Below are 114,212 nucleotides of genomic sequence, written 5' to 3'. Positions count from 1 at the left end.
TTCTAAAATACTATACCAGAATGAGTACAAGATGTACACCATTCGGACTATTTTCAGGAGTTGGCTTGGGGAAATTTAATCAAGAAACAATAAATAACAAACTTTCAGACAACAATCAGTTGCAAGTAAGACATACGAAATTAGATATGCATCTTTTGGTTTCTCTTGCGAAGATTTTCGAGAAAAATCCTGACATCAGAAGCCAGCTACTATATTTCCCCAATAATAGCATTTATAAAATAGGCAAGAAAATCCGTTATATTGAGTATGAGTATAAAGACGGAAAAAGAGATTATATTATTTCGTCGGCTCCACTTTCTGAAGAACTTTCACAGATATTAGATTTCTCAAAACGAGGAACAACTGTCTCTCAAATTGCAGAAATTCTTACAGGAAACGAAATAAGTAATGAAGAAGCCAAAGAATTCATAGAAGAATTGATTGTCAATCAGGTTTTGGTAAGTGAATTGGAACCCAATGTTTCAGGATGCGATTATTTAGATATTTTGATTTCCGTTCTGAAAAAAATTGAGGCTAAAACAGAAGTTCAGATTCTTAAAAACATCAAAGAAAAACTCAATCAATTAGATTTGCATTTTGGAAATCCGGCTTTTTTATATTCAGAAATTGAAGATTTGATTAAATCTCTCATCACAGATTACGAACAAAAATATCTCTTCCAGACAGATCTTTATTTTAAAGATGAATTTACGATTTCAACTCATTGGAAAAAAGAAATCAAAAAAAGCTTGAGTTTTCTCAATAAAATCACTTTACAAAGCCAGGACACTCCTTTTGAACATTTTAAAAAAGCGTTTTATGAAAGATTTGAAACTCAGGAAATGCCCTTATCTTATGTTTTGGACACAGAAATAGGCATTGGCTATCTTCAAAACAAGAACGGTAAAGGGATTCACCCATATTTGGAAGATTTAAAGTTTCCTCATTCTCAAAAGAAACAAAATCTCAATATTCAGTTAACTCCATTTCAAAAAATCCTTAACGAAAAGTTACAGGAAGCTTTATTAGAAAATCAGTTTGTCATCACACTACACGATGATGACATTAAAGATTTCGAAGAGAGATGGTATGATTTGCCGGATACTTTATCTGTTATGACAGAAATAGTCTCCGAAAATAATAACGAGAAATTATGCCTTGGAAGTGTTGGAGGAAGCAGTGCCGCAAACCTTTTAGGAAGATTTTGTTCAGAGAAATCAAGTCTTCAAAAGTTAACAGAAAAAATCACAAAAAAAGAAGAGATGCTCCGGCAGATTCAGCATGTGGATAATGAAATTTTAGCAGAAATCATCCATCTGCCTGAAGCCAGAATAGGAAACATCATCAAAAGACCTACGTTGCGCAAATATGAAATCCCATATTTAGCTGCATCTGTTTTGCCGGAAGAAAACCAAATTTTTGTCGATGATCTTTATATATCATTAAAAAATGACAGAATAGTATTGCGTTCACAAAAACTGAATAAGGAGATAAAACCCTATCTGACTAATGCACATAATTATCATCACAATGCTTTGCCGGTTTACCATTTCTTATGTGACCTAAATTCGCAAAACACCCGCACCGGATTGTATTTCAATTGGGGAGGTCTTTCTCAGATATATAAATTTTTACCAAGAGTTGAATATAAAAACATCATTTTGTCAAAAGCTCAGTGGAATATTACAGAAAAAGACATAGTATCATTAGAATTAATGTTGAACAATAAAAATGAGTTTCTTTCGCAAATGGAAATATGGCGAAGCAAAAGACAAATTCCTCAGTGGATACAATGGGTGAAATCTGACAATACTTTAACCATGAGCTTAGAAAATTATGACATGGCAAAACTTTTTTTACAAACAATAAAAAGTGAAAAATCGATCATGATAGAAGAGTTTCTGTATAATGAGAATGATGATTTTAAGCGTGAATTTATTTTCCCGATGTATAGAGAGAAAAAAGAAAAATAATGATGGAAAAGAGAAAATTTAATCTAGGAACACAATGGCTCTATCTCAAAGTTTATACAGGGGTAAAAACTTCCGACCTCATTTTGGGAGAAGCCATATCTCCTTTAACGGAATATTTTCAGGAAAATAATTATATCTCAAAATGGTTTTTCATCCGTTATCATGATCCAAAACCGCATTTGAGAATTAGATTTTGTTTGAATAATTCTGAAGATTACGCTACCATTCTTAACAAAATAAACGAAGAGCTTCAAGAGTTTACTGACAGTGGAGAAATTTCAAATATTTCAATTGAAACTTATAACAGAGAAATTGAACGTTATGGACAAAATACCATACAAGAAGCCGAAACATTATTTCATAAAAACAGTGGGTTTACTTTACTGTGTTTGCCATATGATGATGAAAATAAGATAATATTTAGTGTTTTTTATATCAATGAAATCCTGAATAAGCTTAATCTTGAAGTTCAGGAAAAACTCTTCTGTATCAGAAATTTTAATGATGCTTTTAAAGAAGAATTTAATGCAGATAAAGATCTTAACAGGCAGTTAGATAAAAAATACAGAGAATTTAAACCGAAACTAATGAAATTCATGCATTCGGATGAGTTTTTGGACGAAAGAAATGCTATTGTTTTTCATATCGAAGAATGCACTTCTGTATTTCAAAATATTGTATATTATTCTGAAAATGAATCTCGCAAAATATCCTTGCAAAGCTTTTTTCAAAGTATATTTCACATGAATATCAACCGGCTTTTTATTTCAAACCAAAGATTGTTTGAAATGGTGATTTATGATTACTTAGTAAGGTATTATAAATCATTAGCATTTTATAGCCTTCATGAAAAAAATTAAATTTAAAACCAAAATATTTCAATTAAGTTATGAGATAGATAGTTGATGAAATTTTTGAGATATATATTGACATGACACATTCAACCAACTTAAAAGAAGAATTGCAAATCTTGAAAGAGAAAATTAAAGTTTTAGAACAAAAATTAGCATAAAATTATTTCAATACTATTAAAAAAGAGACTGTTTATTCAGTCTCTTTTTTGATGATTGTCAGATATTTTGACAAATAATTGTTTACTAAATCTTTCTAAACATACTGTGGACAAACAACTGCCGGACAGTAGATTTTAGGACATCTTGGTCTGCCGTCTGTAGGACAGCAAGCCGTTGAGCAACCAATAATTGGTCCTGCTCCCAGGATGTCTTTCATTTCGTTTCTTGCTAATTTTTTCAGATTTTTCATATAACTATTTTTAAGATTCTACAGGACATGGTGCAAAACAATAAATATTTGGACATCTTTTTATTCCCGGAGGAGGGCAACATGCTTGAGAACAACCTGAAGCTCCACCGTTAATGTCTTTCATCTGACTTCTTAAGATTTTTTTTAAATTTTTCATAATACTGTAATTTAGTTTGATTTGATGATTAAGTTATGGCTGATTTCCGCCACCGCATCCGTCGTAAGGCATGCATTTCCATTTTCCGTCGATCAGGCAAAGCTGTCCGCCTTTGCAGGTGAGACCACCCTGAATCGTTTTCATTTCCTGGCGGTTGATCTTTTTTAAATTTTTCATAAAAATTGAATTTGGTAATTTCCTACTCTTTTTAAGCTTTTCGGATCTCGCTTATAATCAATTTAAAATTAGTAAATTTTAATTAAATGAAAATAATTATGACGAAAAATCTTCATCTTCAATCAATTCGCTGAGAAAATAATGAATATCTTCACGGTCGTATTTATCCGGAAACTGATAACCATTGATGATAAAGATCGGTGTAAAATTAAGTCCTGCAGCACTGTTTTCTGCAGTCATCTGAATAATATTAGTGAGATTCTCGGGATTTTCTGTTCCGGATTTTCTCCTAATTTCACTTTCATCTTTATTTTTAAACCACATATCGACAGCTTTTAAAAATTCTTTTTGTGATTTGTTTTTATAAATGCTCAGAAAATCCGAAATAAGCTGAGTATACTTTTCATCAGCTCTTTCGCCCGAATAATTAAATCTCATCTGTGCAGAAATTTCATCAGGATATTGTAGCAATAAATCTTCTACAATCTTATGAGCATCTTTACAAAATCCGCAGTAAGGGTTAGAAACCACAGAAATATGAAGTTTCGCTTCTTTACTCCCTAAGAAAAATGTTTGGTTATCTGTAAATTCAATTTTCTCTTTATCTGTAAGTTCTCTTTTGAAGAGATCGTAGTTTCTTTTAAATCTGAGATTTTTTGCATTAGATTTTTTGAGTTCTTCTTTCTGGTTCATAAGATTGTTTAAAAATGCAATTGTAAAAAACAGCGAAACAAACAAGATAGCAGTAATAAAAATAACGGCTAAAGATACCGACCAACTGAAATAGAAAGAGCTGATTGCAATCTGAGCCAGCAAAACAAAAATGATCACCAGACAAACTCTGCAAAGTGATTTTTCAACAAAAACCTGAATATAAAAAGAATAAAGAATCACCAGAATCGAAATCATTGCAGTAATCCTTAAAATAACCTGTGATTGTGGGAAAAGTAGTCCGACAAAAGTAATTCCCAAGAAATAAATTAAGCTGAAATCTGAAAGTTTTAACCCCAAAACATCTGTTTTATCAGAAGAAAAAATCTTTGAGCATGAGCTTTGAGAAGAACTATTCGCAGCACCACCACAAATATTACTTACCACAGCAGATTCCTGACCAAATTTTTGATTGAAAAGTTCTAACGAAATATAAACTCCAATCAATGAAAAGATATTGAAAACACTTTCGTACCAGGCAAACTGAAGAAGCGAATAGAGAATAATAATCCCGAAAACAAGATAAATAAACGGCTTAAAATTGAAAAAAGACTTTGTTTTTATATTCTCAGTCTTCTCAAAAAGAAGCACAAAATCCCCGGAATTTTTGTAAAGTTCTTCTTTATTCAGAGTTTTTATTTTATCAGAATAGATCGTAAAATCGTTGCCCTTCTTTTTTACCAGAGAAAACGAGTTATCGACCAAAGCCATGTATTCTTCCGGCAACTCGTCCCAATATTCTTTATCTAATTCGTAAGCATCATTTTTTAACCCTAAAAAATTCAGGGTGTCACTGAAAGCCAAAGCCGAAGGATAATTAGGATGAGAATTGAACTGAAAATAAAATTCCTGCTTGTCGAGTTTGAAGTAGTCTATAAGACGGTCGAAATTCATGAGTTGGTGTATTATTAATTTTATGAAGATAATAAAAATAGTTATTTATTTAGAATTATATTCTATTATTTTTTAATCAAATATATTTATTGCGGTATGAAAATAAAATAACATGATTATGTTATTTTGTTATGATGTTATGATGTTATGATGTTATGATGTTATTTAAAATTAATGATTTACAGTTTCTTGAAGAAAATCAATGGGAATGGCATTACATCAGAATAAAATTATTCTACTTTGTTTGGTCTACGAGTTTGTTAAAATTCATTGTTTTAATAAATCTAATTCTATAATATTATTGTCTTTCTTCAATTCTTCAAGCGCCATTTTTTCAAATCGACGAAAAATTTCATCTCCTGTGTGAAAAACACCATCAGCATCTGTTTGATCTGGAAAAGACCCAACTGAACCTGCCATAGGGTTTTTTCGAAAATTTTTATAAATTTTTACATATTTTGGATAAGAGATTTTCACATCTTTAAAATTATTCACATAAGGATAATTAAAGTCTCCTTTTGTGTCTTTTATTCCTTTCAGTTCAAAAATGTGATTTTTGTGAATATCCTCTATTTTAAGAATCAATCCCGGAAGTCCAAAAAATTTATACGGGCCACTTTGTATCGGGATCTCTTTTGCAAACCACGCAATCCACTTTCTGCCTCCAAACTCTGTGGTTGCTTTTTGCACATCATACCCCAAAATATTATTAAACTCTGCAAGTATTTTCCATTTTAAATCTATATTTTGACTAACTGAATATCTATAAGGTTCAAGAGGTGTAATAAATTCAATTTTTTGAGTATTAATATCTCTAACTACTCTATTTCTATTCATTTTTTTGTTAAAGGGCATCGAAAAGACTCCTTTCTTGAAATCTGCATTCATTGTTGAGTCCGATTTGTATCTTTCAAAACTATAGAATTCTGATTTATTGTTACCCATATTCAAAACCATTATTTCTCTTTCTACATTTTCCACGTTTGTAGAGTCAGGAATAGATTTGTATTCATAGAGAAATTGTTTGTTTTGACCAAAAATATTAATTGAGGTGAAAATAAGAATGATGATTTTAATTGTATTCATTGTATTTTTTTTAAACAAAAGGCTGTCAAATAATTATTCAACAGCCTCAATTATTTTGATCAATTTTAACAAGCTCGTAAAAATTGACCTGATGGGCAATTGCTACTAGTACCACATCCACCGCAATCATAAAGCCTGTCACAACATCTATACTTTTTTTCAACTGCTTCACCATCACTTAAGCTTTCTTCAATGCCCAAATTTTTTCCACCAATTAAGTTTTTCAGATCTTTTCTTGAAATTTTTTTTAAATTTTTCATTGTGTTAATTTAAATTTAGTAATTAATTCTTTGTCATACAATCCCTGACATGGGATTTTTGCTGATCAGCGATAAAATAGTTATTTTCTTGCACTGTACACATACAAAAAAACAACTATTTATGACTTCAAAACTAAAAATTAAACTCAAAAAAGAATGGGATATCTTTTGCGATTTTTTGGTAATTTTATTGCAAAATTTGCGCAAAATTTGCGTAATTTTGTTTAAAACATAATCGATGATTCAGGAAAAACTTAAAAATTTAAGAAAACAAAAAGGGTTATCCCAAGAAAAAATGGCAAAGATATTATCTACAGATACTTCTAATTATTCTCGAAAAGAACGGGGAGAAACAAGAATTCACGATGAAGAATGGCAAAAAATTGCTGATGCTTTGGATGTTCCTGTTGAGGAAATAAAAGAAGAAAAATCTTCAGGTATTGTTCACAATGATAATTCGACTTTACATGATCAGGCTGGAAGTTATATTCATAATTATAACGTTCCAAATTCTATTGTAGAAAATCTTCAAGACTATATTTCACTTCTTAAAAAAGAAATTGAAAATCTAAAAGAAGAAAATGCAGCTTTGAAAGCTCAGAAATAAATTTTGTAATCCTATAATAAATACAAAGTTGAGAAACGTAACGCTTCTCAACTTTTTTAATTATAAATTATTAACTCTGATCTGTAACTCTTCGTTCTCTAAAAACACATCGTATTTTACATGATTTGGTTTGCCTAGTTTGTACAATTTTTTAGGAACTTAGAAATATTTAAACAGGAGTTAAAACTCTAAGACAATATGGATTTGTTGGACAAGTTCTTTCTTTACAACATCTTACAATTTGTGGCGATATTCCACCACTAAAAGATTTTAATTCTTTTCTTGTTAGCTTCTTTAAATTTTTCATAATAAATAATTTAAAATTTAATCCACATTACAATAGTAAGCGTTTGGTTCTGTTCCACCTGCTCCAGACATTGTTCTACATCCTTTTCCATTATTGTAATCTAATGAACAACAAAATCCAGGACCACAATCTGCAGCTGTATCACAGTACTTATAACCACCCTTGATTGTTTTTAAACTTTCTCTTGATAAATTTTTCAAATTTTTCATAATAATTTTAAATTACCCACATATTTCACCTATAAGTTTACAAACACCGTTGCAATTGAAATGAGTGTGAGGATTACATGGACAGTTCTCTGCTGGTTTTGTACCCGTAATATTAGTTGTACAACCTGCAATACCTCCATTTACAGACTTTAATTCTTGTCTGGATAATTTTTTTAAATTTTTCATATTTCTCTATTTATTTTATGTTAACATCCACTAGGAAAACTGCCTTCTACCCAAGGTGGGGGACAACTCATACTAGAAGGGGTATTACAACATCTTGCCAATGATGGAGGATAAGTAGTACAACATTTGATCATTCCACCACTAATTGATTTTAAATCCTGTTTTGATAATTTTTTCAGATTTTTCATACTGGTTTAAATAATTTAAGAACACATTTGGTTAATAGGAGCGCATGTTCCATCTAGACATAATTGCTCTCCTCTTTTGCACTTACAAATTGCCGGAGGAAACGGACCACCACAGTCTACCCATCCACCACTAATTAATTTCAAATTCTCTCTTGATAGTTGTTTTAATTTTTTCATAATAATTGTTTTAATTTTTCCTACTCTCTCTAAGCTTTTCGGATTTCGCTTGTAACCATTATTACGGATGTGAATTATTTTTAAAAATGATTTATATAGATTGGCATTTGTATGTTTTTTGAATAATAAATCCTCACGGAATTAGTATGCGGTTGATCATTAACTTTATATTCTAACAAATAATTTAGTCACAATTGCAGATGGTGATACTGCCTCCACTTTAATTAAATAGTTTCCAGGAGCCAAATTAGACACATCAATAGAATAAGAATTTGTTGGAGAAATTTGCTGAGTTTTTTTTAAGTTCCCTGATAAATCATAAATGGTGTACTTGGTAAACTGCACTTCTGCTGGCATTAAATAGATATTTAAATCATTTTTTGCCGATTGATTAATCATTATACCAAAAGGATCAGTTCCGCTTCCTTGTCCACTGGAACTCTTCACCTTCGTACCATCACCTTCTAAAGTAGATATTGATGTTGCACTAATCTGCCCAAAATATAGTGAGCATCCGAATAAAAAAAATATTAAAGTTTTTAGCATAATTATATGGTTTTATTCAACAAAAGTATTATTAATACATATTGCACACTATCCCATAAATATGGTATATTTACTTCTATGATGAAATATTTTATATTGCTCTGTCTGTTCAGCAGTATTTTTTTTATGGGCCAGAAGAAAGATCCGGAGATTGAAAAAATGCTTGTAAAATACAGAAGTAATCTAAACGAAAATTTAGATTCTTCCATCTATTATATTAACAAAATTAAAATTATCAGTAAAAAAAAAGGAGATAATTTTTACTTATCAAAAGGGTATTATGGATTAGGATATTGTTTTTATCAAAAGGGAGATATAAAGAAAGCTCAAAATTATATTAATACATCTATCCCCATTGCCTACAAATCAAATAATTTTCAAACGCTTGCTCTAGCTTACAATCAATTAGGCTTGATAAAAAATAACGAGAGTAATTATCAGGTTGCAATACAGTTATTCCTGAAATCATTAAAAATATCCGAAAAAAATGGACTTAATGAAAAAAGCATCACTTTAAAAAATTTAGGAAACCTGTTTTTATCACAAAACGATACTGTTCAAGCCATTAAATATTATACGGAAGATTATCAATTTACTAAAGACCGGGGATTGATCGCCGATCATTTCGGAAGCTGTAATAATCTAGCGATAATTGAGAGAAAGAAAAATCCTGATTTGGCTTTACAACATTTCAATACCGCTCTTTCAATTGCCAAACAACTTAATCATAAAAGATGGCAGTATGATGTTCATATTAACTTATCAATTCTTTATATGAGTGATAATCAATATAAGAACTTTAATAAAACTTTATTCCATCTTGATGCTGTCAAAAAACTAATCGAAAATATTGGCGATTCAAATCTGTATTTTTTATACTACTACAACTTTGGAGGATATTATTATAAAAAAGGTCAGTATTCCGATGCTATCGATTATTATTTTAAAGCTGAAAAGATTGCCCAAAATTCTTCCGTTCCTTTAGACTATAAAATTTCTCTGATGGATGATCTGAATACAGTCCTTGAAAAAAACGGAGATTATAAAAAAGCTTACGAATACCAAAAAATTTACAATAGGCTCAATGATAGTATTTTTAGTTTAGAAAAAACCAAAAACATCAATGAAATTATCACCAGATACGAAGTTGACAAAAAAAACAATCAGATTCAACTGCTAAATCAACAAAAAGAACTGCAGGAGAAAAAGAATAAATTAGTCATTGTTACTTCACTTTTATTTATTTTTATTTTGATAGGGTTTTTATATTTTGGATATAAAAGATCACAGTTTCTGAAAAAACTGAGACACCAGGAAAACATTAATCATCACCAGGAAAAAGAAAAACTTTTGCAGGAGCAGGAACTTAAAGAAATGAATGCCCTTATAAAAGGTCAGGACTTTGAGAGAAACAGGATCGCAAAAGATCTGCATGATGGTATTGCAGGAGATTTAGCCGGTATAAAACTATTACTGGCTAAAGAAAATGTTGATCTTAACAATAAAAACTTAGAAAAAATTCAGGAAAACCTTTCTGATGTGTTTCAGGAAATAAGACAGATCTCGCATAACCTGAGTATTAATAGTCTTAAAAATAAAAATCTTAAAAATCTTCTATCAGATTTAGAAGCTAACTACCGGAAAAGAAATGAATTCAATTTTGATGTTCATATTTATCCGGAAGATGCTCTTGATGATTTAAGTGAAATAAAAAAAATAAATATCTATCGGGTTTTACAGGAGTTGCTGAATAATATTTCCAAACATGCCAAGGCGACTGAGGTAGAACTATCTGTTAACAGACATCTTGATGATATTAATATTATTATCACCGACAATGGAATAGGATTTTCTATCGATGAAAAAGGAATAGGATTAAAGAATATTCAGGAAAGATTAGAAATCATATCCGCAGTAATTAATATACATTCAGACAAAACTAAAGGAACTTCCGTAATTATTGAACTGAAATCATGAAAAACACAATAAAAATTGCGATTATAGATGACCATCTCCTTTTTTTGAAGGGTCTTAGAATGCTTTTAGAACAAGATGGAGATTTTGAAATAGTGCATGCTTATGACAATTATTCTGATTTGCTAAAAAATATAAAACTTCAGGAGCCGGATATATTAATTACAGACATATCAATGCCCGAAATCAATGGGATTGAACTTTCTAAAATGGTGCGTCAGATTTATCCTTCTATAAAAATATTGGTCATGAGTTCTTATTCTAACATGATGTCACCTACAGATGTCGATGGTTATTTGCTTAAAGATACAGATTCTGAAGTACTGATTGAGAGTATAAAAAAAGTAGTGCGGAATAATGATAAAATATTTTACAAAGACTTTCAAACAGTAAAATTTGATTTTAATAAAAATATTGTAAGTAAAAGGGAAAAGGAAATTATTGATTTTATCAGTAAAGGTTTTACGACTGACGAAATTGCAGAAAAACTCTGCATCAGCAAACATACTGTGGAAACACACCGGAAAAATATTTTTAATAAACTTCATGTAAATAACATTGCGGCACTCGTAAAAACATCGATTACGTTGGGACTAATTGACGTTTAGCAGAACTTTAATAAGTTTTGACATTGCAATTGAAAAATAAAGGAGCATAAAGAATTTTTAATTATCTTTACCAAACCATCAAATTTTAAAACAAAACTTTATGAAAAATCTAAAAAAACTCAGCAAAGACCAGTTAAAATCAATTTCCGGAGCAGGAGGAATCAAAGATCTTCCCGAACCAGATTTCTGCATGTACTATTGCAATGGTGTTGTCATCTGTGCAACCTGCAGCAAAGATTTCAAATGTCCGGATGACTCTATGTAAAGAAATTTCAAAAATGACAGAAAACCGTTCCTGATTGGAGCGGTTTTTATTTTAAAACAACCTCAACTGCTGTTCCCTCGTTCCGGTAAACCCATCGGTAGAAAGCTTGGGAAATTCTTTACCTTCGAAATATTTCTTCCTTCCTATTTTAAAAGTATTGTGAATCATTTCTGCTATATTCCCTTCCCCTTTCTGTCTGTCAAAATATCTTTTATCACCCAATTTTCCGCCACGCATCGATTTGATTAAATTTAAAACTTTCTGTGCCCTGTCCGGAAAACTTGATTCGATCCATTTCACAAAAACCGGTTCGACCGTATCATTCAGTCTCACCAAAGTATAACCAAAGCTCTGAGCTCCGGCTTCAGAAATAGCTTTTAAGATACCTAAAGGCTCATCACTGTTCAGTCCGGGAATAATCGGAGCGACCATAATGTTGACGGGGATTTTATTTTCAGACAAAATTTCCACTGCTTTCAATTTATTCTTAGAAGAGCTCGTTCTTGGTTCCATTTTTCTGCGCAGATCTTCATTGATTGTAGGAATGCTTAAAGAAACCGAAACCAAATTCTGTTCTGCCATAGGTTTCAAAATGTCTAAATCTCTCAACACCAAAGCATTTTTTGTCAGAACATTGACAGGATGTCTATAATCAAGACAAATTTGCAGCAGCTGTCTCGTAATTTCAAATTGCTTTTCGGCAGGTTGATAGCAATCGGTATTTCCTGATAATAAAATGGGTTCTGGTTTGTAACCTCTTTTTCTGAAAAATTTCTCCAATAATTCAGGAGCATTTTTCTTAACCATAATTTTTCTTTCAAAGTCAATTCCTGCACTATATCCCCAATATTCGTGTGTAGGTCTGGCGAAGCAGTAAGAACAACCATGTTCGCATCCCTGATAAGGATTCATAGAATATTCCATTGGCAAATCTTCGCTTTTTACCTGATTGACAATGGTTTTAGGAAAAACTTCGGTGAATGTGGTTTTTACCGTTTCAAAATCTTCATCCTCAGGCTCAAAGGTGAATCTGTCGAAACGATTGATTACGTTTCGCTGCGCTCCCTGACCTTTTATAGTATTTTCGTTCTGCATTTATAATGTAAAATTATAACGGTTTGTTTTGAAAATAATGAGTTTTAACACTAAAGTTTTCCACAAAAAAAAATCGGCATCAAAAGGATGATACCGAATCTTAAAATTTATTTTTCTTAACTATTTCTTTATTTGAAAGCATAATATTCTATACCATGATCATCATCTTCATATTTTTTATCAAAATGTCTATGATGATCAGAATAATAATCGCTATACTTTTTATGTTTTTTACTTAATATTTTTTTTACGCTTAAAAAGCTAAGCACCGCCAAAAGACCTACTCCTCCTGCCAGTAAAACTCCTACTTCTTTTTTCATATTTAGTACAATTTTGTAAATAGATTAAGCAAATAGTATACCTTTTTTTATGTGTCAGATGATAATTTTTGTTAATCTTAATATTGTTTTGTAAGCGTAAATATCTTTAAACAGAATGTATTGTGGTTTGAAAATTGTAGTAATTTGTACACAAAAACAAACCAAAAATAATATTATGGAAAATCCAGACAACATTGACAGAATGACCACTTTAAGTCAGGTGATGGAAAGACTTCGCGAAAGAGGGATTCACAGAGAATTCAGAATGAACGATGCTTGCGAAATGAAATATGAAGATTCAGAAAAAAATTATCAGCCCCACGAGCTTACCATTTTGAAAACTTATCGTTTTGAAGGAGACAGCAATCCCGATGACAGTGCGGTGCTATATCTTTTAGAAGACAATTCCGGAAACAAAGGCATCATTATAGATTCTTACGGCGCAGACAGCAATTATTCTGGTCAGGAATTTGATACTTTTTTAAGAGACATTCCCATTAACGAGAGTGATGAGTATGATTTTTAATTAAATAATTCTCAAAAAAATATAAAATCCGAAACTTACTGAGTCTCGGTTTTTTCTTTTTTATTAAATACTTTTCTGAAAATCCCTTTCTTTTCCTGAGGTTTTTCAGATTCCTTTTTTGGTGTAGATACCGCACGGGAAATATCCTTTTCAGCTTCTGTCACAGATTTCTTCACATCTTTCACTGTATTTTTCACATCTTTCACCGATTCTTTTGTCTTTTCGACAGTCTTTTTAGCTTTGTCTACATTGATTCCTATTAAAGTTTTCTTTAAGCCCTCTTCAATTCCCTTCCAGAACAGATTAAAGAATGATTTTGTAGGATCTCTTTCAACGCCTTCCACTATAACAGATTCCGGAAATTTACCTGAATCTGATTTAACGAAAATATTGACCACAGCGCTCAGGATCCCCTTCTTCTCCTTGCTGTTCTTATCCAAAATTGAAACTTTTAGATCTTTATGTTTAAGATTAAAAGTTCCTCCAATTCCTTTAGGATTTCCTTTAAAATTAAACAACATTTCCTGAATCGTTCCCGTTGCCGTAATACTCATATACGGAACAACAAAAGCATTCAATGCCACCGCTGGAATATTATTGAGCTTTCCTGCAATCGTAAAACGGTCGCTCTGATCTGCTGTATTGAAACCCCAATTGACAGAAAGCAATGATGTTTTCATAAAAGTACAATCAATTTTAATATCAACCTGCGTAGGTTTTCCTTTCATCTTTGCCGAATTCAGGTTTTTGACGTTCATATTAAAATTGGTAAACGTCAGTTTTCCCGGTCCGCTGCTTTTTGGTGTATCTTCTTCATATTCTAAAACCGAGTTTTTCAGTTGAAGCAAATCAATAAACATCGGAATTTTGATCGTTCTCAATAATCTGGAATACAATAACTTTTCCTTCGGATCATCTGCCGGAATTTTACTTCTGAAAATATTCGCATTGGCAGACGAAATTGTCATATTGGTTGCGTGTAAAAATTTATTCTCTGAAAACAAGTCCCAATTTCCAACTGCGGTTACCTGATTTGCTTTCAGGTCATACAAATCGCTTTCAACAGGAATCATTCTGATAAACTGAGCTCTTGAAACGAGAGGCTTCATTGCAAACTGATCTATCTTTATTTTGTTTTTATCAAATTCTAAAGCAGCAACGGTCATGTTGTAAAATTTTGTTTTGTAGGCAAAATTCTTCGTTGTGAGGTTATAATCTTTCATTTTAACAGCTAAACCACCATTTCTGGGTTTTTCTGTCAGTTCAATATCTTTTATCGTAGCATTCAGATCAGTAAATTGTAATGGCTGGTTTTTTGAATCATAAGTTAGATTTGAATTCTTTAAAGTGACATTTCTGACCAAAATTGGAAATTGTATCCCGTTGAAATCTGATTTTTTATTAGATTTAATGGTTCCTGCCGTAACGGTTCCGTTGACTTGATTCATCCAAACATCTTTCACATCAAGATTGAGTTTTTTGTCAACGATTTCCCATTTATTAATATTAAAAGCGATCTGATTAGCTTTGAGATCCATTATCGTTTTCCCTGAAGCTGAATGGTTAGGAACGATAGAAATATTTCTGATATCGCCTTTTTTCGGACTTAAAGCGATACTTCCAATATTCATGTCCTGATGATTGGAAAACTGAATATTTTTTCCTGAAAAACTGAAATCCTTATATCTCAAAGGAATAATCTCTTCCGAAGTTTCTTTACTGAACTCCAGATTTTTAATATTTAAATTAACTTCGTTCGCAGACAAAAGATTTTTTCCGTCGGGTTTATTAAAGTGTATTCGGGCTTTAATTACTTTAATATCCTGTAAATTAATTTCAAAATTAAAAGGCTTTTTTATCTTATCAGGTATTGCGCTTGTCGTATGCACCAATACATCAGAATTTTGAATAGTAGCATTGGCAAGAGAGACATTGTTTTTCTTTAGAGCTACATCTGTAAAATCCATTCTCTGGATATCAAACTGATAAAGTTGCGGTTTTTTAGGATATAATTTTTTGAAATCTTCAAATCCGATAATGGAAGCTAATTGAAAATTCTCAACAGACACCTGTCCGTTTTTTGTGGTTATCTTACTGATTTTTAGCTGATAAACATCGTCTGGCTGAAACAAAAAATCCTTTCCTGTGATGCTGTACCGATCAAAAACTACAGGAAGCTGATTTTCAACGGAGTCTTCAGTCAACTGAAGGTTTTCTACAAAAAGATCAAGATTACTGACCGATAAAAATTTCTTTTTGGTATATTTAAAAATATTGATTGTTCCTTTATTTATCGTGATGTTATCAAATTTTACAGGATTAGATTTCTTTCCCACCTTTTTATCAACCGGTTTTGCCAGAATAATATTGAGATTAGGATTTGCCAGAAACAAATCATCTGAGCTGATTTTTTTATTAAAAATTACATCGTAAATTCCAAAACGACTGATTTTCAAGGTATCAATTGTACCCTGAAGTCCTATTACTTTTGTGTTTTGAGGATTTTTATTATTAACAGTAATTCCTGTAGCAAAAATATTTCCTGTTCCCAAGTCTACATTCAGCGACTTGTACGATACTTTATAATCTGTATTTTTCTTAATATAATCCGGAAGCTGGGTTTTGAGCCAGATGTTGAGTCCGAAATTTGTCAGCAAAAGGATGCCAAACAAAATTCCGAGCGTGATCAGCAGCTTTTTTACCCAGGGCTTTTTCATAAATTTTATTTAAATTTTAATTCTTCACATTCAGCTCAATTACATATCCCTCATGTCCTCTTATATTCATAAAATCACCTCCTTCGAAACCGAGATACTGTCCTTTGATCCCCGTCAGTCTTCCTGTAAATTCAGGTTTCTTATCCAAAGTAAAAGAAGTCACTTTTTCCGGCTTTGAAAACGGATAATCAAACTTCCACATATTTTCTCCCTCGGAATAGAATTTCTGAAAATCATCAGGAAAATACTCTTTTATTTTCTGCTGAAAATCTGCCAAATCAACCTCATCTTCAAAATCATCCTGCAGCATTTTCCGCCAATTGGTTTTGTCGGCAAGATGTTCTTTCAATGCGACTTCGATCATTCCTGCTTCATATCGGTTTTCTGTACGCGCTATAGGTAAAGCAAATGTTGCGCCCTGATCAATCCATCGTGTAGGAATCTGTGTATTTCTCGTCACTCCCACTTTTACATCTCCTGTATACGCTAGATATACGGTATGTGGCTGCAACTGGATTTCTTTCTCAACATCAAGATCACGTTCACCGATTCCCAGATGAGCCGTAGAAAGCTCCGGACGGATAATGGTATCACTTGCGTACGGACTTTCAAAGAAACAGCTTTTGCAGAAGCCCATCCGGTAAATTGTTTTATCTAATCCGCAATTTACACACTGAAAACCTGTATGCTTAATACTCAGCTCCCTTCCAAGCAGTTCGTTCATATGAATAAGATCACCTGAAAGATTTAAATAATATTGAATTGGCTGATCATTAAAGCTCGTCATTTTTAAAATTTGTCCTTGAAACTGCATATGTGATAACTTTTTAGTAAATATAAAATTTTAGAATCAGTTATTATTGTTTTTAGTTTTTATTCGTTCTATTTCCAGTTTTAATTCAGAAATCTGCACCTGCATATCTTTCATTTGCAGAGATTCTGTTTTTTGCTGTTTTGGTGAATACTGCCAAATCAAATGAATATCTTTAACAAGGCTGTCATGCTCATCTAACCGCTCTTTACTGATGGCTAAGCTATCATTCAACAATGTGATTTTTAAAAAATTCTCTCCCTTTTCTTCAAAAATTTCGTGATTTATAATCGCTAATTCCGGATGGTTTTCTCTGATTGTTTTAATATAACTTTCAGATCTTTCTTTTAGTTTTTCTTTGTCCCATTTCTTTTTGGTGAGCCATATACTTGGGATAAGGATCAAGACAGAGATCAAACTTATAAAAAGTGATATTTTATGGTTTTTGATTTTGTTTTTCTGAAGATAATATTTTTGATATCCAAGTATAATGCTGAGTATCCAAGTTCCGACTCCGATAAAAAAACAATTGATAAGATAAAAATAAAATCCTCCCCAGAAATATTCCCAATTGCCATTTGCAATCCCAAATCCGGCGGTACATAGAGGCGGAATACATGCTGTGGAAACGGCAACACCCGCTATTACTTTGATGGCTTCTTTTCTTACAATGCCCAAAAACCAGGCAAAACCTCCTAACAGGGCTAAGAAACAATCAAAAACTGTAGCCGTTTTAAAGCTTTCGAGTTGAGCGGTTTCTGAATGAAAAGGAGTGATAAAAAAATAAAGTGTAGATGAGCAAAGTGCCACGACAATCATTAATCCCCAATTGATAATCCCCAACCTGATAAGATGTCTGTTGCCAATCGAAAAACCAAAAGCAGCCCCCACAATCGGACCCATCAACGGTGATATAAGCATTGCGCCGATTACCGCAGCCGGACTATTGATATTAAGACCGATACAAGCAATGCCCATTGAGATGACCAAAAGCCAAAGATTGTGCCCCCGAAAGTAAATTCCTTCCTCAATTTCATTAAAGGTAAAATCTTCTTCCTCTTCTTTGGGTAAACTTAAAAGTTTCTGAAAATTAATCATCTGTCATATTTAAAAAACAAAAGTAAGAAAACAGCTTTCAACTATTATTAATAAATTTGTGATCTAAAAAAAATACACATGACGTATCTCGTTACGGGAGGAAGCGGATTTATTGGTTCTCACCTGGTTGAAAAATTATTGAAAAATGGACATTCTGTCATAAACGTTGACAATTTTGATGATTTTTACGATTATCAAATAAAAATTAAAAATACTTTAGAATCTGTCAGAAAAAATACTGATTTTAAATTCAGCGATAAGAAAACAGATATTGAAAATTTAATTGACCACTCAAAATCAGATAATTACATATTATATTTTCAGGACGTCCGGAATAAGGAAGGTTTAAAAAAAATTTTTACTGATAATCATATTGATTTTGTCATTCATTTAGCAGCTTTAGCGGGAGTCCGCCCATCTATCGAAAGACCTCTGGAATATGAAGAAGTAAACGTTCGGGGAACTATGAATCTTTGGGAACTTTGTACTCAATTCAAGATTAAAAAATTTATTTGCGCCTCATCATCAAGTGTTTACGGAAACAATGAAAAAATTCCTTTTTCAGAAACTGACAGCGTAGATCATCCTATTTCACCTTATGCTGCCACAAAGAGATCCGGAGAAATTTTTGGCCACGTTTATCATAGTCTTTATCAGATAGATATCATTCAATTAAGATTTTTCACCGTTTATGGTCCTAGACAAAGACCTGATTTAGCGATACATAAATTTACACAACTTATTTCCGAAGATAAAGAAATCCCATTCTACGGTGACGGAAATACGGCAAGAGATTACACCTATATTGATGATATTATTGATGGTATTGTAAAAGCAATTACCTACTTAGAAAACCATTCAAACGTGTATGAGATTATCAATCTTGGCGAAAGCGAAGTAATAAAGCTCAATGAAATGCTCTCTGAAATAGAGAAGAACCTCACTAAAACAGCAAAAAAGAAACTCCTTCCTATGCAGCCCGGAGATGTACAGAAGACCAACGCAGATATTTCTAAAGCAAAAAATCTAATTGGCTACAAACCAGTCACTGACTTCCAAAATGGCATAAAAAAATTTGTGGAATGGTTTTTGAGAAAATGACATCAATCTATGGTAATAACGCTTACAGCAGCCGTTATTTTAAAATATAGACAAAATTTAATAAAAGAATTGAAAATCAAGCTATAAAAAAAGTTTATAATATAACCTATTTTTATACTTTTGCAAAAAATAAAAAATTATGTACTGGACATTAGAATTAGCTTCATATTTAAGCGACGCACCTTGGCCGATGACAAAGGCAGAACTTATCGACTATGCAATCAGAACTGGTGCACCGATGGAAGTTGTAGAAAACCTTCAGGCAATAGAAGATGAGGGCGAAGTTTACGATGCGATTGATGAGATCTGGAGCGACTATCCTACAGACGAAGATTACCTTTGGAACGAGGACGAATATTAGTAAAAAAGCATTTAAGCTTTAGGCAATACGCTTAAAGCTTTTTCAATAATAACATACACCATCGAGTGTAATTTTAATATGCTTGAAACCCTGGGTTTTGAGCTTAATACAAATTCTATGAGTTTTTTAAATAAAGTTCTTAAGGGTTTTTTGGGAGACAAAAAAGCGCAGGACCTGAAAGAAGTAAAAAAAGTTGTAACAAAGATCAAAGCTGTTGAGCCAAGTATCGGAGAGTTATCTGATGACGGTTTGAGAGAAAAGACTGCTGAATTTAAATCTAAAATTAAAGCAGCGACAAATACGATTACAACTCAGATAGAACAAATCAAAGAGCAGATCAAGAATTCAAAAAATGTTGATGAAAAAGAAGCTCTTTTCTCTAAAATAGAAACTTTGAAAAAAGAGTCTTATGAGATCGAAGAAAAAGTTCTTTTGCAGATTCTTCCAGAAGCTTTTGCGTTAATTAAAGAAACATCCAGAAGATGGGCTCAAAACGGAGAAATCCGTGTGAAGGCTACAGATAAAGACAGAGAACTTGCTGCTACCAAGGATTTCGTTGAAATTCAGGGTGACGAAGCGGTATGGAAAAACTCATGGAATGCTGCCGGAACCCCGATTCTTTGGGATATGGTGCATTATGACACTCAGTTTATCGGCGGTGTGATTCTTCACAGCGGTAAAATTGCCGAAATGGCAACCGGTGAAGGTAAAACTTTGGTAGGTACGCTTCCGATTTACCTTAATGCTCTTCCTGAAAGAGGGGTACACGTTGTAACAGTGAATGATTATTTGGCAAAAAGAGACTCCGCCTGGATGGGACCATTGTATCAATTCCACGGAATGTCAATTGACTGTATCGACAATCATCAACCAAACTCAGACGGAAGAAGAAAAGCATACAATTCAGATATCACTTACGGAACCAACAACGAATTTGGCTTCGATTATCTGAGAGACAATATGGTGACCTCACCTACAGAATTAGTGCAAAGAGAATTAAATTTTGCCATCGTGGATGAGGTTGACTCTGTATTAGTAGATGATGCAAGAACACCATTGATTATTTCCGGTCCTGTTCCTCAGGGAGACAGACAGGAGTTTGATGTTCTTAAACCATCAATCGACAGAATCGTTGAAGTTCAGAAAAAAACAGTTTCTGCGATTTTTAATGAAGCTAAAAAATTAATTGCAGCAGGAAACACCAAAGAAGGAGGATTTAAATTACTTCAGGCTTACAGAGGTCTGCCAAAAAACAGACAGTTAATCAAGTTTTTATCTGAAAGCGGAAACAGAGCATTACTTCAAAAAGTAGAAGCTCAGTACATGCAGGATAACAACCGTGATATGCCAATCGTTGATAAAGATCTATATTTCGTTATCGAAGAAAAAAACAATCAGGTTGATTTGACGGATAAAGGTGTTGAATATATGTCTCAAGGGAATTCTGACAACAACTTCTTTGTTCTTCCTGACATCGGAACAGAAATCGCTGAAGTGGAAGCTAAAAATTTATCTAAAGAAGAAGAATTTGAAGCTAAAGAAAAACTTTTCGCAGAATTTGCCGAAAAATCTGAGCGTGTGCACACCATGAGCCAACTATTGAAAGCATATACATTGTTTGAGAAAGATGATGAATATGTTGTCATTGACGGCGAAGTAAAAATTGTTGATGAGCAGACAGGTCGTATCATGGAAGGAAGACGTTATTCAGACGGTCTTCACCAGGCGATCGAAGCTAAGGAAAGCGTAAAAATAGAAGCTGCTACACAAACTTTTGCAACGGTAACTCTTCAAAACTATTTCCGTATGTACAACAAACTTGCGGGGATGACAGGTACAGCAGAAACTGAAGCAGGAGAACTTTGGCAGATTTATAAATTAGACGTTGTAGTAATTCCTACCAACCGTCCGATTCAAAGACATGACAAACAGGATTTGGTTTTCAAAACCAACAGGGAAAAATATAACGCAGTAATTGAAGAGATTGAAAAATTAACAGCAGCAGGAAGACCGGTATTGGTGGGTACGACTTCTGTTGAGATTTCACAGTTGCTTTCAAAAGCACTTCAGTTAAGAAAAATTCAGCACCAGGTATTGAATGCGAAGCTTCACAAAAAAGAAGCAGAAATCGTTGCCGGAGCAGGTCAGCCGGGAGTTGTGACCATTGCAACCAATATGGCGGGTCGTGGTACCGATATTAAGCTTACCAAAGAAGTAAAAGAAGCCGGAGGTTTGGCAATCATCGGAACAGAAAGACACGATTCCAGACGTGTTGACAGACAGTTGAGAGGTAGAGCAGGACGTCAGGGAGATCCCGGAAGTTCTCAGTTCTATGTTTCTTTGGAAGACAACCTCATGCGTTTGTTCGGTTCTGAAAGAATTGCTAAAATGATGGACAGAATGGGTCATAAGGAAGGTGAAGTGATTCAGCATTCCATGATTTCCAAATCTATCGAAAGAGCTCAGAAAAAAGTAGAAGAAAATAACTTCGGTACAAGAAAAAGACTTCTTGAGTACGATGATGTAATGAATAAGCAGCGTGATGTCATCTATAAAAGAAGAAAGAATGCATTATTCGGAGATCACCTGAAATACGATATTACAAACATGATCTTCGATGTATCAAATTCTATCGTAGCAAAAGGTAAAGCAACCGGAAACTATAAAGATTTTGAATTTGAAGTGATTAAAAACTTCACTATGGAATCTCCTATTTCTGAAAGTGATTTTAAAGCAAAACAAATTCCTGAGCTTACAGACATTCTTTTCAAAGCAGCTCAAGCTGACTATGATATGAAGCTGAATCTTCTGAAAGAAAAATCGTTCCCTATTATAGAGAATGTTTTTCAGAACCAGGGTTCGATGTTTAAAATGATCCAGGTTCCTTTCACAGACGGTGTTAAAACATTAACAATCGTTACCGATCTGAAAGAAGCTTACGATACACAGTGCGACAGTTTAATTAATGATTTTGAAAAAAATATCACTTTATCAATCATCGATGAAAACTGGAAACTTCACCTTCGTGAAATGGATGATTTGAGAAAATCTTCTCAAGGCGCTGTTTACGAACAGAAAGATCCTTTAGTAATCTACAAACAGGAATCTTTCCATTTGTTCAGCGAAATGGTTGACAAAATGAACAAAGAAATTATTTCTTTCTTATACAGAGGAGAAATTCCTGCATAGGATATAAATTATAAATCTAATGAAACCGCTTCAATTGAGGCGGTTTTTGTTATTTAACGAATAACACTTTGCTGATAACATGACAAATGTCAATTTTTGCGTTTTATTTAGAATAATTAAAAACAATATATTTGCAAAAATTTATCTTCATGAAAAAACTATTGGTTTGCGCATCGTTGTTAAGTTCAATGATATCGTTTGCACAGGAAAGTGATACTATTAAATCTAATGATATTGATGAAGTAGTTGTTACTGGGTATTTAACAAAAGACAGTCAATCGGCGAACAAAATGCCACTAAAAGATATTGAAAATCCTCAGGTTTATAATACTGTAAATAAAAATGTGATTAAGGAACAGGTTGTTACCAACTTTAATGATGCTCTTAAAAACATCACCGGTATTGCAAGACTTTGGGAGTCTACAGGTAGAGGAAATGACGGAGGTGAATATTACTCAATGAGAGGTTTCTCTTTACAGCCTAATCTCATAAACGGAATGCCTGCTTTCAACAATGGAACTTTAGATCCGGCTGGAATTGAAGTTATTGAAGCTATCAAAGGACCTTCGGGAACGCTTTACGGTGGTAGTGTAATTTCTTACGGTGGGTTATTAAATGTAGTTACTAAAAAACCGTATAATCATTTCGGAGGTGAAGTAGGATATGTTACAGGTACTTATGGACTTAATAGAGTAACAGCAGATGTAAATGCGCCTGTAGGAAAAAATTTGTATGCAAGAGTAAATGCAGCATATCAAAAGCAAAACTCATTTCAGGACGCAGGTTACAGTGAATCTATTTACGTTAACCCATCTATTAAATACGTTGTAAATAACAGATTGACATTCTTTGTAAATACTGAAATTAAAAAATCTGATGCCGCGAATGCTCCAATGATTTTCTTAAGCAGATATAGCCCTCTCTCTTTTAATTCTATAGATTTGTTTGAGCAGAATTATAAAAACTCTTATACTTCAAACGACTTAAGCATCAAAAACTCTTCATTCAATATCCAGGCTCAGGCTCAATATAAAATTTCAGATAACTGGACTTCAAGTACCATTGTTTCAAGAGGAAATACCAAAACCGATGGTTACAATCATTATTTGTGGGATTCTTCAAACGGAAATGAGTTTACAAGATTTATCTCAAAATTAGGTGGAGAAACAAACACAACTGCAATTCAACAAAATTTCGTAGGAAACTTCAATATTGGAAGTGTAAAAAATAAACTTCTATTTGGTTTAGATTATTTCCAGAGAGAATTTTTGCTTGGTGGAACAGGGTGGGCAGGATTTGGAACAATCTCATTGGTTAATCAATCAGACACTAATGCCGGAATGCTGAACAAGGGAGCTGTAGATAATGCTTTGGCAACAACTTCTCAAGCAATAGGAAGCATGGAAACTAAAATTTACAGCGCATATGTTTCAGATGTTGTTAACATTCTTCCTAATTTATCTGCGATGCTAAGTGTTAGAATGGATCACTTTACAGGAAATCCAACGGCATATGCAGTAGAAAAATCTAAAAATACAACAACTTTTTCTCCAAAATTAGGTTTGGTTTATCAGCCAATTCAAGATAAACTTTCCATTTTTGCAAACTACATGAATGGTTTCCAAAATGTTGAGCCAGTGGAAAACACAGACCTTAGCGGGAATAAGTCATTTGCATATTTTGATCCTGAACATGCCAATCAATGGGAAGTTGGAACGAAAGCTAGTTTAATTAAAGATAAATTATCAGTTACTGCAAGTTATTACAACATTTTGGTAAAAGATAAAGTAATGGCAGACCCAACCAATCCATTGGCAAGTATTCAGGGAGGTGAGGTTGAAAGTAAAGGTTTTGAAATCAGTGTTGTAGGAAGTCCGGTTGTAGGTTTAAATGTAATTGCAGGTTTCAGCCAAAATATCAGTGAAGTTACGGTTGGAGACCCAACATACGTAGGATATCGTCCTGAAGAAGCGGGTCCAAGGAATATATTCAACTTCTGGGCAAATTATAAAATTCAGGATGGTGCTTTAAGAAATGTAGGAATTGGCTTCGGAGCAAACTCTGCAAGTAGTCTTTACACATTAAACAGAGCGGGAATTGGAACATTTACTATTCCAAGTTATGCTATTTTCAACACAGCACTTTCTTATAACGAAGAAAGATACAGTGTGATTTTAAAACTTGATAATATTGCAAATAAGAAATATTATTCAGGTTGGTCTACTGTAACTCCTCAGAGGTTAAGAACACTTTCTTTAAGTTTAAATTACAAATTCTAATCAGAATAGAAATTAAAGCCATCTGCCAAACTGCATGAGTAGTTTGGCAGATTTTTTTAGATGGAAAAACAAAATTCTCTTAATTGTATTTAATCTAAATAAAAACGGAATATCTTATATTTGCACAACTTTAGGAATTTATGAAGAAAAAACATCACCACAAAAAGAAACCAAGTCTCTTCAAAAAATGGACTGGCAAATTACATTTATGGTTCGGTTTGGGAATAGGATTTTTGATTTTTATCATCTCAATTACCGGTGCTTTATACGTATTCAAAGATGAAGTGGAAAATTTCACGAGAAAAGATGTTATCTATCATAACGAGCAAAATATTGATCAAAAACAGATCCTTCCAATAAGAGTTTTAGAAAAATCGGTTGTTGCACAGGTAAAAGAAAAATATCCTGTACACTGGGTCAATATTCCTATCGATAAAAAAATGTCTTACCAGTTTTATTGGTATGAGCACAACCCTAAAGCATGGAATTATTTTGATGAATTTCCAATCTATAAAGTAGCCTACGTTAACCCATATAATGGCAAAGTTCTGGAGACTTATGATGAGAAAAACGGTTTTTTCCAGATTGTAAAAATGATTCACTGGAGTTATTTACTGAAACAGGAATGGGGAACTTATGTGGTCGGAATTCCGGTAATCATTTTCATTATCATGCTGATTTCAGGAATTATTTTGTGGTGGCCCAAAAATAAAGCAGCCAGAAAACAGCGTTTCTCATTCAAATGGCAAAATGTAAAAAGCTGGAAGAGGAAGAACTATGACCTTCACAATGTTTTAGGTTTCTATGCATCAGTATTTGCTCTTATCTTTTCATTGACAGGTTTATTTTATGCATTTTTTGTTGTTCAGGCAGCGATTTATTTTATATTTTCTGGTGGCAGTACGGTTTATCCTGACTTTTCAGCAATTAAAACAAAAGCTCCGATTGAATTAAAAACAGAAGGAACTTTAGATAAAATCAGCAACACCGTGAAAGAAAAATATCCGGATTCTTACGGTTTCGCAATCGACTTAGGACATCCTCATATGGATGATCATGAGCATCCGAATTTTGAAGTTTATGTAAAGCACCTATCCTATTCTTATCACAAAAGCAGCAGTTTGATTTTTGATGAAAACTCCGGAGAACTGCTTCACACGCATGATATGAAAGATAAAAATTTTGGAGAAAAAGCTGTTGGAGCCAATTATGACATTCATGTAGGATCTATTTTAGGCTTGCCAACCAAAATTATTGCTTTTATTGTAAGCTTAATTTGTGCTTCATTACCCGTAACAGGATTTTTAGTTTGGTGGGGAAGAAGAAAAAAAACCAAGAAGACCGTTTAATTTATTTTTAAATTATATTTGCTTAAATCACTATTAATACAATCTTTTTTATAAATTTATTGCCTCGAAATTATATAATAAGAAAATGTCAGTAGTAGATTTGTCAAAACAGGTTGCATTAGGTATCGATATCGGTGGGACCAATACTAAATTCGGCTTGGTGAACCACAGAGGTCAGATTTTAGCAAAAGGTTCAATTCCAACCGATCAGTATGCAACTCCGGAAGAGTTTATTGATGCGTTGCACAAAGAGATTCAGCCGTTAATCGATGAGCATGGTGTAGAAAAAATGATTGAAGGGATAGGGGTAGGTGCTCCCAATGCAAACTACTACAGGGGAACCATCGAGCAGGCTCCCAATCTTCCATGGAAAGGCGTGATCAATTTTGCGGATTTAATGACCGAAAAATTCGGACACCCCTGCAAGATGACCAATGATGCCAATGCTGCAGCTCTTGGTGAAATGATGTATGGCGCCGCAAGAGGCATGAAAGATTTTATCATGATTACTTTAGGAACAGGCGTAGGAAGCGGGATCGTTTCCGGCGGTCATCTGATCTACGGTCATGACGGTTTTGCCGGTGAGCTCGGTCATACCATCGTAAAACCAGGAGGAAGAAAGCACTGGAGTACAGGTTCTGAAGGAAGCCTGGAATCTTACGCATCAGCTACAGGAATTTCTATCACTGCAAAAAAAATGAGGGCGGAATTTCCGGAATCAATGCTGAATCAATATCCTGAAGATGCGATCAATTCTAAAACAGTACACGAATGTGCTTTGAAAGGAGATCCTGTAGCGATAGAAGTTTTCAGATATACAGGTCAGAAACTGGGTGAAGCTTTAGCAAATTTTGTGATGTTCTCATCACCGGAAGCAATTTTGTTATTCGGAGGTGTGATCAAAGCCGGAGATTTCATTTTAAAGCCTGCAAAACTTCACATGGAAAGAAACCTTCTTCCGATCTTCAGAAACAAAGTAAGATTGGTTTTCAGTGAACTTGACGAAGCTGATGCTGCCATTTTAGGAGCAAGTGCATTGGTTTGGGAAAAGTAATTCAAACAAATAAAATATATCATCAGGCATTCTCTTTTGAGGATGCTTTTTTGTTTAATTATTTCTATAATAATTGAATCAAATTCACTTGTTATTATTTGTGGAATCTATCAGTGTGATTGTGTTTAAACAATTGTTTTCTACAATTTTGGCTCAATTTTTTCTTACTTTTGAAACGTTTTTAAACTACCTAAAAAAGGTGTGAGAAACTATTTAAATTTAAAATCAATTTTAAAATGGATAAAAATAATTTACAGCAAATCACTTTCGGAGGCGGATGTTTCTGGTGTGTGGAAAGCTGTTTTAATATGTTGAAAGGGGTAGAATCTGCAATTTCCGGATATTCGGGCGGTCACAAAGATAATCCAACTTATGAAGAAATTTGTACCGGGCAAACCGGTCACGCTGAAGTGGTACAGATCACTTATGATCCGGCAATCATTTCTTATGATCAATTGATGGATGTATTTTTCTTCCTCCACGATCCTACTCAGCTTAACAGACAAGGAAATGACATTGGAACTCAATATCGTTCTGTCATTTTCTACAAAGATGATGCAGAAAAACAAAGAGCAGAAAATTCTATCAAAGAATCTGAAGCTTCAGGAAAATGGTCAGGAAAATATGTGACAGAATTGGCACCATTTGAAAAATTCTGGGCAGCAGAACAATATCACCAAGGATATTATCACGTTAATCCAAATCAACCTTACTGCAGTGCGGTAGTTGGTCCAAAAATTCAAAAGTTCAAAAAACATTTCGGAGAATTGGGAATGCTGACAGATTCAGAATAAAGAAAAGCGAAGAGAAATCTTCGCTTTTTTTATTGTCCTATTTCCTCTTCTATAATTCCAGCATATTTGTCAATAATATATTCTGTGGCTTTTCTTAATTCTCGCCCATTATTCGGGTCTACTCCATCATCTGTAAAAAACTCCACTACCCCATTATGTTTTGAATACCAAACTTTTCCACCAGCGTTTTCCACTGTCAAAGTATCCTTCCTTTCAATTCTTTTAAAATAGGTCATCTTTTCATAATCAAAAGATATCTTGTGATTGTAAATTGGATTTTTATCCTGGCAATCTACCCGTTTGTATTCACTTTTATCCCAATACATACATTGCGGTTGAGGTTCTAAAATTCCCGTAAATCCATGAATTTGATTATTCGGATTCTTGGAAAAGGCAACGGTTCCTGTCGTAAAACATATCAAAAGCACAATCTCCATAATTCCCATTCCGTTTTTCTTCATGAATTCGGGCATTTTAAAAAACTGTTCATTTGTAATAATGATGTTTATTATCCTATCTGCTAAAGATGTTTCACCATCATCTACTCTTATTTTGACTGTTGTTTTATTGGCATTGTCGTCTTTTTTTATAAAAGTTTTTGAAAATTCATTGAAGTCTTTGTAATCTAAATACTCACTTAATTTATTCAAAATTAAATTTTCAATACCCGTTTCTTCTTTTATTCCAGTAATAAATGAATCATGGTATCTTGAAAGTGTTTTTACAGATATTATAAAACCTAACTTCTTTTCAATATCATCAGAAAGATCTGTCGCCCATCCGTTCTTTGTGTCCTTTTCAGATTTAGATTTAATTTTTTCAAATACTTCATGAATTAGTAGTTTTCTTTTGGACATAATTAGTTTTTAAGAGTATTACAAAATAGGTGATTTCCAACCATTCTCCATTACGGTTTTCCGTAATAAAATCCTGTCCATTTATTGTCCATCGATGTCTATGTTTTGTCTAACACCTGCGTCATGTCTTGTCGCATCTTTGCCATAGAAATCAGTGACAAACAAATAATTACAAAAACAAATTTACAAAACTGATTTCAAAATCACCTGATAAAACGGAAGAAAACTCCGGGTTGGGAAGCAGATGTTTCTCTTCCGTTTTTGAAGGTCTACTTCCCAAAAAATTTAGAAGCGCTTCATTTTTTTTAATCGTGTAACACTGTCTGCGATCTGTTTCGCAGGGAAGAACACGAATGCTTTAACAATAAATTTTTTGACAAAATGATACAAATAATTTTAATGCTACTTGGTTTAGCATTCGGAAACAATAACGGAAATGCAACATGCAACGATAATAACGGAGGAACAGTAACGACCCAAGATTCCGGAGGCGGAACAGGTATCGATCCTGGAACAGGAACAGGTGGGGAAGGAGAACCAGTTGGAGGAAACTCTGGACAACTACCACCACCGCCAACTCCAAGACCATAAGAATATTATAAAATTAATTAAGAGGTCCGTTTCACTGCTAGTGAAAACGGACTTTTTTTATGGTTTTATGATTTTGTCAGATATAGTTTTTTAAATCAACAATTTAAGATCGTATTATTTAGTTATGATAACAAATTCTTTTTGTTATTTTGCAAATAAAACTAACAACCATGAAATATTTATCATTAATTATATTGATAATTATAATTTCTTGTAAACAAGATAAATTGAAATCTCATGCTAACAATATCAATTATGAAAAAGCAAAAATATTTAGAGATTCAAAAGTATTAGATTCAGCATTCTATTATTATAACTTAGCTAAAAATGACTATATTAAAACAAATGACTCTCTCGGCACGGGAAAATCATTTGTTAATATGGCGATGATTCAAACTAATCAAGGTGATTTTTTCGGAGGAATTGAATCTTCGCTGGAGGCAACTAAATTTCTTAGGAAACAAGAAGATAGTACAACAAGAAATACATTAGCGACAAATTATAATAATATTGCATTGGCATTTAATTTTCTTAAAAACTATGAGAAATCTCTACAATTTTATTATAAAACATTAACTTATGTTGACAATGATGAAGCAAAATTTTTATGTTACAATAACATTGGCGACGTTTTGATAACTCAAGGAAAATTTAAATTAGCTGAAAAATATTTAGAAAAAGCTATTCTAACAAAAAATACTGTAAATTATTCAAAAGCATTAAATAACCTTGCAAAAGCAAAATATCTTAATAATAAAAAGTACAACCCTTTACCAGAATTATATAAGGCATTAGAAATCAGGGTGAAAAACGGAGATGAAAGCGGATTAAATTCTAGTTATGAAACTTTATCTGAATATTTTGCTAAGAAAAACAAAACCCTGTCTTTATTTTTTGCAGAAAAAATGCTGCGTGCTGCAATCAATACAAAAAGTTCAAGTGATCAAATTTTAGCATTAAAAAAAATTATAGAATTAGATCCATCCAATTATTTAAAGAATTTTCAAAAATTATATTCTATAAATAATGATCTTCAGACGAATCGAAATAAAGCTAAAAACCAGTTTGCATTCATTAGATACGATGTTGAAAAACTCAAAGCTGACAAAGCGGAAAAAGATATTGAGGTTTTACAAAAAAATATCGGTATTATAGGTCTATCATTTATCGTAGTAGGCGGTTTCTTTTGGTACAAAAAAAGAAAAAAACGTCTACAACAAGAAAAAGAACTCGAAGTAAAAAACACTGAACTCAGATATTCCAAAAAAATACACGACGTTGTAGCCAATGGAATATATCAAGTCATGACCAAAATTGAGAATCAGGAAAATTTCAATAAAAATGAGGCGCTTGATGAATTGGAATTCGTTTATGAAAAATCAAGAGATATTTCTTACGAAAAAGAAGATTCTAAAAATTCTGAAGAAGAATTCAAAGAAAAAATCTCAAACCTCATCGCTTCTTTTAAAAATTCTTCCGTAGAAACCTATGTTGCAGGAAATGAAAATAAGATATGGAGCAATTTAAGCCCATCAACAGGTGAAGAGATTTATCAGATCATTCGCGAGCTGCTTGTCAATATGAAAAAACACAGCAAAGCAGACAGAGTGGTTTTCAAATTTGAAAGGATAAATAATTTTATAAAAATTCAATATACAGACAACGGAATCGGCATTTCCGGGGACTTGATTTATAAAAACGGTCTGTCTTCTACGGTTTCCCGTATGGAAAAAATCAACGGAGAGATTACTTTTGACATCAAAACTGAAAAGGGATTGAAAATCAACATTTCATTTCCTATATCTTAAAAAAACTAAAAAAGAATGTTCAAAAAAATTTTAATCGCCGAAGACCACGAAAGCATCAATTTATCTGTACAAAAAACATTGGAGGATCTCAATATTCCAAATGTTGACTATGTATATTATTGCGATGATGCATTGGCAAAAATTCAGAAATCTATCAGAGAAAACGAGCCTTATGATCTTCTGATCACCGATCTGTATTACGAAGAAGATCATCGAAAACAGGAAATTAAAGACGGAAGAGAACTAATTCAGAAAATAAAAGAAATTCAGCCTTCTTTAAAAATCATCGTTTTTTCTGCCGAGCACAAATCAGGAGTTATTGATTCGCTTTTCAAGGAATATGAAATTAACGGCTATGTCCGAAAAGCCAGAAATGATTCTAAAGAACTGAAAAAATCGATCGCCTCAGTTTATATTAATGAGAATTACTTATCACTTGATATGAAACAGGAAATGAGAAAACTGAATAGTTATGAGTTTTCAGCTTATGATATTACATTAGTTTCTCTTTTATCTAAAGGAATTTTACAGAAAAACATTCCTGTTCACCTTCAGGAAAAAGACATAAAGCCTTATAGTTTGAGCAGTGTTGAGAAAAAACTTAACAGTTTAAAAGAAGATCTTGAGGTCACAAGCAATGAGCAATTAGTCGCTTTTTGTAAAGACATTGGAATAATTTGAAAATAAATTTTCAAAGCATATTTAATAAAGCCTTTCAATTTTTTGGAAGGTTTTATTATTTTTTGCCCGTTTTACGGATTCCCGTAAGGTTTGGATTTTAAAGGGTTATACTTTTGGAGTGTTAAACAATAAAAACAATCATGGGAAAATTCACAATTACTCAAAGAGTAAACAGAGAGTATCAATTCAACCTTAAAGCCAACAATGGTGAAATCATTTTAATGAGTGAAGGTTACGTTCAGAAATCATCTTGTCAGAAAGGAATAGAATCTGTAAAAATCAATTCTCAGGATGACGCAAGATACGAAAGACGGGTTTCCACCAATGACAAAGATTACTTTGTTCTGAAAGCCAGAAACGGAGAAATCATCGGAAAAAGTCAATTATACAGTTCAAAAACAGCAATGGAAAACGGAATTCACTCTGTGAAATCCAATGCTCCAAACGCAGAAATCATTGACGAAACTCTTAAAAACTAAAAACTATGGATCTTAAAATTAAACTTGAGCAATTACATCAAAAAGTTGTTGGCTTAAAAGACCAGATCGGAACAGAAGAAGCCACAAAAAACGCTTTTGTAATGCCTTTTATTCAGATTTTGGGCTATGATATTTTCAATCCGACCGAAGTAATTCCGGAACATATTTGTGACATCGGAACAAAAAAGGGAGAAAAAATAGATTATGTTATTAAAAAAAATGATGAGCCTATTTTTATTATAGAATGCAAACACTGGAAGGAAAGTGCAGATGCTCACAACTCACAGCTTCACCGCTATTTCCATGTTTCAAAATCACGGTTTGGAGTTCTTACCAACGGAATTGTCTATAATTTTTATACTGATCTTGAAAAGCCGAATATTATGGATGAAAAGCCATTTTTCACCATCAATATAGAGGATATAAAAGACAGCTCAATAAAAATTCTTGAAAGCTTTACCAAAAACGAATATAATCTGGAAAGCATTCTGGATTCCGCAGAAGCCTTAAAATATATTAAAGCCATCAGAAAAGAATTTGAAAAAGAAATTGAAACTCCTTCGGATGAAATGGTAAAAATACTGGTCAGTAAATTTTTTGACAAACCTTTAACAGCCAACCGAATGATTGCCTTTAAAGAATACACCAAAAAAGCATTGACCACATCGATCAACGAATCTATCAGTTTTAGACTAAAATCTGCATTAAGCATTAATGAACAGATCGAAAAACAGGAAGAAAAAATAAAGAACGCCTCTCCTATTGATGAGAATAATGATTCTAAAATCGTGACAACAGAAGAGGAACTGGAAGCTTTCCAAATTGTAAAAGCCATTTTAAGAGAAAAAGTTCCTTCCCAGAGAATTGCTCACAGAGATACTTTATCTTATTTCGGAGTATTGCTTGATGATAATAACAGAAAACCTCTTTGCAGATTTCATTTTAATACCGCAAATAAATATTTGGAAACTTTTCATAATGGTAAAGACGCAGGTGAGAAAGTTTTATTAAACACCCTTGATGAAATTTATAATTTCAGAAACCAGCTTCACCAGACTTTACAAAACTATAATTAAAACTAATAGCCATGAAAACTTTTATATCTATCCTAATTATTTTCTTTGGAGTATTGATGTCTGGTTCTTTTTCTTTATCAAAAGAAAAAAGTCCACATAATGGTGGAAGATGCACCGGATCTTCAAACTGTTCTGCGTGCTCAAATTGTTCTGGTTGCGCGCATTGTGCAGGTGGAGGTGGGAGTTGTGGCGTTTGCGGAGGCGGTTCTTACAAGAAAAAATCTTCGGTAAACCGCTCATCTTCAAAACATAAAAAGTCTAAAACTCCGAACACTCCTTTTTCATATCATTCTAAAAAAAGCAAAACTTCAGAACCTCCCAAAATTCGTATTGATGAAGTGAATATCAAAACCAACAACAGACACAATGCAGTCGTTTCTGTAATCAAAATTTATGAAAAACCATCTCTTCAATCTAAAGTAATAGAGAAAGTCTCGAAAACCGCAAAATTAATTCCAGTTTCCAAACAAAAGTATTGGCAGAAAGTAAAGGTGCAGAAATCTGGGAAAACAGGATATGTTTATTATAAAGATGTAAAAAGATGATTCAGGGACTAAGAATAATCATATATTTTCTTCCTCTGATATTGGGCGGGTTCATTTATACCATTTTCAGAACAGAGACGCTTATTATGTTTCATTGGTTCAAATATTTAAATCTTTCTAATGAAATTAATATAATTAAGAATTTCAGAACTGTTTACTCTTTTCCGAGTTGGTTTATTTATAATCTTCCAGATGGACTTTGGATATTTTCTTACACAGCCATTTCGTTAGAAATCTGGAAACATTCAATTACCAGACAAAATATTTTTTGGATTTTCAGTATTCCTATCATTGCTATTTTATCTGAATTTCTCCAGCTCTTTAAAATCGTTCCGGGAACGTTTGACTTCTTAGATGTAACATTTTATTTGCTTGGAACAATTTCCTCCTTTTATATATCAACAAAAATAATTTTTAACACTAAAAAAACATGAAAAACTTTAAACACGTAATTTCAGCAGGTGTATTTCTATTTTTTATTTTCATCGCTTTCGGAAGCATGGATGATAAAAAAGATAAAATTTCATCATATCAAAACTTAAATGCCATAGAAACGTCTGATGTTCATCCTCAGGAAATAGAGATAAAAACAGATCCGAAAAAGGATGCTTTGATTGCCAGATTAAAAGAAAAGGCAAAGAAAGATTGGCCAAACGATTATTCTACACAAGAATATTGGATCAACGAACAAATTGAGGCAGCCGATTATATGGAAACTATAGAAGATAATCCAATAAAAAGACAGGCTCAACGAGATTGGCCATTAGATTTTAGCACACAAAAATATTGGTACGAAGAACAGATTGAAGCTAAAAATAGAATAGAGTAAACAATAGGTATTTATTCAAAACAAATCCAGTTCACTCAACAAAATTAATAATACTAAAACCAAAATATCATGAATTTAAAACAATTTTTAAACGAAGAGCAAGATCCGAAAGCTGTCGAAAAACTACTGGAGAGAATCAATAGTCTTCTTACCTCGCAAGAATTTGTAGAATACATTGCTGTTCAGAAAAAACCTGCATTGAATCTTTCTCCGGATTGTATCGCACTTACCAACAGAAGAATTATTTTTTGCAGACCTAAAAACTTCGGTTTCTCGATGGATTTTCAGGATTACAGTTGGGTTGACGTTGCAGATTGTCATATTAAGGAAGGAATTTTGGGTTCTACTTTTACAATGAGAACCGTCAGCAACCTCAGTAATATGATGGATTATCTTCCAAAAGCACAGGCAAGAAAACTCTACCAGTTTGCTCAGGAAATAGAAGAACAAATGAGAGGGATTCGAAGAGAAAAAGATCTCGAAGTAAGAAGAGCTTCTGCGGGAGGCGGCGTCACAGTTAATAATACAACACCGATAATCGCACATCCTTTACAGACACAACAGTCAACACCTAAGCTTATAGAAGCAGAAGATCCGTTTGCTGTTTTACAAAAACTGAAAGGTTTAGTGGAAAACGGAATCATTTCTCCGGAAGAGTTTGAAAGTAAAAAGAACGAAATATTATCAAGAGTTTAATTATGAAATCAAAATTTACAACCGCGATGCTTGCTCTTTTTTTGGGAGGATTAGGCATTCACAGATTTTACTTAGGGCAAAATACAATGGGAATATTTTATCTCTTGTTTTGTTGGACATTTATTCCTGCATTGATTGCATGTATTGATTTCTTCATCTTCATCTTTATGTCTGAAGATAATTTTAATTATAAATACAATCTCAGAACTGGATTTTAAAAAACTTAAACCATGAAACCATTTTTCACGTTTTGTGCGCTATGTTGTTTCGCTGGTATTTTCAGGCTTCCTATAGAATATTATACTTTTCTGAGAATTCTTGTTTTTATTGGAGCTTCAATTGTTATTTATAATTTTTTGAGCTTTAAGCAATATTATTTCAGTATAATTTTTCTGGTCATTCTCATTATTTTCAATCCTTTTATTCCCATTTACTTATATCGAAAAAGCTTGTGGATTCCTATTGACACTATCACGGGAATTCTCTTTTTACTGGTAGCTTTTGCCGAAAAGCTGGAACAAAAAAAGGAAGAAATTACCGAAGAATCGTCAGAATATTCAACACAGCCTAAAGCATATCTGCGAGACAAAATCATTAATCCTAAAAAACCAAAAGAAGACTAAAACTATGGAAAACACTCAAATCACTGAAAATCTCAAAGCGCACTTTCTAAGATTGTACCAAATGGCAATTTGTGATGATGATTTCAGCACCTTAGAACTGAAAATGCTTTATGAATGTGCAGAGGAAAGAGGTATTTCATCTAAAAATCTGGACGAAATATTATTAAATCCTATCAATTTCAAATCTCTTGTCCCACAAACCATCGAAGAAAAAGTAGATTATCTGTATGATCTTACGGTCATGATTTGGGCAGATGGTATTGTTTCACCAAATGAATATTCTGCCATGCAAAAATACGTTCTGATGTTTGGTTTTCTGGAAGAAAATGTACAATCAATCGTCGATTATCTTATTGAATCTGTGAAAATGGGTAAGAATAAAACAGATATTTTATATGAATTAAAAAACTAAAATACCATGACAACAAATATTAAAAACTTATTCAAATTAAAATCAGTTCCCATCGAAACTCCGGAAGAAGAAGAAAAAGAAGTTTTAAAAACCGAATTTGATCCCACTGGAGAATCTCCCGAAGAAAGCAGAAAAAGAACCTATCACGAATCGGGGTACAGAGACAGCTCCAGAACCAACGGAAATCATTCTACCTTATCAATCTGTCTTGATGCCGTTTATTCAAAATTTCAGAATGAGGAAAAAGAAATGGTTGAAAAACAGCAGAAACTGAAAGAATCATACGTGAATGAACAGAAGAATAAGGAAACAGAAATAAAAGCTTTGACGGTATCTGTAGAAACGAAAGAAGATCAGTTAAAAAATAAAAATAAAGAAATTGAAAGTCACCAAAATCAGATTCAGGTTTTAAAAGCTGAGATCAACGATTTACCCAGAAACCCGGAAAAATACAATGTAAAAGCTACAAGAGGTGCATCTACAAAGTTTTGGATCGGTGCTATTCTTCTTGTTCCGATTACTTTATATCTGTTAACTTTTTATATTTCGACTTCTTACTCGGCGTTTTTTAAAAGTTTTGATGCGAAAGTTACTGTTATACAAAGTGTTTTGGATGCAAGAGCTTGGGAAAGAGCTTGGTCTGAAGGCTTTATTGAAGGTGCATTTGTAACTTTCATTCCTTTTGTCTTTTTAGGGTTGGGATTTTTGATTCATATGTTTAATGAAACTAAAACTTGGGTAAATTATGTGAAATTGGGTTTGCTTTTTATTGTTACTTTTATTTTCGACGCCATTTTAGCCTATCAAATTGAGTCTAAATTATACGAATTAAATAAAACAATTGATTCTCCGCCATTTGATCTCAAGATCGCCTTTACTACAATTCAATTTTGGGGAATAATCTTCGCAGGATTCATTGTTTATATTATTTGGGGGCTTGTTTTTGACTTTGTCATGAAGGAACACAAAGAGAAAGATAAAATTAAGAACGAACAGGAAATCAGACAGAAAAACGTGCTTTTCCTTTTAGAAAAAATCAATGTTCTCAAAAAAGAAATTGAAGAAATTATCGCAAACATCGGAAGTACAAAAGAGATTGTCATCAAAACTCGTGGCAGAATCGAAGAACTTCAGAATATCATTGACGGAGTAATTATTCCAACTAAAGATTATAAACTGTACGCTTCAGAATATGTTCAGGGCTGGATAACATTTATTGGTGAAAAAATAGCGGTATCGAAAACCGAAAAGCAAACGATGATTGACGATTGTATCGAAACATACAATAGTAATCTTGAAGCTGTGGGTGCTAACTCTGAAAATCAAAATTTAGTTTATTTATCATCTTTATAATTACAACTATGAAAAAAATATTTTACTTTCTGCTAATTATTTCTTTAGCTTCCTGTTGTAAAGAAAAACCTGAAACTCTAGATTGTGGTGAAAAGGACTCAATTATTGTTGATTCAAATAATATCAATGTCAGTATTTTAATTGATTTATCCGACAGAATTGATCCTAAAACCAACCCGAATCCGACGATGGAATATTTCCAGAGAGATACAGAATATATCAAAGCCATTGAAAAAGGATTTTTAAATCATATTAAAACAAAAAGAATCATCACATACAATGATCAGATGCAGGTTTTCTTCAATCCGGAACCTTCTGATCCGAAGATGAATGTATTCACACAAGACCTGCGAGTTTCTTTCGATAAACATACACGTAGGGAGTATTTCAGTTCCGTAGAGAAAAAATATTCTGAACTGCCGTTGAATATTTATCAGTCCGCCATAAATGATGGTAAATTCGTCGGATCTGATATTTGGGAATTTTTCAGAAATAAAGTCAAAGATTACTGTATAAAAGACGATCACAGAAATATCCTCTTTATTTTGACCGATGGTTATATGTATCATGAAGATTCAAAATTCTCGCAAGAAAAGAAAACCTCTTATCTAACTTCAAAATTGATAAAAGCCAACAATCTTACAGGTTCTGACTTTAAAACTACAATTGAAAAAAATAACCTGGGATTTGTAAAAGCCAATGACAACCTGAGTAATCTTGAAGTTATCGTATTAGGCATCAACCCGGAAAAAGGCAATCCTTTTGAAGAAGGCGTCATCAAAGAATACTGGGAAAACTGGTTTAAGGAAATGAAGGTCAAAAATTATCAGATAAAATCAGCCGATCTCCCATCCAATTTAGAGCCCATTATTTTAAAAACAATTTCGGGTAAAAACTAAAAAAACACTATATTATATTGAGAGGCGGAAAGAAATTTCCGTCTTTTTTTCTTTGCTTGAATTTTATTACTTTTGAATTCTGATACATTTTTATTTCAACGTAATGTTGTCATTCCGGAAAATTCTAAGCTATTTTTTTCAACAAAACAGTTAAATTTCTTACGGAATTTCGATGTCTCATAGAAAACAAAATTAATAAAAACACAAAAAAATGATTGACTTTTCAGAGGGTATTTATACCTTCTACGTTTATATTCTCACGAATAAAAATCGAACCGTTTTTATACACAGGTGTTACAAATAATCTCCATAAAAGGCTCTCTCAGCATCAATCAAAAGAAAATCCGAACAGCTTTACGGCAAAATATAATTTAGAGTTTTTAATTTACTACGAAAAGTTTGGATGGATTCATCAAGCTATTGAAAGAGAAAAAGAAATTAAAGATTTTTCACGGGATAAAAAACTAAAGTTAATAAGATCTCAAAATCCAAATTTAGAATTTCTTAATCATCTTTTTATATCGCATTAAGTGAAGGAGATAATTTTATAGATTATTTGTAAAATCTAACATTTACTTTATCATTCCAACGCTATGCTTGGCGTTTCCACCACCCTGTTTGTCATTCCGGAGGAATCTAAATTTAGTTGAAAATATGTTGTTGAGATTCCTCCGGAATGACAAAGATGATGTTATAATTATTCAAAAGTTTTAATTCTAAAGGAGTTTATTTGACAACTTTGGGCATTCCAACACTATGCTTGGCGTTTTCAACGCTACGTTTGTCATTCCGGAGGAATCTCAAGTATAAAAAATTAAGAGATAGAAATAAAATGTAAATTCTTTTCATATTTTATATAGTTTTTTCATTTGTTTTTATTGAAAAGTATAAATTTGTATAAAGAACTTATAGTTATGGGAATAGGAACTAATCTCAAGAGATTAAGAAGTAAAACTAAATATTCCAGTAAGGATATCGCAGATCTGTTGGAAATAGACAGAAACACGTATTCTAATTGGGAAAACGAAGCTACAGATGTAAAATCTCAGTATATTCCAAAGTTGGCAGATATTTTTAATGTGAAAATTCAGGATCTTTTTGATGATGGACAAAAGACCCATATCATAAATAATATTTATGATAATAAGGACAGTTCTGTAGGGCAAAAAGATATTCAGCAAGGTATTATCATTAATATAACAGATTCTGAAACAGCAAAACTTCTAAGTTCACAACTTGAAGAGTTAATCAAGAACCTAAAAAAATAAAATTCTCTCCAGAGTTTTGTCATTCCGGAGGAATCTAAGCTGTTTTTTATACATTGTTGAGATTCCTCCGGAATGACAAAGATGCTGTTATAACTATTCAAAAGGTTTTAATTCTAAAGGATTATTATGCATTTTTTTCTTTCTTTCAAAAGCGTTTTCTAACTCTTTTCTTAATTCTTCCTCAGCGCCAGGAAAACCCGCCATAGTAAATTCCATGTTATATTTTGCTTTTAGATATTTATCTTTTGAGAAATTTTTATATTCATTAATGTTAAACTCAAAATCCTTTGAAAATTTTTCAATTTTAGTCAATACGAAATGGTAATCATTACGTGTATCATATAATTCAAATATCAAACCCGGTAAGCCCGTAAATTTGTATGGTCCTAAAGATTGTGGATATTCTTTTGAAAAATACGCAATCCATCTTCTTCCATATTTATTAGTTGTTGCCATTTGGCATTTCACGCCATTAATAGTTTTTGTCTCTCCATAAAGAACCCATTTTAAATTTATATTTTCCTCATATCTTATTTTTGCATCTATTGCTATGGTAAAAACCGCTGTTTTATTATTGCTTTTAATTACTCTTTCTTGAAAATAGTCGCTAATAGATTTTGTATCAACTCCTTTTGATTCATACTGTTTTGTATCATTTAAATAATTTTGTGCAGCAGCAAAGTAATAATCTTGAGAGTTACCTACTAATACAAATTTTTGATCATGACGGTATTTGTCTCCAAGTTGTAATGAAGAGTCATAGAAAACTCTTATAGTAGGCTCAAAATTAATTCTTTGACCAAAAGAATATATAAAGCCCAGTAGCAAAAACAAAAAAATTATTTTTCTCATATTTTATTTATGTTAAAAAAAGGCGGAGAAACTCCGCCTCCCTTTTAATTAAGATTTAAACTCACACTTGGTTTAACACCACACTCTGCCTCGTTGATAGTTGCTATTGCGTTTGATATTTGATTATAAGTCCAACCATCTGGAAATGTCGTGTAATGTTTTACACCACAACTTGAAGTCCAAATCGCCATTGTTTTGGCAAAAGCCATAACCGAAACGCCCATCATGGCGCAAAAAAATAGTTTTTTCATAAAATTTGTAATTAAAAATTAATAAATAAATTTTTCCCGGCTTGAAAATTTCGTCTAGAATAAATTTCCAATCCGGATGATGCATCATTTATGACTTTAAAAAGAAATACATTGATACAGCAGAGTGCTGCAAAATGTTTCGCGATTTTCTAATTTGATGTCATGCAACAAACTTAGAAATAAATCCAGCTAAATATTATACAACAAATTAGGCAATTATTGCGGTGTTTTTTACCATAATCAAATTTTATAAACATTTCATTCGCATAAATTTTTAATATTGCAAATTATATTTCATAATAATAATACCCTTGCAGCAATTGTAAACAGCTGCTAAAAAATTTTTATCTGGAACAAATAAAAAAATGATGAAGGTCATAGATTAAAAAGAACATTATTTGATTTATTGTATTTATATATTTAATAATTTTGTAACATAAAATATATAATAAATGGGGGTTATTCTAAAACCTATAGATATTGTTGATGATATTACGAAAGAAGAGTTCCTTGAAAAATATCTGAAACCAAGAAGACCGGTAGTGATCAAAAACATGGCTAAAAAATGGCCCGCTTACCAAAAATGGACGATGGACTATGTGAAGGAAGTGGTAGGAGACGTTACCGTTCCTCTGTATGACAGCGCAAAAGCTGATCCTGCAGCTCCTATTAATACTCCGACAACCGAAATGAAGTTTGCGGACTATATCGACCTCATTCAAAGAGAGCCGACCGATCTTAGAATTTTCTTCTTTGATCCTATCAAACGTGCCAATAAATTACTGGAAGATTATATTTCTCCTTCAGATTTGATGGGCGGATTTTTGGATAAATATCCTTCCATGTTTTTTGGCGGAAAAGGTTCGGTTACGTTCTTACATTACGATATTGATTTGGCCCATATTTTCCATACCCATTTTAACGGAAGAAAGCACGTTCTTCTTTTTGAACAAAAATGGAGAGACAGATTATACAAACTTCCTTATGCCACATATTCTCTGGAAGATTTTGATATTTCTAATCCTGATTTTGAGAAATTCCCGGCTCTTGACGGTATCGAAGGCATCGAGTGTTTTCTGGAACACGGCGATACTTTATTTATGCCAACCGGATGGTGGCACTGGATGAAATATCTTGACGGAAGCTTCTCGCTTTCTCTTCGTGCATGGGACAAATCCTGGGCGGTGAAAGCCAACTCTCTCTGGAATCTTACCGTTCAGCGAAATTTTGACAATTTTATGAAAGGACGGTACAAAAAAAGATATATGGACTGGAAAGAAAAAAAAGCAATCGAAAGAGCAAATTATGCATTGAAAAAAGGCTTACCTAAAAAATAGAAAAATACGCTTCAAATTTGAAGCGTATTTTTGTTTAAATTATTCAGCACTTAAATCTTTAAAAGCAATTCCTCCATATTCCGGGTTACTTCGTTGCATGAAAAACAGGCATTTTCGCCATCCTGAGAATACCATCTGCATTGGGAACGAATCGGGCAAAATGATAATTCTTCTACTCTATCTGTAGCAAAGTCTTGAACCTTTTTTGAGAGTGAACATTTCGACTCTTCATTATTCCATTGTAAACAACCTTTTTCTATACATTTCCCGGTAAAACGGAATCGTTGTTCGAGATTATTTTTCTCTTTATTCAGCTCAAGAAACTCTTCTGTGACGGTAAGCGGCGTTATAAAATTCACTTTCCCGTCTTTTCCCAGAACGCCAAAAAGCTGTGCCCCGGTTTTTCCTAAATAACTGGGACACAACTTTGATGAGTTCTCTTTAGCCTCCATAAGCTTTGATTTGAGACTGTATGTCTTTCAACTGATTCTGAATATCAATCTGAGGTTTGAAGATGATGATTCCATAGGGAAACCAGTCTTTGATGCGAAGGGGTTTTGTAATTGCTCTGAAATCTCGTTGAGCAGAAAAGGAATGCGTGTTATCAACTTTTGACAGCTCAGAAAGCACTACATTCTGAATTCCTTTGTCGATGTTTTTCAATTGTTCATCGCTAAGATCTACTCCTTCTAATGAAACGAAAAAATGTTTTTTAGTTGCCATGATTTTTGGTTTTAATGATTTAACAGAACAAATTTCGATTTATAAAAACATAAAACTTAAAGGAAAAACACCCGAATCAAGCAGGGAAAAAGACTGGATTTTTGAAAATCAATTGAAAATAAAAATTATATCCGAGAAATATATTTTGCTTCCACAAAATCCGTCAGCAAAACCTCGTTTTCAGAAAGATAAAACACAATTCCATCCTCGAACATTTTTCCTGTGCTTATCGTGAGAATAATTGGCTTTCCATGGCACATTCCAACATGGGTTGCGGTTTCTTTATCGATACTTAAATGAACGTGTTGTCGGCTTCTTTTTTTAATTCCTTTTTCTAAAATAGGTTCGACATTGTTCTGTGCCGTTCCGTGATACAAAAATTCGGGCAATTTCATACAATTCTTCAAAGGTACATTCCTGATGAGAATCTCTTTTTGATTTTCCATAAAAAAACCCCTAAAAGTTTGATACTTTATAGGGGTATTTTTTACTCCATTTATTAATTAGAAAGCATACCAACGTCCACATTGATTAATGCAAAATGGTTCAAAGTCAGGATCTGTGGGAGCAGCTTGAAGGCAGGTTGCCTCATTACTGTAATATGGTCGACCTGAACCCCACCAAGATGCACATTCTGGTGTAATTCCTCCTTTAATGGATTTTAAATTCTCTCTTGAAATTTTGTTTAATTTTTTCATAATGATTTTGTTTGATTTTCCTACTCTTTACGTTTTACGGATACCTCGATTTAATACACTAATATATGAAATATTTAATATAAAAAATAAAACTCTTTTAAAAAATTTTATTTTTAAATCTTTGCTATTCCGAAATATATTTTGCATCTACAAAATCCGTGAGCCAAACTTCATTTTCCGAAAGATAAAATTCGATTCCTTCTTCAAACATTTTTTCAGTTTTAATGGTTAGAATAATTGGCTTTCCGTGGCGCATTCCAACATTCGTTGCCGTTTCTTTATCTATGCTTAAATGAACGTGTTGTCGGTTTCTTTTTTCAATTCCTTTTTCTAAAATGGATTCGACATTATTTTGAGCCGTTCCGTGATACAAAAATTCGGGCGGCTGTTGTGGAACTAAATCCAAATTAATATCAATAGAATGTCCCTGACTGGCTCTTATTCTTGTCTTACCTTCATTAAAAGCAAATCGTTTTTTAGCATTGGTCTGCACAATTTCATCCAGTTCTTCAAAGGTAAAACCTTGAAAATCGTTGGAGGATTTTGTTACCAGTTCGTCAACATCTGCCCATCCGTTTTCATCCAAATTCAGATTAATGATTTCGGGATGATGCCTGAGAATGTAGCTCAGGAATTTGCTTATTTTTTTCTTTTGTTGTTCGTTCATGGTTTGTGTTTTAGTTTTTTAATTTATTTTCTAATTTAATACATAAGTTTTCAATATCCTCCTTCCTCACCAACTCAGAAACCCATTCTTCAGGAATATTTTCAAAACCATAATAAATTCCGGCAATTCCGCCTGTAATAGCTCCCGTTGTATCAGTATCTTCTCCTAAATTGACTGCTTTTAAAACTGCTTCAGAGTAGCTTTCTGAGTTTAGAAAACACCATAATGAGGCTTCCAGGCTTTGAAGAACATAACCGCTTCCTCTAATTTCATCTTCTGAATATATTGAAATATCATTCTTTAAAATCTTATCAAAAAGCTGGATCTCTTTTGGGTTAAAACCTTGAATTTCTGCAAATTTCAAAGCTGTTTTTTGAACATGACTGTATGCTTCTTTTCTATCTTTTCCTTTCATTAATTCAATCGCAAAAATCACATAGATAAAACATGAAAAAACAGAACGAAAATGCCCGTGAGTAATGGACGATACTTCTTTTACCGTTTGATATAGCTTTTCAATATCTTCTTCGTTTTTAAGATAAAAAGCTAAGGGAAGAATTCTCATCAGAGAGCCATTCCCATTGTCTTCTTCAAAAATATTTCCAGAAAATTTTGCACTTTCTCCCTTAATCAACCTTGCAATGGCATGTCTTGTTGTTCCGCCAATATCGAAAAGTCTCCCGTGAGCCGTCCAATGTCCATATTTGTTCCATTTTACAAAACTTTGTCCGATTTTTTCCAAATCATAACCTTTTGTCAATTCATCGGCTAAGCAAAGTGTTAGTGAACTGTCGTCACTCCAGGTTCCTTTCGGCTGATTCCAAGATCCAAACTCCTGCATTTTTTCAACAGGAAATCTTTTTAATGTTTCCCTGCTTTTAAATTCCACTGGAACACCCAACGCATCGCCAATGCAAACTCCAAAAATTCCGGCTTTTACTGCATTTTCCATTACGCTAGATTTACCAATTTATCAAATAATAATTGCATTCCTTTTGTTGCCGTTTCTTTCATTACGACAGCTCTTTGTCCGTATCCGAAGCCTGTTTCGTTGGGATTGATCACAATTAAAAGACAATCATCTTTAATATCATGAAGCAATCCCGCAGCCGGATAAACCTGCAAAGAAGTTCCGATTACCAGAAAAATATCTGCTTCTTTTGCTTTTTTTGTCGCCTCTTTCATCAAAGGAACATTTTCGCCAAACCAAACGATAAAAGGTCTTAACTGAGCTCCATCTTCCGCTTTATCCCCGATCTTGATATCCTCTTTTTGATCGTAAACAAGATTTTTATTGTTGCACGAACAAGATTTCAACAATTCTCCGTGGATATGAAGAATGTTTGTAGATCCCGCTCTTTCGTGCAGGTCATCGATATTTTGTGTGATGATCTGAACATCGAAATGTTTTTCCAGATCTGCAATTAATTTGTGCGCATCGTTTGGATGTACTTCATGAATTTGGCGACGTCTCTGGTTGTAAAATTCCAATACCAAAGCTCTGTCTTTCCTCCATCCTTCCGGACTTGCGACATCTGTTATATTATGATTTTCCCAAAGACCGTCTCCGTCTCTGAATGTTTTTATTCCGCTTTCGGCACTGATTCCTGCCCCGCTTAATATGGTTAGTTTTTTCATTTGTTTAATTTTTTTTCTTATTTAAAAAGAAATTTTATAATAGAAAAAGCTTCTTTAAAAGACATTGATCCGTATTTTCTGTCTGTTTTTGTGTTAATGGCTCCGATGAAGTCTTTTCCTTCAAATCTGCTTATTTGCTTTTTGAAAGCAAGCCATCCTTCATTAATACAGACTTCCTCAAAATAATATAATTCAGGAATCTTTTTATTTTCTGATAAATTAAAAAAATAATACGTTTCAAAATTCGAATTAAAATATTTTATAAATTCTACATCTTTCTTTATACATAAAATTTCTTCATTTTTTAATAAACTAAGTTTATTAAGTTCTGATCTTAATTCATTTTGAATTTTTCTTAATTCCTCAGTATTTGTTTCAACTTTGAAAACATTGGAATTTTTACCTGCATTTTGAAGATAAAAAACATATATTTCCGGAAATTTCAGATTTAATTCTTTTTGAAGAAAATTAATTTCCTCAACTGTCAGTCCTACATTCTGATTTTCAGGATCATCTACAAATCTGAAATTATATTTTTCCATTATTCCAGTAGTTTTTTATAAATTTTTTCATTTTCATCATCAAAGCAAACGAAAACAACTTTTTCAATGATTTCAGATTGGAAATTCTGGACTTCACGAACAGCAATTTTTCCTGCCAATTCTTTCGGAAATCTGTAAACTCCTGTACTGATATTGGGAAAAGCAATTGTTTTTACATTTAAACTTTCAGCTAATTCTAAAGAGTTTTTATAACAATTTGTCAATAATGCTGAGCTTTTTTCTTCATCATTATTCCAAACCGGACCAACTGTGTGAATGACATATTTTGCCGGTAAATTCCCGGCTGTTGTTACGACCGCTTCTCCTGTTTTGCATTTTCCCTGTTTATTTCTAATTTCAATGCATTCATCTAAAATTTGCTTTCCTCCTGCACGATGAATTGCTCCATCAACACCGCCACCTCCCAATAAAGATGAATTGGCAGCATTGACGATTGCGTCTGCTTTTATTTTGGTGATGTCGCCTTTTATTAATTCAATTTTCATTTAATTTCAGTTTTTTGTTCAAATTTTCGTCGTCAAACAACAATGGTTTTTCTTCAGGAATCACCAAATTATCCAAGTTATGATTTAAAACAAATTGATGCTGTTCTTTCAGGAAATCTGAAATATTTTCAATTAAAATAATATCTTCCTGAGCAAAAGATTCGATGAAATCATTTCTTAATCCAATTTGTATTGCTCTTCTCTCCAATTTATTCCCGAAAGAATCATGATCCGGATCCCATTGCAATCTTGCAGATGATTCTTTTACCTGATTTTTGCCATTCTTCTCTTGATAATTCCAACCTTTCGTTGTAAGAAGAATAAACGGCATTTTCTAAGTATTTTTTAAAAGCATCAATTTTTAAATGAATTGCCAAAACATATTCCTGTCCTTCTTTTGTTCCCCAACCATTTCGGTACATCATCCAAAGAAAATTAGGTTTTATCCAAGTCATTCTTTCCAAGCTGAAAGCTCCACCGAAATATTGATTTTGAAGTGCAAATTCACCAATTTCTTTTCGATAAGACTGATAAACAATTATTTTTTCATCATCATATTGTGCCATGATGTGATACCCTTTTTGAGGCCAGTCTTGTAGTTGTTCTTTATATTTTTTTAATTTGAGTTTCATTGTTTTAATTTTAAAATCAAGTTTTTAATTTCATTATTCTCAGGCTTTCTAAAATCATCGCCGATAAATACTTTTATCACTTCAATATTTCCGACAATTGCCTGATTAAATGCTTCTAATTCTGCCGACGGTACCCACAATTCGTTATGATTTTTTGCGCCAACATTCTGCGTCGGATATTTATTTACTTCATCTTCCAACATTTCAAATTTCGTTACAAAACCGAGATAATTTCCTGCTTCATCTCTTGTGTTCCATTTCTCTGCAATTTCTGATGCGTAATTTTCATCTAAGACGGGATAGAAAATCGGTTGCCATTCTAATCTTGGAGGAAATTTTTTATAATTACTTTCAATAATGAGAATCATTTCTTTTTCTCCGACTGGTCTGTAAAGTGTTTTTATTTTCATTTAATTTTGTGTTTAACCTCTCAATTTATCCCTTACTTCCATTAAAGCAAATCCCAACAGATTTTCACCATTCCAAAATAATGGATTTTGTGCTTTTGAATCTGTTTCCAACATTCCAATTCCCCAAATTCTATCATATGGACTTGCTTCTACCAAGACTTTTTCTCCTGTTGACAATAAAAAGTCTTTGAATTGCTTATTTTGTGAAAATTTCAGCAAATTTCCTTGTTTTACAATCTCATATTTTTGTTTATCCCACAGCTGAGAATCAAAGTTCTTAACTTTTCTTCCTAACCTTTTTGCCTGATTTGGAGAGTCTGATTTTAAAACTTCTTCTAAAATTTTATGATCATTAAATAATTTTGCTTTTCCAGCCATCATATAATGTTCGGCAGTTTTGAAAACAATTCCGTTTTCCTGAAATTCAAAAGGAAACCATTGGCTGAAACATGCTTTTGTAATTTCATCTTTCACCGTGTGTCCCCAAAAGAACAGAAAATTCAACTTCTCTTTTCTCTGAAAGCTTTCTATTGTATTTTGCAATGTATATTTCATATTGTGTTATTTTTACACAAATTTAAAATAATATGGATTTATTAAGCAAATTCATTTGCGTTAATTTTAAGCTAATAAATTTAATCGATTGATTATCAGTAATAAAAATTTATTTTATTTGAACACAAATGTTTCCACAAATCACACCAATTAATCATTAATGTAAGTTTTAACTAAAGCGAATTGCTTGATTTAAATAAAAAAATGGACTAAAGTCCGTTCCTATTGATATTGATATTTGTTGTTATTTTTAAAGAATAAGTAAATTTTAAACATTAGTGAAAATTAGTGCAAAATATTTGCGCTGTTTGTGTTCAAAGACTACTTAATTTCAAAATAAAAACCTTCTTCTTCAAACTCTTTATATTTTTCTTGATTAAAAGTAAATAATTTTCCGGGTCTTCCACTTCCTTCTTTTTTGACGTTATTCGTTTCATTCAAAAGTCCGTAACTCATTATTTTTTTCCGGAAGTTTCTGCGGTCGATTTCCTGTCCGATAATGGTTTTGTACAAGTTCTCAAGGTCAGAAAAAGGAAATTCTTCATTCAAAAGATTAAATCCAATTGGCTGATACTGAATTTTTGTACGAAGTCTTTTTAGCGCAATATTGATGATTTTATCATGATCAAAAGCCAATTCGGGGAGTTTGGTGATACTAAACCATTGCGCATCTTCCGCATCTGAATCTGCAAACAATTCGTGATAAGATGGGTTTACAAGCCCTAAATATGCCACAGAAACCACTCTGTTTCTGGGATCTCGACCCACATTACCAAAAGTATAGAGTTGCTCCAAAAAATCAGGCTTTATACCTGCTTCTTCATGTAATTCTCTTTTTACAGCATCATCAAGATTTTCATCATCCAAAACAAGTCCCCCGGGAAGTGCCCAACCTCCTTTAAAAGGTTCAATATTTCTTTTAATCAAAAGAATCTGAAGATCTTTTTTATCGAAATACCCGAAAATGACAGCATCAACGGCAACTTTTATATCCTGTAGTTTTTTTGGCGACTCCATAGTGTTAATTTGCGTTATGAATACACAAAATTACAATATATAAAAACCAATATCAATAATAAAATAATAATTTTTTGAAAAGGTATTTTTACTAAATTTATAACCAACTTAAAACTAAACTATTATGAAAAATTTATTATTTGCAGCTTGTACAGCTTTGTTGTTTATAGCTTGTGACAAAGTAAAAATGGATGTGAAAACCGGTACAGATAAAACCGATTCTACCGCCAACGAAGAATGGAAACCTGTAGATTCTGCAACAGCTACAAAAGCCTGGATGGATTATGCAACTCCGGGAGATATGCAGAAAATGCTGGCAAAATCTGACGGAAACTGGTCAGGAGAAACCACAATGTGGATGGAAAACGGCGGAAAACCTATGACGAGTACATCTGAAGCTACCAACAAAATGGTTTTTGACGGTCGTTATCAGGTAAGTAATCATAAAGGAAATTTTATGGGAATGCCTTTTGAAGGAATGAGTATTACGGGCTATGACAATTCTAAAAAGAAATTTGTAAGTACGTGGATTGACAACATGGGAACAGGAATTATGAATATGGAGGGCGATTGGAATGTATCCAAAAAATCTATCGAATTTAAAGGTAAAATGACCGATCCGAGCAGACCGGGAAAAGATTGTAACATGAGAGAAGTATACACTTTTGTAGACGACACTCATCAAACAATGGAAATGTACGGTCCGGATTCTAAAACTGGTAAAGAATTCAAAACCATGGAAATTAAATTTGTAAAAAAGTAAGATCTTAAGCCTAAGATTTACCAAAAATAAAAAGACCGATAAAATGTATCGGTCTTTTTTATATTAATCGTTTAGTTTCAGAACTGCCATGAATGCTGATTGTGGTACTTCTACTCTACCAATCTGTTTCATTTTCTTCTTACCTTCTTTCTGCTTCTCAAGAAGCTTTCTCTTTCTGGAAATATCACCACCGTAACATTTTGCGGTAACGTCTTTTCTTAGTGCTTTAATCGTTTCTCTTGCAATAACTTTCGCTCCCAACGCTGCCTGAACAGCGATATCAAACTGCTGTCTAGGAATCAGTTCACGAAGTTTTTCACACATCTTTTTACCAATATAATACGCATTAGAATCGTGAATCAATGATGATAAAGCGTCTACCATATCTCCATTAATAAGGATATCCATTTTTACCAACTTAGAAGATCGCATTCCGATTGGTGAATAATCGAATGATGCATATCCTTTAGAAATAGATTTCAAACGATCATAAAAGTCAAAAACAACTTCTGCTAAAGGCATATTGAAGGTCAATTCAACTCTGTCTGCTGTTAAATAGCTTTGGTTGACAATTTCTCCTCTTTTCTCGATACATAGCGTCATTACTGCACCTACGAAATCAGATTTAGTAATAATAGAAGCTTTTATATAAGGTTCTTCAACTCTGTCTAAAAGATTGGGATCAATCATCTCAGACGGGTTGTTGATTAAAATTGCGGTTTCAGGATCTTTTTTAGAATACCCGTGGTACGAAACGTTGGGAACCGTGGTAATAACGTTCATATCAAACTCTCTTTCAAGACGTTCCTGAACAATTTCCATATGCAGCATTCCTAAGAATCCGCAACGGAAACCAAAACCAAGGGCTGCAGAACTTTCAGGTTCGAAAACCAGAGAAGCATCATTCAGTCTTAATTTTTCCAATGAAAATCTTAATTCCTCAAAATCTTCAGATTCAATCGGATAAATTCCGGCGAAAACCATTGGTTTTACTTCTTCAAATCCGTCAATCGCAGCGGCAGCAGGATTCACAAAAGAGGTAATGGTATCACCCACTTTTACTTCACGGGCATCTTTAATCCCTGAAATAATGTAACCTACATCACCACATTCAATTGTTTTCTTCGGAACCTGTTTTAGTTTCAACGTTCCCACCTCATCAGCACCGTACTCTTTTCCTGTTGCAAAAAATTTGATCTTCTCGTTTTTAGAAATACTTCCGTTCACTACTTTGAAATATGCCTCAATTCCTCTGAAAGGATTATAAACAGAGTCAAAAATCAATGCCTGAAGAGGCGCTTTCGGATCTCCTACCGGAGCAGGAATTCTGTTAACAATCTGCTCAAGCAAATCATGAACACCTTCACCGGTTTTCCCTGAAACACGAAGAACATCTTCATACTTACACCCGATAAGTCCCATAATTTCGTCGGTAACTTCTTCAGGATTCGCCGACGGAAGGTCAATTTTATTCAGAATCGGAATAATTTCCAGATCATTTTCTAGAGCCAGATACAAATTACTAATTGTTTGTGCCTGAATACTTTGAGCAGCATCAACAATCAGAAGTGCACCTTCACAAGCAGCGATAGAACGGGAAACTTCGTAAGAAAAATCTACGTGTCCCGGTGTATCGATAAGGTTTAAAATATATTTTTCGCCATTAAGCTCATAATCCATCTGGATGGCGTGAGATTTTATTGTGATCCCTCGCTCTTTTTCCAAATCCATATCATCGAGCGTCTGAGATTGTAATTCTCTCTGGGTCACGGTATTCGTGTACTCCAAAAGACGGTCTGCCAAAGTAGATTTACCGTGGTCGATATGGGCAATTATGCAAAAATTTCGTATGTTTTTCATTTAAGAACTATGTAATTTGCAAAGATAAAAAAAAGAGAGACAATTCCTCTCTCTTAATTTTGCAGTATGAATTTATTTTCTGTTTTCTAAAATCAGGTTTTAAGAATCGTTATATTATTACTTGTTAATTATTCGTTAGAAAAATCATATTCTCCAGTTAAAGGATCAATATAAATTTCCGTCAACTCTTCTTTTTTCATTTTTCTCTGTCTGCTGCTGCGCTCCAAAATACTGATAAGCCCCACTGCTGCGCCTCCGTAAATTCCCCCTGCACCAGGAGCAACACCAACAAATACGCCGGAACTCGGGGCAGGAAGCACGTATCCTCTGTTGCTCAACAAATAAAATCCTTTTTCATTTTTATTCATTTCAATAAATCCTGAATAGGTTTTCTTGTAAATTTTTCCGTTTTCTACATAGCAGAAAATTTCGTTTGCGGAAATTTTATCTTTTTTACCATTCTCCTCTTTTACGGCTTTTATGACTTCTCCTTTATCATTTTTTTCAAGAACATATTTTCCCGCTAAAGGATTTTGATGAAGAAATGCATAATGATTTAAGTAAATCCCCTCTTTTAACGGTTTATTTTTATATCCTTCAGCATTGCTTTTCACATAGGATTCGTAATCTGCAAGAACGTCGGCTGAAACATGGTTTTCATCAGGTTTCTTCGTGTATGTTTTCTTCATAAACATCGCAAAAATAACAGGGATATTTTTCACCATAGCTTCTGAAATATTTTTACTCTTAAAACTGTATACTGTGTCTTTTTTATACAGAAAAGAATAGTGATCACCTTCTTTCAGAAACGTCTGTGCAGAAAACTCTACGTCACCTTCTTTCTCTTTTTCTGAAGTCGCAACGATTGAAGCTTTTAATTTCTTTAAAACCAAAACCAATTCATGTTTCCCGCCTTTATGATTGCTGTCTGTATACCATTTGCTTAAAAAATTACCTGCAGTATCAGGAAAAATGATTTCTTTCATTTTCTGATCATCACCAAAAGGCAACTCTCCTATCTTGTGATCGTCTCTATGATCAATTACCTCAAGAGATTTGTAGATATTTCCTTTAGGATTTGAAAGGTTTCCGCGCTCTTTAATCACTTCTTCATTCTGCGCAAAAGAAACTATTGAAAAAAGGACAAATATGATCTGGATTATTTTTTTCATTATCTAAAGATTTATTCAAAAATAGTAATACTTTAAAATTAATAATCGCCTGAAAGTTAATTATTTCAAAATAATTAATCAAATATATAAGTTCCCGTCCAAGAATCGATATAAACATTCATTTCAGTTTCAGAGCGATATCCAAAGCCGTTAATTGAGTATTTATTTATTTTATGAAAGCAGAAGCTTTTTCACAATAAATTTTTCACAAAAATAAGAATTATTTTAAATTAAACGACCCTCACAATAAATTGCAAGGGTCGTCCAACATTAAAAAAATAAACTATTATGGGTTTTGTCTGGGTTTTGAGCCCTTATTGTTCCCGTTGTGAGGTTTTCTTTCATTCATCTTATCTCTCATCATTCCTTCCGACTGAAACAACTTCAAAACTTTCTGACACGGAATGACAGTCTGCATCTTTTCCGCATATTTTTTTCTGTTATCTAATAATTTCTGTCCCACCTCAAAACTTTGCTGTAGTTTTGCTTTTGCCTCATCTTCTGATAATGCTTCCGGATCAAAATTAGAATCAAACTGGCTTTTAATCTTTTTCTGATTATCCAGATACTCATTGTACATGGCTGTAAACTCGGTTTTATCTTTAGGATCAACATTAAGATTATCAAGCACCATATTGTTTCTAAACTGTGTAAGAAGCGCTTTTCTTTCTTCCGGAGAAAGATTATTTATAACTTCTTTTCTTTGCTTAGGGTCCATTTTTTTCCAGTCGTAATCTGTCTTTTGGGCATTTAAGCCAAAACCGTAAATAACAAGAAGTGTAAATAATATTTTTTTCATCTCTCTTTTAATTATATAAATCCAAATAAACATCCTGTGTGGAATTATTGGCTAATTCTGCAATCTCAGAATTTGAAAACGAATCCAGATACTCTGTCATCTGTGCTTCGGTTTTCTTTGAAACCGGCTTTACAGTTTGCGGTTTTACTTCTGTCTTTTCCGGGACATAGGCAACCGCTTTTATTTGTTGATTTTTCTGCTGATTGTCAGTTGTTTGATTGTTGTTTTCAACAGAAGTTAAATCAGATTTCAAAGTCTCATAAGCTATCTCGCTTTCCTTTTTCTGTTCAGAATTATTTGAAGCATAATTTTTTACAGAAGTGATATCATCATTTGAATCTGAGAAAGAATTGTACACAAAAGCTGATCCAAAGATCAATGCTAAAGACGCAGCAGCTGCATATCCCCAGTTTAATTTAAATACAGGAGCCTTTCTGTTTATGCTTACCTCTTTCATCACATTTGCCTGAACATCCTCAAATAAATGATCTGATACTTTGTAAATGTTTTTACGTTCTATTTTTTCCAGATCAAAATCATTAATCTCGCTCAATACTCTCTCCTGAATACTGTCAAACATATTCTCGGGGAGTTTGTAAATATTTTTGCGTTCTAATTTTTCCAGATCAAAATCTTTCATGTCGTTGTTTCTAAAAATTATCTTTCGTAATTTTCTTTAATATATTCTTCTATTTTCTGCTTTGCATAATGATAATTTGTTTTCAAAGTTCCTACCGACATATCAACTATCTTTGATATTTCTTCGTAAGGCAAATCATCATAATACCGCATCATAAATACCAGTTTCTGCTTTTCGGGCAGGCTTTGTATGGCTTTTTGCAAAAAGACCTGTATCTCATCTGCATCACTGTGTGTATTATCGGCAACCAGGTTCTGCATATAGTATTCAGGATCTTCATCCGTTTTCTGCATTCTCTTTAGTTTATTGATCTGCTGCAACGCTTCATTGGTTGCAATTCTGTACAACCAGGTGTATAGCTGACTGTCATTTTTAAACTGGTGAAAATTCTGATATGCTTTTATAAAAGTCTCCTGCAAAGTGTCCTGAGCAAGGTCTCCGTCTACAATAATCCTTCGGATGTGCCAATACAATCTACTCTGATAAGCATCCATCAATGCCCGAATACCTTTTTCAAGAGTTCGTGGGCTTTGCATCAGCGTGATAATTTCCGCGTCTTTAATCTTCATAAGATGCTTTCATTGTTTTGGATTACAAAAGTATTTAAAAGTTAAATTACTTATTCAATTTTTAGTCCAAATGTTCATAGACAAATTTATAATACTCATTTATACAAACAAAATTCAATAACATGTTTATTATTCTGGAAGAAACTGATAGACATGCGTGATGTTATAAAGTCTAATATCAAAATATTTTTAATCTTTAATCTTTAATCTTTAATCTTTAATCTTTAATCTTTAATCTTTAATTACAAATCACTCTTATACTAATTATAACAAAATCTTATCTTTGTTAGATGCAAACTGTAATTATCGGTTCCGGAAATGTAGCTTATCACCTTGCAAAAGCTTTCACGCAGAATAATATTCCTCTGAAACAGGTTTTTGGAAGAAATGAGGAAGAGCTGAGAAAGATTTCCGAAGAATTAAATATTTCATACTCTACAAAGAGTCTCGCAGATGCAGATCTTTACCTTATTTGTGTAAGCGATCAATCTGTAGAAAATGTTTCAAAATTAATATCTAAAAAAAATTGTCTTGTTGCACATACTTCAGGTTCATTATCTAAAGAAATTTTGACAGGAGAATACAGAAAATCAAGCTTTTATCCTTTGCAGACCTTTTCAAAATCTAAGGATTTAGATTATTCAAAAATTCCTTTTTTTATAGAAACCGAAAATGATGATGATCAGAAATTACTTACAGATTTAGCTTCAAAAATTTCACAAAATGTAATGAAAAGTGACCATGAAAAAAGAAAATATATTCATCTGACTGCAGTTTTCGCCTGTAATTTTGTGAATCATCTTTTTTCGAGGGCTAAAGAAATTTCTGATGCGCAGGAAATTCCGTTTGATTATTTTCTACCATTGATTGATGAAACCGTCAAAAAAATTCACGAAATTGAACCCAAGTCAGCACAAACGGGACCTGCCGTGAGAAATGACACACGAGTTTTGGAATTACACGAACAATTATTGAAAGATGAAAGTCTGGAAATTTATAAAACAATGAATCATTCTATTAAAAAAATGTATGAGCTATAAAGAGAAATTAAAAGATATAAAAGCCTTTGTATTTGATGTAGACGGAGTTTTCACCGATGGAAGCGTTTATCTGATGCCGGGAGGAAATATGAGCAGAGTGATGAACGTTTTAGACGGTTACGCAGTCGTTAAAGCTCTAAAAAACAACTATTTAATCGGAGTTATTACGGGAGGAAATGATGAAATGGTAAGACACCGTATCAATTACCTCGGAATTGAAGATTATTATGCAAAATCACACGACAAAATGGTAGATTATGCAGATTTTAAAACGAAATACAATTTAAAAAACGAAGAAATTCTTACAATGGGAGATGATCTTCCGGATATTCACATGATGCAGAATTCGGCGATCTCCACCTGCCCGGAAAATGCAGTTCCCGAAATCAAAAATATTGCAGATTACATTTCGCCAAAGCAGGGTGGAAGCGGGGCTGTACGCGATGTGATCGAACAGGTCATGAAAGTTCAGGGAAAATGGCATGATGACAACACACAATCTGTTTAAAATTGAATATGAAAATACTTTTAGCATCGCAATCTCCAAGAAGAAAAGAATTACTTTCCAGTTTAGGATTTGATTTTGAAGTCGTAAAAATCGATTGTGAAGAAATTTTACCTGAAAATATTGAAATAGAAAAAGCCGCAGCTTATTTATCTGAATTAAAAGCAGATGCGTTCAGAAAACTTGAAAATGATGAAGTTCTAATTACCGCAGATACAGTTGTAGCAATTGACAATCAGATTCTTGGAAAACCAAAAGATGAAGCAGACGCAAAAAATATGTTGCAGAAACTTTCCGGGAAAACACATCAGGTTTTTACTGGGATTTCTATAAAAACTTCAGACAAAACAATTACTGAAACTGATGTTGCTGATGTAGAATTTGACAGGATTTCAGAAGAAGAGATTGAGTTTTATCTAAAAAATTACAAACCTTTTGATAAAGCCGGGAGCTACGGTATTCAGGAATGGCTCGGAATGGCAAAAATCAAAAACATGACAGGAAGTTTTTATACCATTATGGGACTTCCTACTCATTTGGTTTACAAAATTTTAAAAGAAATATAAATAAATTCCCCACAAAATTTTATTATTTTTACAGAATCATCAATCTGATCAGATAATAAAAAGCAGATTAGAGAGTTATATTGAATAATGAAAAAGAATATTATATTCCTTTTAGCAGCGATTATCGTTGTTTCCTGCACTACCAAGGTAAAAAAGCCGGAAGCAAGATCTAAATTTCTAAAAGGTTTCTCCACATATTACAATACACTTTTTAATGCAAAAGACGCATTGAACAGTGAATTTACAAGCAGAGACCAAGCTCATAAAGACAATTTTTATGCGCCACACATTCCTATTTTGACCTACGAAGAACAGCCGATTGGAAGTGATCTGGGACAGTCTGCAGCATTTGCAGAAAACTCAATGAAAATGGCAGAAGTCAATCGGTCTTCACCTTCAGGTAACAACAGAAGCGCACCGGGAATGCCTCCAAATCCCGGAGGTGGAGTGCCGGGAATGCCTCAAGATCCCAATAATCAACAAGCTAAAGGTGCAACCACTCTTGAGATTGCAGAAGCAAAAGCCTTAAAGGCAATCGGAAAATACTCTGTCATCAGAAAAGGGGAGGAGCAGAACAAAACTATTTTTGACGCTTATATTATTCTTGCACAATCCCGTATTTACCAAGGAAAATCCAGACAGGCTCTTGATGCTTTAAACTACGTTTTCACCCATATGAAGGAAGATAAAAGACTTCCTTTGGCAAGAGTTTATGAAGGTTTAGCATACGCCGAACTTAAAGATTACTACAAGTCTGATCAGATTTTCGCTAAACTGAAAAGCGAAGGAATCAGTAAAGATCATGATAAACTTCTGAGCATTTATTATTCAGAATCACTTTTGGATGCAGGTAAAAAAGAAGAAGCAGTAAAAGAACTGGACCGAGCTTTTGAGCTGAACGGAAACAGAAAACTGAAAAGCAGGATTGCATTTTTAAGAGGTCAGGTTTTAACGGAGTTGGGAAGAAATGAACCAGCCCGTGAAAGCTTTATGGCAGCTTACAAATATGCCAATGATTTTGAATTTGAGGTGAAATCCCAGATCGAGATCGCAAAAACTTTTAACGGAAAAGGTGATTACAACGGTGCCAAAAAATACCTTGAAGACATCAGTAAAAAAGGAACTTACGGATCAAGAAAAAATGAGTTTTACTATGCTTTGGGTCTAATGGCAAACAAAGCCGGAAAACCGGAAGAAGGTCAGGAATATTTCAGAAAATCTCTTTTGGAAAAAGTTTCAGATCCGCAGGTACGTGGTTTGGCTTATTATGAGATCGGAAGAAGATATTTAGATAAAAACGATTACATCGGGGCAGGTGCTTATTATGATTCTGCATTGGCAACGATGACTTATGAGCCCTCAAAAATACTTTTAAAAGATCAGTCAGCAAATATTAAGAAAATCTCTAAAAACTATTATCTGATCAGAAAAAACGACAGTATTCTTACTATTGCAAGAATGTCTGAAGCTCAGAAAACAGAATATTTTGCCAAACATATCGAAAAATTAAAAGCAAAAGAAGCGAAAGAAGAATTGGAACGATTGCGCGCAGAAAGAAACAAAGGCTTTGATACAGGAGATTATAATGCCAATTCGCTTTTTGCCAACGGTTCAAATTCTTTTGAAGATTTCGGAACGGCTACAAAAGGGTTTTATTATGGAAATACAGGAACCGTAAGCAAAGGAACCTCAACATTTAAACAGGTTTGGGGAGACAGAGCACTGGTAGATAACTGGCGTTATTCTAAGAAAATGGCATCTATTGAAGATATGAAAAATGAAGCTTTAGGTGTAAATACAGCGCCCAACCCAAGACGTTTTGAACCTGCATATTACATTGAGCAGATTCCGAATGATGAAGCCAGATTATCTCAACTTAAAAAAGACCGGGACACAGCTTCTTTGGGTCTTGGAATCATGTATCAGAACTATTTTACCAATACACCTTTAGCAACAAAAACACTCTATGATTTGGTAGATGTAAAACCTGAAGAAAAAGTAATGCTGCAGGCTTTGTATGAGATTTTTGCGATGAATCACGAGAAAAATCCCCAGGCTTCTGCAAGGGCAAAACAGATCTTATTGACAGATTATCCATACAGTTCTTATGCTGAATTTGCCAGAAATCCTAAAAACAATACGTTTGTAAAATCATCTCCTGATACGGAAAATGACTACAAGATGGCCTATGCTTTATTCGAATCTGAGAAATTTGCAGAAAGCCAGAATATCATTGATCAGGCGATTTTGAAAAATCCTAAAGATGCACTCGTTCCCAAACTTTCTCTTCTGAATGCTTTCAATGCAGGAAAATCGAGTGGAAAAGAGGTAATGATTCTACAGCTGGAACAAATCGTTTTGAATTACGGTAAAACCCCTGAAGGGGAGAAGGCAAAAGAAATGCTGAATTACCTTAAAAGTGATGTAACGTTTCAATCTACAGATAATAAGGGGAATGTTGTTTCTCAAAATACTTCCAATATCCCTCAAAAGCCTTCTGAATTCAGCCAGCCTATCCAACAGAACATTCCACAGACACAAAATAATAATATAACTGCTCCTGGGAATCAGAACAATCCGCTGCCGAACAGCTCGCAACCTGTGAATAATGCTATACAAAGCAGTGTTCCCAAAAAACCGGATATGAATAGCAACACACAAGAACTACAGCAGGCAACCTCAGTTCCTATAAAGAAAAAATAATAAAAAAGCGAAGATCAGTCTTCGCTTTTTTTCTTTTTAACTCCGTGAAATTCTTTTAAATAAAAAGGTTCAAAGTAGGCTATATCTTCAAAATCTTTATTCCCGATTTTTTCTAAAGTTTTCTTTACCAAATATTGAGCAGAAGGGTAGATATCTTCATTAAACTCAGCATTGGGAAGCTGTAGAATTTCCTTTGCTTTTTTTGCGCCATCACCAATGAAAATGATTTTTTTATCTTTAAATTCCTGAAAAGATGTTTCATCTAAAATTTTAGCTTCAATCGGCGTAATTTCATCTCCTTTATTTCCGTCGTAAACGGCCGTATAAACCTCCATTCTTCTTGCGTCCACCAAAGGTATTACAAAATCATATTTTTGGTTTAAAAAAGGCTCTGTCATGCTTTCTAAAGAATTGACAGCAATCAAAGGGATTTTCAGTCCGTAGCAAAAACCTTTTGCAGAAGCAGAACCAATTCTCAATCCGGTATAAGAACCGGGACCTTTTCCTAAAGAAATCGCTTCGATATCTTTCATTGATAGTTCGGCACCTTCCAAAGCCCATTCTACAAATGAGTGAAGACTTTCAGACTGTTTATAATTTTCTGAAACCTCTTCACAAACGCACAATAATTTTTCGCCATCAGAAATGGCTACTGAGCAGTTTTTGGAAGAGGTTTCTAGGTATAGGATTTTCATTTAATCTAAAGATTTTTGCAAATTTATGGCTTTATTTCCACACTTTGTCGGCTCCACAATTTCCAGACAGATTTCTTTTTGATCCAGATTTCCAGTAAAGCCAATTTCATTTTAAAATCATTGCTTTTATAAGATCCGGAAACATTTATTGTTCTTCTGAGACTTACTGTATTTTTATTTTGCTTTAATTCTGAAATTGCACTCTGTCTGATTTCTTTGTAAATTACTTTTTTTGATGAGAAATCTTTTTTAAAATCATTTAAATTCTGAATCCAACCGTTGGAATGTCCGAAAGATACATCTGAACACAAAAGATCTATAATTTTGTCATCGTTATTCTGCATGAGAGAATCAAGCCTTTTTGCTTCTGATAGAACTGCTTTTTCATGTTTTGAATAACTTTGAGAAAGTGCAGAAATAGAGATGAAGGAAAAAATGAAAACTAAATATTTCATTCAGATTATCCTTTTCTGTAAATCGTTCTCGGTTCGCTTTGAGCACTCGGATAAATCGTCATATCTGAAACGGTAACGTGTTGCGGAGCATTCACACAATAGGCAATAGCATCTGCAATATCTTCCGCTTTCAAAGCTTCGTAACCTGCATAAACGGTTGCCGCTCTTTCCTGATCTCCTTTAAATCTTACCAAAGAAAAATCTGTTTCTACAGCTCCAGGCTGAATATTGGTTACCCTGATTCCAAATTCTGTAAGTTCGATTCGCATTCCTTCAGAAATTACATCAACAGCTTTTTTGGTGGCACAATACACAACTCCATTTGCATAGGTCTGTCTTGCGGCAACCGAACTGATATTGATAATGTGACCGGAGTTTCTTTCCTTCATCATCGGAATAAGCGTTTTAGACACATATAAAAGTCCTTTTACATTTCCATCGATCATAGAATCCCAATCATTGGTATTTCCGGCTGAAAGAGGCTCTAAACCATGTGCATTTCCTGCGTTGTTGATGAGAACATCAATGCTTTTCCATTCTTCGGGCAGAGAATTGATAGCATTTTCAACTTCTTCAAGGTTTCTGACATCAAATTTTAACTTAAAAACTTCGGTGAAATCTGATAATTCTTTTTTTACAGACTCTAAAACTTCTGCCCGTCTTCCGCAAATAATGATTCTGTTTCCCTGTTTTGCGAAAAGTTCTGCGGTAGATTTTCCGATTCCGGAAGTTGCTCCGGTGATGAGTATTGTCTTCATATTTTTGTTAGCATTTGGCTGTTGCAATTGGCTACAGCGATATTAATTAGCATCGAATGCATGAAAAGCATCCGGAATATGTTCTATTATTAAATTTCCTTTTTGATCAGGAAGTACAGAGATGATGTCAAACCTCACTTCCTGATTTTTATTAAATTCTTCCATAAAATGGTTGGCTGCGGTAACAATTGACTTGATTTTTCCTTTCGTAACAGCTTCTTGAGGCAGAATAAAAAAATCGGTTGATCTGGCTTTTACTTCTGTGACAATAATCAAATTGTCTTTTTCAGAAATAATATCAATTTCAGTTTTTTTAAACCTAAAATTTCGGACCAAAATTCTATAGCCGTTTTTCACTAAATATTCGGCCGCTAAATTTTCTGCTTTTTTTCCTAATTCGTTGTGATCTGCCATTAAATTGTCAAATTATATTTAATCCTATAGCTACTATACAACCACATACAATTATTAAGATTATCCAAAATAATGTTCCATGTAATGCAAGATTATATTCTTCTCTCTTATTCCAGATTTCTCTTAAACTTAATTTATCTCCTTTCATTAAAGATTTAATAGACTACATACATTCCTAAAGTACGAAGAAATATGAAATTCATTATCTTTATTTTCTAAACTGATAAGCCCACCAAATCAAAACAAACTGCAACGGAAGCCTCAAAATAGTCAGCCAAAAATATTTATGATGAATCAGATAAAACTTTCTTGCCATCTCAATATTTGCCGGAAAAACGGTGATGAATAAAGCAATGCAAAGATAAGCTCCCAGCTTTTGAGTTTCAGGAAATAGAAGAAGAATGCCACACAAAATTTCTACCAAACCGCTCAGATAAACCATTTTCAAATGAAACGGAATATAATCGGGCATGATTTTCACGAAAATATGAGGTTTTACAAAATGTAAAATCCCCGCTAAAATCAGGAAAAATGCGAGTACAAATTTTGAGTAAAACATCATTCTATTTAAAAGTTAACGATACATTTTTTCCTGATTTTAAAGAAACTTCTGCTCCTAAAATCAGGGGAATATTGTTATGAATATGCCCATTTGGGAAGGCAAAAACAGTCGGAAATCTATATTTTGAAATTCTGTCTGAGATTAACCGATAAGCAAACTCATCAAAGCTTTCGCCGTATTGTTTATTCTCTTTTTCGTCACCCATATTGGTCATTCCGCCGATGATTAAGCCTTTTATTTTTGTAAAAACTCCTGCTAATTCTAAGCTCATGATCATTCTGTCAAGTGCATAAAAATTTTCGCCAATGTCTTCGATAAATAAAATTTTATCTCTAAAATCAAAAGAATATTTAGTACCTAAAAGTGCATAAATTAAAGCTAAATTTCCGCCAACCAATTCGCCCTCTACACTTCCTTCTTTATTAAACTGATTCGATTTTAAAGTATATTTTAACGGTTTTCCTTTCAGAATATTAAAAGTCAGATTATAACTTTCATCGGTCACTCCAAAACTTGAGGTCTTAATGGTTTGTGCGTGAATCGATGCAAAACCTTTTTTCAACAAATAACTTTGGATCACTGTATTGTCAGAATATCCGATGTACCATTTAGGATTTTTTGTAAACTCCTTTAATTTTAAATTTTCAACTAAATGCTGACAACCGTAACCACCCCTAGAAGCCCAGATTGCGGAAATTTCAGGATCATTTAATGCCCAATTGATGTCTTTTGCTCTTTGTTCTTCGGTACCGGCATAATTGTAACCGTTTGAAAATTTTGCATACAGATTTTCACCTAAAACAGGTTCAAAACCTTTGCTTTTAATTAATTGTAAGCCTTTCTCAAGCTGTGTGGGATCTACAGCTCCTGCAGGAGAAATAATGGCAATTTTATCACCTTTTTTAAGGGATTTTGGAAATATTTTTTTCATTGATCAACTGATGTTTTTAATTTTTAGAATCAAACCTTATCATGGTTCTTTTTTGTAGATAAGTTCTTTTTTCTCAGCCTCTTCGAGCTTTTTATCAAACTGATTAAATTTTTTAAAACTTTGGAGAAAAATAAAAAAGCTGAATAAAATCAAGACTGCTCCAACACCTTTTCTGATATTATTTGCCAATTTTTGTGTAAGCCTGTCATGAAATTGTTTTGCCAGAAAAATTTTAAGAAAATCAATCATTAAATATGTAGAAATTACCAAACCTAAGTAAAGAACCATATTTCCTGTATCCGGATATTGGTTTCTTACACCTATTACGGTGACGAGCCAAAAAAGGACGACTCCCACGTTCAAAAGATTTAGAAGAAAACCATTAAGAAAAGTTTTAATGTAATTCTGGCTGATGATTTTTTCTTCTCCGGGTAAATGCATTTTGGTTTTGGTTACCAGCATAATAATCCCATATGAGAGAATCAGAATAGACGTAATTCTATAGAAACCAGGATGCTTATCTATGAGACTCACAATATCTGCACTTGCATAATAAGCCGCTATAATACACAATAAATCTGCTGTAATTACTCCAAAATCTAACGCTAAAGCATGTCTTGGACCTCTTGTAAAACTGGTTTCTATCAAGAGAAAAAAAATAGGACCAATGAAAACCAGGCTCAACATGAAACCCAGACCAACGGCCGACAATACGAGTTCAAACATTTATAATTTGTTTCAAATTCAAATTTAAAGATTATATTTTTATTTGAGTTTAAAAATGATTTTTTTAAGCATAAATTGTATTTTTAAAAACTTTTTAAACAAAAAAGACTGTCGCATTCGGACAGTCTTCATTATTATTTTTAAAACTTAATCAACAATCTTAAAATCCAATTGTTTCTGAATTAAATTAGCTTTTACAACCTTGATCTGAACTTCTTCACCCAACTGAAACTTTCTACCAGTTCTTGAACCGTAAACAGCGTGTGTAGACTTATCATACGTATAAGAATCATCCATCAAATCGCGTAATTTGATCAAACCTTCAGCTCCGTTTTCAGGAATCTGTACCCAGAAACCAAACTCAGCAACTCCGGAAATAACACCAGTGAAAGTTTCTCCCAAATGTTTTTCCATGAATTTTACCTGCATAAATTTGATAGAATCTCTTTCTGCATCGGCAGCCAAACGTTCTCTTGCACTGCAATGCTTAGATTTTTCTTCCAATTCATTTTTGTCAGGCGATTTTCCTCCATCCAGATAATGCTGTAATAATCTGTGAGCTAATAAATCCGGATAACGACGGATAGGAGAGGTAAAGTGCGAATAATAATCAAATCCAAGTCCGTAATGCCCGATTGGCTCGGTAGAGTAGACTGCTTTGCTCATGCTTCGCATTGCCAGAGTTTCGATCATATTTTCTTCACCTTTGCCTTTTACATTTTGAAGCAAATTATTCAGAGATTCAGCAACTTTTTTGGTATTTGCCAAATCCATTTTATATCCGAAGGTTGAAACGAAATCTCTTAAAGCTTCTAATTTTGAAGGATCCGGATCGTCGTGAACTCTGTAAATAAAAGTATTTCCGTTGGGTCTTCCTTTTTTAAGTGAAACAAATTCAGAAACTTTTCTGTTTGCCAAAAGCATGAATTCTTCAATCAAATGGTTTGAATCTTTGCTTACTTTAAAATAAACTCCAATTGGTTCGCTTTTTTCGTTTAAATTAAATCGAACTTCACTTCTGTCAAAGGTGATTGCACCGTTTTTAATTCTCTGATCACGCATGATTTTAGCGAGTCTGTCGAGCGTTAAAATTTCTTCCGTCAAATCACCTTCCTGAGTTTCGATTCTTTCCTGGGCTTCTTCATACGTGAATCTTCTGTCTGAGTGGATGACAGTTCTTCCAAACCATTCATTCACCACTTCAGCTTTATCATTCATCTCAAAAACTGCTGAAAATGTAAATTTATCTTCATTCGGACGAAGCGAACAAACATCATTACTCAAAACTTCGGGCAACATCGGCACAACCCGGTCTACCAAATAAACGGAAGTTGCTCTTTCGTAAGCTTCATCATCCAACATCGTTCCCGGAACTACGTAGTGAGAAACATCGGCAATATGAACCCCGATTTCCCAGTTTCCGTTATCTAATTTTTGGATCGATAAGGCATCATCAAAGTCTTTTGCATCTTTCGGATCTATCGTAAACGTACATATTTTACGCATATCTCTACGTTTTGCAACTTCTTCATCAGTAACTCTTCTGTCGATTTTATCGGCATCTGCTTCCACTTCTTCAGGGAAACTGTAAGGCAAACCGTACTCAGCTAAAATAGAGTGAATTTCTGTTTCGTGCTCTCCTGGATTTCCTAAAACCTGTAAAATTTCACCTTCAGGATTTTTATCTCCGGGTTTCCATTCCAGCATTTTTACAACGACTTTATTGCCGTTTTCAGCTCCGTTGATTTTATCTTTCGGAATGAAAATATCTGTATTGATTGTTTTTTTATCACAAACCACAAACCCAAATTCTTTATGCGGAACGAGCTGAAAAGTTCCTACAAATTCTGTACGGCTTCTTTCTAAAACTTCAAGCACAGAGCCCTCCATTTTTTTGCCTTTGAAATTGTAGGTTACAATGAGAACTTTATCGCCCTGCAACGCATCTTTCACATTTTTTGCGTGAACAAAGACATCATCTTTTAAATTCTCAACATTTACATAAGCATTTCCACTTTGGTTGAAATCGATAATCCCTGTTAAAGTACCTTCAATGTTGAGATTGATACTGTATTTCCCCTTATCTGTTTCCTTTATTCTCTGGTTTGACAAAAGCTTGTGTAAAGCCTGAATCACCAACTCACGCTGTCTCGGGTTTTTATAATCAATTCCGTCTGAAATCTGTTTGTAATTGTATATTTTGGTTTGGTTCTGATTCATAAAACGAAGAATCAGTCTTCCAATTTCTAAGAGTTTTGAGTCATTTTTCTGACTTATATATTTATTTTTTTTTGGCATTATTTAAAAATTTTGTTTTGTGTCAATCAATTTCCATTGATTACCTATAAATTGGTATACTAAATATTTTGTTTTAAAATTCTGTATGTTGTAATTTAAAGAAATATCATTCTGATATGTCGTATAAAGTATTTCAACACTAACTTTTTTTTCAAAATCATTTTTACTAATATTTACTGATAATACATTTAACTTTTTTATCGGTTGAGTGATGCTATTTTTATAATAAATAGAAACCTCTTTTTCCGATCCTTGTTTAAATATTTTAATTTTTTTGTTTTGAAGATTTAGGTTTGAAATATCTTTCGAAATATTTTCAAATTCAATTCCACTTCCCATTCCATCATAAAGCATTCCCAGAATTAAGTTTTTATTAGTTTTATTAAAAATTTTTGTTATTGTCTCATCTGTCCAAAAATCGCTTGACTTATAAAATGGGGTTTCATTGCGTGACAAATTACACGAATATTGTCTTCCCGGGATCGTTCCACATTCCAGAAATTTTGACTCAACAACTAAAATCAGATTTTTCTCTTTTAACAAACTTAAATCAATATTTCTTATAATTTCATCTGCTAATGAAGTGTAATCAGTATTTCTTCCTTCCTCTCGAAGATTTCTTAATCTTTCCTGCTCAGATTCATAAATTTTCTTGCAATCTTCTTTCATACATCCGTTTTTAAGAGGATCATCTGAAGCATAGCCAAAAATTGTAGGACATGCATCGTCATTATCTAAAATACCATCTCCATCCATATCTGGAATAGGACAACCATGATATTCTGATAAACCTTTAACTTCAGGACATATATCATCTTTATCTATAATACTGTCGTTATCCGTATCCTTCCAAGGACAACCTGCATTTTCATGTCTTCCAAAAACTTTTGGACAATTATCTAAATAAAATAAAACATTGTCTTTATCTTCATCTGAAAGACAAAATTTCTTACTGAAAGATTCTCTGCATTTTTTGAAAGCATCTTTATCCACTATTTCCTGAGCATAGAAAATATTGATAGCAAATAATAAAATAAAAGCAATTTTTCTGTTCATTTTTTTGTGTTCATTAAAATTGAAAACAAAGCAATTTTTTATAATTCAGATTTTAATTTGTATAAATTTAATACAAAAAAGGAGAAGAGGAGAAAAAACCTGTTAATAATATCTTTCGACTTTTGTGAGGTTCAATTTGGAATAAACAGATTGGTAACTTCTGTCTGATGGTGCAAATATAAGAAATAAAAAATAAATAAGGCTTGTAAACTGAATTACAAGCCTTTATATTTAGCAGAACGCTATTTTATCAACTCTCGTCTGATGTCTACCACCTTCAAAATCGGTAGACAAAAATTTATTGGCAATTTCAATTGCTAATTCTTTAGAAATAAATCTCGCAGGAATTGATATCATATTCGCATCATTGTGCTGTCTTGCAAGTACCGCAATTTCCGGCATCCAACATAATGCACAACGGATTTTCTGGTGTTTGTTTGCTGTAATCTGTACTCCGTTTCCGCTTCCGCAGATTAAAATTCCTAATTCGTTTTCTCCATTCTCAACAGAAGTTGCTGCAGGATGCACAAAATCCGGGTAATCTACGCTATCGGTAGAAAAAGTTCCGAAATCCTGTACTTCAAAGTGTTCTTCAAGATGTTTTTTCAGGATCTCTTTGTATTCAAAACCTGCGTGATCTCCGGCAATAGCAATTTTTCTTTTCATTTTACTATATATCTATTGTTATTAAATCTTATTGCAAAGTTACATTAAATCCGAATTTAATTGTTCTCGTTCCGATAGGTTTTATCATAATATACGTTGTCTTTAACATCATTAGAATTCAGAAACTAAAAATTTTCAATTCCTGCAAAATTTCTTCTTTGAGAGTGACAGTTTGTGATAATTCTGCTATTTAAAAAAATATTTGCCCAGTTACTTTCAAAATTGTTTTGGTGTAATTTTTTTTCGAAAGCAATTAATAACAATCATTAAAAAATATAAAATTCTAATTTACAATTTATTACAAATTTCAAAAACCTTATTTATTACTTTATTCACAAAATGTGATTTACTCACTCATAAAATGTGAAAAGCACTGTGAATAACTGTGGAAAACTTTTCTGAACTAAATATTTCCTAATCCAAATAAAACGTTACTGAAAACTGCCTCCAAATTTTATCACCAAAACTTTCAAAATCTTTCAAGGGAGAAATCTGATTGTTCTCCATACTCAAGAAACTAATAATCGGCAATGTTTAAAAGTTATCCATATTTGTTAATAAGTCTTAAATTATTCACACTTTCAACAAATTACATTGTGAATTAAATATGAATTGAATTCAAACTGTATGTTATGAAGTTTTATCAGAAAAGTTATCCCCGAAACTCACAACACTCAACAACAACTATCATTCTTTTTTTTAATAATAAAGAAATTAATGTTGATTAGTGAATGAAGGGCTTGTGGGAATTTTTTTGAAAACTTTTGTCTCTTTGAATCTTTTGCAAAAGTTTAAAATCTTACATTTGTGAAACAAAAAAAATCAAACTCAATTGATGAAATAGGAAAAGTTTAAGAAAGTAAATTTGTTAAATACTTCAATTTCATCAGCTCAAAAAAATATAAATCTGTATATGAAAACAATCAACGATTTCAATTTTAAAGATAAAAAAGCTTTGGTAAGAGTAGACTTCAATGTTCCTCAGGATGACCAACTGAAAATTACTGATAATACGAGAATCTCGGCAGTTAAACCTACAGTTGATAAAATTCTTAATGACGGAGGCTCTGTAATTTTAATGACACATCTTGGAAGACCAAAAGGGGAGGCTAAAGATGAGTTTTCTTTAAAACATATCGTCAATGAAGTTTCTGAAGTTCTAGGTCATGAGGTGAAGTTTGTAGAAGAATCAATAGGAGAGAAGGCCGAAAAAGCTGCTTCTGATCTACAACCGGGAGAAATCTTGTTACTTGAGAATCTACGTTTTCATAATGAAGAAGAAAAAGGAGATGAAGCGTTTGCAGAACAGCTTTCAAAATTAGGTGATGCTTATGTGAATGATGCTTTCGGAACAGCACACAGAGCACATGCTTCTACAGCTGTAATTGCTAATTATTTTCAATCAACTAAATTTTTCGGTTTATTAATGGCAAATGAATTAAAAGCGATTGATAAAGTTCTGAAAAATGGTGAAAGACCCGTAACAGCTATTCTGGGAGGATCTAAAGTTTCAACTAAAATTACCATTATAGAAAATATTTTACCTGCTGTTGACAATTTAATTATCGGTGGAGGTATGGCTTTTACTTTCATTAAAGCTCTCGGTGGTAAGATCGGAAATTCTTTGGTAGAAGAAGATAAATTGCCTTTAGCTCTTGAAATTTTAGGAAAAGCAAAAGAACATAATGTGAAAGTATATTTGCCTTCTGATACGATTATCGCTGAAAGTTTCAGTAATGATGCGGATAGAAAAGAAGCTGATATTTATGAAATTCCTGAAGGATGGATGGGAATGGATGCAGGTCCGAAATCTCGTGCTCAGTTTAATGATGTTTTATTAAATTCAAGAACAATTTTATGGAACGGACCAATCGGAGTTTTTGAAATGTCAAATTTTTCTGCAGGAACTGAAGCTTTAGGGGATAGTATTGCTGAAGCAACGAAAATGGGAGCCTTTTCATTAGTGGGAGGTGGTGACAGTGTTGCCTTTGTAAAGCAATTTGGTTATGCTGATAAAGTAAGTTATGTTTCTACAGGAGGAGGAGCAATGTTGGAAAGTTTGGAAGGACTGGAACTTCCGGGAATTGCCGCGATCAACAAATAATTTTTTTAAATATAAATTTTTATGTCTGCTGAATTTTCGGCAGACTTTTTTATTTTAAATTTGATCTTCAAAATTTATTTATTTTTTGAAAAAATTCTAAAAATTGACTTTCAGAAATAAATCAAAAACTTAAAAACAAAAGTTTCCCGAGTATTGATTTATAAATTTGAAAATATCGCTTAAAATAAGTGTTTATGTTAGAATTTGAATTTTCAATCAATTAATTTCTAATTTTTCTTAGTTTTTTCAAAGTTTGTCATTCCGGAGGAATCTAGACTGAGTTTTTATTTGTGATGTTGAGATTCCTCCGGAATGAAAAAGTGCGTTTATTTAAGAGCTAACAATTTATTTGAACTAAGTTTAGAATGATTAAGATTTTAAAAATTCAAAAACAAATTTGAATTCACTAAAATCGTTACGTCAAATATTTAAAATTTTCAAGATTGTAAAATAAAAAAAAATAAAAACTCAGAATTTTTTCTGAGTTTTTATAAAAATTTGTCAAAATAGCTGAAAATTGACCTTCAGAAATAGCTTAAAAATCGATTTTCTATTTTTTTTCGATAATGTATATCAAACTTGAAAATTCGTTAGAAAATAATGCTTTTACGTTAGAAATCGTTCCGTGAATGACCGCTTTTAGCCAAAATAGAGGTGATTTTTTGTATTTTTCGCTCAACATCGAGATGTAATAAGAATCTAAAATCAAAGGTTTGATTTTTCTCATTTTCCAATTTGGCTTCTTAGCAATTAGATTTTCCATCCCGGATTTTGAGAAATGATAGATGTGTCTTGGTACATCATATGCAGCCCAAAACTCTTTATAATGTTTCGCATCGTAAGAAGTAGGATTGGGAACAGCAATAATTAAAATACCTTTTTCTTTAAGTTTTAAATTAAAAATTTCTAACATTTCATCCTGATTTTCGATATGCTCAAAGACATGCCATAATGTAATTGCATCTAGAGATCCATTTTCTATTGTGTCTAAATTATCAATTATTTTAGCTTTATTTATCTTACTTTTTGCCGCTTTTCTTGCATCGGAATCTGGCTCGAAACCAAAAGTTTCAAAATCATTTTCTATGAATTTTACAAATTCTCCGGCTCCGCATCCATAATCAAGTACCTTAGAATTCTTTTTTATTCTGTCGATAAGAATAGTTTTTTTGTACTGAAGATTAAAAGATTGCAAAAATTTATATAGCTTTTCCTTTAGACTTCCTGAATCCTGATGGTGAGAAATATAATCTTCACTTTCATAATATTTAGAAATATTTGTTGGAATAGGGGAGGTTTTAAAAACACCTTTTGTATCAGTCTCTACAATTTCAAATACTTCCTTTGAAAGAAAATGATCTTTAATTTTCATGAGTTGTATATATTTTAAAAAATGAAATTTGAAACCATTATAGTCTCAAATTTCACATATTTTAATTTCTAATTGATAAATGTTTCACGTGAAACATCAATGCATTATCGTCCTAAATAAACCATTAAAACGTTGATATCAGAAGGAGAAACACCACTGATTCTTCCTGCTTGTGCCAATGTTTTTGGTCTTACTTTGGTCATTTTTTGTTTTGCTTCTGCAGAAAGACTTGATAATTTTATATAATCAAAATCTTCAGGAATCTTCACATTTTCCAGTCTATTTAGCTTAGCCACATTTTCTTTTTCCTTTTCGATGTAACCTTTGTATTTGATATTTACTTCAGCCTGTTCTCTTACTTCATCATCATATTGTGATGCTTTTTCTTTGATAATATCGATTTCTTCTAATTTTTCCAATGTAATATTGGGTCTTGTAAGAAACTGAGAAGCTCTGTAAGCCTGATCTACGGGGTTACTTTCAATACCTTCTAAGATCGGATTAATCAAACCTGGTTTTAAAGAAGTTTCTCGTAGAAAAGACTCAAGTTCCTGACTTTTAGTGATTTTCTCTTCTACTCTTTTTAGTCTTTCATCATTTGCCAATCCTAATTTATGAGCTTTTTCAGTTAATCTGATATCCGCATTATCCTGTCTTAAAAGAAGTCTGTATTCAGCTCTTGAAGTAAACATTCTGTAAGGTTCTTCTGTACCTTTTGTAATTAAATCATCGATTAAAACACCGATATAAGCCTCATCTCTGTTTAGGATGAATTCATCCTTCTCATGCACTTTATTATGCGCATTGATACCCGCCATTAAGCCTTGTCCGGCTGCTTCTTCATATCCTGTAGTCCCATTAATCTGACCTGCAAAGTATAAATTATCAACCAATTTTGTTTCTAAAGTATGTTTTAGCTGAGTAGGAGGGAAGTAGTCATATTCAATAGCATAGCCTGGACGGAACACTTTTACGTTTTCAAATCCCGGAATATGCTTCATTGCTTTTATCTGAACATCTTCAGGTAAAGAAGAACTAAATCCGTTTACGTAGATTTCAACAGTCTTCCAACCTTCCGGTTCTACGAAAAGCTGATGTCTTGTACGCTCTGCAAAACGGTTAATTTTATCTTCAATACTTGGGCAATATCTTGGTCCTAAGCTTTGAATTGTACCATTAAACATTGGACTTCTGTCAAACCCTTCACGTAAAATATCGTGTACAGTTTCGTTTGTATAAACAATGTGACAGCTTAATTGTTTCGTCAGTTTCGGAGTGTCTGAATAACTGAATTTCTGTGGATTTTCGTCTCCTTTTTGTTCGTCCATTTTAGAATAATCAAGACTTCTTCCGTCTACTCTTGGTGGAGTACCGGTCTTCATTCTTCCTGCTTCAAAACCTAAAGAAACCAATTGTTCGGTAATTCCAAAAGCTCTTGGTTCACCCATTCTTCCACCACCTAATTGCTTATCTCCAACGTGGATTAAGCCATTAAGAAAAGTACCGTTGGTAAGAACGACAGATTTTGATTTGATTTCTATTCCTAAAGAAGTTACAACACCTACAGCCTGATTATTTTCTATAATTAAACTCTTCACCATATCCTGAAAGAAATCAAGATTTGGAGTGTTTTCTAATGCGTATCTCCATTCTTCTGCAAACAACATTCTGTCATTTTGTGTTCTTGGAGACCACATTGCAGGCCCTTTTGAAAGGTTCAGCATTTTAAATTGGATCGCAGATTTATCGGCAATAATTCCGGAGTAACCTCCCATTGCATCAATTTCTCTGACGATCTGTCCTTTGGCAATTCCTCCCATTGCCGGATTGCAGCTCATCTGTCCGATGGTCTGCATATTCATTGTAACCAATAAAGTTTTTGATCCTAAATTGGCGGCAGCAGCAGCAGCTTCACAACCTGCGTGACCTGCGCCTACTACAATTACATCATATATTTCTGAAATCATTTTAATTGCTTATTTAAGCCTTAAATTTTAAAATTCATATAAATGTTTCACGTGAAACATTGTATCAAAATAAGGCTTAAAAGCGCCTTTAATTCGATATTTCTAGCCCCGATAGTAGCATTTGTTTGAGCTCTTTTTCTTTTGAAAAAAGGAAAAAGCGAGTGCGGATAGCGGGATTAGCTCCTAATTATATCTTGTAATATAAAAATCTTCTTTGCTTCGCATTTCTTGTTCTTCTGATTCTGTCTTATCTTTATATCCGCAGAGATGAAGAATGCCGTGAGCCAAAACTCTTCTTAATTCTTCTTCATAATTTTTGGATAGAGTAGAAGCGTTATCTGAAATGCGCTGCAAAGATACGAAAATCTCGCCGCTTATTGTTTTGCCTTTTACGGAATCGAAAGTGATGATGTCTGTGTAATAATCATGCTGAAGATAATCCTGATTAATCTTTAGTAAATATTCGTCGTCACAGAAAATATAGTTGATTTCTCCTAATTTTTTTTCCTCTGAAAGAATAATTTCTTCCAGCCATTTTTTGTATTCTGCATTTACCGTTTCTGGTAATTTTTCGTAAAAGAACTGTATCATTTTTTTAAAACCAGTGTCCTAAAATAACACTGAATATACCTTTTTGATTATTTTTAAGTGAATGGCTGAAGTTGAATTTAATCTGTCCAAAAGGAGATTTATAACCCGCCATAATTCCTAATGAGCTGTAATTTACTTTTGCTGCATCTTCAAAAGTGATATCATCCGAAAGATTGGCAAAAGAGAAATTTCCGCTTAGAAAAAAGTTTTTATAAAATTTGAACTGAATATCGTTTGAAATCAGTGCTACATTATTGCTGTTTAATTGGGCAAAATAGAATCCGTTGAATGTTTTAAAATTAACAATATTCTGCTCAAAAATTCCCCCCAATCTGTATTGGTAGAATTGTGGAAGATTGTCACCAATGGTAATTCCTCCATATAGATTTAAATGATAACTGAATTGCTTTGATAAAGGAATATTGACTCTGATATCTGCTTTTACCTGAACAATTCTTTTCTCAACTTCAGATTTTAAAAGATCAATAACTTTACCTTCGGCATTCATATAAAATCCTCTCCGTGGAAAATCTCTGTCATTTTGGGTATCACTTTTCAGGAATACATATGGATTGAGAAAACGACTATACCTCTTATTGGTACCGTTCATGTCTGCCTCAAAGTAGTCATGGCTTAATCCCGCTCCTATAGCAAATTTATCCCGCCAAATCGACTGTATGTAAGCTTCATTTCTGAGCCATTCCCATTTGTCAATATTGATATTATTATTTCCTTTCAGATCAAAACTCATCCCCGAAGAATAGATTCCAAAACCAGGAATGTATCCGTTATCTATAAAATAATTCAGGTAGAATCTTGGTTTGTCACCAACTATTACATCCAGTGATAAATTTGAATTTTTAAATAATAATCTTTTTGCTGAATAATTAAGCAATAATCCGGTCTTGAAAATCTCATCGTAGTGCAACCCGAATTTCAGAAAATGTCTTGCATCATCTTCAGTTACATACAATTTCAGATAATTAATATTATTTTCTGTAACGATATCATAGTTGATAAAACGATAGTTATTTGTAGCAACCAATTTATCTATACCTCTGTTTACACTTCCGTAAGTCTGCATTGACGGAAGTCTGAGTCCCATTTTACCGAGAACGTAGTTTTTGCCGTAAATTCTGCTTCCAATCAAGGCAATGCTGTCAATCTTGTATACATTGGAATAAATAGGATTTACGGGCTGTCTAAGGCGGTCAAAAGGACGCTTTGGAAGTTTATCTAATATATCAACATACTTGAGACCTTCTACAAATCCGCTGTCAAGAATTTTCTTCTTATCGTCATAGCTTGTTGCAGTCATGCCTTTGAGGTTAGGTTTGATGTTGATGTCAGTAAATTTGTACTGACGACGGGTATCTTTTTGAATACCGAAATCGATAACCTGGTTCAAAATCGAAATAATATTGTTTAAATCTTCTCTCTTTGAAAGATCCTGATTCAAATCTACACCGATTACAATATCAATTCCTTTATCTTTCAGAGGTTTTGAAGGATAATTTACTGTCATTGCACCATCGATATAAATACTGTCACCAATCTTTACAGGATCCATCAACGAAGGAAAAGCAGAACTAGCCATAATTGACTGTACAAGATCCCCCTTTTCGAAAATCTGCATATTTCCACTCTCCAGATTTGTAGCAACGCACATGAAAGGAATGGGTAATTTGGAAAAATCTTCAATTGTTGAAACATTTTTAAATAATTCTTTCAGAAGATAAACGTTTTTCTGTCCTGAACTGATAGAGGAGGGGAGATTAATTTTTCCGTTTTTTAAAGGAATTGATAAGAGATATTTGTCTACAGATTTATTAAAAAACGTGCTTTCCGTACGTGATTTCGGATCTCGGATTAAAGAATAAAAATCGGTATCAGTAACAATTTTTTCAATGTCTTTTCCTGTATATCCTGAAGCATAAAGCCCGCCGATAATTGCTCCCATACTGGTTCCGGAGATGTAATCAACCTTAACTCCTAAAGAATCTAAAACTTTTAAAACTCCGACATGGGCAAAACCTTTTGCACCACCTCCTGCAAGAGAAAGCCCGATTTTCGGATTTTTAGGTATGACCAAACCCTCTTTTACCTGCGATTGGATAAAAATCAATTGAAATACGAATAAAAAAGCGAGGAATTTTTTCATAATTAATCTTTTACATAAATCCGTTTCACACGAGGAGATATCGAGGTTAATACTTCATAAGTGATGGTTTTGCAGTACCCTGCAAATTCTTTAAGGCTTGGTTTGGCGTTGAAAATGGTCACTTTATCACCTTCTTTCACATTGGGAACTTCATCGACATTGATCATCATCATATCCATACAGATGTTTCCGACAATGGGTGCAAAAGTTCTATTAATACCCACATTTCCCACCTGGTTTCCTATCAAACGTGGAATTCCATCTGCATAACCAACGGGAATTGTAGCAATTTTGGTTAAATGACTGGTTTTGTATTTTCTGCTGTAACCCACTGATTCTCCGTTTTCTACCATAGAAATTTGCGAGATTACCGTTTTAAAGCTTACCGTTGAATGAAGCTGTTTCTGAATTTCACCATCAGGAGATTCACCCAGCATTCCGATGCCGATCCTCACCATATCGTATTGATATTCAGTATAATTGGTGATTCCCGATGAATTTAAAATATGTCTTAAAGGTTGATAACTAATATTTTCAATTAAATAATTAGAATTTTTATCAAAGGTCTTTAATTGTTTTAAAGTAAATTCTTTTTCTTCAGGAACATCAGACGATGATAAATGGCTGAAAATACTCTGAACTTTCAGATTTTTATATTGCAAGCTCTGAATTAACTGATTTAATTCATGTTCCTTAAAACCAAGACGATGCATCCCTGTTTCAAGCTTGATATGGATAGGATATTCTTTATCATATCCGGATTTTTGAACCGTTTCATAAAACAATTCCAAAACCCTGAAACTGTAAATTTCCGGCTCAAGATTATACTGAATAATTGCATCATAGCTGTGTTGTTCAGGATTCATTACAACAATTGGTGTGGTAATTCCTTTTTTTCGAAGCTCTACACCTTCGTCAGCAAAAGCAACACCTAAATAATCAATATGATGATGCTGCAGAAATTCTGAAATTTCATAACTTCCTAAGCCGTAAGCATTTGCTTTTACCATTGCCATCATTTTGGTTGTAGGTTTCAGCAGAGATTTATGGTAATTGATATTGTGCAAAATCGCATTCAGATTGATTTCTAAAACTGTGTCGTGTTTTCTTAATTCAAGAAGATCTTTTAATTTTTCAATCTCAAATTTTCTTGCACCTTTTAATAAAATAATGTGATTTTCAATTTCTGTAAGATGTTTACTGTCAATTAATTCCTGAGTATTAATAAAAGTAAAAGTATTAGATTTAAAAAGTGTTCTGAAGTTGGAAATTTCTTCTCCAATTAAGAAAACCGAATCAAATTTCTGCTCATTCACCAATTCAGAAACTTCTTCATACAATTCCTCGGAATTTGCATTAACGCCGATAATATCTGTTAAAACCAAGGATTTTTTTGACTTTTTATATTCATTTAAGAATTGCAGAGCTGTTTTTAAAGAATCAAGATCCAGATTAAATGAGTCATTGATGATGATATTATTTTTAATTCCTTCAATAGCTTCAAGGCGCATTTCTACGGCTTTCAGAGCGTTGATTTTTTCGATAATTTTATCAGTAGGGATGTTTAGCTCTTTTAAAACTGTGATCAAAGCTAAAGCATTCGTCAAGGTTGCTTCATCACGCTGATTAACCGGGAAGCTGATTTCTTCATCAAAATATTTGACAACAATGTTTTCATCTTTGATATTGGTTTTAATGAAGACGTTGTTGCTTTTCTGGAATCCGTAAGTAATTAATTTTTTACTTGAATAGATTTCTCTTAATTTTTTGTCGACCAATAGATTATCTCCATTGAAAATAACAACTTCAGAATCTTTGAAGAGCTTTATTTTTTCATCGATCAAATCTTCTTCAGACTCAAAATTCGCTGCATGAGCTGTTCCGATGTGAGTTAATAAACCGATTTGAGGATGAAAAATATTTTCCAAAACCTGCATTTCATTTGGCATGGAAATTCCAACTTCAAATATTCCTACTTGATGATTTTTATTAATTTGAAGTAACGAAAGCGGAAGACCAATCTGAGAATTAAAACTTTTGGGACTCTTTACCGTAGGAAACTCGTTCCATAAACATTGGTACAACCATTCTTTAAGAATTGTCTTCCCATTACTTCCTGTAATTCCTATTGATTTTATATCTGAATGTGCGAAATGATATTTTGCTAATTTCTGAAGAAAATCTACAGAGTTTTCTACAATAATCCATGTAATATTTTCAAATTGTGGATACTGATGTTCAGAGATAATGACTTTTATCCCTCTGTCGATAGCAGATTCTATAAACTTTTCTCCCGAATTTTTTTTGGTATTGATGGCAATAAAAGCAGTATTTCTGGTTGCATAAATTATCCTGCTGTCAAAAGCGATGTTTTTGATAATAAATTCTTTATCTCCAATAATTTTTGAATTGGTGATTTCTGCAATTTGTTGTACTGTATAATTCATTGGTGCCCTTTCTGCTTATATTTTGTGCTTAATAGTGAAATTCTAGTGCGGGTTTATTAATTCTAACCCTTAAACTGAGCCTAAATTAACCATTTTTCTTCTTCAAAAGTACTTCGTCAATAAAAACACGACGGCTTACTGCTTCATAACTTTCCGTTTCGCCTAATTCCACCAGATTATTTCCCTGAGAAATCCTCATAGAATAATTGGCTAAATTTCCGGTTCTCTTGCAGATTGCATGAACTTTTGTTACATATTCTGCCGTTGCCATCAAATTGGGCATAGGTCCGAAAGGTCTCCCAAGAAAATCCATATCCAAACCTGCAATAACAACTCTTATTCCGTTGTTTGCCAATTGATTAGATACTTCTACAATGCTTTCGTCAAAGAACTGTGCTTCATCAATTCCTACCACGTCACAATTTGATCCCAGAAGAATAATTTCGTCAGGATTTTGTACTGCAGTGCTTCGGATTTTATTTTTATTGTGAGAAACGACATCTTCATCAGAATATCTCGTATCTGTTTTGGGTTTGAAAATTTCCACATTCTGCCCCGCCATTTCAGCTCTTCTCAGTCTTCTGATCAACTCTTCGGTTTTCCCGGAAAACATTGAGCCACAAATAACTTCCATCCAACCGCTTTGTTTGGAATGATTAATTGTATTTTCTAAAAACATTTGTTATTTTAGCCGTAATATTTTAAGATCAAAAGTAAGCAATTTTAATTAAGATTCTTCTATGCAGAACATCCAAGATTTACAGGAAAAGATTTTTTTTGAATCCAAGAATATCATCAGTATTCTGGACAAAATAAACGATGTTGACGAACTACTTTCTAAGCAGGATCTTATTGATCAATTAGCCGAAAGAATTTCTTTTTTGAAGCTGTTAAAATCTAAAGTGGAGTATTACCGAAAAGATGATTTACAGTTTTCACAAGCTTTTTCAAATCATTCTCCAGCCGAATCTATCTCTGAATCTCAGGATTTTTCTCATGAAGTGATGGAAGAAGAAGCTATTTTTAATAATGAGCTGAACGAAATCGGTAACGCAGAAACTCATCTTCCGAACAATGTGATGGAAGAAGAGGCAATCTTCAATAATCAGCTAAACGAAATTGAGGAAAATGAATTTCATGAAAATTTGGTTAATCTTGCTGAAGAGGAACAAATTGATGAAAACTCTGAAGAATTAATAAAAGAAAATACACTTCAGGAAAATTTAGATACTGAAATTACTGAAGAAGAATCTGTTTTTAATGATCAATTGGATGAAATTGAAGAGGAGGAAGCAAATGAAGAAGTTTCTAAAGTTTTGAGCTTCGTTGACGAAGAAAGAATTTTGGAAAATTCGGTTCCTGAGGAAGAAGATGATATAGATGAAGAAATATTTGATCAAAAAGTAACGGAGGAAGAAGCGATTTTCAATAATCAATTAAACGAAATTGACGAGTTTGAAAATGAAATTTCTGATGAAAGTGTTTCTAACCAATTTGAAGAAGAGGAGCACATTCAGAATAATTATGAATCTGTAAAAATTACAGATGATTCTTCGGAGAAAATTCCAAGTATGTTTGAATCAGATGAGCCTGAAGATGAAATTTTAATTGAAGAGTTTGAAAATGAGATTGTTTCTGATGATTTTAAATATGATGAAGACGAAATCATCACCGAAAACTCTAATGTAGAAAGTATTCTGACAGAAATTAAAAAAGATACTGAAGCAGAAGTTGAAATCAACGAGAATATTATAACAACCGAAGAATCTGACAAAAGAAAGATTGTTGATATCGACAGACCTTCATCAGACATCGAAAAAGAAAAACCTGCATCCGACGAAAGTTTTGAAAATCTGGAAGCGTATCAGCGGGAGAAAAAAATAAGACTGGCAAATATTAAAGGCTTAAAAACAATTCAGACTTTATTCGATGATGATCCTTTAGCGAGAGAAATTCCTCAGGAAAAATCTGTTCCGGTTGTGAAAGAAGATTCAGGAAGCATCTTAAAAACCAATATTCCTACAGAATATATGGAAGCTGAAAAACAAAAACCGGAATTCAGACTTGATCTGAATGACAGAATGGCTTTTACAAAGCTTCTTTTCGGAGGAAGCCAGACTGACCTTAACCAAGCCGTTGCTGAGCTGAACAGATGCAGAAATCTGGAAGAGGCGAAAGAATATCTGAGTGACCTGTACTATGACAGAAAATGGGATAAAGTCGATGAGTACGCACAGAGACTTTGGATATTGGTAGAAAACAAATTCTTATAATTTTGAGTGGAATAAGAATTTTAAAGAAAAGGATTGATAAAAAAACAATCGTCTTTTATGGTTTATTTATTCTTCTTTTTTTTATTCTTAATTTTTATTTGCAACCTTTAATTAAGAGAGAATATTTACAGGATGATATTGAGAAATTTAATGATAATGTTTCTTGGAAAATACATTTAATAATTTGGAGCTGTATACTTTTGTTTGTTTTGCTATTTAAAGCTAAAACAATTCAATCCAAAGGTGAAGCAATTCTTGGTTTTTTGTTTTTAATCATTTTTACATTTGTATTTTTTACTAAGATTATTACAAATTTATCATTGTATGTTAATCAATTAACAATTAGAGGAAAAGAAAAAGAAGTGCTTTCTGTTTATGCAGAAAAAATTAAACAAGAAAAATATATACATCTTTCTGGAAATAAAATTTCAATCAATGATTTTGATGAGGAAATTTTAGAAAAAATTGATGAAATCAGAAATTTAAATAGGGTAAGACCCTTAAATGAAATCAGTAATAGAGATACAATAAACGTTGTTTTCAAGCAAGGATTATTTGGTTTCAAATACTTAAAATAAAATGTCAGGAATCCTATATTTCGTTCCCACACCGGTTGGGAATTTAGAAGACATGACTTTCAGAGCGATAAAAGTGCTGAAGGAGGTCGATTATATTTTGTGTGAAGACACGAGAACTTCCGGAGTGCTTTTGAAGCATTACGAAATTTCAAAACCTTTAAAATCATATCATTTACATAACGAACATACTGCGACAGAGAAAGTAATTGCTGATCTTCAGAGCGGTCAGAATATCGCAATTATTACCGACGCAGGAACTCCGGGAATTTCAGATCCGGGTTACCTTTTGGCAAAAGCAGGTTCGGATCACAATATCGAAATGATATGTCTTCCGGGAGCTACCGCTTTGATTCCGGCTTTAGTGGTTTCTGGTTTGCCAAATAATGAGTTTTTATTTGCAGGTTTCCTTCCTCCTAAGAAAGGAAGACAAACGAAGCTGAAACAACTGGCTGAAGAGAAAAAAACCATTGTTTTGTATGAGAGTCCGCATAAGATTAATACGACTTTAGAGCAGATCAAGGAATTCTTTGGTGAAGAAACAAGAGCAAGTCTAAGCCGTGAAATTTCAAAAAAATTCGAAGAAACTAAAAGAGGAACAATCAATGAATTGATTGAATTTTCTAAAAGCAAAACTTTAAAGGGCGAGATTGTACTCATTGTGAATAATTCAGGCAAATAATTGCTGATTAGAAAAGTAAGAAGAAAATTATTTTGAGATAAATAATATCTTTGCACATTCAGACTAAACTATTTTAGATAAAATCATCATATATATGAAACTATTAGAAGGAAAAGTAGCACTAATTACCGGAGCTACAAGAGGAATCGGGAGAGGAATTGCAGAAATCTTTGCTCAACAGGGAGCTAAAGTAGCATTTACCTATGCCGGTTCTGTAGAAAAAGCGAAAGAATTGGAAACTGCTTTGAGTTCTGTAACTCAAATTAAAGGGTATCAGTCTGATGCATCAGATTACGATGCTGCTCAGAAATTGGTAGAAGAAGTAATGGCAGAGTTTGGTAAAATTGATATTTTGGTCAACAATGCAGGAATCACAAAAGATAATCTGTTGATGAGAATGTCAAAAGATGATTGGGACACCATAATCAAGGTAAATTTAGATTCTGTATTCAACCTTACTAAAGCGGTAATTAAGCCAATGATGAAGGCGAAATCGGGCTCTATTATCAATATGACTTCTGTTGTGGGAGTGAAAGGTAATGCAGGACAGGCAAACTATGCAGCTTCAAAAGCAGGAGTTATAGGATTCACAAAGTCTGTCGCATTAGAATTGGGATCAAGAAACATCCGTTGCAACGCAATTGCACCAGGATTTATTGAAACTGAAATGACAGCAGCTTTAGATGAAAAAACAGTTCAGGGATGGAGAGAAGGAATTCCTTTGAAGAGAGGAGGTCAGCCGGAAGATGTAGCAAATGCGTGTGTGTTCTTCGGAAGTGAAATGTCTTCTTACATTTCCGGACAGGTGTTGAATGTAGACGGCGGAATGCTTACTTAAGATCAGTTTAAATCACAATATAAATCCCTTTCATATCTTTATGAAAGGGATTTTGCTATTCGGAATCTATATAATTTCTCAGCCAGATCCGGAGATCCTTCTCAGGAGATATTTCAAGCTTTTTCCGAAGATTATAACGGTTATTTTCTATTGTTTTTACTGCTTTGAAGGTATAGTCTGCTATTTCTTTAGTGTTAAACCCTAAGTAAATATAAGCAGCAAAAGTAAGTTCAGAAACTTTAAATTTCGGATTGACACTGAGCATTTTCAGTGTAAAGTGCGGATAAACTTCCTGAAATTTCGTAAAAAACTCTGAACTGTTTTCTTTAGCGAGCTTCCTTACTTCATTGAAGGCTTCGTTGACCTGTAGTTTTACTATTACTTTTTCCTTTTCCTGTACAGCTTTTTCTGACCGGAGCCGTTTGGCCATTTCTAAAGCTTTATGGTTTCTGATTTTAGATTTTTTCAGAAGATAAATAATAAACGCAGAAATAAAAATAAGCAAGGAGGCAATAATCAGCGTTAATTTCCAGCTTTCTCTCACTTCCTTCTGATGTTTCGCTTTTTCCTCTTTCATGACCTCATTCAGCACAAAATCACGCTCATTTTTTTTGCGTCCGTCTAATTCGGTATGTACTTTCAGATACATATCATGATATTTTTTTGCTTCTGAAGCATTACCTTGCGAAATGTGAAGTTCAGAGGTTTTTTTAAGCAATTCGCTCTTGATATCAGGAAAATTATTCTGCTCAAAACTTTTTAGTGCACAATCATAATATTGATGGGATTTTTCGTAATCTTTTTGATGAATATAAAGATTTCCCAGACCAATAAGAGATTCAATTTTGCAGGGATGTTTTTTATCGTTAAAAAATTCTAATGATTTGTTATAATAATATTGCGCAGAATCTATTTTGTTTTTGCTAAGATGATAATTTCCGAAGCCAAGGCAAGAACAGCCTTTTTGAATATAAGCATCTTTAAATTTGATTTTTTTTAGAATTTTTTTTTCTTTTTTAAGATAATAATACATCGAATCCGGCATATTGATATTTTGAAAAAGGTAACTCAGATTAGAATAGGTGGCGCTTTCTGTAAGCGAATCTGTGATGTTTTTCTGAGATTTGCTTTCAAGAATATCAATGGTTTTTCTATAATTTTCGGAAGATAAAGTATAGAGTTCCAGCAACAGGTAGTTTCCTCCTAATAAAGCCGAAAGCTTTGCAGAATGGGTTTTGTCATTGGCTAAATATTTTGTGTACTGCTGTGCTTTTTTTACATTCTGTACGCTTTCTCTGAATTTTGCATTGTCGTAAAAATAGGCAGCGAGATAATAATAGCCGTAAGAAAGGCCTTTATCATATTTTAATTGTTCAGATAAATTGATTATTTTTTTTGAAGAAGCAAAAACCTGATTTGTTTCTCCATTCAGATACAATTCATTGGTACGGCTGATAAGCTGATCGATTTTCCTTTGTTGAGAATTAGAATTTTGTCCTGATAAAGAAAGGCTTTCTAATATGAAAAGGACCAGGAAAAGATTGCAAAAATCTCTTTTAAAACCCATTTTTATATTCTTTTTCTTTGCAAAGATGAATAAGCTCCGGAAAAAAAACGTAAAATATATTTTAGAGGACTTTATCAAATCCATATTTAAGGCTAATGTTGGTTAAAAAATATTTTCTTTTCATCCATCATCAAATTTTAATTAATCAATGATTTTACTAATATCTTTTTTACATCAATCTGCGGTGTTTTCTGCCAGATAAGTTCTTGATCAGGCGGTAAATTTAGTTTTAAATTTCATAATAATCTTTATTTTCTCCGAACTTTAAAAATCATAAGTTTTAAAACTAACGTCAAAAGAAACTTTTGTTATGTATTGATTTTATATAAAGAATAGTTGCCTCTTTATTATCCTGGCAAAATTGTCAGGAGGGTAAGAATAAGGATGTTGAATAAATTTAAAAAGATATTCAAAAAAATGTGATTGAAGTTCAGAGATGAAATTAAGTGGCAGGAATAATTTTTTTATACCACACAATATCAAACAAGGGAAGACTTAAAAGTAAGATCAATAAAAACTCCGAATACTTTTTCCAGACTGATAAAATATTCGGAGGAAGACTTTCTTCGTCATTCGTATTCTGTGTTTCGTTTGAAGATGCAAATAGAAAGAAAATAAATAAAATAACCAAAAACTCTACCCCTCAACAAACCCTCTATCTGGTGAAACCTTTGTTTGAAAACGTTTTCAACGGTATGTGAAATTCATTGATTAGTTTTGAAGCACTGATAATCAGTCATTAAAAACCTGATTTTCCTGTTCCTGCACCCTTATAAAAGTCGTCCTTTTAGATAATTCTTTCAATGTTGGAGCGCCTACATAGGTACAGGTTGATCGCACCCCGCCCAAAATATCTTTCACTGTTTCTGATACCGGACCTTTGTATTTTATTTTCACTGTTTTGCCTTCAGAAGCTCTATATTCAGCCACGCCTCCGGAATGTTTATCCATTGCTGTTTTTGAACTCATACCATAGAATAGTTTAAACTTCTTTCCATTTTCTTCAATCATTTCGCCTCCGCTTTCATCATGACCGGCAAACATTCCGCCGAGCATCACAAAATCAGCTCCGCCACCAAAAGCTTTGGCAACATCTCCGGGAACTTTACAGCCTCCGTCTGCAATGATGTGACCTTTCAACCCATGAGCTGCATCGGCGCATTCTATAATGGCAGAAAGTTGAGGATACCCTACACCGGTTTTTACTCTCGTTGTACAGACAGAGCCAGGACCGATTCCTACTTTGATAATATCTGCGCCAACTAAAAGAAGTTCTTCTACCATTTCACCTGTCACCACATTTCCTGCAATGATAATTTTATCAGGGAAATTTTCTCTGGCTTTTTTTACAAATTGTACAAAGTGTTCAGAATATCCATTTGCAACGTCAATGCAGAGAAATTCTATTTTTGGATGTTGACCCAGAATCGTTTTTATTTTTTCTTCATCTGCTTTTCCTGTTCCTGTGCTTAAAGCAATGTATTGATGAATGCCAGTGTCTTGATTGTCAAGAAATTCACCCCATTCTTCAACGGTGTAATGTTTGTGAACAGCGGTGATTATTTTGTCTTTTGCGAGCTCTACAGCCATTTCAAAAGTTCCCACCGTGTCCATATTGGCAGCGATGATTGGGGTTCCTTTCCATTTTTTCTGAGTGTGAAGAAATGTAAATTCTCTGTTTAGATCTACTTCTGCCCGTGATTTTAAAGTAGACCGTTTTGGTCTGAACATGACGTCTTTAAAACCCAATTTTATATCATTTTCTATACGCATTTTGTCTGTTGGTTTAGTATTTACAAATTAAAATTAATAATTTATCCTAAATATACTACTTTTGAAATCATGGATTTTCCGGTTACTTTTCAAATATTTGGCAAAACGATTCTCGCACATCCAGTTTTCGAAACATTGGGGATATTTATAGCCATGCGCTATTATTTTTTTCTGAAAAAGAGATCACCTGAAAAAATGTCTTTCAATACTTCAGCAGCAGTTTTGATCGGTGCAACTGCAGGAGCATTATTGGGTTCAAAACTAATAGGAAACTTAGAAAACCCTTATGTTTTATTTGAAGACTTTAATTTTAAAAGATTTTGGACAAATAATACCATTGTCGGCGGTTTGGCTTTTGGATTAATCGGTGTAGAAATAGCAAAGAAAATTGTAAGACACAAAGAAAGCACGGGAGATTTAATTGTTTTTCCTTTAATTCTAGCGATTATTATAGGAAGAATTGGCTGTTTTCTCACGGGAGTGCATGAAGAAACTTATGGAATACCCACAGATTCTATTTTCGGAATGCACTTGGGAGATGAATATCTAAGACATCCTGTTGCATTATACGAAATTGCTTTTTTACTTTTCATGTGGTTTGAACTGAAAATGATTGCCCGAAAAAATAAATATGTTTCAGGATTTCTCTTTCAGTTGTTTATGCTGAGTTATTTTTCATTCAGATTTCTTTTAGATTTTATTAAACCTAAAATTGAGATCATAGGAAATTTAGGAACGATCCAGCTGGTTTGTCTTTCTGTGATTATTTATTACATTTATAAGATTATAAACAGTACCATTTTAATTAAATATCAAGAAATTTAAATATGAAAATGCTTACACTTTTGGAAGTTGGTGGATTGGAAGGTTTTGTCGCCATGATTATTCTGATGATTCTTGGTGTAGCGGCCGTTGTATCATTAGTAATTACAGTTTTTGTAAAGTTGATCTATGAGAGTAAAGACGGACGAAAGTTCTCAAGAAAGCAGTTTTGGATGACGATGCTTATTTCAATGTTGATCTGCGGATTGATAAGCGGATTCGTATGTGGAGGAATGTAACAAATTGAAATTATGCCAGTAAGAAACTATACTTATTACGATTATACGATCAGCCTTTGTCCGGAATGCCTGAAAAGAGTAGGAGCGAAGATCATCATCGAAGACGAGGCCGTTTTTATGACGAAAAGATGTCCCGATCACGGCTTTTTCAAGACGATGATCGCTTCGGATGTGCAATATTATAAAAATATCAGAAACTATAATAAAGCCTCAGAAATGCCTGTTCATTTCGGGACTGATGTGGAATATGGCTGTCCATACGATTGCGGTTTGTGTGTAGATCATGAGCAGCACAGTTGTCTTTCGATTGTTGAGGTTACGGATCGTTGTAATCTGACCTGTCCGACTTGCTATGCAATGTCTTCGCCACATTATGGAAGTCACAGAACTTTGGAACAGATTGAAGCCATGTTTGATACGATCGTTAAAAACGAGGGCGAACCCGATGTTGTACAAATCAGTGGCGGAGAACCAACCATTCATCCTGAGTTTTTCAAAATCATGGATGTTGCGAAATCAAAACCCATCAAACATTTGATGTTGAATACCAATGGAATCCGTATTGCGAATGATCCAGGTTTTGCGGAAAAACTGGCAACTTACGCTCCGGAATTTGAAATTTACCTTCAGTTTGATTCTTTTAAACCTGAAGTTTTAGAAGATTTCCGAGGAAAAGATCTCACAAATGTCCGTATGAAAGCTTTGGAGAAATTAAATGAATTAAATCTTTCTACAACATTGGTTATCGTTCTTCAGAAAGGAAAAAACATTGATGAGATCGGAAAGCTGATTGAGTTTGCTTTAAAACAGAAATGTGTCCGCGGAATTACTTTTCAGCCCGTTGAAGTTGCAGGAAGAAACAGAGAAGATTCTGCGCATGAAAAAATTACGTTAACAGAAGTACGTCAGGAAATTTTAAATCAGTTTCCACTTTTAAATGGAGACGATATTATTCCCGTTCCGTGTAACCCGGATTCTTTGGCGATGGGATATATTTTAAAGCTGGAAGGTGAAACAATTCCTTTAACACGGTATATCAATCCTGCTGATCTGCTGAATAATGAAACGAAAAATACGATCGTCTACGAACAGGATGCCGGTTTACAGATGCAGCTTTTAGATATTTTCAGTACCGGAATTTCGGTAGATCAGGTTCAGCCTAAAGTGAATCAGTTATTATGTTGTCTTCCAGAAGTATCGGCTCCGAATTTGGACTATGATAATCTTTTTAGAATTATCATCATGAATTTTATGGATGCACATGATTTTGATGTTCGTGCTGTGAAAAAATCCTGCGTTCACATTGTTAATAAAGATTTAAAAATGATTCCGTTTGAGACGATGAATTTATTTTACCGGGACGATAAGAGTAAATATCTGGAAGAATTGAGAAAAGAGGATAAAGTTTTGTTTTAAAATTGCCACGAATGCACGAATTTTATACCTTAATTTTATATGAAATAAATGGTCATAAATAATTCGTGGATTCGTGGCAAAAAATAAGAGGGAGTATATTTAATCAAACTTCATCACCTCATTCAGCGTGTTCATGTACTCATAAGCCGTCATATCAAATTTCACGGGAACAATAGAAATATACCCATTTGCTAAAGCCGTTTCATCCGCATCTTCAGACTCATCCATATTGTTAAAGTAACCTGTGAGCCAATAGTATTTTTTTCCGTGCGGGTTGATTCTTTCGTCAAAACTTTCTTCCCATTTTGCATTGGCTTGCTTACAGATTTTAACGCCTTTAATTTCTTCTTTTGAAAGTTTCGGAATATTTACGTTTAAAACAACACCTTTGGGCATTGGGTTTTCCAAAGTTTTTCTTACAATATTCTGAATATATTCTTTAGCCTGTGTGAAATCTGCTTCCCAGCTGAAATCAAGAAGAGAAAATCCAATCGAAGGAAGACCTTCTACGCCGCCTTCTACTGCAGCAGACATCGTTCCTGAATAAATTACGTTGATCGAAGAGTTGGCTCCGTGATTGATTCCTGAAACCACAATATCCGGTCTTCTCGGAAGAATTTTATCTAAAGCCATTTTTACACAGTCAACAGGAGTTCCGCTACATGAAAAATCTTTTTGAGGACCTTCAAGATGCACCTCTTCATAGCTTAAAGTAGAGTTTATAGTGATGGCATGACCTTTTCCGCTTTGTGGTGAGTTGGGAGCTACCACAATTACTTCACCGATTTCGTTCATAAATTCTACAAGATTTCTGATACCCGGAGCAGTAATTCCATCATCATTGGTTACCAGAATAAGTGGCTTTTCCATAAAAAATTTAAATTTTAACAAAAATACTTAAAACTAATTGATAATTATAAATAAGGTATTAAATTTGATAGTTTGTAACAGTCATTTAATAAACGCTACTTATTGAATGATTTAAAAAAATTAATAAAAATATATTACAGATTTATGTGGAAAAATTTTAAACTAAATAAATTTCTACTTTTTATTCCATTGACAAGTCTTATGTTTTGTTTCAACTCGCCGAAGAATGACGATGAGAAAATGCAGACGATAATGGTGAGCGTTAAAAACACTCTTTCATACTTACATTACAGCCCAAAACCCATCAATGATGCTTATTCAAAAGATGTTTACAAACATTATTTTGAGATGATCGATCCCGGAAAAAGATATTTTCTGCAGTCGGACATGACAGAGTTTGGAAAGCATGAAACCAAGCTTGATGATTATTTGAATATGGGTGATCTCGCTTTCTACAAACTGACGGTTGACAGATTGTACCAGAGAGTTGATGAGATCGATATGATGACTCAGGATATTTTCAGCAAGCCGATTAACCTGGAGGAAGATGAAACTTTGACTTTAGAATCAAAGCTTAAAAATGTTCCTGTTGATAAAAAAGAGCAGTACAATGAGTGGAAAAAATTCATCAAATACAATATCCTTCAGGAAATTGAGTCGATGAACAGTAAAGAAGAAGCTCAGAAAGAAAAGAAAGATTCTGTACAGAAGTTTAAGCTGAAAGATACGATAAAGCTCGAAATTCTCTCTCCTCAGCAGAAAATGACAAAAGCAACTGATGAAGTAAAAGATTTAGTAAAAGAAACCTTTACCAGATTCAAAAAAAGAAAAAAAATGGACTGGTTTACAGTCTACATGAATGCTTACACAGAAGTTTTTGATCCGCACACGAATTATTATTCTCCGAAAGATAAAGAAGATTTTGATACGCAATTCAAAGGAAAGGTCATCGGAATCGGGGCCATTATTCAGGAGAAAAAAGGAAATCTTTTCCTTGGAGCATTGACGATTGGTGCACCCGCTTGGAAATCGAAAAAGCTTTCAGAAGGAGATAAAATTCTTAAAGTACGGTCTAAACCTAACGAAGATGCTGTAAATGTCGTTGGAATGCTTTCCGATGAAGCGGTAAGATTGATCAGAGGTGAAAAAGGAACTCCGGTTACATTGACCGTTCAGAAAAAAGATAAAACGATTGTAGAAGTAACAATGCTTCGTGAAGAAGTGGCGATTGAAGATACTTTTGCAAGAAGTATCATTGTAAATTCTCCAAAAGGGAAAAAATATGGTTTCATCAATTTACCAAGTTTCAACGCAGATTTTGAAGATGAAAAAGGAAGAAACGCTTCTGATGACATCAAAAACGAAATCGTAAAACTGAAGGCTCAGGGAATTGAAGGAATCGTTTTAGACCTTAGAAATAACGGTGGTGGCTCATTGACGGAAGTTGGTGACATCATGGGACTTTTTATGAATGCAGGACCTTATGTGCAGGTGAAAGACGGAAACGGAAAAATTCAGACTTTGAAAAATAAGCAGGAAACGCCGATCTGGACAGGACCTTTGGTCATTATGCAAAACGAACTTTCTGCTTCAGCTTCGGAAATTTTAGCCGGTGCAATGCAGGATTACGGAAGAGCAATCATTGTTGGTTCACCACAATCTTTCGGAAAAGGAACAGTACAGACGTTTGTTGATTTAAACAGATTCTTAAATACAGAAGATGATTTCGGATCATTAAAGCTCACCATTCAGAAATTCTACAGAATCAGCGGTGAGTCAAACCAAAGAAAAGGAATTGTTTCAGACATCAGAATGGAAGATTTCTTTACTTATGCAGAAGTAGGTGAGAGATATGATGATTTTGCTTTAGCCTGGGACAAAATTCCTAGTTCAAATTATCAGAAATTAAGTTATTTTGATGTGAAAGCTTTAGAAAAATCGAGCAACGACAGAATGGCAAAAAACACCAATTATCAGCTATTGTTGGAGTCTGCAAAATGGAGAGAGCAATTGGATAAAGAAGAAACCATCACTTTGAATATCAATAAATTCAATAATTTGATGAAGCAGAGAAAAGCTCAGATCGAGAAATTCAAAGCGTTGACAAAGTTTGAAAACGGACTGAAATTCTCAATGTATCCTGCAGAAATCGAAAGAGAGAAAAAAGATGAAGCATTCAAGAAAAAATCTGAAATGTGGATCAAAAATCTTAAGAAAGATACTTATCTTCAGGAAGCGATGAATATTATCGCAGAAATGAAAGCTAAAGTTTAAAACTTAATTTTAAAAACAGAAGCGGCGCTAATCGAAGATTAGCGCCGCTCTTTGTATAGTATATGAAAGTAAATTATTTAATTTCCACACACCCGACTCTGCCTCCTGCGTTTCCCGTTGGCTGAGTCATAAAATCGTCTTTTCCTGCATGAATGATGATTCCCTTACCCATAATGTTTTTCGACTCTTCTACGCAGTCTAAACACCATTTATCGGTTTTAAAGGTCAGTTTAGCCTTTCCGTCTTTATCTGCTTCAAGATTTCCGATATCTCCCATATGAAAGCTTCCGTCACCCCATTTACCGTGATCGTGTTTTCCCGGATTCCAGTGTCCTCCTGCAGATTCGCCATCGGGAGAAGAGCAGTCACCTTTCTCATGAATATGAACGGCATGAGTTCCCGGAGTCAGATTAGTTACCTCAAGATCCATGACAACGTCATTTCCTTCCTGAGTAAATTTAGCAGTTCCACCAGTCTGTGTTCCGCTTTTAGCTAAAATGTTGTAAGTTTTACCTGTACCGCAAGATGCAGCAAATAAGGCACAACCTGCCAATAAAGTTAATGTCTGAAATTTCATATGATAATATTTTAGTGATATACTTCCATTCAGTACAAAAATATGACCATTCGGTATAAAAGATTCAGAGATTTAAAATATCCTGTATAATTTTACCCAAGAATTACAGACATGAGATCGCCATAATTTTGAAATACAAAATGAATGAAGATTCAGCAATTGCATTGCTTGTCCAAAGTATTAGGGTTGACTAAAAAAAAATAAAAACTACACATGAAAACAAAATTTTATAAAATCACGTTCCTCTTATTCTTTTTTTCATTTATTCTGAATTTTGCCCAGGTGAAAATTTCAGGAAAAGTGACTTTCAAAAACAAAGGAATTGCTGAGGTGAATGTGACTTTAAAAGATACTTACGATGGCGCAACAACCGATGCAGAGGGAAATTTCTCTTTTGAAACTTCGGAAAAAGGTGTACAAAAGTTAACATTTACCCATGTAAAGTATTATGAAATTGAAAAACAGATTATCATTGATGATCAAGATCAAACAATTAATGCAGAATTAAAAGAACAGATCAATGAAATTGATGCTGTTGTAGTTTCCGCAGGATCGATCGAAGCAAGTGACAAAAAAAGAGCTACAGCTTTGTTGACACCCATTGATATTTACACAACAGCAGGAGCAGATGGACAGATTTCTTCGGCCTTAAATTATCTTCCCGGAGTTCAGAAAGTCGGTGAAACAGAAGGTTTGTTTGTACGTGGAGGAACCGGAACCGAGTCTAAAATTTTCATGGATGGAAGTTTGATCAACAATTATTTCTCCAGTTCAGTTCCCGGAATTGCTGGGAGAGATCGATTTAATACTTCACTTTTCAAAGGAAATGTTTTTTCAAGTGGAGGATATTCTGCTTTGTACGGACAGGCTCTGTCGGGCGCGTTGATGTTGGAAAGTGTAGATCTTCCGGATCAGAGTTCATACGATTTCGGAGTTTCTCCGATATTTTTAAGCGGAGGTTTTCAAAAATTGGGTGACAACAAAAACTATTCTTACGGAGCTACAGCAGGATATTCTAACCTGAATCTGATGCAGAAAATTTTCAATTTTAATACAGATTTTATGGATGCTCCACAAGGTTTCAACGGAGATATGAATTTTAGAATCAAAACAAAATCAGGCGGATTTATTAAATATTACGGAATGTTTGACACCAATACAATGGGCGTAAAAACGGAAAGTCTAGAATCTGATTACGATTTTGCCTTGGTGAAATTAAAAGGAAAAAATACCTATCATAACCTTTCTTTCAAACAAAAATTCGGGAAATATCTTTTGAATGCGGGAACTTCTTATTCTTACAATCAGTCAGATCTCAAATTTTCAACAGAGACCAATAATGTAGAAAGCAGCGAATCTCAAGTATTGAATGACGGAAACTACATTAATTTCAAAGCAGTTATCGACCGAAAGATCAACAAAATAAGCGCCTTGCGTGGAGGAGTTGAATTAAATTATGCCAATGAAAAACTGAATTTTGGTGAAATCAATAAAAATTATCGTGATCTTATCTCTTCCGCTTTTATGGAAACAGATTTGGGTTTCAGCAATCATTTATCGGCAAAAATTGGAGTAAGAGCAGAAAATTCGTCTTATTTAAATAAAACCAACATCGCTCCGCGTTTTGCATTGGCTTATCGTTTAGCAAAAGACTGGACAACATCTTTCGCCTATGGATTGTTCTTTCAAAATCCTGAAAGTAAATACATTAATTCTTCTGCGAAATTAGATTTTCAGCAATCGCAGCATTTTATTTTTCAGGTTCAAAGATCTACTGAAGGTAGAAGCTTAAGGTTTGAAGCATTTTATAAAAAATATGATGAACTGATAAAAACCAAGAACATTGTTCCGAATGCAGATCAGAATCAACAGGTACAAACTGCCTTTAACAACAACGGAAATGGTTTTGCAAAAGGACTGGAATTGTTCTGGAGAGACAAAAAAACATTTGAAAATATAGATTACTGGATCAGCTACTCATTTCTGGATTCCAAAAGAGATTTCCTGAATTATCCTTTCAGCTTAAAACCAAATTTTGCTTCCGAACACACCATTTCTGTAGTCGCAAAAAGATTTATCCCAAAATGGAAAACCGGAATCAATCTTTCTTACACCTATGCAAAAGGCCGCCCTTATTATGATATTATCACCCAAAATGATATAAACATCATCCGCAACGAAGGAAAGCTGAAGGATTACAATGCACTGAATTTAAGTTTTAATTATCTTCCGAATTTAGGTAAAAAAGATGCAAAAGCGTTTACGATATTTGTGTTGAGTGTTTCGAATGTTTTAGGAAATAAAAACATTTACGGATATAATTTTTCACAAAACGGAAACAGAAGTTCAGCAGTTGTTCCGCCTGTCAATACCTTTGTTTTTGTTGGAATGTTTATCAGTTTCGGGGTAGATAAAACTCAGGATGCAATCAATAATAATCTTTAAATTTATCAAAATAATATAAACCTTTAATATTAAAACAATGAGAAAACAAATTTTAAGTTTTACTTTAGTTCTGTTCAGTTTACTGTCTTTTGCTCAGAGCACTTACGAAAAAGTAATGAAAGAAAAGATCGCCAAAATCGAAACGTGTAAAACACCGGAAGATTTTCAGGTTTTAGCCAACGACTTTCAGAGAATTGCTGACAAAGAAAAAGGAAAATGGCAACCAAATTATTATGCAGCATTTTCTTACATTCAAAAAGGAAGAGTTTTGATGAGAGAAAACAAAGTACAGGAGTTGGATGAGGTTGCAGATCAGGCGCAGAAATATCTTGATGATGCCCAGAATGTAGACAAAAATGCGGAAACTCAGTTATTGCAGAAAATGATCTATTCTCTGAAAATGATGGTCAATCCTATGGAAAGATACATGACGTACGGAACAAAAGCTACGGAGCAATTTGCTATGGCAGAAAAACTTGATCCCAATAACCCGAGAATTGCATTGATCAAAGCTGAAGATGTATATTTCACGCCTGAACAATATGGAGGAAGTCAGAAAAAAGGAATCGAACTTTTCAAACAATCTTTAGAAAAGTTTAATTCTTACAAGCCGAAAACAGATCTTGATCCGAATTGGGGAAAATCTGAAGCAGAATATTTTGTGAATCAGGCTCCAAAATAAAATAATTTGAGAAACCTTCTCCGGAAGGTTTGTCTTTTTGCGAATGAATATGAAAATAACCTTTCGCTGAAGATAATTTCATCTGCTTTCGAATCATTAAATTTTGATGAAAACCGTTATGATTTGTAATTACAGCATCTGAAGATTCACTAAATAAAGGATTAAAAAAAACAATAATTATCTAGTATGAAACGTAAAAACTTAATCGTCCTGCTGTGGATCTCTATGGGAACCTCGCTGTTCTTCTTTTTTGCTTTTACCGACGAAAAAACGATTGAGAACTTTATGCTTTCTCTGCTTGTTTCACTGATGTATTCATTTATTTTGGGTGCAGGAAACGGTATTCTCAATGAATTTCTAAATAGACGATTTCCATGGTCTGAAGCAACGACAAAAAGGGCGATCATCAGCATTGTTTCGATTCTTATTGCCAATATCATCCTGGTTTATTTCTGCAACTATATGAATTTTGTGGTTTTTCAGAAGGCGGCCTCTACAGAAGAATATTTTTCGGGAAAATATAATTTCATCAATTGGTTTACCATCAACATTGCGTTGCTGATCTCTACTTTCCTCCATGCAAAAGGGTTTATGGAAGAACTTAAAAAGACTTCCAGAAAAGAGGTGGTGGAGCAGAAGTTGATTGCAAAATCTGCCAATGCACAGTTTGAAAGTCTTAAAAATCAACTCGATCCGCATTTTCTTTTTAATTCTTTAAATGTTCTGAGTTCGTTAATTGATGAAAATCCTAACCAGGCTCAGAAGTTTACTGCCTCAATGTCAAAGATTTACAGGTACGTTTTGGAACAGAAGGATAAAGAACTCGTTACCGTAGAAGACGAGATAGAATTTGCTAAAACCTATTGTCAATTGCTGAAAACCAGATTTGAAGACAGTGTAGATTTTGAATTTAATGTCAAAAAAGACGATATGCGAAGATTTGTAGTGCCGCTTTCGCTTCAACTGCTTTTGGAAAACTGCATTAAACACAATTTTGCAACATCATCAAAACCTTTATTGATCAAAGTTTTTTCTGAAAATGATACTTTGTGCATTGAAAATAACCTGCAAATCAGAGAACAGATGAAAGAAAGCGCAGGAATAGGTCTTGCGAATATCGTTCAGAGGTATTCTCTGCTGACGAAAAAGAATGTTTTTATTGAAAAGTCTGAAGATTACTTTAAAGTAAAATTGCCTGTTCTGTCTGAAAAACCAAATATCGTCAATACAGTTGTAGATACAGAAGATAAAGCTTACGAGAGGGCCCAGAAGCGTGTAAAAGAAATCAAAGGTTTCTATGGAAATTTGATTTCTTACTGTATTGTCATTCCGTTTCTGGTGGTTTTAAACTTAATTACAAATCCACATAGTTATTGGTTTTACTGGCCAATGTTGGGTTGGGGAATGGGCGTTGCAGCACATGGAATGAGTGTTTTTACCATCGGGAAAGGTTGGGAAGAAAAGAAAATAAGAGAAATTTTAGAAAAAGATAACTATGGAAAATAAAAATGAACAAGATATCCGGTACAGAGAAGCGGAGAAAAGAATGAAAAAAATCAAGGGTTTTTACGTTCACGTAATTGTTTTTGTCTTCGTCAATGTTTTTATCGTTGCCTCAAAAGCAATTGGCTTAGATCCGGGAGAAGTTTTATGGGAGTGGGATCTTCTCAAGCTTCCCTTATTTTGGGGAATAGGTTTGGCAGCGCACGGACTGAGTGTTTTTCTACCAGCTTTCATTCTCGGGAAAGATTGGGAAGAGAAGAAAATCAAAGAGTTGATGGATAAAGATAAGTAAATCATTTAAATTCATAAAAAAACCAGATCCCGCTTCAGTTGAGTCGGGATTTTTGCTGTTCAGTCATCAAAACTGACGGTTCGGTTATATAAAGTTGAAATGAGGCTGTTTTCTGACATACATTTGACACAAGAAAAATAACAAAATCAAATTTTAAAAATCAAAATCATGGAAAATTTATCATTCAACAAAGAAAATTTAGCGTACGAAAAAGCTGTAAAAAGAGTAAAAGATCTGAAAGGATTTTATGGAAATCTTACTTCATACTGTCTTGTCATTCCTTTTTTACTGGTGATCAACTTATTGACCTCTCCAAGAGAATTATGGTTTTACTGGCCGATGTTGGGTTGGGGAATCGGAATTGCTGCTCATGCTGTCAATGTTTTCGGGATTGGAAAAGATTGGGAAGAGAAAAAAATTCAGCAATTGATGGAGGAGGAAAGAAGAAACAAAAAATAACTTTAATAAATAACCATTAAAAAACATCAAAATGAACTATAATAGCGCACAACAAAGAGTAAAAGATCTAAAATCATTTTATACAAACTGTTTTTGGTTCGGAATCGTAGCAATTATAATACTTTGCAGAAGAATAGTAAAGCACGGAAGTTTTGCCGAAGCAATTTCCACCGGGTCGATCATTCTTACTGTATGGGGAATCATTCTCGCAGTAAAAGCTGTAAAGCTGTTTATATTAAATTCAGACTGGGAAAACAGAATCTTGGAAGATGAGGTTAGAAAAACAAAAAAACCGATTAATTTTTAAAAACTGAAAAGATTTAATTATTTTTATTTCAGATTAAACTAATAAAACCACATGATCAGAACGCTCATTATCGAAGACGAAAAACCGGCAGCAAGAAAGCTTGAAAGAATGTTAAGCTTATTTCCTGAAATTGAGCTTGTTGCCAAGATAGAATCTGTGGAAGAAGGTGTGGAATGGTTTGCCAATAATGATCATCCGCAATTGATATTTTCAGACATTGTTTTGGGAGACGGTTTGTCGTTTGATATTTTTGAGAAAATTCCGACAAAGGCTTTTATTATTTATACAACTGCTTTTGATCAGTATACTTTGAAGGCTTTTAAACTGAATAGTATCGATTATTTATTAAAACCCATTTTAGATGAAGATCTTTCAGGAGCGATTGAAAAATACAAATCGTTTTTACCTTCCGATCAGTCTGTTAGTTCACAGGAAATTAAGCAGTTGATCAAAAAAGATAAAACCACACTTTCAAGAATTTTGGTTAAAATCGGGTACAATTTAAAAATAATTCAGACTCATGAAGTGAGCTGCTTTTTTAGTGAAAATAAAATTGTTTATCTGCAAACCAGCGAACGAACTTATCCGTCAGACTTTACCTTGGATGAGCTGGAAGAAGTATTGGAAGAAAAGAAATTTTTTCGCGTCAACAGGCAGTTTATCATCAATTCAGATTATATTAAAAACATTCATACTTCGCCAAATTATAAGGTTGAATTAAATTTTCAGCCTTCTGAAGAAATTACAGTAAGTCGTGATCGCGTGAAAGATTTTAAAGACTGGTTGATAAGTTAATTTTGAGAAGAAACAACGATCAATCAACAACTATTTGTAATCTATTCTATTGGCTTCAGTATCTTCAAGTTGTTTTATAATTGAAGCAGGAATTTCGCTGCTGTCAATCGGGAAACTGATAGAATCTGGGTAGAATTTTTTTCGGTCACTCACTTTCTGGAAGATCTCAAACAATGCAATTGGTTCCTGATTAAAACTAATACAAGTACTTATAAAATGCAATTCATAGAGTTTATATTCTGGATTTTTGATCTTCTCATTGATGTCTTTTATTCTTGAAATAAAATGTCTCTGGCGGATAAATGTGTTGCTGTTCATGATGATAAAAATGTAATCTGAATACGCAGTCACTTTTCCGAAATATTTATGGTGATCTCCGCCGCTTCTTTCGATAAAATATTCTCCAGAGGTTTCAGATTTGTAAATTTCCATGGCAGAACGCCAGATCCGGTCATCCTTTGCCTGAAGAGGATTATCAGGTAAATTTCTGTTGTAAGAATACCAACATCCAACTAAACGATCCAAAAGCAAAGTGTTTTGCTTGGTATTGTTCATGTCAATTTTCAGGTCATTAAAGTTAAAGGCTTCAGTATTTGAATTTATAAAATCAATATAATTCGAGTACCCCAAAACTTTCACAATAAGACTCAGTTTGGCAAGATTTGGTTTGCTCAGAATCGAATTTTCGTTTTGGTAAAACTTCTTTAGTTTATTGATAATCAAATGCTCATAAAGATAATTTGATCCTAAGATATCAGCTCTTTTCTTAATATTTTTTTCTTCGTTGTCATTCACAATCAATTCATTAAGTTCATCAACGATCTAAGACCATTCAGTTTTGGTAACATTTTCCCAATGATTTTTCTTCAAAAAATGAAGGCTCAGAAAATTCATTAGTTTTTCAAGATGTAAAATATCTTCTTTTTTCATTCTTCCAAAATTTATAAGACTAATTTAAGATTTTTTTAATTCTAAAAAAGATTTTTGCAGGACTTTTATATTTTCAAATCAATTGAAATTTGAGTAGAAAAAATAAAAGACAAAAGAAAATGAAAACAAAAATTGTATTAAGAAACGAAAGTCTTTGGCAAAGAATTCAGGGATTTTCATTGGATGCTCAAAATGCATCATTTCCTTTCTCTAAAAAATTAGCAAAGGAAGAAAACTGGACAGCAGATTTTACAAAAAAAGCAATTGATGAGTATAAAAAATTCGTTTATCTCTGCTGTATCTCACCAAACGGAGCTTCACCAAGCGAAATTGTAGATAAAGTGTGGCATATGCATTTGATCTACACTCAGAATTACTGGGAAGATTTTTGTCCGAATGTTTTGAAAATGAATTTGCATCATCATCCTTCAAAGGGAGGTTTTGAAGAGAACAGCAAATATCAAAACTGGTTTTCGGAAACTTTGGAAAAATATAAAGAAATTTTCCAGCAGGAAGCCCCTGATGAAATTTGGAAATGTCAGAATAAAAAATCTTCATTTTGGAACTTCGGGTTTAAATTTCTTCTCTTAATTCTGGCTTTTTTCCTGCTCAATTCCTGTTCAGATGAAACAGGTTCTGCGATGATTACCATCGTAATAGTTGCAGTAATAGTATTTTTTGTATTTGGAATTGCCGGAGCATTGTTTGGAGAAAATAATTCTACAAATCCAGAGAAGAAAAATAAAAATGATGGTAATTCAGACGGTGGAAGTTGTGACGGCGGCGGAAGCAGCTGCAGTGGCGGAAGTTGTGGAGGAGGTGGATGTGGCGGAGGTTGTGGTGGATGTGGAGGAAGCTAAAGAAGGAAATTATGAAAAAGATAATCATTCATTCAATTCCGGTTTTTATAAGCTTAATTTGGCTTTTGACAGAACACCAAACTTACAACCCGATCTTATTGAAAGGTCCTGATTTTTTAAGATATTATCTGATTCTTTTATCGGGAATTTATCTTTCAATTTTTATCCTGAAATTCTTCAAAGAATCTGTTTCTAAAACAACAGTTTATTTCCTTATTTCAATATTTATTTTGGGTTCAATCAAATTGATCAGAGGTTTGTATTTAGGAAAACCTGTCGGATATTTACTAATGATTTTAATTATACAAATTGCTGTAATTATAATTGTTAAATCATTTCAATTCAATAAAAAGTTTAATTAAATCATTTTAGTCTTAACAAAACAAAACCCGAAACAAAATGCTTCGGGATTATTTTTAATTAATTGTTTTCTTCTTTCTCATGTTTTGTTTTATAACTATATTTTTTACAGGTATAGATCGTAATTGCCAGTAAAATAAAACTTAGGAAAAGATGAGATTTTTCTGGATGTACAATTGCATTATACATATTATATCCAAAAACAAAAGACACTAAGAAGATCAAAACCTGATTGGTTTGAGCATACTGATTTTTTAACGTAGTTTTCATAATAAATAATTTTGTTGTTATTTATTGAGTAAGTATGACAAACCAAAATATGTTACAGGAAAACAAAAAGCCCGGAAAAATATATTTCCAGACTTTGAATTTTGAATGATGAAATTAAACTAATTCATTAAACTTATATTTGTAAGACCACCGTCAGACAGAATTTCTGTACCGACGATAAAAGAAGATTCATCAGATGCCAAAAATACAGCAGCATTACCAATATCAGAAGGAAGTCCTTGTCTTCCGACAGGGGTAATATCTATCCACATTTGTTTTACCTGATCCAATTGTTCTTGTGGCACAAGTTTTCCGAAAACCGGTGTATCAATTGATCCTGGTGAAAGTGCATTTACCCTAATTTTTCTTGATAATAAATCTAACGACAAGCCTTTTGCTAAAGAGATGATCGCTGCTTTTGCAGCTCCGTAAATTGCCATTCCCGGTGCGGCACGATGCGCAGCACTCGATCCGATAAGGATGATTGAAGCTCCGTCGTTTAGATACGGAAGTGATTTTTGTACCGAAAAATAAGCACTTTTCAGATTGAGATCCATGTATTTGTCATAGCTTTCTTCCGTTGTATTATCTACTGTACCCATCGCAACACCATCGACAATGCCACCTGCATTCACGACTAATACATCAATCTTTCCAAATTTATCAGCCGTTTTCTTAAAGATATTTTCCAGATCATCAAGATTTGTCACATCCCCCTTAACGGCAATAAAATCTTTTCCCAATTCGTTCAAAGAATCATTCAAGGTTGCTTCGTTTCTTCCTGTAATGGTACCGACGGCGCCTTCGTTTTTAAACGCTTCTGCAATACCAAATCCGATACCGCTGTTTCCGCCTGTAATGACGGCAACTTTATTTTTTAGCTTGCTCATTTTTAGTTTAAATTTTTAAAATCCATAAATTCCTCCGGAAACGGCAATTTGCTCACCATTAACCCAAGCTGCGTCATCTGAGGCAAGAAATACAGCCGCTTTGGCAATATCTTCCGGTTGTCCGGTTCTTCCAAGTGGTGTGGTTGAAATTAATTTTGCTTCAAACTCACTACCGATGAATCCTGCTGCATGAGAACCTTCTGTTTCTACAACACCCGGTAAAATTGAATTGATACGGATATTTCTACCAGAGAACTCTTTAGACAGAGCTACGGTAATTGCATCCAAAGCTGTTTTTGTTGCAGAATATACAGAACCTGTTGGTAATGGAGATCTGCTCGCTCCTGAACTGATGTTGATAATATTTCCGCCTTTCTCACCGAAAACTTTTAATGCCGACTGAATCGAAAAAATTGATCCTAAAACATTGATGTTGAATTGCTGATGAAATGTTTCTGCCGATACCTGTTCGATAGGTTCGTAATTGTAAATTCCTGCATTGTTGACCAGAATATCCAATGTTCCGAAAGCATTTTTGGTTTCATCAAACAGCCTGATTACATCTTCCTGTTTTGAAACATCTCCCTGCACAGCGATTGCTGTTCCACCATTATCGGTAATAGTTTTTACAACTTTATCTGCATCTTCTTTACTTGATGCATAATTGACCACAACTTTAGCACCTTCTGCTGCAAAAAACTTTGCAATTGATGCTCCTATTCCTTTTGAAGCGCCTGTAATGACGGCAACTTTATTTTCTAATTTACTCATTGTTTTATTGTTTTAAAAACTTGAGCAAAATTATTACATTAAAATTTATTTTGGTAACTTTGTAACGAAAAGTAACCGTTACTACGGAGTAACACGGTAACCAAAAAGTAACCTATATGAATTGTAAACCCCTTGAAAAAGAAGAACATAGAAAAGAAATGATGGCTGTTCAGGACTCAATGGATGTACTGAGCGGTAAATGGAAAATAGCGATTATCTCATCAGTTTGTTATTATAATAAAAGAAGGTTTTCTGATATTCTGAATGATGTAGTCGGAATTTCCAACAAAATGTTGAGTAAAGAATTAAAAGAATTAGAAATCAATAAGCTGATTAAACGAACAGTTTTGGACACTCAACCAATAACCGTTCAGTACGAACTTACACAACACGGAAAATCCCTCAAAACAATTATCAATAATCTGACAGATTGGGGAATCAAACACAGAAAAGAAATTATCGGAAATTCTTCTATAGCGCACAGTAATACCGAATCGCAAGAAACGGTAACAGCAGATATAATTTAATATGAACGTCTGTAATTAGTAGCAACTAAGTTTTTAACAGTATGTTTGTCATTTCGTAGGAATCAAAACACGCTGATAACAAGGTAGTTTAGATTCCTACGGAATGACAAAATGACTGCTGATTTTAGCGGTATGATTAAAAACGGACATTCCTTAATTTAATGAAATTCTGAAAGAAAAAAGACCTTCAGAAAAGGTCTTTTAATATATTTACGAAATCACTCCACTTCCAATCAATTCATCATCAATATACCAGGCTGCAAACTGCCCTTCAGCAATCGCAGATTGAGGTTCTTCAAATTCAACAAAAAAAGCATTTTCAAACTGATAAATCGTTGCTTTCTGAAGTTCCTGTCTGTAACGGAACCTCGCCAAAACATCCATAGATTCACCATTTTTTAGTCTTAGATCTTCACGTACCCAGTGAAGTTCAGCATTATTAATTTTGAGAGCTTTCTTATGCAATCCCGGAAAACTGTGACTTTCACCAACAAAAATGATATTGTTTTCCATATCTCTTGAGACGATAAAACAACTTTCTTTGTGACCGCCGATTCCTAAGCCTTTACTTTGTCCGATTGTGAAAAATTGAGCGCCTTGGTGTTTTCCGATTACTTTTCCGTCAGCTTTTTTATAATTGATTTTTTTGGCTAAATATTCTAATTCTTCTTCTTTGGATGAAAAAATTGGCGTTTCCTGAGAAAACAAAGGCGAATCTTTAAAAATTTCTACAATTTCACCTTCTTTTGCGACCAATTGCTGTTGTAAAAACTGCGGTAAACTTACTTTTCCGATAAAACATAATCCCTGAGAATCTTTTTTATCAGCGGTAACCAAACCGATTTCTTTTGCAATTTCTCTTACTTCAGGTTTTGTCAGTTCTCCGATAGGAAATAATGCTTTAGACAATTGATCCTGATTCAGCTGACACAGAAAATAAGACTGATCTTTATTGTTGTCTTTTCCTGCCAAAAGGTGGAAGATTTCCTTTCCGTTTTCATCAAAGGTTGAATTCACTCTTGCGTAATGTCCGGTTGCTACTTTATCAGCTCCCAAAGACATTGCAGTCTTCATAAAAACATCAAACTTTACCTCCCTGTTACACAAAACATCAGGATTTGGGGTTCTTCCTCTTTGATATTCATCAAACATGTAATCAACGATTCTTTCCTTGTAAAGATCACTCATATCGATTACCTGGAAAGGAATTCCCAGTTTCTGAGCAACCATTAATGCGTCATTGCTGTCCTCGATCCACGGACATTCATCTTCTAAAGTTACCGAAGCATCGTTCCAGTTTCTCATAAAAAGAGCTACGACTTCGTGCCCTTGTTGTTGCAGCAAATACGCTGTAACACTCGAATCTACCCCTCCGGAGAGGCCTACTACTACTTTCATTTATTCAATTTTACGAAACTCTTAACGGGAGTTCTTAGTTGAGCGGCAAAAATACAATAATCCTATTCACAAAAAAAATGATAATTTTAGACATCGATAAAAACGATAGTATTATAAATCGAAATGTACATTTCAAAAATATTTAATATGAAAAAACTATTTATTTCTTCACTCATTCTGATTTCCGGGTTGTCATTTTCTCAGGTTTCTGTAGGAACGCCAACTTCTGAAACAAACAAATGGACTTTCGGAGGAGGAATTGGTCTTGGTTTCGGAAGTAATTCTTATTTTAATCTTCAGGTTTCACCTAGGGTAGGTTATCGGCTGACAAATGATCTGGAAGCTGGTTTGATGGGAAGTGTTTCGTGGCAGACTTCTGATTTTTATAAATCGACGATGTTTGGTTTTGGTCCGTTTGTTAATTACTACTTTGCAAGATCTTTCTTTGTAAGTGGAAATCTGCAACATTATTTTGTCAATTATGAAGATAAATTTTATGATTTTAAAAATAATCAGCAGGAAACCGCTCTGTATTTAGGAGGAGGTTATATGCAACAAATCGGGAATAATTCATTTATGCAGATCGGTTTGATGTACAATGTTTTATATAAAGAAAACAGCAGTATTTTTTCCGGCGGATTGATTCCTAGTGTTGGTTTTGTTGTGGGTCTTTAATTTTTTGATCCTACAGATTTCACAGATGATTGAGAATGAAAATTGTTAAGGATTTTATTAAAAAGTTGACTTATTTTTAAAAAAACATTTTCTTCTCGCAGATTTTGCTGATTACGCAGATTTTTAAAAATATCATTCGTGAAAATCCGTGTCATCTGTGGGAGTTATATAAGCAAAAAGCATCGGGGATTTCCGATGCTTTTATTTATTTTAATAATTGATATTCTTAAGATTTCTCAACAGCCGATTTTTTCGTCTTCTGAGTTTTTCCTTCTAATCCGTCTTTAGCTTCATTTAAATCTAAAGTAACTGTTTCGCCTTCAGTTAATTGTTTGTTGACCAACATTTCTGCCAATAAATCTTCAATATACTTCTGGATGGCTCTCTTCAATGGTCTTGCACCGAAATCTTTATCCCAACCTTTTTCAGAAATGAAATCTTTGGCTTCAGTAGTTAATTCTACTTTGTAACCTAATTTTTCAAGTCTAGAATACAATTTGCTTAATTCGATATCGATAATTCTTGAAATATCGTTTCTCTCAAGAGAGTTGAAGATCACAATATCATCAATTCTGTTTAAGAATTCCGGAGCAAATGCTTTTTTAAGAGCGTTTTCAATCGTACTTCTTGTTCTGGAATCTGTATTGGTTTTCTTCGCATTAGTTCCGAATCCTACACCATCTCCAAAGTCTTTAATGTCTCTCGTTCCGATGTTTGAAGTAAGAATGATAATTGTATTTCTAAAGTCAATTTTTCTTCCTAAACTGTCAGTAACGTGACCTTCATCCAAGATCTGTAGCAAAATATTGAATACATCAGGATGCGCTTTTTCGATCTCATCTAAAAGAACAACTGCATACGGTTTTCTTCTTACAGCTTCAGTCAATTGTCCACCTTCTTCATATCCAACATATCCCGGAGGCGCACCAACCAATCTTGAAACAGCGAATTTCTCCATGTATTCACTCATGTCAATTCTGATCAATGCTTCGTCAGAATCGAAGAGTTCTCTCGCCATAACTTTTGCAAGTTCAGTTTTACCAACACCTGTTGTTCCTAAGAAAATGAATGTTCCAATCGGTCTGTTCGGATCTTTCAAACCTGCTCTGTTTCTTTGGATCGCTTTCACTACCTTTTTCACAGCATCTTCCTGACCGATTACTTTTCCGTTCAGATTATTATCCATTCCGGCAAGTTTATCTAATTCATTTTTACCAACCTTCGTTACAGGAACACCACTCATCATCGAAACTACTTCGGCAACACTTTCTTCAGAAACCGTTTCTTTTTTCTCTTTGACATCTTTATCCCATTGATCCTGAGCAGAATTCAATTCCATCTGCAAACGTTCTTCCTCGTCCTTAAGCTTTCTGGCTTCAAGATAATCCTGGGCTTTTACAGCTTTCTGCTTTAGTTCTTTGATGTCTTCTATTTTCTTTTCAAAATCAATGATTTCGGTAGGAACTTTCATGTTTTTAATATAAACACGAGATCCGGCTTCATCCATGGCATCAATTGCTTTGTCTGGTAAGAAGCGGTCTGTAATATATCTTGATGTCAAATTGACACAGGCAAGAATCGCTTCTTCAGTATAGACAACATTATGATGCTCTTCGTATTTATCTTTGATCTGGTTCAGAATCTGAATCGTTTCATCAATAGAAGTAGGCTCTACCATTACTTTCTGGAAACGTCTTTCTAAAGCACCATCTTTCTCGATGTATTGACGGTATTCGTCTAAAGTAGTAGCTCCGATGCATTGAATTTCTCCTCTTGCCAAAGCTGGCTTAAACATATTGGAGGCGTCCAAACTTCCTGTAGAACTTCCTGCACCAACAATGGTGTGCAGCTCATCGATGAATAAAATCACATCACGGTTCTTTTCAAGTTCCGTCATGATCGCTTTCATTCTTTCTTCAAACTGACCACGGTATTTTGTTCCCGCAACCAAACTCGCCAAATCAAGGGTGATGACTCTTTTACCAAAAAGAACTCTTGAAACTTTCTTTTGTTGAATTCTTAGAGCTAAACCTTCAGCGATGGCAGATTTACCAACTCCGGGCTCACCAATCAACAAAGGATTGTTTTTCTTTCTTCTTGATAAAATTTGCGAAACTCTTTCAATCTCTTTCTCACGACCGATTACAGGGTCTAATTTCCCGTCTCTTGCCAAAGAAGTAAGATCTCTACCAAAGTTATCCAAAGTAGGAGTTTTACTTTTTGCAGAGCCTAAATTTCCTGTCGGCTTTCTCATTTGCTCAAATTCTTCTCTGTCATCGTCGTCATCGTAAGCCGAGTTTTGAGGTGACTGACCGGAATTTTTAAGCATCGTCTGATATTCTCTTGAAACTCCTTCGTAATCAATATCATAAGCGCCTAAAATACTTGAAGTAGGATCCTCATATTTGTATAAAATGCCCAAAAGCAAGTGAACGGTATTGATCTCATTGCTTTTATATTGTCTGCATTCTAGTTCTGCACGCTTAATGGAATGATCTGCCATCTTGGTGAAAGAAATATTGGTAACCTCCTCAGAAATAGGATTAAGACTTGATGTGTTTAAAGTTTCAATTTTTCTTCTGATTTGTGTTAAATCAGCATTGAGCCCTTGAAGGATTTCTTTTGCAGAGTTTTCTGTTTTTATTATACCTAAAAGTAGATGTTCTGTATTAAGAAATTCACTTTTCAGCCGCTTAGCTTCATTTTTGCTTTGTTTGAACACCTGGCTCAAACCTTGTGAAAACTTATAATCCATAATATTGTATCTCAAATTGGAATAACGACAACATTTATCGTTTATTCTTAATCTAAATTACAAATATTTTACCAAATATCAATTAATGACTTTATGGCAGAAAAAAGTTTTTTATCTTATTGAAAATGACTAAGTTTGTTATCCTCAAATTTTCGTAATGAGTTCCGAAATTACAAATTATATCGGTTATGCCGCTTCAGTTTTCATTGTTTTGAGTTTTATACTTAAAGATTTAACCAAAATCAGGATTGTCAATTTGATTGGCTGTATCTGTTTTGTCATCTATGGAATTTTCAGCGGAATGCTTTTGCCGGTCATTATTCCGAACGCAATTATCTGTTTTGTACAGGTTTATCATTTATTGACTGCAAAGAAAAAGTAATGAAGCGAAAAAAAGTCCTGACTTCCGCATTCAGCAACCTTTACACCGATCAGAGAATCGAAAAAGTATGCAGAACATTATATGAAAACGGCTACGAAATCGAATTGATTGGGAACAATTGGGGCGGCGAAGAACAAATGCAGCGTCCCTACCAATTTTCAAGGATAAATCTTATTTCTAAAACTTTAAAGACTGCTTATTTTGAGTTTAATTGGAAGCTGTATCATCAGCTCAGGAAAAAAGCTGACGAAAATACCATTCTTCATGCCAATGATCTCGATGCTTTACTGCCAAATTATCTTTTATCTCAAAAACTAAATATTCCTCTTGTATTTGACAGTCACGAAATTTTCTCAGAAATGCCCGCAGTTCAGGGTAAAATGTCTCAGAAATTATGGCGTTATCTTCAAAATAAAATTGTTCCGGATCTGAAATTCATGATTACTGCAAGCGGAAGTTATGCAAAATGGTTTCAGAATAAATACGGAATAAAACCTGTCGTCGTTCAAAACGCACCAAGAAATATTAATTTTTCTTTGGAAATTCCAGAAAACAATCCACAAATCATTTTATATCAGGGCGCAATTAATCCTTTCCGTGGAATTGACAAAGCCATTTTGGCAATGCATCACCTTGAAAATGTTGTTTTTAAAATTGCAGGAGACGGACCGAGAAAAAAGGATTATGAAGATTTAGTTTTAAAAGAAAATCTTCAGGATAAAGTTCTTTTTTTAGGCAAATTGCTTCCGGAAGATTTAAGAAAAATCACTTTAACTGCAGATTTGGGAATGAGCATCGAGGAAAACGGCGGTGAAAGTTATGAATTTTCACTTCCGAATAAAGTTTTAGACTGCATTCAGGCACGGGTTCCGCTTATTTTATCTCCGCTTCCTGAAATGATTAATATAAAAAATCAATTTAATGTTGGTGAAATTATTGAAAATCATCAACCTGCAAACATTGCTAAAGCTGTAAATTTAATTTTAAATAAAGGAAGGAAAAACTATCAATTTGAATTGGAGAAAGCTTCCGAAATTCTTTGTTGGGAGAATGAAGAAGTGAAATTGCTGGATGTCTTTGAAAGAGCATCGAATTGATTTTTGTTATTTCTTTTTTTCTTAAAAATTATTCCACGAAGTTTGTTATCCTGGAGGAATCTAGGCAGAGTATAAGAAAATAGAATGGAGAGATTCGTGTCTAGATCCCTACGGCATGACAAACTTTATATTCTTCTAAATATTTAAAATAAAAGATAAATCTTTTAGAGATAATTAAAATGGTTTTTATGTTAACTCTGTTTTAAATTATCTTTTTCAAATTGGTTATCTTTGCATAAAGAAAGTATAGAAATGACCATTAAAGAAAATCAACAGGAAATAATTGACGAATTTGCATTTCTTGAAGACTGGGAGCAAAAATATGAATATATCATTGATCTTGGGAAAGAATTGAAAGGTCTTCCTGAAGACAGGAAAACAGATGAAAATCTGATCAAAGGTTGTCAGAGCAAAGTGTGGATTGACGCTGAATTCAAAAATGGAAAACTATTTTTCAATGCAGATTCTGACGGAATTCTACCGAAAGGAATCGTCTCTTTGTTGGTAAGTATCTACAGCGGTCATTCTACTCAGGAAATTCTGGATTCTGATTTTGAATTTATCTCAGAAATCGGACTACAGGAGTTTTTGTCACCATCCAGAGCAAACGGATTGATGGCAATGACCAAGCAGATCAAATTTTATGCTGTGGCATATCAATTGAAATCATAAACGTGATCAGGATTTTAGTATACCGTTTTTCCGCTTTTGGTGATGTTGCTATGACAACGCCAGTTTTCCGTGAGTTTCTGGAACAGAATCCCAATGCCGAAATTGTGATGGTTACCCGTAATAATTTTGAGGATTTATTTGCGGATCTCCCGAGAGTTATTTTTAAAGGAATCGATCTTGATGACTACAAAGGCTTCTTAGGAATCCGAAAACTGGCTAAAGAACTTCTTAATGAATTTAAGCCTGATTACATTGCTGATCTTCATGACGTTATCCGTTCAAAAATTTTAGATAAAATTTATGTCAGAAAAGGACTAAAGGTTTTTAAAATCAATAAAGGCAAAGAGGAAAAAGAAGACCTCACTGATGTATGGAATTTAGAAAAAGTACAACTGAAACGAACGGTAGAACGTTATGCGGACGTTTTTCGTGAAATGGGCTTTAAAGTTGAGCTTTCACACAAATTGCGACCAGCCTGTAATGAAAAATCAGGAATCGGTTTTGCTCCTTTTGCACAGCACAAAGGAAAAATGCTTCCTTTGGAAAAGTCTTTTGAGCTCGTAAAAGTTTTAGCAAAAAAACACACCGTCTACTTTTTCGGAGGTGGTAAAAATGAAACTGAAACCCTTGAAAATTGGGAAAAACAAATTCCGAATACCAAAAGTTTAGCCGGAAAACTCAATCTCTCGGAAGAATTAAATAAAATTGCTCAGCTTGAAGTCATGATTTCGATGGATTCTGCTAATATGCATTTGGCCAGTATTGTAGGAACTCGTTGTGTTTCCATTTGGGGGTCTACTCATCCCTATGCAGGATTTTTAGGATTTGGGCAAAGTGAAAATGATGTTGTTCAGATCAATGATCTTACCTGCAGACCTTGTTCTGTTTTTGGGGACAAAGAATGTTATCGAGGTGACTGGGCTTGTCTGGAGGAGATCAATGTACAGCAAATCATCAGTAAAATTTGAATGAATGAAGCTTTCTATATGCATTCCTGTTTTTAATTTTGATGTTCGGGAACTTGTTGACGCTCTTAAAAAAGAAATAGAGAAGAACGATATAGATGCAGAAATTATTTTGATTGATGATGCTTCAAATGATCAGTTTAAAGCAATTAATAGCGAATTGCAAAGCAGAGTAAAAGATTTTATTTTACTCGGAAAAAATATCGGAAGATCTAAGATCCGGAATTTGTTTTTGCAATACGCAAAAGGAGATTATCTGCTTTTCTTGGATTGTGACGGTAAAATTATCAATCAGAATTTTCTTGGAATTTATACTGAAACGCTACAAAAGGACACAAAAATTGGTGTTTTATATGGAGGACGAACTGTTGTAAGAAATCTTGTTGATAAAAAATACATCTTGAGATGGAAATTTGCTGTAGAACGCGAGAATCTGGCCGTTGCGATGCGCAATAAAAAACCTTATCTCTCTTTTCAAACGAATAATTTTATTATCAAAAAAGAGACTCTGGATAAGATAAAATTTAATCCTGAATTTGAAAATTACGGCTATGAAGACCTGCTTTTTGCAATGGATTTAAAATCTGAGCATATTCAAATTCATCACATCGATAATCCTATTTTTAATAATGATCTGGAAAACAATGAGATTTATTTAGCCAAAGTAGAAGAGTCTGTAGAAAGTCTAGCTAAAATGCTTAAAATGGATTCTTTAAGACATAAAATTTCTGAGATTAAATTAGTGAAGGCTTACAATTTATTACAAAAGATACATTTGAAATTTATTTTTCTGTCTTTTTTTAATTTTCTTGAGAAAGGAATAAAAAGAAATCTTCTTTCAGGTTATCCCAATCTAAGAAATCTTGATTTATATAAACTTGGCTTGCTTCTTAGAAAAATGAAATAGTATTGAAGTAGTTTGAAAATATACCTTAAAGCGAGTTAAAACCACCTTTTCAAAAAAACAAAAAATTCAAAACCTCTGTAAACTCCCATGAATAGGCATGAAATAAAAAACTCTCAGAATAATCTGAGAGTTTTTGTGGGCCCTGAGGGATTCGAACCCCCGACCCTCTGGGTGTAAACCAGATGCTCTGAACCAACTGAGCTAAGAGCCCTGAATTTTTTTGAAAGGTTTCAGTAAACCTTTGTGGGCCCTGAGGGATTCGAACCCCCGACCCTCTGGGTGTAAACCAGATGCTCTGAACCAACTGAGCTAAGAGC

124 protein-coding genes, 2 tRNA genes and 1 pseudogene (1 of these 127 running past the window's edge) are annotated in these 114,212 nt (G+C 33.5%); 61 read left to right on the top strand and 66 right to left on the bottom strand.

Annotation, left to right across the window (positions count from 1 at the left end):
* A protein-coding gene (locus tag AC4FQ5_RS04205; RefSeq protein ID WP_491141244.1) for a lantibiotic dehydratase family protein crosses the window boundary here: on the top strand, positions 1-1,973 show its 3' portion. It extends 250 nt beyond the left edge of the window; 1,973 of the gene's 2,223 nt are visible here — the last part of the coding sequence; its start codon lies off the left edge, out of view; the stop codon is at positions 1,971-1,973.
* Entirely contained in the window at positions 1,973-2,833 is an 861-nt protein-coding gene (locus tag AC4FQ5_RS04200) for a thiopeptide-type bacteriocin biosynthesis protein (protein WP_491141243.1), read from the top strand. Before AC4FQ5_RS04205 ends, AC4FQ5_RS04200 begins: the two co-directional genes overlap by 1 nt.
* A 247-nt stretch (positions 2,834-3,080) precedes the next feature.
* Here AC4FQ5_RS04200 and AC4FQ5_RS04195 read toward each other — a convergent pair whose 3' ends face one another.
* The 6 genes from AC4FQ5_RS04195 to AC4FQ5_RS04170 all read right to left on the bottom strand — a co-directional run bounded on the left by AC4FQ5_RS04195 (position 3,081) and on the right by AC4FQ5_RS04170 (position 6,521).
* Positions 3,081-3,236 carry a bacteriocin-like protein gene (locus AC4FQ5_RS04195; RefSeq protein ID WP_300349097.1) on the bottom strand — a complete coding sequence of 52 codons (156 nt, stop codon included), beginning with the start codon at positions 3,234-3,236 and terminating at the stop codon, positions 3,081-3,083.
* 10 nt (positions 3,237-3,246) lie between these two features.
* Positions 3,247-3,393, bottom strand: coding sequence for a bacteriocin-like protein (locus tag AC4FQ5_RS04190; RefSeq protein ID WP_491141242.1), 147 nt, complete (start codon positions 3,391-3,393; stop codon positions 3,247-3,249).
* A 33-nt stretch (positions 3,394-3,426) separates the two neighbouring features.
* A complete protein-coding gene (locus tag AC4FQ5_RS04185; protein ID WP_263002858.1) occupies positions 3,427-3,570 on the bottom strand; it encodes a bacteriocin-like protein in 144 nt (47 codons plus the stop codon).
* Positions 3,571-3,666: 96 nt separating this feature from the next.
* Positions 3,667-5,175 carry a vitamin K epoxide reductase family protein gene (locus tag AC4FQ5_RS04180; RefSeq protein ID WP_491141241.1) on the bottom strand — a complete coding sequence of 503 codons (1,509 nt, stop codon included), beginning with the start codon at positions 5,173-5,175 and terminating at the stop codon, positions 3,667-3,669.
* Between the two features lie 267 nt (positions 5,176-5,442).
* Positions 5,443-6,261: a GLPGLI family protein gene (locus tag AC4FQ5_RS04175; protein ID WP_491141240.1), complete on the bottom strand. Its 819-nt coding sequence runs from the start codon at positions 6,259-6,261 to the stop codon at positions 5,443-5,445.
* Positions 6,262-6,326: 65 nt separating this feature from the next.
* Positions 6,327-6,521 (bottom strand): bacteriocin-like protein, encoded by a 195-nt coding sequence (locus AC4FQ5_RS04170; protein ID WP_491141239.1) that lies wholly within the window; start codon positions 6,519-6,521, stop codon positions 6,327-6,329.
* Positions 6,522-6,759: 238 nt separating this feature from the next.
* Between AC4FQ5_RS04170 and AC4FQ5_RS04165 the strand changes: the two genes are divergently transcribed.
* Entirely contained in the window at positions 6,760-7,128 is a 369-nt protein-coding gene (locus AC4FQ5_RS04165; protein WP_491141238.1) for a helix-turn-helix domain-containing protein, read from the top strand.
* Positions 7,129-7,297: 169 nt separating this feature from the next.
* Here AC4FQ5_RS04165 and AC4FQ5_RS04160 read toward each other — a convergent pair whose 3' ends face one another.
* The 5 genes from AC4FQ5_RS04160 to AC4FQ5_RS04140 all read right to left on the bottom strand — a co-directional run bounded on the left by AC4FQ5_RS04160 (position 7,298) and on the right by AC4FQ5_RS04140 (position 8,741).
* On the bottom strand, positions 7,298-7,435 hold the full coding sequence (locus AC4FQ5_RS04160; protein WP_491141237.1) for a bacteriocin-like protein: 138 nt from the start codon (positions 7,433-7,435) through the stop codon (positions 7,298-7,300).
* Positions 7,436-7,452: 17 nt separating this feature from the next.
* Positions 7,453-7,644, bottom strand: coding sequence for a bacteriocin-like protein (locus AC4FQ5_RS04155; protein WP_491141236.1), 192 nt, complete (start codon positions 7,642-7,644; stop codon positions 7,453-7,455).
* Between the two features lie 12 nt (positions 7,645-7,656).
* Positions 7,657-7,830, bottom strand: coding sequence for a bacteriocin-like protein (locus tag AC4FQ5_RS04150; RefSeq protein ID WP_491141235.1), 174 nt, complete (start codon positions 7,828-7,830; stop codon positions 7,657-7,659).
* Positions 7,831-7,850: 20 nt separating this feature from the next.
* Positions 7,851-8,018 (bottom strand): bacteriocin-like protein, encoded by a 168-nt coding sequence (locus AC4FQ5_RS04145; protein ID WP_491141234.1) that lies wholly within the window; start codon positions 8,016-8,018, stop codon positions 7,851-7,853.
* Between the two features lie 342 nt (positions 8,019-8,360).
* A complete protein-coding gene (locus AC4FQ5_RS04140) occupies positions 8,361-8,741 on the bottom strand; it encodes a T9SS type A sorting domain-containing protein (RefSeq protein ID WP_491141233.1) in 381 nt (126 codons plus the stop codon).
* 126 nt (positions 8,742-8,867) lie between these two features.
* Between AC4FQ5_RS04140 and AC4FQ5_RS04135 the strand changes: the two genes are divergently transcribed.
* The 3 genes from AC4FQ5_RS04135 to AC4FQ5_RS04125 all read left to right on the top strand — a co-directional run bounded on the left by AC4FQ5_RS04135 (position 8,868) and on the right by AC4FQ5_RS04125 (position 11,588).
* Positions 8,868-10,718: a tetratricopeptide repeat-containing sensor histidine kinase gene (locus AC4FQ5_RS04135; RefSeq protein WP_491141232.1), complete on the top strand. Its 1,851-nt coding sequence runs from the start codon at positions 8,868-8,870 to the stop codon at positions 10,716-10,718.
* Positions 10,715-11,323, top strand: a complete 609-nt coding sequence (locus AC4FQ5_RS04130; protein WP_491141231.1) for a response regulator — start codon at positions 10,715-10,717, stop codon at positions 11,321-11,323. Before AC4FQ5_RS04135 ends, AC4FQ5_RS04130 begins: the two co-directional genes overlap by 4 nt.
* Before the next feature lie 100 nt (positions 11,324-11,423).
* A complete protein-coding gene (locus tag AC4FQ5_RS04125) occupies positions 11,424-11,588 on the top strand; it encodes a bacteriocin-like protein (protein WP_491141230.1) in 165 nt (54 codons plus the stop codon).
* A 51-nt stretch (positions 11,589-11,639) separates the two neighbouring features.
* Here AC4FQ5_RS04125 and AC4FQ5_RS04120 read toward each other — a convergent pair whose 3' ends face one another.
* Complete coding sequence (locus AC4FQ5_RS04120; RefSeq protein ID WP_491141229.1) at positions 11,640-12,683, bottom strand: PA0069 family radical SAM protein; 1,044 nt, start codon at positions 12,681-12,683, stop codon at positions 11,640-11,642.
* Between the two features lie 128 nt (positions 12,684-12,811).
* Positions 12,812-13,003, bottom strand: coding sequence for a hypothetical protein (locus tag AC4FQ5_RS04115; protein ID WP_491141228.1), 192 nt, complete (start codon positions 13,001-13,003; stop codon positions 12,812-12,814).
* A 175-nt stretch (positions 13,004-13,178) separates the two neighbouring features.
* Between AC4FQ5_RS04115 and AC4FQ5_RS04110 the strand changes: the two genes are divergently transcribed.
* Positions 13,179-13,529 (top strand): hypothetical protein, encoded by a 351-nt coding sequence (locus tag AC4FQ5_RS04110; RefSeq protein WP_491141227.1) that lies wholly within the window; start codon positions 13,179-13,181, stop codon positions 13,527-13,529.
* Positions 13,530-13,564: 35 nt separating this feature from the next.
* Here AC4FQ5_RS04110 and AC4FQ5_RS04105 read toward each other — a convergent pair whose 3' ends face one another.
* From AC4FQ5_RS04105 to AC4FQ5_RS04095, 3 genes are read right to left on the bottom strand one after another with little or no spacing between them, the layout of a single operon-like run.
* Positions 13,565-16,246 (bottom strand): hypothetical protein, encoded by a 2,682-nt coding sequence (locus AC4FQ5_RS04105; protein ID WP_491141226.1) that lies wholly within the window; start codon positions 16,244-16,246, stop codon positions 13,565-13,567.
* A gap of 16 nt (positions 16,247-16,262) precedes the next feature.
* Positions 16,263-17,060: a DUF2797 domain-containing protein gene (locus AC4FQ5_RS04100; RefSeq protein ID WP_491141225.1), complete on the bottom strand. Its 798-nt coding sequence runs from the start codon at positions 17,058-17,060 to the stop codon at positions 16,263-16,265.
* Positions 17,061-17,096: 36 nt separating this feature from the next.
* A complete protein-coding gene (locus tag AC4FQ5_RS04095) occupies positions 17,097-18,155 on the bottom strand; it encodes a DUF389 domain-containing protein (protein ID WP_491141224.1) in 1,059 nt (352 codons plus the stop codon).
* Between the two features lie 78 nt (positions 18,156-18,233).
* Here AC4FQ5_RS04095 and AC4FQ5_RS04090 point away from each other — a divergent pair, with 78 nt between their 5' ends.
* The 7 genes from AC4FQ5_RS04090 (at position 18,234) to msrA (ending at position 28,282) form a co-directional block, all read left to right on the top strand.
* Complete coding sequence (locus tag AC4FQ5_RS04090) at positions 18,234-19,256, top strand: GDP-mannose 4,6-dehydratase (RefSeq protein WP_491141223.1); 1,023 nt, start codon at positions 18,234-18,236, stop codon at positions 19,254-19,256.
* A gap of 139 nt (positions 19,257-19,395) precedes the next feature.
* Positions 19,396-19,617, top strand: coding sequence for a DUF2795 domain-containing protein (locus AC4FQ5_RS04085; RefSeq protein WP_034709134.1), 222 nt, complete (start codon positions 19,396-19,398; stop codon positions 19,615-19,617).
* Between the two features lie 117 nt (positions 19,618-19,734).
* Positions 19,735-22,806, top strand: coding sequence for a preprotein translocase subunit SecA (gene secA / locus AC4FQ5_RS04080; RefSeq protein ID WP_491141222.1), 3,072 nt, complete (start codon positions 19,735-19,737; stop codon positions 22,804-22,806).
* A gap of 149 nt (positions 22,807-22,955) precedes the next feature.
* The gene (locus tag AC4FQ5_RS04075; RefSeq protein WP_491141221.1) at positions 22,956-25,085 is read left to right on the top strand and encodes a TonB-dependent siderophore receptor; all 2,130 of its coding nucleotides are present in this window, start codon (positions 22,956-22,958) and stop codon (positions 25,083-25,085) included.
* Positions 25,086-25,225: 140 nt separating this feature from the next.
* Positions 25,226-26,434, top strand: coding sequence for a PepSY-associated TM helix domain-containing protein (locus AC4FQ5_RS04070; RefSeq protein ID WP_491141220.1), 1,209 nt, complete (start codon positions 25,226-25,228; stop codon positions 26,432-26,434).
* 85 nt (positions 26,435-26,519) lie between these two features.
* Positions 26,520-27,488, top strand: coding sequence for an ROK family protein (locus tag AC4FQ5_RS04065; RefSeq protein WP_491141219.1), 969 nt, complete (start codon positions 26,520-26,522; stop codon positions 27,486-27,488).
* Between the two features lie 236 nt (positions 27,489-27,724).
* Positions 27,725-28,282: a peptide-methionine (S)-S-oxide reductase MsrA gene (msrA, locus tag AC4FQ5_RS04060; protein ID WP_491141218.1), complete on the top strand. Its 558-nt coding sequence runs from the start codon at positions 27,725-27,727 to the stop codon at positions 28,280-28,282.
* Between the two features lie 29 nt (positions 28,283-28,311).
* Here the strand turns inward: msrA and AC4FQ5_RS04055 are convergent, their stop codons facing one another.
* The gene (locus AC4FQ5_RS04055; protein WP_491141217.1) at positions 28,312-29,139 is read right to left on the bottom strand and encodes a hypothetical protein; all 828 of its coding nucleotides are present in this window, start codon (positions 29,137-29,139) and stop codon (positions 28,312-28,314) included.
* 399 nt (positions 29,140-29,538) lie between these two features.
* Here AC4FQ5_RS04055 and AC4FQ5_RS04050 point away from each other — a divergent pair, with 399 nt between their 5' ends.
* From AC4FQ5_RS04050 to AC4FQ5_RS03980, 15 genes and pseudogenes are all read left to right on the top strand, one after another.
* Complete coding sequence (locus AC4FQ5_RS04050; RefSeq protein ID WP_491141216.1) at positions 29,539-29,730, top strand: hypothetical protein; 192 nt, start codon at positions 29,539-29,541, stop codon at positions 29,728-29,730.
* A gap of 227 nt (positions 29,731-29,957) precedes the next feature.
* Positions 29,958-31,538 (top strand): ATP-binding protein, encoded by a 1,581-nt coding sequence (locus tag AC4FQ5_RS04045; protein WP_491141215.1) that lies wholly within the window; start codon positions 29,958-29,960, stop codon positions 31,536-31,538.
* A 15-nt stretch (positions 31,539-31,553) separates the two neighbouring features.
* Complete coding sequence (locus AC4FQ5_RS04040) at positions 31,554-32,219, top strand: response regulator (protein ID WP_491141214.1); 666 nt, start codon at positions 31,554-31,556, stop codon at positions 32,217-32,219.
* Between the two features lie 140 nt (positions 32,220-32,359).
* Complete coding sequence (locus AC4FQ5_RS04035) at positions 32,360-32,698, top strand: YegP family protein (RefSeq protein WP_491141213.1); 339 nt, start codon at positions 32,360-32,362, stop codon at positions 32,696-32,698.
* 5 nt (positions 32,699-32,703) lie between these two features.
* Entirely contained in the window at positions 32,704-33,774 is a 1,071-nt protein-coding gene (locus tag AC4FQ5_RS04030) for a type I restriction endonuclease (protein ID WP_491141212.1), read from the top strand.
* An 11-nt stretch (positions 33,775-33,785) separates the two neighbouring features.
* On the top strand, positions 33,786-34,319 hold the full coding sequence (locus AC4FQ5_RS04025; protein ID WP_491141211.1) for an SH3 domain-containing protein: 534 nt from the start codon (positions 33,786-33,788) through the stop codon (positions 34,317-34,319).
* A gap of 430 nt (positions 34,320-34,749) precedes the next feature.
* Positions 34,750-35,148 carry a hypothetical protein gene (locus tag AC4FQ5_RS04020; RefSeq protein ID WP_491141210.1) on the top strand — a complete coding sequence of 133 codons (399 nt, stop codon included), beginning with the start codon at positions 34,750-34,752 and terminating at the stop codon, positions 35,146-35,148.
* A 69-nt stretch (positions 35,149-35,217) separates the two neighbouring features.
* Positions 35,218-35,844, top strand: coding sequence for a PH domain-containing protein (locus AC4FQ5_RS04015; protein WP_491141209.1), 627 nt, complete (start codon positions 35,218-35,220; stop codon positions 35,842-35,844).
* A gap of 2 nt (positions 35,845-35,846) precedes the next feature.
* Positions 35,847-36,062: a TM2 domain-containing protein gene (locus AC4FQ5_RS04010; RefSeq protein ID WP_491141208.1), complete on the top strand. Its 216-nt coding sequence runs from the start codon at positions 35,847-35,849 to the stop codon at positions 36,060-36,062.
* 12 nt (positions 36,063-36,074) lie between these two features.
* Positions 36,075-36,467: a DUF6804 family protein gene (locus AC4FQ5_RS04005; protein ID WP_491141207.1), complete on the top strand. Its 393-nt coding sequence runs from the start codon at positions 36,075-36,077 to the stop codon at positions 36,465-36,467.
* Positions 36,468-36,471: 4 nt separating this feature from the next.
* Positions 36,472-36,879, top strand: coding sequence for a hypothetical protein (locus AC4FQ5_RS04000; protein ID WP_491141206.1), 408 nt, complete (start codon positions 36,472-36,474; stop codon positions 36,877-36,879).
* A 6-nt stretch (positions 36,880-36,885) separates the two neighbouring features.
* Positions 36,886-38,232 (top strand): coiled-coil domain-containing protein, encoded by a 1,347-nt coding sequence (locus AC4FQ5_RS03995; RefSeq protein WP_491141205.1) that lies wholly within the window; start codon positions 36,886-36,888, stop codon positions 38,230-38,232.
* 8 nt (positions 38,233-38,240) lie between these two features.
* The gene (locus AC4FQ5_RS03990; RefSeq protein WP_491141204.1) at positions 38,241-39,131 is read left to right on the top strand and encodes a hypothetical protein; all 891 of its coding nucleotides are present in this window, start codon (positions 38,241-38,243) and stop codon (positions 39,129-39,131) included.
* 211 nt (positions 39,132-39,342) lie between these two features.
* A pseudogene (locus AC4FQ5_RS03985) lies at positions 39,343-39,661 on the top strand (GIY-YIG nuclease family protein).
* Positions 39,662-40,045: 384 nt separating this feature from the next.
* Positions 40,046-40,399, top strand: a complete 354-nt coding sequence (locus AC4FQ5_RS03980; protein ID WP_491141203.1) for a helix-turn-helix domain-containing protein — start codon at positions 40,046-40,048, stop codon at positions 40,397-40,399.
* 93 nt (positions 40,400-40,492) lie between these two features.
* Here the strand turns inward: AC4FQ5_RS03980 and AC4FQ5_RS03975 are convergent, their stop codons facing one another.
* Complete coding sequence (locus tag AC4FQ5_RS03975) at positions 40,493-41,251, bottom strand: GLPGLI family protein (protein ID WP_491141202.1); 759 nt, start codon at positions 41,249-41,251, stop codon at positions 40,493-40,495.
* A 44-nt stretch (positions 41,252-41,295) separates the two neighbouring features.
* The gene (locus AC4FQ5_RS03970; protein WP_491141201.1) at positions 41,296-41,502 is read right to left on the bottom strand and encodes a hypothetical protein; all 207 of its coding nucleotides are present in this window, start codon (positions 41,500-41,502) and stop codon (positions 41,296-41,298) included.
* Between the two features lie 452 nt (positions 41,503-41,954).
* Here AC4FQ5_RS03970 and AC4FQ5_RS03965 point away from each other — a divergent pair, with 452 nt between their 5' ends.
* On the top strand, positions 41,955-42,839 hold the full coding sequence (locus tag AC4FQ5_RS03965) for a cupin-like domain-containing protein (protein ID WP_491141200.1): 885 nt from the start codon (positions 41,955-41,957) through the stop codon (positions 42,837-42,839).
* 50 nt (positions 42,840-42,889) lie between these two features.
* On the opposite strand, the gene AC4FQ5_RS03960 is transcribed toward AC4FQ5_RS03965, so the two are convergent.
* The 14 genes from AC4FQ5_RS03960 to AC4FQ5_RS03895 form a co-directional block, all read right to left on the bottom strand.
* Entirely contained in the window at positions 42,890-43,291 is a 402-nt protein-coding gene (locus AC4FQ5_RS03960) for a hypothetical protein (RefSeq protein WP_491141199.1), read from the bottom strand.
* The gene (locus AC4FQ5_RS03955) at positions 43,281-43,562 is read right to left on the bottom strand and encodes a hypothetical protein (protein ID WP_491141198.1); all 282 of its coding nucleotides are present in this window, start codon (positions 43,560-43,562) and stop codon (positions 43,281-43,283) included. Before AC4FQ5_RS03955 ends, AC4FQ5_RS03960 begins: the two co-directional genes overlap by 11 nt.
* 125 nt (positions 43,563-43,687) lie before the next feature.
* A complete protein-coding gene (locus tag AC4FQ5_RS03950) occupies positions 43,688-44,008 on the bottom strand; it encodes an RNA 2'-phosphotransferase (RefSeq protein WP_491141197.1) in 321 nt (106 codons plus the stop codon).
* 57 nt (positions 44,009-44,065) lie between these two features.
* Positions 44,066-44,260 carry a hypothetical protein gene (locus AC4FQ5_RS03945; protein ID WP_491141196.1) on the bottom strand — a complete coding sequence of 65 codons (195 nt, stop codon included), beginning with the start codon at positions 44,258-44,260 and terminating at the stop codon, positions 44,066-44,068.
* A gap of 124 nt (positions 44,261-44,384) precedes the next feature.
* Positions 44,385-44,927, bottom strand: coding sequence for an RNA 2'-phosphotransferase (locus AC4FQ5_RS03940; protein WP_491141195.1), 543 nt, complete (start codon positions 44,925-44,927; stop codon positions 44,385-44,387).
* Positions 44,928-44,937: 10 nt separating this feature from the next.
* Positions 44,938-45,879, bottom strand: a complete 942-nt coding sequence (locus AC4FQ5_RS03935) for an ADP-ribosylglycohydrolase family protein (protein WP_491141194.1) — start codon at positions 45,877-45,879, stop codon at positions 44,938-44,940.
* Complete coding sequence (locus AC4FQ5_RS03930) at positions 45,879-46,565, bottom strand: SIR2 family NAD-dependent protein deacylase (RefSeq protein WP_491141193.1); 687 nt, start codon at positions 46,563-46,565, stop codon at positions 45,879-45,881. The genes AC4FQ5_RS03935 and AC4FQ5_RS03930 overlap by 1 nt, the downstream gene beginning before the upstream one ends.
* Positions 46,566-46,582: 17 nt before the next feature.
* A complete protein-coding gene (locus AC4FQ5_RS03925; protein ID WP_491141192.1) occupies positions 46,583-47,107 on the bottom strand; it encodes an SMI1/KNR4 family protein in 525 nt (174 codons plus the stop codon).
* Positions 47,107-47,613: an O-acetyl-ADP-ribose deacetylase gene (locus AC4FQ5_RS03920; RefSeq protein ID WP_491141191.1), complete on the bottom strand. Its 507-nt coding sequence runs from the start codon at positions 47,611-47,613 to the stop codon at positions 47,107-47,109. Before AC4FQ5_RS03920 ends, AC4FQ5_RS03925 begins: the two co-directional genes overlap by 1 nt.
* Positions 47,603-47,860 (bottom strand): DUF4291 family protein, encoded by a 258-nt coding sequence (locus AC4FQ5_RS03915; RefSeq protein WP_491141190.1) that lies wholly within the window; start codon positions 47,858-47,860, stop codon positions 47,603-47,605. Before AC4FQ5_RS03915 ends, AC4FQ5_RS03920 begins: the two co-directional genes overlap by 11 nt.
* Positions 47,838-48,245, bottom strand: coding sequence for a DUF4291 family protein (locus tag AC4FQ5_RS03910; protein ID WP_491141189.1), 408 nt, complete (start codon positions 48,243-48,245; stop codon positions 47,838-47,840). Before AC4FQ5_RS03910 ends, AC4FQ5_RS03915 begins: the two co-directional genes overlap by 23 nt.
* Positions 48,242-48,655 carry an ADP-ribosylation/crystallin J1 gene (locus AC4FQ5_RS03905; protein ID WP_491141188.1) on the bottom strand — a complete coding sequence of 138 codons (414 nt, stop codon included), beginning with the start codon at positions 48,653-48,655 and terminating at the stop codon, positions 48,242-48,244. The genes AC4FQ5_RS03910 and AC4FQ5_RS03905 overlap by 4 nt, the downstream gene beginning before the upstream one ends.
* Positions 48,656-48,667: 12 nt before the next feature.
* Positions 48,668-49,210 (bottom strand): riboflavin biosynthesis intermediates N-glycosidase, encoded by a 543-nt coding sequence (gene ybiA / locus AC4FQ5_RS03900; RefSeq protein ID WP_491141187.1) that lies wholly within the window; start codon positions 49,208-49,210, stop codon positions 48,668-48,670.
* Between the two features lie 321 nt (positions 49,211-49,531).
* Positions 49,532-50,227, bottom strand: a complete 696-nt coding sequence (locus tag AC4FQ5_RS03895; protein ID WP_491141186.1) for an NUDIX hydrolase — start codon at positions 50,225-50,227, stop codon at positions 49,532-49,534.
* 124 nt (positions 50,228-50,351) lie between these two features.
* On the opposite strand from AC4FQ5_RS03895, the gene AC4FQ5_RS03890 reads away from it, so the two are divergent.
* On the top strand, positions 50,352-50,990 hold the full coding sequence (locus tag AC4FQ5_RS03890; RefSeq protein ID WP_491141185.1) for a DUF1579 domain-containing protein: 639 nt from the start codon (positions 50,352-50,354) through the stop codon (positions 50,988-50,990).
* A gap of 63 nt (positions 50,991-51,053) precedes the next feature.
* On the opposite strand, the gene lepA is transcribed toward AC4FQ5_RS03890, so the two are convergent.
* The 5 genes from lepA to AC4FQ5_RS03865 all read right to left on the bottom strand — a co-directional run bounded on the left by lepA (position 51,054) and on the right by AC4FQ5_RS03865 (position 56,030).
* Positions 51,054-52,850, bottom strand: coding sequence for a translation elongation factor 4 (gene lepA / locus AC4FQ5_RS03885; protein ID WP_491141184.1), 1,797 nt, complete (start codon positions 52,848-52,850; stop codon positions 51,054-51,056).
* Positions 52,851-52,978: 128 nt separating this feature from the next.
* Complete coding sequence (locus AC4FQ5_RS03880; RefSeq protein WP_491141183.1) at positions 52,979-54,022, bottom strand: hypothetical protein; 1,044 nt, start codon at positions 54,020-54,022, stop codon at positions 52,979-52,981.
* Between the two features lie 286 nt (positions 54,023-54,308).
* The gene (locus AC4FQ5_RS03875; protein WP_491141182.1) at positions 54,309-54,821 is read right to left on the bottom strand and encodes a hypothetical protein; all 513 of its coding nucleotides are present in this window, start codon (positions 54,819-54,821) and stop codon (positions 54,309-54,311) included.
* 7 nt (positions 54,822-54,828) lie between these two features.
* Positions 54,829-55,461 carry a hypothetical protein gene (locus tag AC4FQ5_RS03870; protein ID WP_491141181.1) on the bottom strand — a complete coding sequence of 211 codons (633 nt, stop codon included), beginning with the start codon at positions 55,459-55,461 and terminating at the stop codon, positions 54,829-54,831.
* A 17-nt stretch (positions 55,462-55,478) separates the two neighbouring features.
* Positions 55,479-56,030, bottom strand: a complete 552-nt coding sequence (locus AC4FQ5_RS03865; RefSeq protein ID WP_491141180.1) for an RNA polymerase sigma factor — start codon at positions 56,028-56,030, stop codon at positions 55,479-55,481.
* A 290-nt stretch (positions 56,031-56,320) separates the two neighbouring features.
* Between AC4FQ5_RS03865 and AC4FQ5_RS03860 the strand changes: the two genes are divergently transcribed.
* From AC4FQ5_RS03860 to porW, 4 genes are all read left to right on the top strand, one after another.
* Positions 56,321-57,070, top strand: coding sequence for a Rossmann-like and DUF2520 domain-containing protein (locus AC4FQ5_RS03860; RefSeq protein ID WP_491141179.1), 750 nt, complete (start codon positions 56,321-56,323; stop codon positions 57,068-57,070).
* On the top strand, positions 57,060-57,578 hold the full coding sequence (locus AC4FQ5_RS03855) for a KdsC family phosphatase (RefSeq protein WP_491141178.1): 519 nt from the start codon (positions 57,060-57,062) through the stop codon (positions 57,576-57,578). Before AC4FQ5_RS03860 ends, AC4FQ5_RS03855 begins: the two co-directional genes overlap by 11 nt.
* A gap of 8 nt (positions 57,579-57,586) precedes the next feature.
* Positions 57,587-58,141, top strand: a complete 555-nt coding sequence (locus AC4FQ5_RS03850; protein ID WP_491141177.1) for a Maf family protein — start codon at positions 57,587-57,589, stop codon at positions 58,139-58,141.
* An 87-nt stretch (positions 58,142-58,228) separates the two neighbouring features.
* Positions 58,229-60,844, top strand: a complete 2,616-nt coding sequence (gene porW, locus AC4FQ5_RS03845) for a type IX secretion system periplasmic lipoprotein PorW/SprE (protein WP_491141176.1) — start codon at positions 58,229-58,231, stop codon at positions 60,842-60,844.
* A 14-nt stretch (positions 60,845-60,858) separates the two neighbouring features.
* Here porW and tsaB read toward each other — a convergent pair whose 3' ends face one another.
* The 10 genes from tsaB to rpiB form a co-directional block, all read right to left on the bottom strand.
* The gene (gene tsaB, locus AC4FQ5_RS03840; RefSeq protein WP_491141175.1) at positions 60,859-61,539 is read right to left on the bottom strand and encodes a tRNA (adenosine(37)-N6)-threonylcarbamoyltransferase complex dimerization subunit type 1 TsaB; all 681 of its coding nucleotides are present in this window, start codon (positions 61,537-61,539) and stop codon (positions 60,859-60,861) included.
* 23 nt (positions 61,540-61,562) lie between these two features.
* Positions 61,563-61,994, bottom strand: a complete 432-nt coding sequence (locus tag AC4FQ5_RS03835) for a hypothetical protein (RefSeq protein WP_491141174.1) — start codon at positions 61,992-61,994, stop codon at positions 61,563-61,565.
* Positions 61,995-61,999: 5 nt separating this feature from the next.
* Complete coding sequence (locus tag AC4FQ5_RS03830) at positions 62,000-62,752, bottom strand: SDR family NAD(P)-dependent oxidoreductase (RefSeq protein ID WP_491141173.1); 753 nt, start codon at positions 62,750-62,752, stop codon at positions 62,000-62,002.
* Positions 62,753-62,794: 42 nt separating this feature from the next.
* Positions 62,795-63,166, bottom strand: coding sequence for a YraN family protein (locus tag AC4FQ5_RS03825; RefSeq protein WP_491141172.1), 372 nt, complete (start codon positions 63,164-63,166; stop codon positions 62,795-62,797).
* Positions 63,167-63,374: 208 nt separating this feature from the next.
* The gene (locus AC4FQ5_RS03820) at positions 63,375-63,728 is read right to left on the bottom strand and encodes a DoxX family protein (protein WP_491141171.1); all 354 of its coding nucleotides are present in this window, start codon (positions 63,726-63,728) and stop codon (positions 63,375-63,377) included.
* Position 63,729: 1 nt separating this feature from the next.
* Positions 63,730-64,659: a S66 peptidase family protein gene (locus AC4FQ5_RS03815; RefSeq protein ID WP_491141170.1), complete on the bottom strand. Its 930-nt coding sequence runs from the start codon at positions 64,657-64,659 to the stop codon at positions 63,730-63,732.
* A gap of 39 nt (positions 64,660-64,698) precedes the next feature.
* A complete protein-coding gene (locus tag AC4FQ5_RS03810) occupies positions 64,699-65,385 on the bottom strand; it encodes a LysE family translocator (protein WP_300349426.1) in 687 nt (228 codons plus the stop codon).
* 147 nt (positions 65,386-65,532) lie between these two features.
* Positions 65,533-67,683, bottom strand: a complete 2,151-nt coding sequence (gene rnr / locus AC4FQ5_RS03805; RefSeq protein WP_491141169.1) for a ribonuclease R — start codon at positions 67,681-67,683, stop codon at positions 65,533-65,535.
* Between the two features lie 3 nt (positions 67,684-67,686).
* Positions 67,687-68,739 carry a thrombospondin type 3 repeat-containing protein gene (locus tag AC4FQ5_RS03800; RefSeq protein ID WP_491141168.1) on the bottom strand — a complete coding sequence of 351 codons (1,053 nt, stop codon included), beginning with the start codon at positions 68,737-68,739 and terminating at the stop codon, positions 67,687-67,689.
* Between the two features lie 231 nt (positions 68,740-68,970).
* The gene (gene rpiB, locus AC4FQ5_RS03795) at positions 68,971-69,405 is read right to left on the bottom strand and encodes a ribose 5-phosphate isomerase B (protein ID WP_491141167.1); all 435 of its coding nucleotides are present in this window, start codon (positions 69,403-69,405) and stop codon (positions 68,971-68,973) included.
* 913 nt (positions 69,406-70,318) lie between these two features.
* Between rpiB and AC4FQ5_RS03790 the strand changes: the two genes are divergently transcribed.
* Entirely contained in the window at positions 70,319-71,509 is a 1,191-nt protein-coding gene (locus tag AC4FQ5_RS03790; protein ID WP_491141166.1) for a phosphoglycerate kinase, read from the top strand.
* Positions 71,510-72,059: 550 nt separating this feature from the next.
* Here AC4FQ5_RS03790 and AC4FQ5_RS03785 read toward each other — a convergent pair.
* The 6 genes from AC4FQ5_RS03785 to AC4FQ5_RS03760 form a co-directional block, all read right to left on the bottom strand.
* Entirely contained in the window at positions 72,060-72,881 is an 822-nt protein-coding gene (locus AC4FQ5_RS03785; protein WP_491141165.1) for a class I SAM-dependent methyltransferase, read from the bottom strand.
* A gap of 104 nt (positions 72,882-72,985) precedes the next feature.
* On the bottom strand, positions 72,986-74,848 hold the full coding sequence (gene mnmG, locus AC4FQ5_RS03780) for a tRNA uridine-5-carboxymethylaminomethyl(34) synthesis enzyme MnmG (RefSeq protein ID WP_491141164.1): 1,863 nt from the start codon (positions 74,846-74,848) through the stop codon (positions 72,986-72,988).
* 183 nt (positions 74,849-75,031) lie between these two features.
* On the bottom strand, positions 75,032-75,439 hold the full coding sequence (gene ybeY / locus AC4FQ5_RS03775) for an rRNA maturation RNase YbeY (protein WP_491141163.1): 408 nt from the start codon (positions 75,437-75,439) through the stop codon (positions 75,032-75,034).
* A gap of 4 nt (positions 75,440-75,443) precedes the next feature.
* Positions 75,444-77,600, bottom strand: a complete 2,157-nt coding sequence (locus AC4FQ5_RS03770) for a patatin-like phospholipase family protein (RefSeq protein ID WP_491141162.1) — start codon at positions 77,598-77,600, stop codon at positions 75,444-75,446.
* Between the two features lie 2 nt (positions 77,601-77,602).
* Positions 77,603-80,047 carry a bifunctional UDP-N-acetylmuramoyl-tripeptide:D-alanyl-D-alanine ligase/alanine racemase gene (locus AC4FQ5_RS03765; RefSeq protein WP_491141161.1) on the bottom strand — a complete coding sequence of 815 codons (2,445 nt, stop codon included), beginning with the start codon at positions 80,045-80,047 and terminating at the stop codon, positions 77,603-77,605.
* Between the two features lie 85 nt (positions 80,048-80,132).
* The gene (locus AC4FQ5_RS03760) at positions 80,133-80,726 is read right to left on the bottom strand and encodes a thymidine kinase (RefSeq protein WP_491141160.1); all 594 of its coding nucleotides are present in this window, start codon (positions 80,724-80,726) and stop codon (positions 80,133-80,135) included.
* Between the two features lie 61 nt (positions 80,727-80,787).
* Here AC4FQ5_RS03760 and AC4FQ5_RS03755 point away from each other — a divergent pair, with 61 nt between their 5' ends.
* The 4 genes from AC4FQ5_RS03755 (at position 80,788) to fabG (ending at position 84,415) form a co-directional block, all read left to right on the top strand.
* Positions 80,788-82,320: a DUF8457 domain-containing protein gene (locus AC4FQ5_RS03755; protein WP_491141159.1), complete on the top strand. Its 1,533-nt coding sequence runs from the start codon at positions 80,788-80,790 to the stop codon at positions 82,318-82,320.
* A 2-nt stretch (positions 82,321-82,322) separates the two neighbouring features.
* A complete protein-coding gene (locus AC4FQ5_RS03750; RefSeq protein ID WP_491141158.1) occupies positions 82,323-82,898 on the top strand; it encodes a hypothetical protein in 576 nt (191 codons plus the stop codon).
* A 1-nt stretch (position 82,899) separates the two neighbouring features.
* Positions 82,900-83,577 carry a 16S rRNA (cytidine(1402)-2'-O)-methyltransferase gene (gene rsmI / locus AC4FQ5_RS03745; RefSeq protein WP_491141157.1) on the top strand — a complete coding sequence of 226 codons (678 nt, stop codon included), beginning with the start codon at positions 82,900-82,902 and terminating at the stop codon, positions 83,575-83,577.
* A 94-nt stretch (positions 83,578-83,671) separates the two neighbouring features.
* Positions 83,672-84,415, top strand: coding sequence for a 3-oxoacyl-[acyl-carrier-protein] reductase (fabG, locus tag AC4FQ5_RS03740; RefSeq protein ID WP_300349461.1), 744 nt, complete (start codon positions 83,672-83,674; stop codon positions 84,413-84,415).
* 55 nt (positions 84,416-84,470) lie between these two features.
* Here the strand turns inward: fabG and AC4FQ5_RS03735 are convergent, their stop codons facing one another.
* Entirely contained in the window at positions 84,471-85,982 is a 1,512-nt protein-coding gene (locus tag AC4FQ5_RS03735; protein ID WP_491141156.1) for a transcriptional regulator, read from the bottom strand.
* Positions 85,983-86,428: 446 nt separating this feature from the next.
* Between AC4FQ5_RS03735 and AC4FQ5_RS03730 the strand changes: the two genes are divergently transcribed.
* Complete coding sequence (locus AC4FQ5_RS03730; protein ID WP_491141155.1) at positions 86,429-86,683, top strand: hypothetical protein; 255 nt, start codon at positions 86,429-86,431, stop codon at positions 86,681-86,683.
* Between the two features lie 31 nt (positions 86,684-86,714).
* Here AC4FQ5_RS03730 and AC4FQ5_RS03725 read toward each other — a convergent pair whose 3' ends face one another.
* Positions 86,715-87,755 (bottom strand): GMP reductase, encoded by a 1,041-nt coding sequence (locus tag AC4FQ5_RS03725; RefSeq protein ID WP_491141154.1) that lies wholly within the window; start codon positions 87,753-87,755, stop codon positions 86,715-86,717.
* A gap of 69 nt (positions 87,756-87,824) precedes the next feature.
* Between AC4FQ5_RS03725 and AC4FQ5_RS03720 the strand changes: the two genes are divergently transcribed.
* From AC4FQ5_RS03720 to AC4FQ5_RS03710, 3 genes are read left to right on the top strand one after another with little or no spacing between them, the layout of a single operon-like run.
* A complete protein-coding gene (locus AC4FQ5_RS03720) occupies positions 87,825-88,580 on the top strand; it encodes a prolipoprotein diacylglyceryl transferase (RefSeq protein ID WP_491141153.1) in 756 nt (251 codons plus the stop codon).
* Positions 88,581-88,582: 2 nt separating this feature from the next.
* Positions 88,583-88,816, top strand: coding sequence for a hypothetical protein (locus tag AC4FQ5_RS03715; RefSeq protein ID WP_491141152.1), 234 nt, complete (start codon positions 88,583-88,585; stop codon positions 88,814-88,816).
* A 12-nt stretch (positions 88,817-88,828) separates the two neighbouring features.
* On the top strand, positions 88,829-90,232 hold the full coding sequence (locus tag AC4FQ5_RS03710; protein WP_491141151.1) for a radical SAM protein: 1,404 nt from the start codon (positions 88,829-88,831) through the stop codon (positions 90,230-90,232).
* A gap of 99 nt (positions 90,233-90,331) precedes the next feature.
* Here the strand turns inward: AC4FQ5_RS03710 and surE are convergent, their stop codons facing one another.
* Positions 90,332-91,102, bottom strand: a complete 771-nt coding sequence (gene surE / locus AC4FQ5_RS03705) for a 5'/3'-nucleotidase SurE (protein ID WP_491141150.1) — start codon at positions 91,100-91,102, stop codon at positions 90,332-90,334.
* A 144-nt stretch (positions 91,103-91,246) separates the two neighbouring features.
* On the opposite strand from surE, the gene AC4FQ5_RS03700 reads away from it, so the two are divergent.
* Positions 91,247-93,376: a carboxy terminal-processing peptidase gene (locus AC4FQ5_RS03700; protein ID WP_491141149.1), complete on the top strand. Its 2,130-nt coding sequence runs from the start codon at positions 91,247-91,249 to the stop codon at positions 93,374-93,376.
* A gap of 73 nt (positions 93,377-93,449) precedes the next feature.
* Here the strand turns inward: AC4FQ5_RS03700 and AC4FQ5_RS03695 are convergent, their stop codons facing one another.
* On the bottom strand, positions 93,450-93,953 hold the full coding sequence (locus tag AC4FQ5_RS03695) for a superoxide dismutase family protein (RefSeq protein ID WP_491141148.1): 504 nt from the start codon (positions 93,951-93,953) through the stop codon (positions 93,450-93,452).
* Between the two features lie 213 nt (positions 93,954-94,166).
* Here AC4FQ5_RS03695 and AC4FQ5_RS03690 point away from each other — a divergent pair, with 213 nt between their 5' ends.
* The 7 genes from AC4FQ5_RS03690 (at position 94,167) to AC4FQ5_RS03660 (ending at position 100,436) form a co-directional block, all read left to right on the top strand.
* Positions 94,167-96,398 carry a TonB-dependent receptor gene (locus AC4FQ5_RS03690; RefSeq protein ID WP_491141147.1) on the top strand — a complete coding sequence of 744 codons (2,232 nt, stop codon included), beginning with the start codon at positions 94,167-94,169 and terminating at the stop codon, positions 96,396-96,398.
* Positions 96,399-96,435: 37 nt separating this feature from the next.
* The gene (locus AC4FQ5_RS03685; RefSeq protein WP_491141146.1) at positions 96,436-97,080 is read left to right on the top strand and encodes a hypothetical protein; all 645 of its coding nucleotides are present in this window, start codon (positions 96,436-96,438) and stop codon (positions 97,078-97,080) included.
* A gap of 186 nt (positions 97,081-97,266) precedes the next feature.
* The gene (locus AC4FQ5_RS03680) at positions 97,267-98,586 is read left to right on the top strand and encodes a 2TM domain-containing protein (RefSeq protein ID WP_491141145.1); all 1,320 of its coding nucleotides are present in this window, start codon (positions 97,267-97,269) and stop codon (positions 98,584-98,586) included.
* Positions 98,576-98,875, top strand: a complete 300-nt coding sequence (locus AC4FQ5_RS03675) for a 2TM domain-containing protein (RefSeq protein ID WP_491141144.1) — start codon at positions 98,576-98,578, stop codon at positions 98,873-98,875. Before AC4FQ5_RS03680 ends, AC4FQ5_RS03675 begins: the two co-directional genes overlap by 11 nt.
* A 168-nt stretch (positions 98,876-99,043) precedes the next feature.
* Positions 99,044-99,334 carry a 2TM domain-containing protein gene (locus AC4FQ5_RS03670; protein ID WP_491141143.1) on the top strand — a complete coding sequence of 97 codons (291 nt, stop codon included), beginning with the start codon at positions 99,044-99,046 and terminating at the stop codon, positions 99,332-99,334.
* A 31-nt stretch (positions 99,335-99,365) separates the two neighbouring features.
* Complete coding sequence (locus tag AC4FQ5_RS03665; protein WP_491141142.1) at positions 99,366-99,641, top strand: 2TM domain-containing protein; 276 nt, start codon at positions 99,366-99,368, stop codon at positions 99,639-99,641.
* A 51-nt stretch (positions 99,642-99,692) separates the two neighbouring features.
* Entirely contained in the window at positions 99,693-100,436 is a 744-nt protein-coding gene (locus AC4FQ5_RS03660; RefSeq protein WP_491141141.1) for a LytR/AlgR family response regulator transcription factor, read from the top strand.
* 30 nt (positions 100,437-100,466) lie between these two features.
* On the opposite strand, the gene AC4FQ5_RS03655 is transcribed toward AC4FQ5_RS03660, so the two are convergent.
* Positions 100,467-101,231 (bottom strand): hypothetical protein, encoded by a 765-nt coding sequence (locus AC4FQ5_RS03655; protein WP_491141140.1) that lies wholly within the window; start codon positions 101,229-101,231, stop codon positions 100,467-100,469.
* Between the two features lie 254 nt (positions 101,232-101,485).
* Here AC4FQ5_RS03655 and AC4FQ5_RS03650 point away from each other — a divergent pair, with 254 nt between their 5' ends.
* Both AC4FQ5_RS03650 and AC4FQ5_RS03645 read left to right on the top strand, forming a co-directional pair.
* On the top strand, positions 101,486-102,226 hold the full coding sequence (locus AC4FQ5_RS03650) for a glycine-rich domain-containing protein (protein WP_491141139.1): 741 nt from the start codon (positions 101,486-101,488) through the stop codon (positions 102,224-102,226).
* 11 nt (positions 102,227-102,237) lie between these two features.
* On the top strand, positions 102,238-102,588 hold the full coding sequence (locus AC4FQ5_RS03645; protein ID WP_491141138.1) for a hypothetical protein: 351 nt from the start codon (positions 102,238-102,240) through the stop codon (positions 102,586-102,588).
* Between the two features lie 58 nt (positions 102,589-102,646).
* Here the strand turns inward: AC4FQ5_RS03645 and AC4FQ5_RS03640 are convergent, their stop codons facing one another.
* From AC4FQ5_RS03640 to AC4FQ5_RS03630, 3 genes are all read right to left on the bottom strand, one after another.
* Complete coding sequence (locus tag AC4FQ5_RS03640; RefSeq protein WP_491141137.1) at positions 102,647-102,856, bottom strand: hypothetical protein; 210 nt, start codon at positions 102,854-102,856, stop codon at positions 102,647-102,649.
* Between the two features lie 119 nt (positions 102,857-102,975).
* Positions 102,976-103,746: an SDR family oxidoreductase gene (locus tag AC4FQ5_RS03635; RefSeq protein ID WP_491141136.1), complete on the bottom strand. Its 771-nt coding sequence runs from the start codon at positions 103,744-103,746 to the stop codon at positions 102,976-102,978.
* Between the two features lie 15 nt (positions 103,747-103,761).
* On the bottom strand, positions 103,762-104,517 hold the full coding sequence (locus AC4FQ5_RS03630) for an SDR family NAD(P)-dependent oxidoreductase (RefSeq protein ID WP_491141135.1): 756 nt from the start codon (positions 104,515-104,517) through the stop codon (positions 103,762-103,764).
* A gap of 116 nt (positions 104,518-104,633) precedes the next feature.
* Between AC4FQ5_RS03630 and AC4FQ5_RS03625 the strand changes: the two genes are divergently transcribed.
* Positions 104,634-105,044: a winged helix-turn-helix transcriptional regulator gene (locus AC4FQ5_RS03625; protein WP_491141134.1), complete on the top strand. Its 411-nt coding sequence runs from the start codon at positions 104,634-104,636 to the stop codon at positions 105,042-105,044.
* Between the two features lie 210 nt (positions 105,045-105,254).
* Here the strand turns inward: AC4FQ5_RS03625 and mnmA are convergent, their stop codons facing one another.
* On the bottom strand, positions 105,255-106,442 hold the full coding sequence (mnmA, locus tag AC4FQ5_RS03620) for a tRNA 2-thiouridine(34) synthase MnmA (RefSeq protein WP_491141133.1): 1,188 nt from the start codon (positions 106,440-106,442) through the stop codon (positions 105,255-105,257).
* Positions 106,443-106,589: 147 nt separating this feature from the next.
* Here mnmA and AC4FQ5_RS03615 point away from each other — a divergent pair, with 147 nt between their 5' ends.
* Positions 106,590-107,117, top strand: a complete 528-nt coding sequence (locus AC4FQ5_RS03615) for a hypothetical protein (RefSeq protein ID WP_491141132.1) — start codon at positions 106,590-106,592, stop codon at positions 107,115-107,117.
* Between the two features lie 226 nt (positions 107,118-107,343).
* Here the strand turns inward: AC4FQ5_RS03615 and AC4FQ5_RS03610 are convergent, their stop codons facing one another.
* Complete coding sequence (locus AC4FQ5_RS03610; RefSeq protein ID WP_491141131.1) at positions 107,344-109,872, bottom strand: ATP-dependent Clp protease ATP-binding subunit; 2,529 nt, start codon at positions 109,870-109,872, stop codon at positions 107,344-107,346.
* Between the two features lie 157 nt (positions 109,873-110,029).
* Between AC4FQ5_RS03610 and AC4FQ5_RS03605 the strand changes: the two genes are divergently transcribed.
* The 5 genes from AC4FQ5_RS03605 to AC4FQ5_RS03585 all read left to right on the top strand — a co-directional run bounded on the left by AC4FQ5_RS03605 (position 110,030) and on the right by AC4FQ5_RS03585 (position 113,895).
* Positions 110,030-110,254, top strand: coding sequence for a uroporphyrinogen decarboxylase (locus tag AC4FQ5_RS03605; RefSeq protein ID WP_491141130.1), 225 nt, complete (start codon positions 110,030-110,032; stop codon positions 110,252-110,254).
* The gene (locus tag AC4FQ5_RS03600) at positions 110,254-111,351 is read left to right on the top strand and encodes a glycosyltransferase family 4 protein (protein WP_491141129.1); all 1,098 of its coding nucleotides are present in this window, start codon (positions 110,254-110,256) and stop codon (positions 111,349-111,351) included. Before AC4FQ5_RS03605 ends, AC4FQ5_RS03600 begins: the two co-directional genes overlap by 1 nt.
* Positions 111,352-111,603: 252 nt before the next feature.
* A complete protein-coding gene (locus AC4FQ5_RS03595) occupies positions 111,604-112,023 on the top strand; it encodes a SufE family protein (protein ID WP_491141128.1) in 420 nt (139 codons plus the stop codon).
* Positions 112,024-112,028: 5 nt separating this feature from the next.
* Positions 112,029-112,991 (top strand): glycosyltransferase family 9 protein, encoded by a 963-nt coding sequence (locus tag AC4FQ5_RS03590; protein WP_491141362.1) that lies wholly within the window; start codon positions 112,029-112,031, stop codon positions 112,989-112,991.
* Positions 112,992-112,995: 4 nt separating this feature from the next.
* Complete coding sequence (locus tag AC4FQ5_RS03585; RefSeq protein WP_491141127.1) at positions 112,996-113,895, top strand: glycosyltransferase family 2 protein; 900 nt, start codon at positions 112,996-112,998, stop codon at positions 113,893-113,895.
* A 136-nt stretch (positions 113,896-114,031) separates the two neighbouring features.
* Here the strand turns inward: AC4FQ5_RS03585 and AC4FQ5_RS03580 are convergent.
* Both AC4FQ5_RS03580 and AC4FQ5_RS03575 read right to left on the bottom strand, forming a co-directional pair.
* A tRNA-Val gene (locus tag AC4FQ5_RS03580) sits at positions 114,032-114,106 on the bottom strand.
* Positions 114,107-114,139: 33 nt separating this feature from the next.
* A tRNA-Val gene (locus AC4FQ5_RS03575) sits at positions 114,140-114,212 on the bottom strand.

Source organism: Chryseobacterium sp. DT-167 (assembly GCF_058310155.1).
The sequence above is the reverse complement of the archived record's forward strand: the minus strand, read 5'-3'. Positions and strand labels throughout refer to the sequence as shown.

Bases quoted from the DNA above. Each gene is read 5' to 3' on its own strand.
- AC4FQ5_RS03800 (WP_491141168.1), bottom strand. From the start codon at position 68,739: ATGAACAGAAAAATTGCTTTTATTTTATTATTTGCTATCAATATTTTC.
- AC4FQ5_RS03710 (WP_491141151.1), top strand. From the start codon at position 88,829: ATGCCAGTAAGAAACTATACTTATTACGATTATACGATCAGCCTTTGT.
- AC4FQ5_RS03600 (WP_491141129.1), top strand. From the start codon at position 110,254: ATGAAGCGAAAAAAAGTCCTGACTTCCGCATTCAGCAACCTTTACACC.
- AC4FQ5_RS03810 (WP_300349426.1), bottom strand. From the start codon at position 65,385: ATGTTTGAACTCGTATTGTCGGCCGTTGGTCTGGGTTTCATGTTGAGC.
- AC4FQ5_RS03850 (WP_491141177.1), top strand. From the start codon at position 57,587: ATGAAAATACTTTTAGCATCGCAATCTCCAAGAAGAAAAGAATTACTT.
- AC4FQ5_RS04005 (WP_491141207.1), top strand. From the start codon at position 36,075: ATGAAACCATTTTTCACGTTTTGTGCGCTATGTTGTTTCGCTGGTATT.
- AC4FQ5_RS04125 (WP_491141230.1), top strand. From the start codon at position 11,424: ATGAAAAATCTAAAAAAACTCAGCAAAGACCAGTTAAAATCAATTTCC.
- secA (WP_491141222.1), top strand. From the start codon at position 19,735: ATGAGTTTTTTAAATAAAGTTCTTAAGGGTTTTTTGGGAGACAAAAAA.
- AC4FQ5_RS03755 (WP_491141159.1), top strand. From the start codon at position 80,788: ATGCAGAACATCCAAGATTTACAGGAAAAGATTTTTTTTGAATCCAAG.
- AC4FQ5_RS03925 (WP_491141192.1), bottom strand. From the start codon at position 47,107: ATGGAAAAATATAATTTCAGATTTGTAGATGATCCTGAAAATCAGAAT.
- AC4FQ5_RS03905 (WP_491141188.1), bottom strand. From the start codon at position 48,655: ATGAAAATAAAAACACTTTACAGACCAGTCGGAGAAAAAGAAATGATT.
- AC4FQ5_RS03790 (WP_491141166.1), top strand. From the start codon at position 70,319: ATGAAAACAATCAACGATTTCAATTTTAAAGATAAAAAAGCTTTGGTA.
- AC4FQ5_RS04095 (WP_491141224.1), bottom strand. From the start codon at position 18,155: ATGATTAATTTTCAGAAACTTTTAAGTTTACCCAAAGAAGAGGAAGAA.
- AC4FQ5_RS03945 (WP_491141196.1), bottom strand. From the start codon at position 44,260: ATGAAAAAATTAAACAAAATTTCAAGAGAGAATTTAAAATCCATTAAA.
- AC4FQ5_RS03630 (WP_491141135.1), bottom strand. From the start codon at position 104,517: ATGAGTAAATTAGAAAATAAAGTTGCCGTCATTACAGGCGCTTCAAAA.
- AC4FQ5_RS04085 (WP_034709134.1), top strand. From the start codon at position 19,396: ATGTACTGGACATTAGAATTAGCTTCATATTTAAGCGACGCACCTTGG.
- AC4FQ5_RS04130 (WP_491141231.1), top strand. From the start codon at position 10,715: ATGAAAAACACAATAAAAATTGCGATTATAGATGACCATCTCCTTTTT.
- AC4FQ5_RS04200 (WP_491141243.1), top strand. From the start codon at position 1,973: ATGATGGAAAAGAGAAAATTTAATCTAGGAACACAATGGCTCTATCTC.
- AC4FQ5_RS03920 (WP_491141191.1), bottom strand. From the start codon at position 47,613: ATGAAAATTGAATTAATAAAAGGCGACATCACCAAAATAAAAGCAGAC.
- AC4FQ5_RS03935 (WP_491141194.1), bottom strand. From the start codon at position 45,879: ATGGAAAATGCAGTAAAAGCCGGAATTTTTGGAGTTTGCATTGGCGAT.
- AC4FQ5_RS04135 (WP_491141232.1), top strand. From the start codon at position 8,868: ATGGGCCAGAAGAAAGATCCGGAGATTGAAAAAATGCTTGTAAAATAC.
- AC4FQ5_RS04150 (WP_491141235.1), bottom strand. From the start codon at position 7,830: ATGAAAAATTTAAAAAAATTATCCAGACAAGAATTAAAGTCTGTAAAT.
- AC4FQ5_RS04035 (WP_491141213.1), top strand. From the start codon at position 32,360: ATGGGAAAATTCACAATTACTCAAAGAGTAAACAGAGAGTATCAATTC.
- AC4FQ5_RS03735 (WP_491141156.1), bottom strand. From the start codon at position 85,982: ATGGGTTTTAAAAGAGATTTTTGCAATCTTTTCCTGGTCCTTTTCATA.
- AC4FQ5_RS03585 (WP_491141127.1), top strand. From the start codon at position 112,996: ATGAAGCTTTCTATATGCATTCCTGTTTTTAATTTTGATGTTCGGGAA.
- AC4FQ5_RS04010 (WP_491141208.1), top strand. From the start codon at position 35,847: ATGAAATCAAAATTTACAACCGCGATGCTTGCTCTTTTTTTGGGAGGA.
- AC4FQ5_RS04105 (WP_491141226.1), bottom strand. From the start codon at position 16,246: ATGAAAAAGCCCTGGGTAAAAAAGCTGCTGATCACGCTCGGAATTTTG.
- AC4FQ5_RS03830 (WP_491141173.1), bottom strand. From the start codon at position 62,752: ATGAAGACAATACTCATCACCGGAGCAACTTCCGGAATCGGAAAATCT.
- AC4FQ5_RS03860 (WP_491141179.1), top strand. From the start codon at position 56,321: ATGCAAACTGTAATTATCGGTTCCGGAAATGTAGCTTATCACCTTGCA.
- AC4FQ5_RS04020 (WP_491141210.1), top strand. From the start codon at position 34,750: ATGAAAAACTTTAAACACGTAATTTCAGCAGGTGTATTTCTATTTTTT.
- rpiB (WP_491141167.1), bottom strand. From the start codon at position 69,405: ATGAAAAGAAAAATTGCTATTGCCGGAGATCACGCAGGTTTTGAATAC.
- AC4FQ5_RS04015 (WP_491141209.1), top strand. From the start codon at position 35,218: ATGAATTTAAAACAATTTTTAAACGAAGAGCAAGATCCGAAAGCTGTC.
- rsmI (WP_491141157.1), top strand. From the start codon at position 82,900: ATGTCAGGAATCCTATATTTCGTTCCCACACCGGTTGGGAATTTAGAA.
- AC4FQ5_RS03720 (WP_491141153.1), top strand. From the start codon at position 87,825: ATGGATTTTCCGGTTACTTTTCAAATATTTGGCAAAACGATTCTCGCA.
- AC4FQ5_RS03685 (WP_491141146.1), top strand. From the start codon at position 96,436: ATGAGAAAACAAATTTTAAGTTTTACTTTAGTTCTGTTCAGTTTACTG.
- AC4FQ5_RS04190 (WP_491141242.1), bottom strand. From the start codon at position 3,393: ATGAAAAATTTAAAAAAAATCTTAAGAAGTCAGATGAAAGACATTAAC.
- msrA (WP_491141218.1), top strand. From the start codon at position 27,725: ATGGATAAAAATAATTTACAGCAAATCACTTTCGGAGGCGGATGTTTC.
- AC4FQ5_RS03825 (WP_491141172.1), bottom strand. From the start codon at position 63,166: ATGGCAGATCACAACGAATTAGGAAAAAAAGCAGAAAATTTAGCGGCC.
- AC4FQ5_RS03960 (WP_491141199.1), bottom strand. From the start codon at position 43,291: ATGGAGGCTAAAGAGAACTCATCAAAGTTGTGTCCCAGTTATTTAGGA.
- AC4FQ5_RS04100 (WP_491141225.1), bottom strand. From the start codon at position 17,060: ATGCAGTTTCAAGGACAAATTTTAAAAATGACGAGCTTTAATGATCAG.
- AC4FQ5_RS03785 (WP_491141165.1), bottom strand. From the start codon at position 72,881: ATGAAAATTAAAGATCATTTTCTTTCAAAGGAAGTATTTGAAATTGTA.
- AC4FQ5_RS03725 (WP_491141154.1), bottom strand. From the start codon at position 87,755: ATGCGTATAGAAAATGATATAAAATTGGGTTTTAAAGACGTCATGTTC.
- AC4FQ5_RS03765 (WP_491141161.1), bottom strand. From the start codon at position 80,047: ATGAATTATACAGTACAACAAATTGCAGAAATCACCAATTCAAAAATT.
- AC4FQ5_RS03605 (WP_491141130.1), top strand. From the start codon at position 110,030: ATGAGTTCCGAAATTACAAATTATATCGGTTATGCCGCTTCAGTTTTC.
- mnmG (WP_491141164.1), bottom strand. From the start codon at position 74,848: ATGATTTCAGAAATATATGATGTAATTGTAGTAGGCGCAGGTCACGCA.
- AC4FQ5_RS03990 (WP_491141204.1), top strand. From the start codon at position 38,241: ATGAAAAAAATATTTTACTTTCTGCTAATTATTTCTTTAGCTTCCTGT.
- AC4FQ5_RS03855 (WP_491141178.1), top strand. From the start codon at position 57,060: ATGAGCTATAAAGAGAAATTAAAAGATATAAAAGCCTTTGTATTTGAT.
- AC4FQ5_RS03815 (WP_491141170.1), bottom strand. From the start codon at position 64,659: ATGAAAAAAATATTTCCAAAATCCCTTAAAAAAGGTGATAAAATTGCC.
- AC4FQ5_RS04165 (WP_491141238.1), top strand. From the start codon at position 6,760: ATGATTCAGGAAAAACTTAAAAATTTAAGAAAACAAAAAGGGTTATCC.
- AC4FQ5_RS04055 (WP_491141217.1), bottom strand. From the start codon at position 29,139: ATGTCCAAAAGAAAACTACTAATTCATGAAGTATTTGAAAAAATTAAA.
- AC4FQ5_RS04075 (WP_491141221.1), top strand. From the start codon at position 22,956: ATGAAAAAACTATTGGTTTGCGCATCGTTGTTAAGTTCAATGATATCG.
- AC4FQ5_RS03940 (WP_491141195.1), bottom strand. From the start codon at position 44,927: ATGAACGAACAACAAAAGAAAAAAATAAGCAAATTCCTGAGCTACATT.
- rnr (WP_491141169.1), bottom strand. From the start codon at position 67,683: ATGCCAAAAAAAAATAAATATATAAGTCAGAAAAATGACTCAAAACTC.
- AC4FQ5_RS04145 (WP_491141234.1), bottom strand. From the start codon at position 8,018: ATGAAAAATCTGAAAAAATTATCAAAACAGGATTTAAAATCAATTAGT.
- mnmA (WP_491141133.1), bottom strand. From the start codon at position 106,442: ATGAAAGTAGTAGTAGGCCTCTCCGGAGGGGTAGATTCGAGTGTTACA.
- AC4FQ5_RS04120 (WP_491141229.1), bottom strand. From the start codon at position 12,683: ATGCAGAACGAAAATACTATAAAAGGTCAGGGAGCGCAGCGAAACGTA.
- AC4FQ5_RS03635 (WP_491141136.1), bottom strand. From the start codon at position 103,746: ATGAGCAAGCTAAAAAATAAAGTTGCCGTCATTACAGGCGGAAACAGC.
- AC4FQ5_RS03895 (WP_491141186.1), bottom strand. From the start codon at position 50,227: ATGGAGTCGCCAAAAAAACTACAGGATATAAAAGTTGCCGTTGATGCT.
- AC4FQ5_RS03665 (WP_491141142.1), top strand. From the start codon at position 99,366: ATGAACTATAATAGCGCACAACAAAGAGTAAAAGATCTAAAATCATTT.
- AC4FQ5_RS03695 (WP_491141148.1), bottom strand. From the start codon at position 93,953: ATGAAATTTCAGACATTAACTTTATTGGCAGGTTGTGCCTTATTTGCT.
- AC4FQ5_RS03675 (WP_491141144.1), top strand. From the start codon at position 98,576: ATGGAAAATAAAAATGAACAAGATATCCGGTACAGAGAAGCGGAGAAA.
- AC4FQ5_RS04050 (WP_491141216.1), top strand. From the start codon at position 29,539: ATGCTACTTGGTTTAGCATTCGGAAACAATAACGGAAATGCAACATGC.
- AC4FQ5_RS04185 (WP_263002858.1), bottom strand. From the start codon at position 3,570: ATGAAAAATTTAAAAAAGATCAACCGCCAGGAAATGAAAACGATTCAG.
- AC4FQ5_RS03670 (WP_491141143.1), top strand. From the start codon at position 99,044: ATGGAAAATTTATCATTCAACAAAGAAAATTTAGCGTACGAAAAAGCT.
- AC4FQ5_RS03995 (WP_491141205.1), top strand. From the start codon at position 36,886: ATGACAACAAATATTAAAAACTTATTCAAATTAAAATCAGTTCCCATC.
- AC4FQ5_RS04195 (WP_300349097.1), bottom strand. From the start codon at position 3,236: ATGAAAAATCTGAAAAAATTAGCAAGAAACGAAATGAAAGACATCCTG.
- ybiA (WP_491141187.1), bottom strand. From the start codon at position 49,210: ATGAAATATACATTGCAAAATACAATAGAAAGCTTTCAGAGAAAAGAG.
- AC4FQ5_RS03890 (WP_491141185.1), top strand. From the start codon at position 50,352: ATGAAAAATTTATTATTTGCAGCTTGTACAGCTTTGTTGTTTATAGCT.
- AC4FQ5_RS03910 (WP_491141189.1), bottom strand. From the start codon at position 48,245: ATGAAACTCAAATTAAAAAAATATAAAGAACAACTACAAGACTGGCCT.
- AC4FQ5_RS03640 (WP_491141137.1), bottom strand. From the start codon at position 102,856: ATGAAAACTACGTTAAAAAATCAGTATGCTCAAACCAATCAGGTTTTG.
- AC4FQ5_RS03870 (WP_491141181.1), bottom strand. From the start codon at position 55,461: ATGAAAGATTTTGATCTGGAAAAATTAGAACGCAAAAATATTTACAAA.
- AC4FQ5_RS03955 (WP_491141198.1), bottom strand. From the start codon at position 43,562: ATGGCAACTAAAAAACATTTTTTCGTTTCATTAGAAGGAGTAGATCTT.
- AC4FQ5_RS03625 (WP_491141134.1), top strand. From the start codon at position 104,634: ATGAATTGTAAACCCCTTGAAAAAGAAGAACATAGAAAAGAAATGATG.
- AC4FQ5_RS04000 (WP_491141206.1), top strand. From the start codon at position 36,472: ATGGAAAACACTCAAATCACTGAAAATCTCAAAGCGCACTTTCTAAGA.
- AC4FQ5_RS03875 (WP_491141182.1), bottom strand. From the start codon at position 54,821: ATGAAAAAAATATTATTTACACTTCTTGTTATTTACGGTTTTGGCTTA.
- AC4FQ5_RS04115 (WP_491141228.1), bottom strand. From the start codon at position 13,003: ATGAAAAAAGAAGTAGGAGTTTTACTGGCAGGAGGAGTAGGTCTTTTG.
- AC4FQ5_RS03880 (WP_491141183.1), bottom strand. From the start codon at position 54,022: ATGAAAAAAATAATCCAGATCATATTTGTCCTTTTTTCAATAGTTTCT.
- AC4FQ5_RS03835 (WP_491141174.1), bottom strand. From the start codon at position 61,994: ATGAAATATTTAGTTTTCATTTTTTCCTTCATCTCTATTTCTGCACTT.
- AC4FQ5_RS04070 (WP_491141220.1), top strand. From the start codon at position 25,226: ATGAAGAAAAAACATCACCACAAAAAGAAACCAAGTCTCTTCAAAAAA.
- AC4FQ5_RS04160 (WP_491141237.1), bottom strand. From the start codon at position 7,435: ATGAAAAATTTAAAGAAGCTAACAAGAAAAGAATTAAAATCTTTTAGT.
- AC4FQ5_RS03660 (WP_491141141.1), top strand. From the start codon at position 99,693: ATGATCAGAACGCTCATTATCGAAGACGAAAAACCGGCAGCAAGAAAG.
- AC4FQ5_RS03865 (WP_491141180.1), bottom strand. From the start codon at position 56,030: ATGAAGATTAAAGACGCGGAAATTATCACGCTGATGCAAAGCCCACGA.
- AC4FQ5_RS03680 (WP_491141145.1), top strand. From the start codon at position 97,267: ATGAAACGTAAAAACTTAATCGTCCTGCTGTGGATCTCTATGGGAACC.
- AC4FQ5_RS04180 (WP_491141241.1), bottom strand. From the start codon at position 5,175: ATGAATTTCGACCGTCTTATAGACTACTTCAAACTCGACAAGCAGGAA.
- lepA (WP_491141184.1), bottom strand. From the start codon at position 52,850: ATGAAAAACATACGAAATTTTTGCATAATTGCCCATATCGACCACGGT.
- AC4FQ5_RS04040 (WP_491141214.1), top strand. From the start codon at position 31,554: ATGTTCAAAAAAATTTTAATCGCCGAAGACCACGAAAGCATCAATTTA.
- AC4FQ5_RS03700 (WP_491141149.1), top strand. From the start codon at position 91,247: ATGTGGAAAAATTTTAAACTAAATAAATTTCTACTTTTTATTCCATTG.
- AC4FQ5_RS03950 (WP_491141197.1), bottom strand. From the start codon at position 44,008: ATGGAAAATCAAAAAGAGATTCTCATCAGGAATGTACCTTTGAAGAAT.
- AC4FQ5_RS04030 (WP_491141212.1), top strand. From the start codon at position 32,704: ATGGATCTTAAAATTAAACTTGAGCAATTACATCAAAAAGTTGTTGGC.
- AC4FQ5_RS03975 (WP_491141202.1), bottom strand. From the start codon at position 41,251: ATGAGAAAAATAATTTTTTTGTTTTTGCTACTGGGCTTTATATATTCT.
- AC4FQ5_RS03690 (WP_491141147.1), top strand. From the start codon at position 94,167: ATGAAAACAAAATTTTATAAAATCACGTTCCTCTTATTCTTTTTTTCA.
- AC4FQ5_RS04090 (WP_491141223.1), top strand. From the start codon at position 18,234: ATGACGTATCTCGTTACGGGAGGAAGCGGATTTATTGGTTCTCACCTG.
- AC4FQ5_RS04140 (WP_491141233.1), bottom strand. From the start codon at position 8,741: ATGCTAAAAACTTTAATATTTTTTTTATTCGGATGCTCACTATATTTT.
- AC4FQ5_RS04175 (WP_491141240.1), bottom strand. From the start codon at position 6,261: ATGAATACAATTAAAATCATCATTCTTATTTTCACCTCAATTAATATT.
- AC4FQ5_RS04025 (WP_491141211.1), top strand. From the start codon at position 33,786: ATGAAAACTTTTATATCTATCCTAATTATTTTCTTTGGAGTATTGATG.
- AC4FQ5_RS03595 (WP_491141128.1), top strand. From the start codon at position 111,604: ATGACCATTAAAGAAAATCAACAGGAAATAATTGACGAATTTGCATTT.
- AC4FQ5_RS03980 (WP_491141203.1), top strand. From the start codon at position 40,046: ATGGGAATAGGAACTAATCTCAAGAGATTAAGAAGTAAAACTAAATAT.
- AC4FQ5_RS03965 (WP_491141200.1), top strand. From the start codon at position 41,955: ATGGGGGTTATTCTAAAACCTATAGATATTGTTGATGATATTACGAAA.
- AC4FQ5_RS03610 (WP_491141131.1), bottom strand. From the start codon at position 109,872: ATGGATTATAAGTTTTCACAAGGTTTGAGCCAGGTGTTCAAACAAAGC.
- ybeY (WP_491141163.1), bottom strand. From the start codon at position 75,439: ATGATACAGTTCTTTTACGAAAAATTACCAGAAACGGTAAATGCAGAA.
- AC4FQ5_RS03930 (WP_491141193.1), bottom strand. From the start codon at position 46,565: ATGAAAAAACTAACCATATTAAGCGGGGCAGGAATCAGTGCCGAAAGC.
- AC4FQ5_RS03970 (WP_491141201.1), bottom strand. From the start codon at position 41,502: ATGAAAAAACTATTTTTTTGCGCCATGATGGGCGTTTCGGTTATGGCT.
- porW (WP_491141176.1), top strand. From the start codon at position 58,229: ATGAAAAAGAATATTATATTCCTTTTAGCAGCGATTATCGTTGTTTCC.
- AC4FQ5_RS03715 (WP_491141152.1), top strand. From the start codon at position 88,583: ATGAAAATGCTTACACTTTTGGAAGTTGGTGGATTGGAAGGTTTTGTC.
- AC4FQ5_RS03615 (WP_491141132.1), top strand. From the start codon at position 106,590: ATGAAAAAACTATTTATTTCTTCACTCATTCTGATTTCCGGGTTGTCA.
- AC4FQ5_RS04155 (WP_491141236.1), bottom strand. From the start codon at position 7,644: ATGAAAAATTTGAAAAATTTATCAAGAGAAAGTTTAAAAACAATCAAG.
- tsaB (WP_491141175.1), bottom strand. From the start codon at position 61,539: ATGAAAATCCTATACCTAGAAACCTCTTCCAAAAACTGCTCAGTAGCC.
- AC4FQ5_RS03650 (WP_491141139.1), top strand. From the start codon at position 101,486: ATGAAAACAAAAATTGTATTAAGAAACGAAAGTCTTTGGCAAAGAATT.
- AC4FQ5_RS04170 (WP_491141239.1), bottom strand. From the start codon at position 6,521: ATGAAAAATTTAAAAAAAATTTCAAGAAAAGATCTGAAAAACTTAATT.
- AC4FQ5_RS03770 (WP_491141162.1), bottom strand. From the start codon at position 77,600: ATGAAAAAATTCCTCGCTTTTTTATTCGTATTTCAATTGATTTTTATC.
- surE (WP_491141150.1), bottom strand. From the start codon at position 91,102: ATGGAAAAGCCACTTATTCTGGTAACCAATGATGATGGAATTACTGCT.
- AC4FQ5_RS03760 (WP_491141160.1), bottom strand. From the start codon at position 80,726: ATGTTTTTAGAAAATACAATTAATCATTCCAAACAAAGCGGTTGGATG.
- AC4FQ5_RS04110 (WP_491141227.1), top strand. From the start codon at position 13,179: ATGGAAAATCCAGACAACATTGACAGAATGACCACTTTAAGTCAGGTG.
- AC4FQ5_RS04065 (WP_491141219.1), top strand. From the start codon at position 26,520: ATGTCAGTAGTAGATTTGTCAAAACAGGTTGCATTAGGTATCGATATC.
- fabG (WP_300349461.1), top strand. From the start codon at position 83,672: ATGAAACTATTAGAAGGAAAAGTAGCACTAATTACCGGAGCTACAAGA.
- AC4FQ5_RS03820 (WP_491141171.1), bottom strand. From the start codon at position 63,728: ATGATGTTTTACTCAAAATTTGTACTCGCATTTTTCCTGATTTTAGCG.
- AC4FQ5_RS03645 (WP_491141138.1), top strand. From the start codon at position 102,238: ATGAAAAAGATAATCATTCATTCAATTCCGGTTTTTATAAGCTTAATT.